This is a genomic window from Streptomyces sp. NPDC050619, from assembly GCF_040654815.1.
GTDB lineage: Bacteria > Actinomycetota > Actinomycetes > Streptomycetales > Streptomycetaceae > Streptomyces.
The window spans coordinates 112,411-227,509 of record NZ_JBFAIR010000008.1; the positions used below are offsets into that span (position 1 = coordinate 112,411).

Genomic DNA, 115,099 nt, shown 5'->3' on the forward strand with positions numbered 1-115,099 from the left:
CGACTTCAGCGCGGCCAGCGTATTGGTGGTGCCTTTGCGGCGGCGGTTGACGCCCCACAACCGGTCGTCGCCGACGGAGTTAGAGTCGTGGAAGTAGGTCACGCCGTGCGTGCGGCGGTAGGTCGCCGGCAGACGGTCGGGCTTGCCCTGCTTCGCCCAGCAGGAGCCCGCAGTGGGACGGATCCCCAGGGGCCCGAACTCGTCGAAGGCGAAGACCCGGTCCGGGAAGTGCTCCAGCACGTGCTCGATGCGGTCGAGCTTGGCGTCATGCTCGGGGTCGGGCGACTCCATCTAGGTCTTGGTGCGCTGGAAGGTGACGCCGCGGCGCAGGAGCAGGCATCGTAAGGCTTCACGGCCGATACGGATGACGCGTCCGTGCACGCGGCGCAGGTAGGCGGCAAGTTTGCGGATCGACCAGCGGGTGAAGGGCTGGCCGTGCTTGGCGGTCAAGGCGGACTTCTGCAAGCGTCCGGGCATGGCTGCCTCAGAGGCTTCGCCTCGTGATCGGCGCGCTTAGTGTTGCCGGAGATTGGCTTTCTGGAGGAGACCGATAACCCGTACGAGCCCTACCGACTCCTGGATCCTGCTGGCGTGATCGTGGAGCCGGTGGCGGTGTGGTTGTCGAAGTTCCTGGCAGCGGCCCTCGAACATGCTTGGGCAGCGATTTCACCCTAAATCGTCGAACCGTCACATTTCCTGGCCCCGGGATGCAACACGGGCGCACCTGAGAGAGAGTGATTGTACGCGGCACGGGCACGGACTCTGCATAGCCTGCACGTTTTGACAAGGCCCATTTCCGGTTCCGACCCCGCTGGGGAACAGTGGCACTCCATCACCTTAGCAGTCTCATTACCGCGCAGGTAGCCGAGCCCGCATCAACTTTTCGGAACCTCCTGAAACTCCTCGGATTCACGCGGAGCGAAGCATGCATCCGAACCAGCATTTCTCGCGGCTTAGGCGATATGCGCCAGCACTCATCTACTTGCCTAATGAGGCATTTCGAATCATCAGGTCATGGCCACCGGACTACCGTCTGCCCATCCGGCTCGCTAGAATAACCGGAAATGCGATTCGCCCTAGCGTTGTGCTTCAATTTATTTCGCTGGGCCTCTTCATTGCTGTACTGTTCGGCATACCGGATTCACTCCTGGGAAGCGTTTCAGGCATCGATTTTGTCGTGCTGGGCGCCGCAGTTGCGCTGCTTATTGCGAGCCTGCGTCGCTATCGAAATGTGCGAATCCTTCCTTTCCGAAGCCCAGTAAAAGGAGGTGACCGGGAACAAATAGAACCAATCATCACTGAATTTGCCGAAGCGCTTCATGGGCAAATGCTTCGCATTTCTGATTTGGTCAGACAGGACCCCTTCCGTGAACCTGTCGACGTAGTCAAGACTGCTAGCCGAAGAGGAGAGGCTGTCCGGCGTTCTCCGACGCGAGAACCATTCCGCACTGGCCTGCCCGCTGCCGGGATGCCTGTAGATATGAAAGTCTCAGACGTTGGCACTGTCACCATGGGTCCATTTCGACTGCAGGTGGGCATATTGGTTCCCGTAATAGCCTGGCTTACCCGGCTATTCGGTCGAACTCTTCAAGGAACTTTGCTGATGCAGAATGAACACCTCATCGCTGTTGTAAATCAGTCCGGACCACATGGTGGATCGTGGACGGTGCAAACAGATGTAGAGGATGGAGATATACAGAAGGCGAGTGCGCAACTGGCGCGAGAATTGGCCCATCGCATGGAACTTGATCGTCCTGGTAAGACGGCTTCTGGGGCCGACGTCCATAGTTTCGAGATGTTGGTAAATGGCCTGGAGTGTTATCAGAACTTTCTACTTGAAGGGAAGCTTCACGATCTCGATAGGGCTGAAGTTCACTTTCGCGGTGCTGTTGTTCACAGCCCACGCTACGCTGCCGCTTACCATAATTTGGGGCTAGCAAAGAGCGAACGAGATAGGGTATACCAGGATCTTCAGCTCCGCACATCTCCTGCGACGTCAGCAGAAACCATCTTGTGGCAACAGGCTGTGAAATTCGATCCGCTGATGGCTCCTGCGCGTTTCCAGCTCGCTCGATTCGCTCTCGCTCAAGTTGAAGAAACCCAAGAAGAAAAACGTCGGATTCGACTACTTGAGACAGCACTTCATTCAGCGTGCCAGGCGCTGGCATTTCCCTCTGGCTCCCATGTTATGGAACGGAGCGTGGCACGATATTGGATAGGCGTGACACAACTTCGGTACGGGATGGAAAAGAAGTCTGCTTCCGAAGTCCGCAAGGCGATACGGAATCTCCGACGCGCAGAGCGAGACTTGTCTGACGAGCGCGCTAAGCGGTTGATTGTGGACGGCAACGAGACAGCTGTGGCCCCCTTGGTCGAACGCATTGCCTCGCTGATTGCTAAGCAAGCAGAGTCGCGAGTTTCCCTCGCCGAACTAGGAAGAGGACCGGGTGGACTTCAGCTGAAAATGGCTGAGCACCGGATGCGAGCAGCGATGAAGTGGGGAATAGACAATGCGTATCTCCACTACCAGCACGGACAGATATTGGAAAGGTTGTCTAAGCCAGACCAGGCTCACGATGCGTATATGGCTGCCTTGCAGAGCGATCCTCATCATCGCGAGTCACTAAAAGCGGTCGCGAGGATCCTCAGTGAAGGGCAAACGGGTGACCTGGCCGAGGTAGCGGTGATCATCTTTCTCCTGGCGGCACATCAGGACCCATACGATCCCGATCCCTGGCTAGCACTTGCCCAATACTTGCGCTCTCGAGGCGAAATGCCCGAGGCGCTTGGTTTCGCGGGTGTCGGGTTTGCATTGGCTCCAACGAACAACGATGTCCGCGAGCAGATGAGCGAACTTTATTCAGGCTGGTCTTCTTCTCAAAACAGCACACGTCTCCAGTTTGCGGCTGCGGCCGGTGCGGCGTTCTATAAACGATTGGCTGTAGGGGGCGACGAGACGTCAGCTCAGATGTTGAACCGGAATGGAAAGCCTAGTCTCCGTCAGCGGTGGGTGTCATCATGGTCGCGTATTCAATCGGCAATTACAGCGAATGGAGATGTGGCCGTTATGAGAGACGGCATACGCGAGATTGAAGAGCTGTATACCCGCTGGGCGGCCATCATACCTGAAATGAGGCACGCTACTTGGCTAATTGGTCTGGCCCATCGGCACCTCGCATCGCTTCTGCCCTCCTCAATTGAGAAGCGCGAACATAGAAAGCGCGCAGTCGATTGCTTGGAAATGGCAATTGAGCGCGGGTTGCCAGGAGGCTACCCAGTTCCACCGCTGTGGCGGTGCGAATTGGCTGATTCGCAGGCAGAACTCGGTGATGCCTATAGAGAGATTCGCATGGAGAGTGAGGCGGTTCGCCCGTACGAGGGTGCGATCAGTAACTATGAGAAGCTGATCAGAAAACAGCCCAGCGCCGTTATTCATATCCACGCGTCTCGAGGTCCGACTGAGATAGTGGGAGACCCTCCCAGACTTCCTGTGCAGGCTAGAGCCTTCGCAGGACGCGCCGAAGTATACGCAGCAACAGGTAGGGCATCAGATTCCGCGATGGACTGCTATGAGGCTTTGCGACTTGCCCCCCTTTACGCCTATCCGCGATTTACTCTGGCGCGAATATATAGGGAATGGGGGCAGTACGAGTCTGCTGTAATCAATTTGTCGAGATTGATTGAACTCGACCCTCCGGGAGACGACCGAGTTCGCGCCCGGACAGAGCTCGCGCGCATATATCGCATGCAAGCTCAGGACGGAAGGGCGAATGAGCAGAGGGTGAAACTACTCGATCGATCCCTTTCCGAGTTGATGGAGCTCACCCGTGAGCCGTTCCCCAGTAAGTCACTTGATGCTGAGCTACACGAGGAGATAGCTGATATCTTGCTCCTTTTGGGTAGAGTTGATGAAGCGATTATTATATTGCGGGCATCGACTGACCAAAGCGGGCGCTCATACGATGGGCTTCGGCATGCCCGTCTTGCGAATCTGATGGCTCAACGAGTGCAACCTGAGGAGATAGAGCAGGAATTGAATATTGCGCAGACCGCGTGCATTAATGAGATCAACCGAAAGAAGGGAACGGACGAGGAAAAGAAGCTTCGAGACGAGCTGGTGGAGCTGACAACGCAGCTTGCCCTCTTCTATGCAGACCAGCAGGTGAAGATTGACGAGGCGCATTGGGCGGCGGACGGAGCATTGGAGAAAGCGCGAGGCCCAGCCCAACTGTCGATGTGCTTCGACACTTACGGCTGGGTGGCTTATCAAGAAGGGAATCCTAAAGCTGCGATTAGGTACTTGGAAGCCGCATTGAAGCACTCAGGCGGTGAAGCTCGACAGTGGGCGCATCTAGCGTTTGCTTTGGAGGCGCGATCTACTCTTCCTCGCGCACGGAGACTTGCCTATTCGCGAACTCGTGACCTTGATAGAGCGAGAGACGTTTGGCTGCATATTGTCAATCATTTTCCAGCCAGCGACTGGTCATGCACGGCCAAGGAACATCTGGACCGCATCCCTGAACACACGCACCTTCCTATGCCGCTGGTACACATGGACAGGATCGCCCGAACACGGGCCCGCTCCCGCGCCTCGCGGACAGTAGACAAGACTTACTGACGTGCAGGTCATTGTGGACGCGGACGCCCGGCCGGTGATCGCGGCGGCTCGTCCGGTGCCGGACACCACGGCGCATGCCCACGCCTGGTGCCCGTCCGGGCTGAGCAGGCACTGTCAGGGCATGATGGTGCTTGGCGACGGCGATTGTCTCAAATGCGGCGTGGTACACGTCATCGGCCGTATGAAGAACTACAAGTGCACCACAACAGCCGGCAACGTGGTACCGGCCTCCATCAGGCCGTCGCCCATATGCACAACCCCGTTAGTTCAGAGAAGTCAGGCGCGGCGACGTGCGGATACGCGACCGTCGCGCCGTCGGGCCGTACGGCGTCGTCCACCGCGAGGCGGATTCGGTTGTCTGGTCCACCGGCGAAGAGGGTCCGGCTGCCCCGCTTGTGCCATCGGCCATCACTGTTCATGCCCAGGGGCCCTAATGCCCCACCAGCTCGGCCAGGACCTGTCGGGTGATCCGGGGAGTCTGCGTCGGCTCCTGCGGCGACCCACGCGGCCGAGGCTGAGGGCTCGGGCCGGTGTTGGCAGCATGACGGCGTCGCTCATACGGTAGCGGCCATGACCCAGACCCCCGACCAGCGCAGGGTGGGCGAGATCGCGCGTTCGCTCAACCGGTACGAATGGCGGCCCACCGCTGAGGAAGTCAAGTGCGGTGCGGAGTTCTTCCAGCTGGTTCAGCGCCTGGAGGAGGCGGAGCACCCGCGTTTTCCCCGGGATACGAGCGCGAAGCCGTGGACGCTGCGCCTGCACACGGAGAATGTCGCCGTCCTGGCCGAGGAGATCACCCTGCTGCGGGAGGAATTCCTGCCCCTCTGGCGTGAGTGCCTGGCCGCCGACTCACCGATGACCGAGTTGGTTGACCTCTACGTCCGGGGCGCGCAGCCGGTCGTGCAGCACGCGGACGCGGTCCTGGCCGCCTGGGAGCAAGCCAACCTGCCGGAGCCGACCGCGGAGGAGATCGGCTACCGCATCCGGTACTCAGGTGCGGCAGCAAAGGACGTGGCGGCCCGTCTGCGGTACGACATCGCGGCTGCCTGGGAGAAGGAGCCTGTTCGCCGCTCGCTGTGGGAGGAGATGGGGCCAGCCTGGAACAACCTGGGGGCGGTGCGGTCCACGATGATGGCCGCGGTGAGCGGGGACGTCGAGTACTGAAGCGAACTCACCCCACTCCAAGTCCATTCGGCGCAGCCGGTGGAGGGATGCCGCCCCTTCTGTAGCAGTGCCGTAAGACGCACCCGCTCAGCGGCAGGGGGCGTCGGCCGCCGGGCGCGTCCCCCGGCATCATGGGCTCGCGGGTTCATCACAGCCATGAGGATGGGCAGTTGCCTGCTGGATAGGATCTCGGCATGCCGAACAGCCTTGTACCGCACTGGAAAGCGGCGTATGCGCGAGCCCTGCAGCAGCACGCGCTGGACGGCAGCGAGCGGGACGTCCTCGCGTTGATTCTTGCGCTGGTAGCTGTCGAGGACGGCACCGCGATCGAGGACATCTCCCTGTGGTCCGTGCGCTACAGGCTCGGCGATCCCCAGCAGTTGCACCAGACACTGACCGCGCTGCTGCCCGGCCCCCTGGACCACGTCGCCTCCACGGTGGCGGACGCGAGGAAAGAGTCGACCCGAATCCGGATCGACGAACTCGTCGATGAGCACGGAAACTTCACCGGCCGCGCGGACCTGGAAGACCTGTTCACGCAGGAGATCGAGGTCGTCGTCCGTGACCGTGGCGCCTTTGCAGCACCCGCCCCGTTGGAAGGCCGGATCTGGCGCCGGTGGGCCGCCCTGCAGGCACCCCACGGCATCCCCTTCGAGGACACCCTCACGTCGGAGGAACTCGCGGCCCACGACGCGATGGGCCGCGACGGCGGCTATAAGGCGTCGGGCAAGACCGTGTTCGAGCACAGCGTGCAGCGCCTTATCCAGTTCCTCGACCGACTGCTCCTGCCGGCCAGCGGTGCGCCGCCCCTGTACGGCCAGGTGCTGGTGACCGGCGGTGTGCACGAGGGGCGCAGTGGCCGGCTGTACGGGGTCACCTGGAGCGTCGATGACGACCAACGGGCGTGCTGTGAGCCGCCGGCCTCGTTCACGATCAGCTTCGATGACCGTCATGGCAGGGCGGACATCGCCCCGGCGGAGGTCATGCCCTTGCCGCACTGGGACCGGCGCTTCGCCGTGGTGCACGCAGGCCAGCCCATGCCCATGGAGTGGGGAGCCTGCGTGCTGCTGGCCGGCCCGGAGCCGGATGCGTCCTGGCAGCACAGCCTGATCGCGGAGCTTGAGGACGGCTGGCAGCGAGTGGACCGCTTCGTTGTGCTCGTCCCCCACCGGCCCGACGGCCAGATGCCCTCTGACGAACAGGAGCAGTGGCTTCGCGACGCCTACGCATGGGCCGACGAGATCATCAGCACGCGCGCACCGGCCCCCGCACGCGGTGCGCTCCACACGCCCGGCCCCGCATTTGATCTTGAAGGGGCCAGTGACCGTCTGGTCCTGCAGATGGCCACGCCCGACGAGGCGACCCGCCGGTGGGCGGGGCAGCGTGCCGTCCCCGTGGCACCGACTCCGGCCGATGCTGCCGCCGCCGTGCTCAATCGCCTCGGCCGCGGCCAGCGCCGCCAGGGCGGGGAACGCCAGGTACGGCTCCCCGTCGTACGCAACTTCGGCTACTACCAATGGCGGGATGCTGTTCGCCAGGCCGGTCGGCTCCTCGATGCCGCAACGATCGACTGGGCGCCCCCGGATCCGCGCCGTCCCGGGGAAGTCTCCTGGTGGGCGATCACCGCACAGGTGAGGCACCCCGACGATCTCGTCACCGAGGAGTTGGTCGTCGGCCGGGGTGACGTGCTCAGCCTCATCGCCTTTCGGCGGCACCCGGTATGGACAGACAGCGAGGTCGTCCTCCTGCGCCACCCCCTCAGCCTCGGTGCCCCACCGCCGGTCACCGCGCCGACGAGGTTCCCCCTGTGCCTGCCGACCGCAGACTTCGGCAATCCCTTCCATCGCCGAGGAGAGCACCAAGACCAGGGCGTACCGGCGCTGGCCCGCGAGCTCGGCCTCGTCATCGGCAGAGCCCGGCTCCGTTCTCTGGACAACCGGCCGGAGTCCGCTCTCGTTGCCGCCCAGCGCCGCACCTGCTACCTGGAGTTGACCGACGACGAGTGTGAGGAGCTCAAGGCCCGGCACGAGGCTTGCGATGACACCGCGGAGGTGGGAGTGGAGGTCCACCGTGTCGCGGACCTGCTCCCCTCCCGTCCGACAGGTGATGCGCTGGTCGACTGGGCAACCCTTGGCGTGATCATGCAGGCTGTGGTTCCCACCTGACCCCCGTGAGAGGCGATATCACCGCAATAGCTCCCTGGTGATGACTGACACCGCCTCGGTGCCAGAGCACGCGTATGACGGTTCTTGTGGCCGAGGCCGTGGTCGCGCCGGGCATGGTTGAGACCGAGGTTCGCAGCGCCGACGACGGCCTTGAGGTCCTTGTCACCGTTCACTCGGCCGCCGAACCCTACAGGTTTGATGACTCGAGCGTCCTGCACCTGATGGCCACGCCGAAGGTGCCGTACGCTGGCGAGAGTGCCTCCGTCGCGGTGGCCGACGCGAGCAACGCCGGCACCGAGGAGTCCTTCGCCGTCCTGCACGACAGGGTGCGGCAGCACCGGGCGCCATCATCTTCGGTGCGGTAACGAGCGACTGAAGCGCACTCGTGTGGGTTCGTGTTCAGCCTGACTCTGCGTGGGAGCCCATCGGCTACACCGTGAGGGTGACCAGCACCAGCCCGGGCCCCGCCGAGCTGTACGCGTCAGGATCTACGGGTGGTCCTACTGGTGGCTTGAGCGATGGACATCCCGCCCATGCCCCAGCTCCGGTTCCCGCGCGCTGCTGCTGCCGCGCCCGCCCGCTCGGCTCTGCGCCGTTCACGACGAACAGCGGTACATCCTTGAGATCACCGACGCCTCGTTCCGGGATTTCTCAAGACGGCACCGGCGGACTCTGGGGCGATTGAGGCGAACACCAGTAGTTAGATCGGCTAGTCAGATCGGTATACCGGTGATGGCGGCCGGTACACGCCGGCCGTGCGCCTACGTATACCGGCGCAGCCCATCTCGGGTCCGGGGCTTACGGGGGCGTGGCCTGCGGGACGTTGCGGATCGCGGCGAGCAGGGCGAGAACTCCGGCATCGTCGGTGTTCTGGGTGGCGCGGATCAGTCCGAGGACCTGCCGGGCGACGGCGTCGTCGTCCCGGTTGCCGCGGTGACGGGCCCAGTGGAGCAGCGTCTGCCCGTACAGCGTCATCAACCGATCGTCGAGTGTGCCTGCGACCGGGGCGGGACGGCGCAGATCGGTGAGTACGGACATCGTGGCGGCGGGGACCTGGCCGACGGACGCGATCCAGTGCAGGGCGAAGTTGGCCGCAACGAAGTCGAGGGAGACCGGCGGAGGCACGCTCGCCCGGATCTGCGCCAGCCGAGTCGCGTCCTGGCGGACGACGGCCTCCAGGTAGTCGACGGACTGAAGCAGTTCGTCGCGGTTCACGGCGTTCCTCCCTGGATGACGTGCCGGGCAGCTCCGAGCATCAGCAGGACCTGCTCGTGGTCACCGGGGGGTGCTCCGGCCATCAGCTGCAGCCAGCCCAGTAGCACCAAGGCCAGGTCCTGGGCCTCGGTGTCGGTCGGGTTGTCGTCGGCCCACGCACGCAGAGCCATATGGATCAGCACTGACGCCTGCACTCCGCGGTCGTCGGCCATTGTTCCCACGGCCGTCTCGCACTCGGCCTCGCTCATGGTGTCGCTGATCTGGAATGCCTGATTCAAGAGTGGCGGGATCAGTTCGTCGGCCAGGGTGACGATCGTGGAGGCGACTTGTCCGGGCGCGGCCAGGATCCGCGCGCTGGCCGCGGCTTTCGGCGCGTCCTTCAGGAGTACGGCTTCGAGGTAGTTCAAAACCGCCGCCCACTGAGCCGGGGACATCGTCACCGGTGCCCCCGAATATGACTTAACTGCGACGTGAAAATGATCTCCACCCGTATTCCCCTTCTCCTGAGCGAAGTTGATGGGACAGCCTCGCCGAACGGTATCGACGTTCGCATCACCACGGCCACCGTAGACCCGCGCCCACCTGCAAAATGGATCCACGTCGGCCCCGGCAACAGCTCGGTGACGGCGGGCACTTCGACGTCCACGACCTCGCTTGGCATCCCATGGTGGCTGCCGGTGAACCCTCCGGTGCGCGCGCATGGTCGCCACTTGCGTGAGGGGACGGCACTGCAATTCACAGAAATACCGCTCCGGTTGGGTTGTCATCACAAGGGGGGCGGATCCAGGTGGCTGGTTATGGGGTTCCCAAGGGGAGGACGGTGACGGGTTCCCAGCTCATCTCCCAACAAACGCCGTCGTCCGGTGTGGGGTGGGCTGTCCAGCGCACGTCGAGTAGGTGGAGGTGGGACACGGTTAGCGGGGCGTGGCTGGGGCTGATCATGCGCAGATCGCTCTGGAGCGGGTCGGCGCTGGCGTAGGCGTAGGCGAGCGCCGCGTGTGCGCGACCGCCGCAGTGCGCGATGGCCGCAGAGTCGTGGACCTCCCGCAGGGCGGCACGCGACAGATGCTGCAGCGCAATGAGTCCCTGATCCGGATAGGTGTCGATGACGGCTCCGGTGCAAGTCGCTGCACACGCTGTGTCCCCCGCAGGTCGTGTCGCTTTCCAAGCATGTGCCGAAGGGGTGCGTGTCGCCACCGCCAAAGCGGCGGGGCGTCGCATTGTTAGGTCCTCCACGTTCTACCTATGTGACCAGAGTCACGCATGAGGGTCGGGGTCAACGGTCTCCGTCGATACGGTCAAGGGGAATGGGTGGAGCCGTCGAGGCCCCCGTGCGAAGAGCGGAAGCCGCTGTAGTGACTTCAGCCCAGATGTCGGTCTCAGTGATCACGTGGAGGGACACGGTTTCGGTGTAGCCGTTGTAGGCCAGCCCGCCGTCCGTGACCGTCGTCCAGCCGCGCTCGCGCCAGGATCTGACGATGACCTGCTCCAACTCGTGAGCGTCCCGCCCGAGAGGGAACTGCATTATCTTGCGCAGGGTCCAGCCGGTGCGGCCGTGCTCGTACAGCCGCTGGTTCTTCGGGCTGTCCTCGCATATGCCGATCTTGGCGGCCTCCAGGCGGGAGCTGATCACGAGGTAGAGCAGGGCCGGCCGGTTGGGCTTGAACCCGTAGTCGGCGCAGGAAGCGCACGGCCCGCTCTGGAACCGCATGTTCAGGTTGGGCGTGCAGAAGTGGCCCTGGGCAAGGCATAGACCGGGCCACTTCGTGGCGTCGTTCTCGTAAGCGATGTCGGGCAGGGGCTTGTAGCCCCAGGCCCTGGCAATCCGCCGCGCCTCCTGTTCGGTGAACCGCTTCTTCCCGCCGCAGTGCTCGCAGCCGCCCTGACCGGAGCGGATATTGTCCAGGCGGGGCTTGTCGACGACGTTCCAGCACCGCATGCACCACCCGCGGACCGGCTGCTTGACGTCGTGGATGACCTCCAAGGGGAGGATGCGGCCACAGCTGATCATCTCGGCGCGGCGTTCGTTCGCCCGGCGTCGGGCGCGGCAGTGCTGGCAGGCTGAGTCACCGCGCAGTGCGCGCACCTGGCTCAGGTAAGTACGAAACGGCCTGCGGCCCGGACACGTTTCGATGAGGCAGCGGACGAGGAACGGGATAGATGTCCGTCCCGGATACTGCTCGACCGGCTCGCAGCCGGCCAAGGCGAGTTCCGTCGTTGCTCCGGCGTGATCGGCCTTCGGCCGCTTGGGTGGCCGGGCGGCGCGCTGCGGTTCAGGGGTATCCAGCATCACGCAGCCGCTCCGTAGTCCCCGAGGAGGGGAACCGTGGCCAAGGTGTCCCACATGATCGTCTTCTCGGTGTCGTTCGCGACAACGTCGACGAGGGCGATGCTGTCTACACGCAAGGGGGCGTGGCTGGGGCGGACGCGCCGGACGCGTCGGTGGATCTGGTGGAAGTGATCCAAGGTGACCTTGGCGGTGGCGTACGACTCTGTCAGGTGGAGCACGCCGGTGTCGTAGGTGGTGGCGCCGGGTCCGCGCACGATTTCGAATGCGCGGGTGGCGGCGGCGCGCAGTTCATTGAGTGGCTCGTCCGGGCCGAGATCAAAAATCAGACCTGAGGCGTACGGGAGCGGGCTGCCGACCATGATGGTGAAGGGAGCGATGGCCTTCATCTGCTCGGTCAGCGAGGTGACGAGGGCCTGCCGTTCGTATTCCGGGATCTCGGAAGCGGGCTTCTGGCTCAGTTGGTAGAGCGTTATGTGGAACCACTCGTCGCCGACGTGGGTCAGGGGGTCGTCCTGGGTCGCGTTGCTGTAGGTCCGCAATTGGAATGTCCCGTTCCGATGTGACCACCTGCGTGTTCCTGCGCTGTCTCGTTCATTTGGCCCGGCATTCCGTCTCACGATCTTGTCCTTTTCGCTGCCCGGTACGGCGCCTGAGGGGCCGCGGGTCTCCGGGGAGTCAGAGAGCTGTCCCGAGGGGGACCCGCGTCAAGTTCTCCCATGTGATCGTCTTGGCCTGTGGGTCCGCAGTGACGTCGACAAGGCTCACCGCGTTGATGTGCAACGGGGCATGGCTCGGTCGCACTCGTCGGAGGAGGCGTTGCGCGGCGTCGGAGTCCGCCTCGGCATACGCGTAGGCCGTGGTCAGATGTTGAATCCCGAATTCGTACTGGCAGGCGTCCCCGCCGAGCGTGGCGCGAGTGCTGTCCCGGGCCGCGGTGTGCAGGGCCGCGAGCTGGTGATCGGGATGGGTGTCGGCGATGGTGCCGCTGGCGTAACTGAGTACGGAGCCGATCATGATGGCGAACGGCGCGATGGTGGCGACGCGGTGGCTCACCTCGGCGACGAGTTTGTCCCGCTCGGCTTGGCCGATCAGGTGGGCGGGCCTGCTGATCTGGTCGATCGTTATGTGCAACCAGCGATGGTCGACCGGGGTGACGGGGAACCCGGCGTCCAGGAGGGTCTGGTTCGAGTCCGTGACCAACTGGGCGAGGGCATCATGGCGCGGGTCGTCCCAGTCCACCTCGACGTACCAGTGGAGCAGGGTCCCGGTGTCCCAAGACGCCTTGCCCTGCTTGAAGTTGAAGGCTCGCATAGATCGGAAACGTAGTCGCTGATGCCGCCGGGCGGTGTCGGTTGTGGCAGGTTGCCCGGAAAAGCCGGTTGTCCCGTGTTCAGGCGCTGAGAGCTTCGGTGAGTCGTGCGCGGGGCCGGCCGGTGAGGGCGTCGCGCAGTGCCTCGGCCCGGGTCTGCACCAGTCCGGTCCGGTAGCCCGTAGGGAGCTTGTTCCACGTGGCGGTTGCCATGTCTGCGGCGGTTTGGGGGTCCTTGTCGATGCGGAGGCATTGCGCGTGGTCGAGGGCCAGGAGGGCGCGGGTCATGACGGAGGGCGAGTCGGTGAGGGCGAGGGCGGCTTCCTGCTCGGCGCGGGCCGACGTGGTGTCGCCGAGCAGCGTGTACGCCTGGGAGAGGTGGACGCTGTGCTTCTGGGCCGGGTATCCGAACCAGTTGTCCGCCAGAGCGATGTTGTCCAGCTGCTCGACCATGTCCTGGGTCTGCTCGACGGCTTTGCGTGCACCGTTGTGATCGCCCAGGCTGGCCAGGGCCCTTGCGTTCACGGCGGAGGCCAGTGCGGCTGCCGCGCTGGGCGTGGTGCCGGCTACGCGTTGGGCGCGTGCGGCGCGGCGGGCGGCCGAGGACGGTGCGCCGTAGTTCAGGCCGACCATGGCGTGGCGGGCCAGGACCCAGGCGAGCATGTGGCGGTCGCCGGACTCCTGGGCGGCGCGGGCCGCTGTGGTGAACCAGCTCTCGGCTTCCTGTTGCGCGCCGATGTCGTGCTGGATGATCGCGACCAGGCCGGTGATCCCGGCAGCGGTCCGCACTAACGTGGCCCGGTCCCGGGCGGTGTGCGGGCGGTCCAGAACCTGGCCGAGCAGCTTGAGGTCGTCCTGCATCTGCCCGAGGACCCGTTGCGGGTCGCGTCCACGGTAGCCGCCGGTGTTCCGCTCGAAGACCGACTCCAGGTAGGCGATGTCGGCGGCGTTGCTGGACCCCGAGAGAGCAGCGTCGATGCCCTCGTGTGCCTCAGCGAGTTCTGCCAGTGCTCCTGTGCCGGCCACCGCGAGTGTCCCGGTGATGAATACGCGTCGTTTCACGGGCGGTACCTCCTGGCCGTCGTGCCTCGTCGCCATCTTCTGTTGCAGCCGGTACGCCTTCGAGATGGCCCTGGTGCGGACGATCTCCGAGACGGGGATGCCGAGCACCTCTTCAATACTGCTGTGGTATCGCTTGGTTGGCAGCCGGATTTCGAGTTCCCATCGCTTGAGGTTGTCCGGGTCGAAGTCCTCGCCGAGTACCTCGGCGATGCGCAGAACCACCTCTTCGCGGGTCAGATTCGCCTGCTCACGGCTGCTGCGCAGCAAGTTCCCTATCCCGTCCGGTGCCATCATCCGCCTGCTCCCAAACGTCGTCGACGCGCGCGGGTGGGCCTTCGACCGGCCCCGGGGTGCCAGGAAATTGGCACCGCTTGTGGCACTGGGGACTTACCACGTACGGGAGTTGACTAAGCGTCATGAGGGCTGCCCAGTCGGCCCCCGGCGACTCCTCGACGGGAAGAGGTCTCCTCGTGATGCAGAACACCGAAGCCCCGGCCCAGCAGAGCCCGCGGCGTGCGGCATGGAACCGGCTCGGCACCATCGTCATCCCCGACGTCCTGTCGGCGGACAGGTTCACCGCGATCAAGTCGGAGGCCGCCGAGCGCCTGGACAAAGCGACGCCGCACGTGCACGACCACACGGCCGCGCACCGCGACGGGTCCTTCGCGACGCCGGTGCACTGCGCGTTCATCGAGCCCGGACCGGCCCTGGAGACGCTGGCGTACGACAAGGAGCTGCTGTCGGCGGTACGCGAGCACACCGGGATCCCGCGGCTGGTTCCCCGGGGCGGCGCGGTCGTCCGCTACCGGGAGGGGGACTTCCAGGGCCTGCACCTGGACTCCATCAAGTCGACGGTCACCGCGGCGTTCGCGCTCACCGAGGACCTGCCGGCGATGGGGTGGGCGCCGCACCTGTACAACGCGAGCGGCGAGGTGCTGGGCAAGGTGGTCGCCGATCACGGGATGTTCCCCGAGGGCGGCGAGTTCACCACGCTGGAGCACCCGTACGGCGGCGAGGGGGCGGTGCGGGCGTTCGCCGGCTACGGCGTCCCGCACTGGCGCCGGCCGATGACCGGCGAGGGACTGCTGGTCACGATGGAATTCTTCGACCTGTGAGCGGGGGCGGCATGCTGCGGCAGCAGTGGCTGGCGACGGGGCGGGTGGACGTGCCGCCGGAGGTCGTCGACGAGGGCCTGTGGGAGGAGGTCGCCGCGGAGGCAGAGAGCTGCGAGCAGTACGCGGTGGTGCGCCACAACCGGAGGCCGGGTCTGCTGGCGATGCGGGACGGCTCGATCACGTCTCCGCAGCGGTGCCGGGTCCACCCCGGCGGTCCGGCGGTCAACGCCCTGGCCCGTTCCAAGGGGCTCGCCGACGTGGCGGCCGAGGCGACCGGCAACGCCACGATGACGGCGATCCGGATGGGGCTGAAGTACTACAGCCCCGGCGACTACATGCACGTGCACCGCGACGACGGCAAGTGCGAGATCACGTTGTCGTGCGGGCTGACGCCCAACCTGGGCCCGATGGGCTGGTTGCCGCATCTGCGCTTCCTCAGCACCGACCAGGTTGTCGAAAGCCTCGCGGGCACCCCCTACCCCGACGGGGGAGAACCGTTCCCGATCGGCTACCGCACCCTGGCTGGGTTCGACGGAAGTCGAGCCCCTCACTGGCGCGCCCCGCTCGACACCAGCTCGCGCGAGGTGCTGCTCACCATCTGCTTCACCGACCTCACGGTGTAGCAGTCCCTTCGAGTAGGAGGAACAACGCTCATGGCCCCTCAGATCACGAAGTCGTCGACCACCAGGGCGGTCGACCCGGCGGACTTCATCACCGACCTCCACGCGGAGGGCCAGCTGCCGCAGAACGCGGGCGGCGACCCGGCCGTGCCGGACAGTGCCTTCCCCGACACCCACACCTACGAGCTCCCGGCGGTCTGATCCGGCCCGCCTCCCCGTACGACGGACCGCCGCCGCTGTGCCCCCGCCCGGGGCGCGGGGCGGCGGCCCTGTACGCACAGCAGACACCGCATCCAGAGAAGAGGGGGACGCATGCGTACGCACTGCTTCGACGGCACCCACCGCACCCGCCCGCCCGAGCAGACCTGGCAGGACGTCAAGCCGCTGCTGGCCGGCTTCGGCATCCCGCGCGTCGCCGACGTCACCGGCCTCGACGATCTCGGCATCCCCGTCACGATGGCCGTACGACCGCTCGCGCGGACGCTGTCGGTCGCCCAGGGCAAGGGCGTCACCCTGGACGCGGCCCGCGTCTCCGGCACCATGGAGGCCATCGAGGTGTGGCACGCCGAGCGCGCCCTCCCGCCCGTCTGCCTCACCCAGGCTCCGGCGGCAGACCTCCAGTTGTCGTACACGGTCGCGGACTTGGAGCAGCATCCCGGCAGCCTCGTGACCGCCCGCGTGCGTCTGGACTGGATCACCGCGCGCTCCGCGCTCGACAACCTTGAGACCCTCGTGCCCCTGGCCGCGGTGCGGCTGGGCCGCACGGTCCACGACGACTGGCGCCAGCATCTGCCCAGCGCCTCCACGAACGGCCTGGCGTCTGGGAACACCCGGGCCGAGGCGATCGTGCACGGCCTGTGCGAGGTGATCGAGCGCGACGTCCTGTCCGGCCTCACCGATGCGGACCAGGCCGAGCTGGTGGACGCCTCGACGGTGAACGCGCCGTACTGCGCCGCCCTCCTGGAGCGGCTCGCTGAGAGAGGCTGCTGGTGGGAGCTGCGGCACGTGCCCAACCGGTACGGGATCCCGGTGATGTGCTGCCATCTATGGCGCGAGGACCAGTCCGCGGCCGTCGTCGCCGGGTCCGGCGCCCACCCCGACCCGGGCGTTGCGCTGTCGCGGGCGATCACCGAGGCCGTACAGACCCGGCTCACGCTGATCAGTGGGAGCCGCGAGGACAACCAGCCGCTCACCTACCGGCCCGGCCCGCACCGTGCCCCTGCTCCCTCCGCCGGGAACCCGGTGCCGTGGCCGGCGATCGAGGGCCGCTACGGCGCCCCCGCCAACACCGACACCGAGCTCGCGCACGATCTGGCGACCGCCGTGACCACCGCGACCGGACGCGCACCTCTGGTGGTGGATCTGACGTGGGGGTCCTACGAGCGTGCGGAGTTCGCCGTGGTCAAGGTGTGCGCTCCCTCTTTGCGCTACACCGCCCGGCACACCGTGCCCCGCCCCCGGAAGGCCGCCTGATGAGTACGCATGTCTTCGCCGGCCCGACCATCACCTCGGCCCGCATCACGAGCATCCTGCCAGGCGCGGTCGTGCACCCGCCTGTCCAGCACGGGGACCTCCTCCGCCTTCCCCTGATGGCCAGCGACCGCGTCCTGATCATCGACGGGCTGTGGCACCAGAGCGCACCGGTGCGGCACAAGGAGATCCTGATGCTCCTGGCCCGGAGGGTCGCCGTCTACGGGGCATCCAGCATGGGCGCGCTGCGCGCCGCCGAGCTGGCCCCGTACGGCATGGTCGGCATCGGGCGGATCTACCGGGCCTTCCGCAGCGGGCTGCTGGACGCCGACGACGACGTCGCGGTCCTCCAAGAGCCGGACGGCCGGCCGCTGACGCAGGCCCTGGTGAACCTCCGTGCCGCGTTCGAACGCGCCGCAGATGCCGGCCGCATCACCGAGCCCGAGGCACAGGCCCTGACCGAGACCGCGCGCCAACTGCCGTATGGCCGACGGACCCGCACCGCGCTGGGCCGTCTCATGGCCGAGCGCGGCATCGGCGACGTCTACGCGATAGCCGACATCTGGGGATGCAGCACCCCGCACGACCTCAAGCGGGAGGACGCGGAGACCGCCCTGCGCGTCCTGGCCAGAGACGAGTTCACGACCGCAGAGGCGACGGCGCCTGGATGGACAGAGGAACCGTGGGAGACCAGCTTCGTCCGCTACTGGAACGCCGCCTTCGCCCCCGCCACCGACAACGGCCTGCCGTTCCTGCCGCTGCTCCAGCACCAGCAGCTCTACGACCCCGCTTTTCCCCGGCGCTGGCGCACCCACGTCCTGTCCTGCCTCCTCGCCGCCGACGGGCAACGCGCCGTCCAGGAGAAGGCCGTTGAGGATTTCGTGGCCCGCCGCGGCCTGGCGCTGGCCGACCTCACAGCCGAGCAGCTCTCGTACTGGCTCACCGCGTACGAACAAGTCCATGCCGACCGGGGCGAGCAGCTGATCCTCCTCGTGGTGCGCTCGGCGCGCCTCGACGACGCCTGGCCCGTCTACCCGGCCTCGCGCGCCGAAGCAGGCCCGCTGTTCAACGCCGAGCTGCCCACGGAAGACCACGTGCTGCACGCTCTGCGGACGAACGCCGCCGCACTCGCCGAACACCCGGGTCACACCACCGCGCATCTCGCCCCCGACCGGATCGCCGCCCACCTTCTTGCCCACTGGGGCCTGCCCGCGGACGTCGCCCTGGCTGAGCGCGACGCCGCCGCCCGCGACCGCGGCCTGCGCAGCTTCACCGCAGCCGTCGAAAACGACCGGGCCTTCTACCTCGGCGCGCTCACCAGCGTCTCCTCCGCCACCTCCACCGGCGCGAGAGTCAGTGTTCGGACCTGACGCAACAGCAACGGCACGATCATCGCGGCCACGATCGCGACGGCCCCCGCGGCGAGCGTCGCCCGCACCCCGAAGTACGCGCTCGCCGGCCCGGCGGCCAGATACCCCAGCGGGACCGGCAGCACCTGCCCGAGCGTGGAGTACGACATGACCCGGCTCAGCTTCTCCTTCGGGATGCGCTCCTGGACCAGGCTCGCCCAGACCGTCATGCTCAGGGACAGACCAGTTCCGGCCGCGCACGCGGCGACCGCCACGAGCACAAGCGGCAGATGGGCGGCCATCGCCGCCAGCGGCAGCGCCATCGCGCCCGTCCCCACGCACACCACCACGCCGACGCGCCGCACCTTCCACACCAGGGCTGCGGCGGCCCCCACCACCAGGCCGCCGGTGAAGGCGCTGACCACCAGACCCCACCCTGCGGCACCGCCTAGGAAGTCCTTGCCGTAGACCGGGCCGAGCATCTGGTAACCGACCAGCCACACCGGCACGACGACCGAGCCCTGAAGCACCATGACCCACAGCCAGCGCCGCGACCAGAAGTCGGCCCAGCCCTCTCGAAGATCAGCCACGAACCCGGTGCGCACCTTCGCCTTCGCGGGCGCAAGATCGAGACGGGCGCACAGAACGGCCGCCGCCGCGAAGGTCACGGCGTCCCAGCCGATCACCCAGCTCGACCCGGCAGCGGCGACCAGTACGCCGCCCACCGCTGGGCCCGCGATCTTGACCGTGTTCTGGCCGATCTTGAGCAGGGCGTTCGCCGCGTACCGCAGCTCGGCGGGAATCACTTCCACCACGACGCCGCCGGCAGCCGGGGTGAAGAAGCTGCTCGCCGCGCCACACAGCGCGGACACCGCCACCAGATGCCACACCTGCGCCGCGCCGGACCACAGCAGGACGGCCGCGACAGCTTCCGCCGCCGCGCTGAGGATGTTCGTCCACACCATCACGGTGGCGCGCGACCACCGGTCGGCCACCACGCCGCCGATCAGCAGGAGCAGGATCTGCGGCGCCATGTTGGCCGCGAGCACCAGACCGAGCCCGGACGCTCCGCCGCCGAGGTGCAGCACCGCGAAAGCCATGCCGATCGGAGCCACGGCCGAGCCGGTCCAGGACAGCATCCGGGCCGTGAAGTGCAGCCGGAACGCACGTACGGCGAGCGGCGCGCCAGCCTCCCTGAGCCTGGTCCGCAGCGGTATGCGCGGCATTGGAGATGAGCTGCTCCGAACCGGCCACCACGCCATGCGCATGATCCAACTCCGTCCAGTAAGCACGAGACCCGGCACCAGAACGGCACCGGGACAGGCGCCAACCCTAGGGCACCAGGAAGATCACGTGTCGCTGATGCATCACAAAGCCCATCCTTGTTCGGGCGGCGTCAGCAGTCCGCCACGTCCTGACCACCTTCTGTGTCGCCCGACTCGCCGGACCCCAGACTTATGGACAGAGCCGCTCTGGGTGAGCGGTGTGCCAGGCGTCCCAGATCGCCTGGCGGAGCTTGCCCCGGGCCGGCACATCCAGCCCCTGGCCGCGGGCCCATGCCCGGACCTCCGCGACGGCCGGTGCGGGACGCGTCATCGGCACCGCGACTGTCTGCGCGACGTGCCGAGCCGACGGCGGTGTTTTGGGCAATCGCTCGAGCGGGGTCGTGGTGAAGCCTCGGCGCTCGAGGATGCGGCGCCGCTTGTGGTGCATACGCTCCAGTTGCGGGACGTCGGCGTCGAGGTAGTCGTGGGCTTCGACGTGGGACTTCCTCGCCTCGGTGTTGCGCGTGATGCGGCCGACTTGCTGGATAACGCGGCCCTTGAAGGAGATGGGGCTGGTGAGGAAGAGAGTGTCGAGGCGGGGTTGGTCGAAGCCCTCCCCGACGAGCTTGTCGATCGCCAGGAGCACCAGCGGCTCGGTTGTGTTTTCGTCCAGGGCGGCGCGGATGCGGGCGCGTTCGGCAGGCGGTAGTCCGCCGTGGAGCATCAGGGGTTCGACGCCGTGTGGTTTGAGGGCGCTGGCCAGCTGGTGGAGGTGTTCCACGCGGTTGGTGAGGGCCAGGCTGCACCGGCCGCGTGCGGCTGCGCCTGCGATGTCCGCGGCGATCTGGGCGTTGCGGTCGGTGTGGTTCGCGAGCTCGGTGTAGATGGCCTGGAAGGAGGCGCCGTCGTTGCCCGGCTCGTCGGTGGTGAACGTGGTGGGGTGGACGACGAAGTGCTTGGCGAACGTGCTGGCATCTTCGATCTCGTGGCGGATCGGGCCGCACTGCATCGTGATCACCGGGTCCATCTGGTCCGCCCGGTACGGGGTGGCGGACAAACCGATCCAGCGTCCGGCCTTCGCGCCGCGGATCGCCGCTTCGGCGCCCGGCGCTCCCACGCTGTGGCACTCGTCCACGATGACCAGGCCGTACCCGTCGAGCAGGTCGGGCGCCGCATCCCGGTGCGACAGAGTCTGCAGCATGATCAGGTCGACGACGTGGCCGCGCCGGTCTTTGCCGCCGCCGAGCGAGCCGACCTGTCCCTCGCCGAGATCGAGGAACGCGGCGAGGCGCTGTTTCCACTGGTCCAGCAGCTCGCTGCGGTTGACGACCACGGCCGTCGGCGTGCGGTGGTGGGCGATTGAGGCGCAGGCCATGACTGTTTTGCCGGAGCCAGGAGGAGCGACGAGGACCCCGGTGGGGTGCGGGGTCATCGCCTTGACGGCCTGCTGCTGGACGTCGCTCAGCTCGCCGGTGAAGCGCGCGTTGATCTCGGGGTGTTCGGGCAGGTCGCTGCTGATGGTGAGTGCGCCGCCCGCGGAGGTGATCAGCTGGGCGGCCTCGTCGGCGAGACCGCGCGGCAGCTTGAGCCAGTCCGGGTCGGTGGCATCGAAGCAGCAGATGAGCCGGGGCGTGTTCCAGGTCGAGAAGCGTTGGTTCTGCTTGCGGTAGAACTCCGGATTGTGGAATGACGCGGCGTGTTTGAGCGCCGCGAGGAGCTGCGGGGGCAGCCCGGCGGTGGAGATCGCCAGCATGGCGGCCAGCCGTGCGGGAACCGTGGCCGGGGCCTTGCCCAGGGCCTTCCTGCGGGGCCTGGGCCCCAGCTCGGGCGCGGTCGCCGACGGCCCGGCCTTGACCGGGCCGAGCTTCTCGACGAGCGCCTCGACCTCGGCTGGCGTGAGCCGTTCGGTGCGCGAGAGGTGGGCGAACTGGTCCGGGTATGGCTGCCAGGTGTCGGGATCCACGAAGACGGTCGTGCCCGTGGCGCGGGAGACGCCGTGCAGCGGCAGCGCGATCAGGCTGCCGAACCTGAAGCCGCCCTTGGCTTTGATCGGCTGGAAGTCCTGGGCGGGGAAGAGACGGTCGTAACTGGACAGAGCCATCTGTCCGCGGGCATCGATCGCCCGCCGCAGCAGCGCCATACCCAGGGCGCGGGCGGTAGTGGCGGCGACGGGCGCGGTGAAGAACGTCCAGACGTGGGCGCCCTTTCCAGAGCGGGAGATCTCCAACAGGGCGGGCACCCCGGCCTCATGGCACGCGCCAACGTAGGCGGTGGCATCGCCGCGCCAGTCGCTGCCGTCCTTGCCGTCGAAGTCACACGCCAGCAGCCGGCAGGTGTCGTCGGCCAGCAAGGGGTACAGGCCCACGTGCAGCTCGCTGCGGCCCTGCCGGGACGGATCGAGGTGACCGTAGACGGTCTCGGCGGTCAGCGGCCAGAACACCCGGTCCGCATCGTCCTTGCTCTTGTCGAACGGGTCGTCCTCGGCCGGGCTCCACCCGGCACGGCCGGTCTTCGAGCTCACCCAGCGCCGGGCGTAGACGTCCTCACGGCCGGCGAACAGCGCCCGGAACAGCCCGATCTTCGCCTCACTGCCGGACGACGCATCCGCGTACGGCAGTCCGTTGGCGCCGAGGACGGGCCCGACCGGCAACGGGTCCGCGACGGGCGGCAAGACAGCGGGCTCAGTGGGACAAGCGCCGCCACGGCGCGCTCGCAGGCGCCCGTTCTCGGCCTTGGCCCGGGCGAGTTCCTCGCGGAGCTCGGCGTTCTCCTCCAAGGCGACATCGAGACGGATGCGCAGCTCGGCCGGGTCATGACAGTCGGACCAGTCCTCCACCCTCCTCATGATCCAGATCCTGGATGTCCCGCGCAGTCAGAACGCCCAGATTCACCTACCTCTGAGGAAGCCGAGCATGTGGCCCGGCTGCTGCTGGACGGGTACGAGGAGACAGGCGAGCTCTCGCAGATGCTCACCGGCATGTGCCTTCGTGTAACCGCCCGTGCCTGAACCGGCGTTCGCCGAGGTACTCACCTCACAATGCGTCGCCTTCGCCCGCCAGGTCGTCGCCTAGGCCGAGCCCGGCGAGCTGCTGCGCGGCGTCGAGGACGGTCTGGCGGCGCGGTGGGTGTTTGGCAAGCCACATGCGCAGTGCCTCGGTCACGGCCGCCTCAACGGTGGTGTTGTGGACCGCAGTCGTGAGGCTGAGCCGTTGCTGGAGGCTCTTCGGGATCGTGGTTGTGAGGTCCACCTCGGGTTCCCCAGCGCCCGCGAGCCGTGCGCGGAGTCGGTCGTTGAGGCCATCGAGGCGGTCCGTGGGATCGGCGGTCAGTTCCGCGGCGAGGGCACGGAGAACCTGGGCGAGGGCCACTGTGGTGAGGTCGAGATCGAGAGCCGCGGTGTTGCACCAGCGTTTGAGGGCCTGGTGGTCAGCGGGCGGGAGATCGACGGTGACGCGGATGGGGCGAGTTCGGGTTTCTGTCTTCGAGGTGGGTTTGAGTTCTTCTGTCACATCAGTCCCCTAAAGGCAACGTCGAAGTCATGCACAGCTTCTGACCCGCACAGCGATGGAACGCCAGGATGCCAGTGCCGGGATGCTCAGATTCCCCGTTCCAGGACTGGTCTGGGACGGCGGCCGGGTGGGGGCGGCCGGTAGCCCGGCGGCGAGGCCAGGTGCTCGCACGCCCCGCCGTACGCGTGTCGACGGCCTCGGCGAGCGTCAGGGTCTCTGCGGCGTGTGCGGGTGATGGGGTGGCGAGCGGCATGACGGCGAGCGCGGCGGCGGCGAGGCCACCCAACACAGTTCTGATCATGTGTCGTTGATAGCGCCTGCCATGTGGCGCTGGCGGCAGATGCAGGGGGCTGCCACCCATATGAGGGCAATGGTTGTACCGGAGAAGCGAAACGCCCGCCGCCTTCGGGCGGCGGGCGTTTCGCTATCGGCACTGCGGGCGGTCCTTCCGCTGCCGAGGTGCAGCTTCGGTCACGTTGGCGTGGAGGAAGCATGTCCTGCGGAAGAGGAGCATCGAGGCTCCTCCACGGACGGACTGGCACCGGGTCCGCTTCGTGGGCGCGCCGTTTTCATCGACCCTCGGAATAAAGCGACTTATGGTCACTCTTTCGGGTTACTTCTCCGAGGGTGTGATGAGTTCGTGTCCGTGTCGAATGAATCGCCCTGGTTGCCGCATCGGGCTGGCACGGCCATTTTCTGTCTATAGATGATCTGGAATGGTCATTCGTTGTCGCGGAGGATCTCCTGGCGCGGTCAACCGCGCGTGACTCATTCCGTTTTCATGGCCCGAAGCTGGTGTGACGTCGTTCCAGGCGGGCCTATAGCGTTCCACCGCACATGAGTCGGGGCCCCTGTGCAAGAGGGACCCCGACGAGGTGAACCATGTCCGACACTCGGAAGGAACGGGACAGTGATTCATATCCGCCGGCTGCTTATGAAGGTGCTTCCGGCATCGACAGAAAATAGCATTCCGCTGACTTTGGTGGCTCAAACACGGTCGCTGAGTTGTTTGGCCGTCAAGCTGCACTGGAACGCGGTTGCCACGACGGCCTTGGCCGTGGTCTCGGTCGCGTGTGGCCCCGTGGTGCCCCAAGAGGTGTGGTGGGGTGTCGTGGCTGGGGCGGTCGTCGATGGCTCGTTGGTCAGCTACCAGCGGTTCCGCCGCCGTTGATGTGTGCGGTGCGGGGCGGGCTCGTGACAACGGGCCCGCTCCAGCACCGTCGGGTTGTCCTGCCCCGGGCGGAGCCCGAGTGGGGTTTCCGCCCCTGGGGCGCCACAGATTCAGCGGATGGACCGAAATCATGACGCAAGGTGGATCTGGCCCGGGAAACGGTGAGCGCTTCGAGTACAGCACGTGCGCTTTCGTCCTCTGCGGGCGCCGGTTCAGACGAGTGAAGCGGCCGGGACGGCCGCGCCGGTACTGCCAGGATGCCTGTCGCCGGCGGGCGCAGCGAATGCGCAGCCGTGAGCGGAGCGGGGAGTCGGCGGTTGTGTACTCGCCGCGCTGGGGACCGGGCGTTGCGCACCGGGTGCAGGTGTTGGCTGCGGAGTTGGTCGAGGCCGAACACCGCGAGGCTGATCTCCAGGAGTTGCTGGAGCGAGCCATGGCTGTGGGCGTGGAAGTGGAGCACTATCTCGGGGCAGCCGTGCACGATACCCGGGCCACGGGGACGAGTTGGAGCGAGGTGGCGCGCAAGGCGCGAGTCAGTGAGGCGACTGCGCGTGCGAAATGGGGCCCGCGGACACTGCGCAGGCAGATGCGGCATCGGGCCCGCCAGACAGCGTTATCTGCAGCGCCGCCTGCTGAGGTGAGGTCGCCCATGGGGCTGTCGGAGCACCGTCAGCGCCTGGGAGCAGCGGTGTCCTTTCTGATGCGGATGCAGGACCAGGCTTTGCAGACGGTGGCCCGGGAAGCCGGAGTTTCTGCCTCCTCCCTCTCGCGGTTACTGGCCGGCCAGAGAGTGCCGGACTGGCCGACAGTGTTCACCGTTGTGACGGCGGCCGGCGGGAGGCCGGAGGAGTTCCGGCTGCTGTGGGAGTGGGCGCGCGGACACAGGCAGCCAGGCCGACGCTCCGCGACGGCTTCGCTGACCCGTTTTCACGGCGCGCTGCGCGGCCTGCAGTGGGCCGCGGGACGAGCGAACGGCCGCCCGGATACCACCGCCGACGAGGCGGACGGCGGCACCCTCGCCGCTGTACTGAGCGGTGAGCTGGTCCCGGACTGGGCCACGACACACGAGCTCGTGCAGCAGTTGGGCGGCAACCCCGAGCAGGTGCGCCCGCTGTGGGAGGACGTGCAGTACACGTTCCTGCTCGCGCACGACTTCTTTCCGGACCTGGGGGTTCGCGGTGCCAAGGACCTCACCTGACCGACTCTCGGACGGCCGCAGACGGGAAGCACTCCCGACGAGGAAGCGTCCCTCCCCTGCCGGGTCTTGCCCACGTGTCGGAGCTGTTGTGGCAGCAGCATCCCGGGCCGGGGAGGACGAAGTGGAGATCGGCATGCCGGCCGCCTTCGCCGCGTTCTGCCTGCGCCACCTGGATGTCTACACCCGCTACGTGGCCGTGCGGGTCGGCGACGAGCGACAGGCCCGGATGCTGGTGCAGGCGGCGTTGGGGGATCTGGCCATGGTGTGGGCGGAAGCGTTGGAGAGCCCGTCACCGTCTGCCCTGGCCTGGCGGCTGCTCGTCGCACGTACCAGCCGAGCGGCTGTGGCCGGCGGCCCGGAGCTGTACCGGGTGCTGCCCGCGCGGCAAGCAGACGCTGTACTGCTGCATTACCGGCTCGGCCTGCCGGCGGCGATGGCCGCGGACGTCATGGGCTGGCAGCCGGGCGAATTCACCTGCCTGCTCAAGGCGGCCGTGCGCACCGGCGCAGCGGCCTGAGACTGACGGACCGAGGAAGGCGAATCCATGTGCGCCCGCGTACGCGGGCGCCGGAGAGGCATCCTGCCCGGTACGGCGGGATGCAATTTCACTCCTGAGGGGCACACGAAACCGTTAGCCGAGGTGGAACACGGGGTACATAACTCCTAGCATGGAGTGCCTACTTGACACGCACTCCTACAGGGCATTCATCCTGCGTGGGGGCGTGCGGCGGGCAACGGCATGCGGGGGCACGCGTGGTAATCGATGTGAGCCAGGCCAGCGACGCACGCGTCAACAACCTTCTACTGGGCGGAACCGACCACTACGAGTCCGACCGCGAAGCCACCAGACGCCTGACGGAACTCGCACCGAACATCCGGCAGCTCGCCCGGCTCAGCCGCCAATTCCTGCTGCGCGCGGTGCGCCACCTCGCTGCCGAGCGCCGGATTGACCAGTTCCTCGATCATGGAGCCGGACTACCCATGCGGGAGAACGTCCACCAAGTCGCGCGGCGGGTCCACAAGAGCGCCCGTGTGGTCTACATCGACAACGACCCCGTTGTGCTCGCGCATGCCCGCATGATGCTGGACGACGAACGGACCCTGATCCTCGACGCGGACATGCTCGACACCGACTCCATCCTCTCCTGCTGCGAGCAGGCCGGCTTCCTCAACCGCCAGGCACCCGTGGGTGTGTTGTTCGTATCAGCCCTGCACTGTGTCGCCGACGAGCAAGACCCGTGGCGGCACGTCAAGAACCTGATGGACCGATTGCCGTCCGGCAGCTGCCTGGCCCTGAGTCACCTGGTCAGCGACGACGCCGTGCGCCGCGAGGAAGCCTCCCGTCTCATGCGGCGGCTCACCGGCCACCCCTGGACCGTGCGGTCAACGGCCGAGGTCGACCGGTTCTTCGACGGACTGAGGCCAGTCGGAGGCCCGCTCGGTGATGTCGCCCACTGGAAGCCCGGGCCCGGCCTGAAACTGAAGCTGGCCGACCTGACCTGGATCGCCTATGGAGGTGTGGCCCGCAAACCGTAAGCCAGCGGTTCAGTCGTTCAGTTCGCTGATGTAATGCTCCAGCAGCGCGAGCGTGCCTTCACGGCTGGCCGCCTTGGACCACAACGTGGTGAGCGCCAGCCGGTAACGCTCCACCTGCTCGGGATTGGTGACATAGCTGCCACCGCTGCGGACTTCCAGATACACCATGTCCTCCTCCCGGTCCGAGGGGAAGGAGAGATAGGTGATGGACGGCGCCGGAGCCATCGCTTCGTCGCCGGCCTTGAAGGGCAGCACCCGGATGTGGATCCGCTCGGTGTTCTCCTCCAGGTTGTACAACTCGCGCAGCTGTCCGCGCATGACAGCTGCCCCGCCCACCGGCCGGGCCAGGACCGCCTCGTCCACCAGCGCGTAGTAGTCCGGCGCACCGGCTTCGTGCAGGAGCTGCCGCCGCCTCTGCCGAACCTTGACCGCCCGCTCCCGCCGGGCCTGCCGCTTGGGGTCCTCCACGGTCGCGTCCGGGAAGGCGCGCTGCATCAACGCCCGCGCGTACGCCGGCGTCTGCAACGGGCCCGGCACGTACTGCACTTCGTAGGTGCGGATCTCGTGGGCAGTGTGTTCCACGCTGATCAGGCGCTCTAGCCAGCCGGGGATCGCATCACGGAACTCTTCCCACCACTGGGTGTCCCGGGAGCGGCTCGCCAGCTTGGCCAGAGAGTCCAGCTGCGCCTGGTCGCTCACTCCGTAGAAGCGGGCGAGCGCCAGCACCCGGTCTGCTTTGAGCGGCGTCTCGCCGTTCTCAATGCGGCTGAGTGTGGGGGCCGAGCCGACAAAGCCCGCCTCAACGACGTCTACCAGCCGCAGGCCCTGCTCCTTGCGCAACTGACGCAGGTGGGCCCCTACGACCCTCTCCGCGCCAGGGGGAAGGCTGCCCGGATCGTCGCCGTCCCCGACAGCCCACAGGACTTGACCGCCCGACACCCACACTCCTTGGTCACCCGTGGTTCAACGTGAGGGCCCCAGAGTGAGGACCCTGCGCGGGTGACCGCAAGCCTGGAACGTCGACTTTCAGTCGATCAGGTGGTCGAACTCGCTTTGCCTGACACCGATGAGCATCGCCTCGATTTCCGAACGGGTGAACACCAGGGCCGGTCCATCGGGGAAGCGTGAGTTGCGTACGGCGGTGTCGCCGTCCGGCAGGGCGGCAAATTCTACACAGCTACCGCCCTCAGGTGTGCTCGCCGAACTTTTCACCCACCGCACGCCCGGGATCGAGTCGGCCGCCACACCATTTGCGTACGATGCCAATTCTCGTCCTTTCGCAGGTTGTTGTCGCCGCAGACTTCAGGGCTCGGCCTCGCTCAATCCAGGTACGGGCAGGCCGAGGCGAGCTCTGAAGCCTCATGAAATTTCATGAGCGCATGGAATGCGGTCGATCTTAGGGGGCGGTTTTCATGCGCGCCGTCCCCCGCAAGGGCGTTCTTCCTGTTCGTTGATGTGACAAATGGGGGCGAACATTTGTGCAGCACCGACGTGGCGCTCTGGTTGTCAGTTTGGCTGGATCTGCCCGGGTAGCGGTCCCTGGCGAAACGCAGGCCCTCGACTGGGGGTTGGTCATGGGGATCTCTGTCGGCAACTTTGCTGCCAGCAAGATCGCTGCGACTGGTGAAGGGATGGCTCAGGCACGGCAGTTCACCCGACACCACCTCATCCGATGGGGCCTGGGGGACGTGGTCGACGACGTGGTCACGGTGGTGGGGGAACTGACTGGCAACGCGGTGCGGCACACGGCCGCGGCAGCAGACGGTGCGTGGCTCGCACTGGCCACCAGCCCGCGAACGGTGATGTGCATCGTGAGGGATCCCAGCCCTCAGGTACCCGCCCCGAGTACTGCTGACCAACTGGAGACCTGCGGGCGGGGGCTAGGTGTCGTCGCAAGCCTGTCGTCCACATGGGGGTGGACCGTGGAAGGTGACGGCAAGGCAGTGTGGGCCCGGATCCCCATCTGATCGCGGCCTCTGTTGCCGGGACAGGTTCTCACTGCCGCAGTCGGCCTCGGTGGCGGTATCGAGGAGTTCGGGGCTGGTCGGCGCCGTCAGCGTCGCGCTGATCGATCAACAACCCAGCTCGGGTGTTTCCGCCCAGTCCCGGCTCCTCACCCGGGAGGCCGGGTGCTCCGGGCGGTGCAGGCCGGCATCTGCGGCGTAGGCGGCCCAGTCTCCGCCGCCTGCCCGCTGCCACTGGATGGCCACGATGACGCGGATGCCGAGTTCGCGGGCGAGGATCGCAGGCGACGGTTCGGAGGGCGACGCGGAGCGTCAGGGCGAGGGCGGCGTGGGCTCGGAGGGCGTGTGGTTGCCCGGGGCCCGGGTGCCGCTCCCTGAGGGCGATCAGGTCGAAGTGATGTTTCCCCACCCCCCCCGCGAAGGAAGCAACCGGCACCGCTCAGCGTGTCACGCGATGAGAACCCGACAACACGAACGAGAACGAGTGAGAATCCGGTGCGAGAGGACAGAAGTTGTCCTGTCGCAGCGCAGGTTTCTCATGATCTTGTTGGGAGCTGCGGCGTCGCCAACTTGACTGAGACGGCCGGGGTGCGGCGTCTCAATCGATCGCGGCTTCTCGATGGACATCGACCGGGCAGCAGCGGAGATCCTCAACCTCCCGAGTGCCGGAACTGACAAGTACCGTGAGAATCGAGCCCTCAGCGACACTCCCTTTGAGAATCCGACCCAGTTCCTTGAGAACCTGCCAGCTCCGATGGGACGGGACAGAAGTTCGTCTCCTCGTCCCGTCCCTTGGGCCGGACAGGGGCCACCGTCACTGAGAAAGGGTCATCCGAAATGCGAACCTACATCAGCACCGAAGAGGCGGGTGGTCTGCGGCGGCGGTGTCCGGCACCCGGGGTGTGCGCGATCGGGCGCGGCAGGTCTCGCACAGCGTGACAATCCAGGTGCGGGTCTGGTCACCGTGGAAACGGGGCCGTCCGGAGTGGCCGCACTGCTCGCAGGTCTTCTCGGAGGCGGCTTCGGCTGCGTCGACGAGGGCGCCGGCCCGGTCAGCGAAGGCGCTGTCGAATTCGCCGTCTTCGTCGAAGAGGTCGGCGAGGTAGATGCGGAGTCCTCCGAAGCGGCTGCTGAGTGAGTCGATCTGGTAGTCCGGGGCGAGCGCGGTGAGGTCCTGGTGGAGCTGGTCGAGCAGTGTGGCCCAGCCGGGCCCGACGGTGGAGGCCCAGGCGGGGATCTGCCGTTCAGTGGTGGGACGGGTTCCGTCGGCATGCCCGCCATGGTCGCCTACGGCACTGACACCGGGTCCGCTCCCCCGGGGATGGGATGCCCCGGGCCACCCGACCAATGCTCCGAAAAGAAGTCGTCCGGGCGACGGCACGCCTGGACGCTCCTGACGGCACTCCTCTACGACGACGAAGACTCGGGAGCTACGGAGTGAGTGCGAATCCGCCGGTGAATCACCGCCTTGAGGAGCTCCTGAAGGAGGGGTCGACCGACCTGGAAGCCGCTCTGGCCGAGTCGACTGATCTTGACGAGAGACTTGCGGCTGTTCTGGAGGAAGGTGCGTCCCAACTCACCAGGGCGCTACAGGTTGGCCAAACTACCGCCAGCCGCTCACCGATGTCCGCAACGCCTTCCGCCAACGCGCTTCCGGATAGCGACTGGCTGCTGGGCCTTGCTACCGGCGCGTGCGGCAGCGGCTACGAGTGCGGGCAGCCGCTCGGCGACTGCTGCGCCGGGGCCGCCCGCAACGAAGCCCGGTGGAATCAGGCCGCGCAGCCCTCCGGGCGGTACGTGTACTTCGTCCACTGACGTACGGGGAAACCGAATTCATCCGTCTCTCTGGTGGAGTCCTTGGGCCCCTGGACGACGACTTCGTGCAGGCGGGGAAGGCGCTCGTGCCACTGCGTGTACACCCAGCGGCCGACGTCGGTCAGGCAGCCGTGCTCGCTCAATGCGACATCTACATCGTTGAGGTGGCGGCGGTCCAGGTTCTGCTCCACCCAGGACTCGAACTCGGCCAGCACCACCCGGTGTGTGGTCTGCTCCTGGTTCGATAAGGTCTCGTCCTCGGTCGCGAGAACGAGCGTTATAGCCCAGTCGTGCTGGTGCGTGAGCCGGATGGTTGTTTTGGAGAAGAGCAGGCCGCCAGCGTCCGTAGGGCGGCGTCGAAGGAAGTGCTGGTGGCGCCGCGGCGCGCGGTGAGTGTCAGGGGCCGGCGGGAGGAGCAGTACACGCCGGGGGGCGACCTGGGCGCCGGGGTCGGTACCCGGCACTTTCCAGGAGCCAGCCCGCGCTGGCTTACAGCCCGCTGCCCTGAGAGCGGTTGACCGGGCCGCCGGCGGCCCGCACGGCTCGGGCCTGGTTGTCCGTGATGGTCGGATTAAGGAAGACCGAGCCCACCTGGCGGGCGTCCGGGCCGCTCGCGGGCAGGGACAGACCGCGGTTGTTGCGGTCGACGAGTACGCCGTGGGCTGCTTCGGTGAGCGGCGGCTGGGCGCCCAGAGGGACGCCCAGGATGTCGGCGAGGTGCGGGTATGAGATGGGGGCGGCGGAGGTGCTGCGGGCGAGGACCAAGGTGATGGTGAGATGCTCCGCGGAACAGGGTGAGGCAGCCAACGAATGCCGGCCGTCATCCCGGCCGAGCCCGAGGCGGGCTGAAGTCGGCGTCCACGTCGGCCCGTGACGGGCCGGACGGTGCAGGCCCACCGTTAGGCTCGGCATCGCCCGTCCAGACCTGCCCGCAGAGGAGACCGCGCTCTCGCTCTTCGAGAAGTGGCAGCGGGGTGCGGTTCCGACGGGGGAACGGCACCGTACCCGCCTCAGCCTACGAGGCTTGCAGCCCGCCGTCCGTCAAACCCGGCGGCTCCAGAAAGCATCGTCAGCAGCTGTCCGTGCCCATCGCTTGCGGACCTGTTGCTCGCAGGGCCCAGTTCACCGAGCCATGCCTCACCCGGCCGGTCCACCTCTGTCTCGGACATCCTGTCGTGTGCACCACCGCCTGCGACGAGGGATCGGCGAGCAGTTGCGTTCCCTCGGTAATGCGCTCGATCCGGTGGATGTGCAGCTGATCCCGGGCGCGTCGCCGCATCACGCCGATAGAAAAGCCGCACCTTGTCGGTTCTTCGAGGGGACACCTGTGCGCCGTACCGCCGCGTCCGCCATCACTGCCGCTGCTCTGCTCCTTCCCGCCTCCGCCCACGCTGTCCCCGCCCGGGCCGCCGCGCCCGGGGACACCGTCACCCTGACCGTCCGCGATGCGCTGGACACGCTTGACGTAGCCGAGGAGGACACGACCCCGTACAAGCGCAGCTACTTCCGGCACTGGATTGACGCCGACCGCGACGGCTGCGATGCCCGGAAGGAGCTGCTCCTGGAGGAGGCCGTCGAAACGCCGGAGCAGGGAGAGCGCTGCAAGCTGACCGGCGGACGCTGGTACAGCGCCTACGACGACAAATACATCAACGGGCCGGGCGGTCTTGATGCCGACCACATGGTCCCGCTGGGCGAGGCATGGGACAGCGGTGCCACCGGCTGGACCGCCCGGGAGCGCCAGGACTTCGCCAACGACCTCGACGACCCGCGCTCCCTGATCGCGGTCTCCGGCAGCAGTAACCGCTCTAAGGGAGAAAAGGATCCCTCACAGTGGCAGCCGCCGGCGAAAGGCAACTGGTGTGCGTACAACACCAATTGGGTCGTGGTGAAGACCCGGTGGGGGCTGTCCGTCGACGAGACCGAGCGGAAGGCTATCGAGGACCTACTGGCCGACTGCCCGAACGAGGAGTTCACCGTGGAAGTGGCCCGGTAGCCGCCGCCACGTTCTCCACACCGGCCCGGGGCGACCACGCCGCCGCCCCGACCATGTGATCGCCGACAAGGCATACAGCTCTCGCGGCTTCCGCAACTACCTGCGGCGACGTGGCATCGCGCACGCGATCCCGGAAAAGACCGACCAGCAGCGGCAACGGCAGCACCGCGGGAGCCGCGGTGGCCGGCCACCAGGCTTCAGCTGGGAGATCTACCGCCGGCGCAACCTCGTCGAACGCTGCTTCAATCAGCTCAAAGGCTTCCGTGGCTTCGCCACCCGATACGAGAAGACTGCCACCTCATACGAGGCAGCGGTCACTCTCGCATCGTTCCTGTTCTGGGCGAGAGTCGTTTGAAGACGGACCCTAGTGCTCGCCGCTAGGGAGAAGGAGGCGATGGGTGGAGCCAACGCGTACGCGCCGGAGCAACTGCAGCTGGCTGTGGCGGAGCCGAAGGCGTGGCTGCGCAGCAGAGCACGCGGACACGGCGCTGCTGGGGTAGCAGGCGACGATCGCGGCGGCCAACTTCGCCATCGGCCCCCGCGGCGCTGCCGACCACCGGGTTTGGGCAGGTCTTCAGCGGCGTGACCGCCTCGATGTACCTGGTGCGGGCCGCCATCACGCAGCTGGGCGAGGCCGAGTTCCGTCGGGGCATTCGGTGCGAGGAGCGGCAGTCGTCGCACAGGGTACGGATGAAGGTGCCTAGATCATCGTCCCGCAGTCGCGAATGGCCTGCGGCACCGCATACCTCACAGGTTCGCTGTGAGGTATGCGGTGCCGCAGCGTCAACGAGCGCACCCGAGGTGTCAGCGAATTCTCCGTCGAACTCGCCTCGGGATCGAACCGGTCCGCGAGTACCAGGCGCAGTCGTAAGAGCTCGGCGCTGATGTCCTCGACTTGGTAGTCGGGGACGAGCTCCGGCAAGTCGGTGTGCAGCCGAGCCAGCAGCGGAACCCAGCCGGGCCCGACCGCCTCTGCGTGGGTCGGGATCTGCCGGTCCTTGATGGTGTGGTCGCTCATGGCCTTCAGAGGGCGGTATGTGAGTGCATAGGTCTTTTGTCGTCACCTGAACGTGTGGCGGTGCGGTATCCCGGCCGGTTGGAGGCCATGGGCGTGCTGGGCTGGTCGCCGTGAGCGAGCGCAAGTCCTACAAGACCGACCTGAGCGATGAGCAGTGGGCGTTGGTCGAGCCGGTGATCATCGCGTGGAAGGGTGCGCATCCCTCGGTCAGCGGCCATCAGGGCCGGTACGAGATGCGGGAGATCGTCAACGCGCTGCTCTACCAGGGCCGGACCGGTTGTCAGTGGGACTTGCTTCCGCACGACTTTCCGCCGCCCGGCGCGGTGAAGTACTACTTCTATATCTGGCGCGACGACGGCACCGACCAGACCATTCACGACCTGCTGCGCTGGCAGGTGCGGGAACAGACGGGCCGGAAGGCGGACCCGAGCCTGGTGGTACTCGATACGCAGAGCGTGCACGCGGCGGCCGGAGTGCCCGCTGAGTCGACGGGGCGTGATGCGGCAAAAAAAGTACCGGGCCGCAAGCGCGGCCTGGCCGTTGACGTGCTGGGCCTGGTGATCGCGGTGGTCGTGGCGGCCGCATCGGCGCACGAGAACGCCGTCGGTATCGCGCTGCTGGACAAGGTCGCCGCCGACACCGACACCGTGGAGAAGGCTCTGGTCGATCAGGGCTTCAAGAACACCGTGGTCGTCCATGGCGCCTCGCTCGGGATCGACGTGGAAATCGTCGAACGCAACCCGCAGGAGACGGGGTTCGTCCCACAGCCGAAGCGGTGGAGGGTCGAGCAGACCTACGGGATCTTGATGCTGTCCCGCAGGCTGGTGCGCGACTATGAACACCGGCCCCGCAGTTCGGAGTCGCGGGTGTACTGGGCGATGACCGCGGTGATATTGCGCCGGTTGACCGGGGCGACCACGCCGGCCTGGCGCACCGCATGACCGGCGGAGAGCTGACGCTCAGGGCGGTGCTGGCACGGCTGGAGGAGCGGGAGCGAGAGATCACCGCGCAGGCCGAGGCGACGAAGGAGCAGATCGCGCAGCTGACCGCACAGCTCAACGAACTCGACCGGGCCGCCGAGGAAGTCCGGATCACTCGCAAGACACTGCTGGAGCTGCCCGACCCGCGACCGTCCGCGCCGCCGGCACCGAAACTGCCGGACCATCCGGCCTACCAGCAGATCATGGCGGTGTTCGCCGCGGCCGACCATCCACTGCGGGCGCGGCAGGTTTGCGAGGCGATGGACCTGACGGTCGCGCCCAACAACATCAACAACATCCGCCTGAAGCTCAAGCGGCTGACCGACCGCGCGATCCTGGTCGAGACCGAGCAGGGCTTGTTCACCCTGCCCCGGCCGTAGCCGTCCGGCGCCGCCGCGACCTGCCCGCCCACCCCGGGCGAAACGAAGAGTCGGGCATCAAGTCTCATACCGCCCTCTCATGGTGACTCAGGGGTCTGACATTCAGTGGCATCTGGCGGCCAGGCCGAGAAGGAACCAGTGGGCCGTGGCCCGTTTGAGGCTCATGACTGTCGTCCGAGCCGGAGGCGATGCGACGGGCCAGGGCGTCGGGCAGCTTGATGTCGGCCTTGTGGTATTCCTCGGCGAGATAGGCATCGAACTCTTCCGGGTGGGCTTCCCGCAGGCGCTGGACCGCGAGCTGGCCGACCTCGCCGCGACGCCGGCGCTCAGCGGCGGATTCCTCCAGCCGCCGTTCCCGCCGCTCCGGGGCCTCTGCCTTGTGCCGGTTGCGAGGGTTGGCGGCTTCGGCTTCGTACTTGCGTTGCCGCAGCGAGCTGTGCACGGTGTTGGCCCTCTTGCGCCAGTCCTTCGCGTCCGGATCGTCCTTGTTCTGCGCGAACTGGCGGTCAAGGGCCGTGATCGCGGACTTGATGGCCTTGAGCCAGCGTACGCGCATGTCGGGGTGGCGCAGGGCGAGCGCGGTGACCGGGTCTGCCCGGCCCTTGGCTTCGGCCATCACCGTTTCTAGGAACGCCTCCTCGGCCATCTCCGCCAGCTGATTCACTCTGCTGAGCAGCGCGATCTGTTCCTCACCGAGAATCGCCCGCAGTTCCTGCCCCTCGTCCTGCATCGCGCAAGTTCCCCCTTCGATAGGCCGTACCGGTCTCCAGCGGGCACCTGCCCATGAGCGAAGGTCGGCGGCGCCGAAGTTCGCAACGCATGATGCCGCCGACGAACACGGGCCACAACCAACACCCCCTGGAGGCGTCCGCGACAACGTTTCCGATCTATGCGACCCTTCAACTTCAAGCAGCGAAGGGTGTCTTGAGACTCCGGGACCCCACTGGTACGTCGAGGTGGACTGGGACGACCCCCGCCATGATGCCCTCACCCAGCTGGTCACGGACTCGAACCAGACCCTTCTGGACACCGGATTCCCCGTCATCCCAGTCGAACATCGCTGGCTGCACATCACGACCAGATCACCGACCGTGCGGGAGCAGGCTCTTCTCTCCGGCCGAACGCGACGCCCTCGTAGCTGAGCTGGGCCAGCGTCTCGCGGACGTAGAGCCCTTCGACATCATGATCGGATCGCATGGGTTGTTCTCATGGCGTCGCGTGCGTCGAGGGACGTCGTCGGCCTCTTCGGTTCACTGTCCGACGCGTACACGGATGTAGGTGCGGTCGTCGTAGCTGCTTGCCCCCGGGCTTACCGCCTTGGTCGAGGCATGCTCGCCGATACGCAGCGGGTCTGAGGTGAGAGAGGCGGAAAGGTTGGCCTCGGCCTCTTTCAAGGTCGGCGCGGCCGACAGGTAGCCGTCGGACGCGAGCACCACCTCGGTGACGCTCTCGTCCAGGTTGAACACTTCCAGGTAGCGCGGCGGAACCCGACGTCCGTCCAGCACCCCGAAGCCGAGCGGATTGTCACCGTCGGTGTTGGCCAAGACATTCTGGGCCCTGAGAATGGGCATGATCATCTCCCGTCCGGGGTCAGTTGCGGCGAGCGCGTCCATGCTGTCGCCCTGGGCCAGCCGGCAGTGCAACAGTGCCGCCCGCGCGCCGGCTACAGCTCGGTCGATCTTCTTGTCCGCAGGGTGGGTTTCCCAGTGGTCGTCGCGGCGGATTGCGACGTGGACGTCGCCGACGCGCCAGATCTGGCCGCGCTCCGGGAGGAGAACGGCGGCGACGGCGCTGGGTGCCAGCAAGTCGTCCGCCGAGATCGACCAGTCCCGGCGTAGGTCGGCGAGTTGATCAGTGACCGCGTCGAGAGCGGCGGCCGGGGCCGAGTCGGCCGGGAGGGTCTGCAGCGTATCGGCAACGCACTCTGCGGCCCGTGCGCCGCCCGTCTTTCCGCCGTAGTCACGGCCACTCTTGTTCGCGCCGTCCACGACAGCACCAAGGGTGAGGGTCTCGCCGTTGCAGGCGAGGGCGAGGCGGTCCTCACCGTCACCGCTGGGCTGCTTGGGTACCGTCGACTTCTCGACCACGATCCACTTGTTCTATATCACTTTTGTTCTCAATGGATTCATCTTCGGGTTGAGGGTTGGCCGGGATCGTTGTTACCGGTGGGCCGGAGATCACACGCCGAGGGGTATCTTCGCCAGGGCTTCCCACGTGATCGTTTTGGCTTGGGCGTCTACGGCGACATCGATGAGATGCACCGCGTCGACTATTGCCTGGGGCGGCCGAGGTGGATTTCGCGAATGCGGCGGAAGGTGTAGGTGTTGGCGTCGGGATGTTGCTTCTCCAGGACGAGCCACAGGGAGGATACGGTCGCCGATACACGGCTGCCTGGGCGAAGCCCCCGGCCGAGTTCGGAGGCCAGGTGGTCCGAACGCTTCGCCAGCTCGGGCGTGTCGGTGTCCGTCAGGCCGTAGCCGGCGCTCATGTGACCCCAGTGATAGGTCTCCTCGGGTGGCAGGGTCAGACCGGCGGCGAGGAGACCAGTCCGTACGCGGAGGTAGCACTCGTGCAAGCCGGGCTCTGGCCAGACATCGGTCACGGCGGCGGAGGCGGAGGCGCGGGGTGGGCCGATCTCGATGTCGATTGGTGCCAGGCCGGACAGTTCGTACTGGAGGGCGGGGGCGGCGTCGTGGAGCCGCTGCTCGTCCACGCGCCTGCCGTTGCCGTCGAGAGGATTGATCTTCTGGGCAGTCATGTGCAGGTCGGGCTCGGCGACCGGCGTGATCACATCGGGGTAGCGGTCCAGGATGTCGCGCACGCGGGTGAAGTACTCAATGACCTGGGGCTGATCGTGCGGCAGCCACAACACGTGCGGCCGGATCCGCTCCTCGTCCGGCGCGTCCGCCGCGGCCCATAGCCGCTTCTCGGTCAGGAACCGCCTCATCGGCCAGTCTCCTCTGCAGTGATCTTGGCGGGGTTGAGGTCGACCCAGGGCATCAGATGGTCTGATCCGGCCCGCGCCGCCTTGCTGTCGTGGACTCCGTACGCCGTCAACGCGGGGGCGACCGGGCGGGTGGCCAGGATCAGGTCAATCCGGCGCTCGCCCCACGGGTCGGGGTCGCCCTGGCCGTCCTTCCAGTGGCCGGTCGTCGCGTGCCAGGGCAGCATGAGATGGGCGGCTGCGTCGACCATGAAGCCGCGGCGGAGTAGGGCGGCGGTCTGCCGCCGGTCGGCCAGTTGCTCGTCGCCGATCGTGCCCTCCAGTACCTGGTACTCCAGGTCGTCGTGGTCCTGGTCGCGGTACGTCTCGTCGTCGTAGTAGCGCAGCTGACCGTCAAGGCCCAGGACTTGAGCGGCGGAGAGCGCGTTGAAGTCACCCATCACGAAACCGGGCTTCGCACCGCCGGTCGTCCGGTAGATGCTCTTGATGCGCCAGGCTTCGCCGAGGCGGACGTCCTTGTTGATGGGATGGCCCTGGTAGGAGGCGACGAGGACCGGTTCGCCGTTGCCGAGGTCGAAGCCGGCGGTGGTGAAGCCGTGCCAGAAGTCGAGGGCACCGTAGGGCCGGTAGCTGCCCGGGACGAAGCCGGCCGCGTGGGGATTCCACAACACGGCGGTGTACCAGGCGCGATGGGCGTTGGCGGCCATCGCCGCTCCGTGCGGGTGTCCTGGGGTTGCGGGGATGGTGGCGGTCAGTCCGCAGTCCTCGGCGAAGGCGGTGATGGTCTGGGCGGCGATGGCATCCCACTGGTCACGGGGTGTTGTGGCCTCGTCGACCACAACCTCCTGGAGTCCGAGGAAGCCGGGTGCGAGTTCGCGGACGGCGGTGACGCGCGCGTTCCACTCGGTGCGGCCACGGGCGTTGAGCTGGAGCTTGTAGGCATTGAGGTTGGCGAGACGTATCGTGCGCACGGTCCTCTCCCAGGGCGTGTGAAAGCAGGGGGGTAGTGGTGTCGGCTGTCGGGAACGCCGGCGGGGGCCGCGCGCGGTGCGGACGGGCGGCGCGCACGGACCGTGTTGTCGGCCCGGCGGTGGCAGTGGCGCTCACAAGGAGCCGCCGTCATGGGGCAGTTCGGTGATCGCTTGGCGCGGGGCCCTGGGCAGGCCGAGTCGCTCCCGGGCGGTGTGGACCGCGGCGAGCTGGCCGGCGGCTTCGCTGCCCCAGTCGAAGAGCTCGGTGGCCTGTTCGGGGGTGGCGAGGAGCCGGGCGTAGGTCTGCCCGGTGGCCTGGTCGCACCTGGAGGGGCCCACGTGGGTGAGGCAGGCTGCCATCCGTACCCGGGCGCAGGGTCCGGGAGCCGTAGGGGTGTTGGTGGTGTTGTCGTGGAGGTAGCCGAGGGTCAGGGGGTCGCCGATGCGGAGGGCGGCTTCCTCGTGGGCCTTCCGGCGCAGGGTGGCCGCTGGATCGCCGCGGTCTGCGGGTTTGAGCGTGCCGCCGGGCAGGCAGGCGGACCCGGTGTCGGAGCCGATCAGGATGAGGATGCGGCCGTCCGGCGCGAACAGCCACCCCCAGCTCTGCACAACAGGCAGCGCGGCGGGCACACAGCCTGTGTGCCAGGGCCATCGTTGCGGCTTGCGCGGGGTACGCAGCACCTGAAGCCGGTCCAGCGGCGTGGGGGCGGTGGGGTAGCCGTCTTCCAGCAGGACGGTGCCTGCGGTGTTGATGCGGGCGCGGAGTGCGGCCAGGGCGCGACGGGCATCGCCGGGTTCCATGAGCGCGGGCAGGCGGGCGGGTTCGACGAAGGCGATCTCCAGGACTTCGTGAGCGGGCAGGCGGATGGCGGCGACCTGATCGGCGCTCCACGTGCCGCCGTCGTACACGTAGATGATCTCGCCGGGGAAGTGCAGGGCGGGATCGAAGCGGGGCGTGGTGGGGACCCAGTCGACGACCAGGCCGCGGGACAGCGAGGTCTGGACGCCGAGTTCTTCGCGCAGTTCCCGGACTGCGGCCGGCAAGGGGGCTTCGTGTGCGTCGAGCGCGCCGCCGGGCAGCAGGTGCACCTGGCGGTAGGCGACACGTTCCACGAGGATCCGGCCGTCGGCGTCCGTGATCAGGACGGTTGCGCCGGTCCACAGCGCAGCCCGGGAGGCGCTGTAGGCAGCGTCTGTCATGGCAGGGACGTGCGGGGCGGGGGAGTCGTGGGGTGCGGGTGCCATCCGTTCTCCGATCATGCAGGGCCAGGAGGGGCGCTCGTCGGCGGTTCCCTGACAAGGTCACTGGGCGGGCGGTGCGAGGTCCAGGGCCCGTACCGCGCCTGAGTCAGAGCTTGTCCGCGTCCCAGAGGGCCGTTCCTTCTCCGCCACCTCGACGTGGTCCTGGCGCGGGCCACGCAGGAGCAGTACGGCCAGCCCGCCCGCATCGAACCGCTGGAAGTGTTCCCACCAGGAACTCAGAAGGCTGATCTCGTCCTTGTCCACGGCCATGTCCCGCCGATCCGAGGGAGCGTGCGCGGCAAGCGGCGTGATCACAACGATCACGTCGCCCTCGCGCAGCAGGCGGCCAAGGTCGTCAAGGACGCGGGTGCGGTCGCCCAAGAATGCATACACCAGCCGCAGGGTGATCAGGTCGTAGCCGTCCTCGTGCAGGGGCTGAAGGCCGTCGTGTTCGGTGTCCAGGCACAGCCACCGCACCCCAGACTCCTGACCGGCACGGGCGAGGGCGCTCTCCGCCCCGTCCACCGCATCGACCGTGTAACCCATCGACGCCAGATGTGCGCCTAGGCCCCCCAGCCAGCAGCCGATGTCCAAAGCCCAGCCGCCGTCGGTTGGGGCGGGCGCGTGCTCGGCCAGCAGGGCACGCTCACTCTCCCCGAGCTGCCGAAAACCCTGCCCTTCGGCGTAGTGCTCGTCCCATTCCTTGTGTTCGGTGTAGGCCAACGGGGTGTCTTCTTCACGTGAGTTGGGAGCGGGTGGGGTCAGGAACGGGCGAGCTGGTGGAGGCGGGCCAGAGTGCGGTTGCCGTGCTCGACGAGTTCGGGGTCGTGGTGGGTCATGCCGAACTGGATGCCAGAGAGCGCGTACGCGGCGCGCCGTGGTGGAACGCGGCCGTCAGCTCGCCGAGCCCGCGGTGCACCCGCACCTCGGTCGCCGGGGGCAGGGTGGCGCCGTGCAGGCTGCGGCCCGGCAGGGCGGTCACCACGATCGTTTGCAGCGATGCGTCGGCGGCCACCAGGCTCGGCGCGTGCCAGCCGAGCGCGTGCGTCCACGGGCGGTAAGCGGTCCTCTCCCGGGTGAAGGCCCCTGGCGACGGGGCGGTCTTGAGATGGAAGCGGGTGTTGTCAGACCTGCGGACCACATACCACAGAGCCGTTGGCGACGAATCGGGCGAGACGTTGCGTACGGCGGCCAGCGTGCCCAGGGTGTTCTCGGCCCAGGCACGAAGCGGCGCCGATGGGAAGTTCCGGGTCGGTCATGCCCCCACCTCGGTGTCGGGCGTGACATGTCCGCGATCCCCACCGAGGCAGCAAGGCCATCAGCCTGCACATTGAAACGGGCGGTCGTCCGGATGGTCTTGGGCCGTCCGGGCAGAGGGCGGGCGAAGACGGGGCGGGGGTCATGAATCCTCCTACGGTTCATCGGACGAAACAGAGGTGGCGTACCGGTGCCCGGCGGGTTCGGCGGCCACCGGTGGGCATCCCCCAACAGCGCGACCTGCAGGCTGGTTGGGGATGACTGATGATGATCGAGACGACGAGCTGACTGCCCTTTGGAACACGTGTGTTTGAGCCGCGTCCCTGCCCACGGCCGGACGGCACCCCCGTGCACCCCTGTTGTGCGAGATGGCGGTCGTGACCGAATCGCCGCGAAGGATTACTCCGGCGACCCATGAGAGGGAGAAAGCGCTATCGAATCCGGGGCTATGCGTTGAGGGTGGTGGCGCCGCTGTTGCAGAGCGGTACGCCGAGGAGCAGCTCGGCAAACTGCCCGGTCTCGGCGGCCAGCAGACTCTGCTTGATCCGCCGCAGGGAGTGGTCGACTGCGTAGCGGCTCCCTCGGCACGCCACCCAGCGCAATTCGCCGAAGCGGCCGGATTCGGTGACCGCCGGCTCGACGTCGGGGAGAAGCACCTCGTAGACGTAGTTGGTGCCTTCGCGGTGGTGTCCCGGCTGCTCGGGGACGTGATTCATGACAAGGATGTGTCCGGCGCTGGCACGTAAACTCAGCCTCTCGTCGAGGTGGCGGCTCAGAGCGCGCCTGGGCAGCTCGTTCGCGGCTGCCGTGCCGCCCGGAAGCCCCCACTGGGAGACGGCGACGGCGTAGGGGCGGCTGACCATCAGCAGTTGGGTGCCTAGCGTGATGAGGGCATGGACGCCTATGCGGCGGGGAGGCGGGTTCTTGAACGGGTTCCTGCGTCTCCTCGGTCATGACGGGCTCCGTAAGTTTCGGTGGTGAGGGTTGTGGACGGTTTCCTGCGCACAGGCGACGGCCGTCGCCTTGTGTGAGCGCTTGAGGGTCTGCTTCTCGCCTCGGGCCGTGACGGGTCCGGCTCGGCTGCCGTGCTCCGCTTGGGGCCCTGCGTCGTCCGGGCCGATCGGCATGCTGGCTGGAGGTTTCGGCATCATCCGCGTCCTGGTGGTTTGCGGAGTACGGCTCGTACGCCAAGCCGGGAGAATTCCCGGGCCAGGTCTGCGCTGATGGTGTTGTTGCGCAGCTTCTTTCTCTGATGGCCCAGCCAGTACCCGAGTTTCAGCCCGTCGGCTGTGACGTGGTCGTAGGGCACCTCGGTGTGTCCCTGTGCCTGGCGGTAGTCCCTGAGCGCCTTTAGATGCCGCTGTTCGTGCACCTCGCGTCCGTCGAGATGGAGGTGGTTGGCTGTTATGCGCTGGGCGCGTTCCGGCGGCAGGTCGCCGGCCTTGAGTTTCTTGAGCTGTTCGATGCGCCAGTTGCCGAGTTTCACTCCGCTGGCGGTAGTGTGATCACGCGGGACGATCGGGTGGCCATGTTCCTTCGTGAACTCCAGCCAGGCCGCGAAGCCTTGGTTCCAGTAGTGTTCGAGCCGGTCGCGGATGAAGCCGAGTTCGAGGAGTTCGGCTTGACGCTCGGCGCCCAGTTCCTCCCAGGTCGTTCGCCGGGTGGTCACCTGAGTTCCGAGGGGCCGGCCGGCCGGTGTTACGTATTTCTGGGGAACGTCGAGGTGTCCGTGCTCCTCGCGGAATGTGATGAGGTCCGCGAGGAATTGCTCCCAGACGCGGTCGTGCTTGTTCCAGACGATGCCGAGCCCTTCGAGTTCGGTGATCTCCTGTGGCGTCATCCGGCCGTCGCGATAGCGGGTCTTCTGGTGTTCGAGCCAGCTGTAGAGGGGAAGTCCCTCCGCGGTCGTCCAGCCGCGGGGAGGCTCCAGGTCGCCGTGCGTTTCGCGGTAGGCGGCGCAGGCCGCGGTTCCCTCCGCCCAGCCGCTGCTGGCGGACCGGACGATCCGTACGGAGATGGCGCGGGCGAAGTTCGGCGGCACGGGAAGCCCGCTGAAACTCAGCCAGTCGGGAAGGGTTCTGTGCGGATCGGCGTCGTCCCGCCTGTCGAGGTCCAGACTGCTGTTGTCGTGGGCGCCCAGGGCCTGCCGTGCGCTGTCGAGCCGTCTGCCGAGGGTGTCGTCTGTGGCCCGGAGAGCCTGGGCGACCCGCAGGACCGGCCCGAACTTCGTGCCCAGCAAAACCTCTTCGGGGTCGTCGCCGTCTTCGAGGAGGAGCGGGACGATCACGGACGCGACCTTGTCGGTGCGGCCTCCGGTGCGCATGGCGCGTCCGAGGCCCTGGATGATGTCAATGACCGACTCGCGGGGATCGAGGAAGGCGACTCCGTCGACGTCCGGCGCGTCGACCCCCTCAGTGAGCACCCGCGCGTTGGAGACCACCTTCAGGCTGTTCTCGCGGGTGCGGAGCCGTTCCAGGATCTCGCGTCGTTCATGGCCCTGCTGACCGCCGTGGACGTGGCCGGCCCAGAGCGATCCGGCAGGGCGTTCGGCGGGGTCGAGGAGGCTGGCGACGGCCGGGAGTGTCGCGGCGAACCACTTGGCGTCGGTGACGCGGTGGTGGAAGGTGATCAAGTTCCTGATGTCGTGTTCACGTGCCGCGCGCAGGACCGCGATCTGCCGGGCCAGCATGGCGGCGGACATCCCGGACCGCCCGACGCGGAAGTGGGTATCTTCCTCGGCGAGCGCCCGTACCTCTCGGCTGGTGGCCACGGCGACGATGAGGCGGTAGTCGGCGAGCACGCCCAGCTCGATGCCGCGGGAGAACGGGATGTTCTTGCAGATGGGTCCGTAGATCTTCGGGTCGTCCATGCTGACTGCTGTTTCGCCGGTGATCAGCGGGGTCGCGGTCAGATACAGGCGGCGTTCGGCAGGCAGGGCGACGTCGTCGTGGACGAGGCCCCATGCCTTTCCGGCGGCTCCGGCACTGCGGTGTGCTTCGTCGATGATCATCAAGCGCCAGGGCGGGAGATCGTGGTGGGCATGGGCTGCGGCCAGTGTCGGCAGGCTCTGATAGGTGATGGCCACGGTCACCCGGCCGGGGCCCTTGGTGAAGTCGGTGAGCTGCTGCGGACTGGTGGTCACCATCGTCGGCTGGGGGACCAGCGGCCAGCCGTCGTGGTCCAGGAGGACACTGTCGTCGGAGCACACGGCGACGACGCGGCCAAGATGGGCGGCGCCTCGGTAGTCCTTCCAGTCGCGCAGGATCTGACCGACCAGGTCGATGGTGGGCGCGACAATCAACACGCGGTCGTCGGCAGCGACGAGGTGCGCGACTTCGCAGGCGGCGCGCGTCTTGCCGAGACCGCACGCCATAACGCCCGTGGTCCGGGGCTCGGTGCTGAGCGTGCGGGCGGCGGCGGAGACCAGCTCCTGCTGGTGCGGCCACAGCTGCGGTACAGCGCTGTCGGTGTGATCGATGACAGGGGTGGGCACGGATTCCTCTTCGTACGATGTCGAGGTGCGGCATTTGGTGGGCCGCCGTTGTCGGCGCCCCAGCGCGGTTTAGGCGGGCTGCGGTGCGTGAGCATGGTGGTCGGTCTGGTGTGAGCGGCGCTTCGGGAAACCGAGGCTTCATGGCTCGGCCGCGAATGCTGCGGAGATTTCCATTGGGCATTCCCGGCTCGTCGAGCAGTGTCATTTGCCGGTGAAAGGGGCGAGGCAGACGGCAACTGCAGAGGACCGGGCACCGCATACAGCCACGTGCAGGGCGCTACATCTGTGGTCTGATGGAGTCTTGGTTGCTGCGGCGCCTGGCGGCGGTTGCCTGCGTGCGCCGACACGAGATGCCGTGCGCTCGCTCCAGCCAGCGCAGCAGCTCCTGCAACTGGCTGACCAGCACCAGCAGGTGTTCGTACGCGAGGTCCGCCCGCGGCCGGGAGTTGGAGCGGGCCTCGGTCCGCTTAATCAGCTCGTGGAGTTCGGAGCGTTCCCCGTCGCCGAGCCCTGCGGCGAGGGTGCGGGCATGCGGGATCAGAGTGGGGGCGAGTTCCTTCAGTGTGATGAGAGCGTCGGCGACGGCACGTGGGGCGGAGACGATGCCCCGGTTCGCGATGCTGTCCAGCTCCCGCCGCGCCTCGATCAACAGCGCGGACACATCCGTGTCGGCCGTACGTGTGGCGCGAGTTGTGCTCGTCATGGAGGTGCTCCGTGTCGGTTGAGTAGGAGGTGGGGTGGGAGAGCCGCTGTACGTGAGCTATTCCATGGCCGGCCGTGCTGTCGGCAGGCCCGATGCGACGGGTGGAGCTTGGATCGGGCGGCAGGTCCTGGAGGCAGACAGGGCCGTCGGGGGTTCCCGCTCCGTTTGTCGTGGAGGAGGGCGCGGGTGCCTGGAGTCAGGTGGCGGTGTTGTTGGGGAGGAAGAGCGAGGTTTTGGCCGCGAGTCGTTCGGACCACTGGACGGGAGGGGCGCCGAGCTCGGTTTCGGCCAGGCGCTGGCGCTGTACTTCACCGGTTCCGGCGGGCGAGTAGGTGTGCTGGACGTCCCGCCATAGCCGCTGGAGGGGGTAGTCCGTGCGCAGGGCGTGGGCGCCGTGCAGTTCCATGGCGTCCTGGCCCGATTGAACGGCCCATTTGTGGTTGAGGTACTTGGAGTTGATGAGCCGGTCGTCACAGGTGCGGCCGGAGTCGAGCATGCGTACGGCGAGGTAGGCGAGCTCGCGGCTGCCCATCAGACGGGACTTCATGTCGCCGACCCGGTCGCGCAGGACGGCGAGGTCAGCGAGGGTTCCGTTGTAGCGGCGGCGGCCCTCAAGGAAGCCGGCCGCGCATTCCATGATCGCTTCGTGGATACCGAGGGACACCGCGGCGAGGTTGGGCCGGCCGTAGAGGATGCTGCTGCTGTAGGCGATGTCTTTGCCATCGCCTACTTCGCCAATCACGTTGGCGTCGGGTATTCGGACGCCGTCGAAGGTGAGCTTGCCGAAGCTGAAGCCGTGCAGGCCGAGGGAGGGTCGGTGCGGTTCGAGGGTCAGTCCGTCGCGGTCGTGTTCGACGAGGAAGGCGGTCAGGGCGCGCGAGCCGGCCGTGTCGGCGGAGCCGGTGCGGGCCACGACGCAGTGGACGTGGGCGATGTGGCTGTTGCCGATGTGGACCTTGCTGCCGTCGATGATCCAGTCGTTGCCGTCGCGGCGGGCGGTGGTCTCCATGCCGAGCACATGGCTGCCGGTGTCCTCTTCGGTCACCGCGATCGACAGCAGTGTGTCCCCGGAGGCGATCTGGGGGAGTAGCAGGGCCTTCTGTGCGTCGCTGCCGAAGTGGATGATCATGGATACGGGCAGCTGGCTCGCCTGCAGGATGGCGCCGACCGCGCCTGAGGTCCGCGCCATGCTTTGGATCATGAGGGTTTTGGCGAGATGTCCCGCGTGCATGCCGCCGTACTGGCGGGGGATCGTGGCGCCGAACCAGCCCTGCTCGGCCATGAGCAGGGCCAGGTCGCGTTCCACGGTTTGAGGGGAGGACTCCATGCGCTGGACTCGGGGAGCGACTTCTGCGGCGGCGAACTCGTCGAAGTGCTGGACTAGGGCTTCGTAGTCGGGCGTGAGATCCGGAGTCGTGGACGACATCGTGGGCATCGTTGTTTCCCCCTCGGGGTGGTGGTCGCGAGTGGTGCGGCCGGGCGCGCGGGTGCTGCTAAGCACTGGTACGCCGGTAGAACTCGGTCATGAAGAGGTCGCGGTAGTGGTCGATGAGGGCCCACAGCGGGCGGCCTTCCGAGCGCTCTCGCGGCTCGGTGCCGACCACGCAGACCGTGCCCCAGACATGGTTCGTACGTTCGTCGATGAGGGGGGCTCCCCCGTACACGCGGACCCCGATCTCGTCGACAACCGGGTTGCCGGCGAACTCGTCGAAGTCGAGGACGTCGGTCAGGACCAGCGAGCCCCGGCGCTGGACGACGTGCGGGCAGAACCCGGTGGTCAGTGGCATGGTGCGGCCGATCATGGGCAGTTCGCCTCCGGTGGGGTTGGCGACACCGAGGAAGAACTGCTCGCTGCTGATCCAGTTGAGCATCGCGTACGGAGTGCCGGCCGCGTTCGCGACCTGCTGGGCAAATGCGTCGAATGCGCCGACGGGCGGCGCTGTGGGGTCGAAGAATTCGGGCAGGTGGCTCTGCCAGTCGATGTCCTGACCGGTGGCGGACCGGAGGTCGGACCGAGCTTGGGGGTTCACAGCTGTGCTCCTTGGAGGATGTTGGCAGGGTCATGCGAGCGGGTGAGCGCGTGGTCGACGAGTCGGCCGAGTACGCCGGCCGCGTCCGCCCTCTTGCGGGCATCGCACAGCACGACCGGAACCGTGGCCGGCAGGGCGAGAGCGGATGAGACCTCGTCCGGGTCATAGCGGCTGGCGTTGTCGAACTCGTTCACGGCGACCAGGAAGGGCAATCCGAGACGCTCGAAGTAGTCGACCGCGGGAAAGCTCTCGTCGAGACGACGGGTGTCGACGAGGACCACCGCGGCAAGGGCTCCTCGCGTGAGCTCGTCCCACATGAACCAGAACCGCGTCTGCCCCGGCGTGCCGAACAGCATCAAGATGGTGTTCAGCTGCGGGAAGGTGATCCGGCCGAAGTCCATGCCGACGGTGGTCGCCTTCTTGTCGAACAGCAGCCTGAGGTCGTCCACGCCCTCCGAGGCGGCGGTCATCACGGCCTCGGTACGCAGCGGGGTGATCTCGGAGACGGCGCCCACAAACGTGGTTTTGCCGACTCCGAACCCGCCGGCGACGACGATCTTGACAGAGGTGGGCTTCCCGCCGAGCGGGCGTGAGAGTACGAGGTCAGAGCTTGAGGAGTCCATCGCGAAGGGCCTTCAGGAGAGCAACGTCGGGAAGGTCAGCGGAGCCTGTGGCGGTCACGGCGCTCAGCGCACCGATGTCGATCAGCCGAGACATGAGGATCCTGGTGATCTGGAACGGCAGCCCGATCAGGGCGCCGATCTCGGCGACGGCCAGGGGACGCTCCCGGCACAACGCCATGGCCTGCTCGGCTTCTGGCGGCTGGCCGGAGGGCCGTTCTCCCTCGGTCCACAGCAGCGTCTCGATCTGCAAGTCGTGTGTGGGCTTGGTCTGGCCGCCAGTCAGGACATAGAGGCTGGGGGCCTCTGTGTCCTCGACGGTCCAGGCCGAGCCGCTTGCGGCCGCCATCTCACTGGCCGTCACCGGAAGGGACCCCGCCCACGCGTGCCTGTGTGGCCAGCAACTCGCCCATCCGCTGGATCAGGTTGACCATCGCGAAACCGACGGCACCCTCGTCCGCCCGCGTGTTGGTCAGCACGCCCAACACGCTTTCGACCTTGTCCGGGTCGCGTCCGGCGTTCCGCGCCACCACGGCCGGCGGGCTTCCGGAACTCATGATGAACAGGATCCAGTTGTTCTTCCTGACGAGGACCTGTTCGACACGGCCCTTGCCGTCGTCGACACCGTTGGCGATCGAGTACATGCCGTTGATCACTGCGGCCAGGCGGTCCGCCAGGGTGCCGTCCATTCCCGGTCCTGCGTGAGCCAGCCTCAGACCGTCCTGCGAGGCGAGCAGGACTCCGGTCACATCCGGCACCTGGGCCAGATCGTTGAGCAGCTGGTCCACTACCTCTTCCGGCTGGACTGTCGTCGAGTCGGTGGTCATCGAAATCTCCGTATCTCCGTACGCTGTACGGCTGGTGCCCGGGCGCGAGGGCGGGCACGAAAGGACGTGGTCGGGAGGCGGATGCCTGCGGCTATCTCGTACTCTCCTCGGACGGCTGCGCCACGCCGTCTGCCTCGGCTTGCTCCGCGCGGTGCACGCCTTGGGTGAACTTGCTGACAAAGGCCGGATCCGGCGGCGCCAGTGAGGCGGGCGCGGCCTCTGGCGCGGCAAGGGCCACAGGTTCGTGAACCGTCGCCTGTGGTGTCCGCTGCGGCAACCTGGGGCGCGTGTCGTGTCCTGGGCCCGGTGGCGTTGCACTGATCGTTGCCGAAGCAGCGTTGTGTTCTGGGGTGGGCCGCGCGGCACGGTGGGGCAATGGCGCCATTCCTGCCGGGGCCGGAGCGGGGGGACTGAGCCGGGGACCGCCCGTCGGCCGAGGGCAGGGGCGGCCCACGAAGTCCGCCTCCGGGCTTGGTGTAGCAGCGACGTATGCGGCAGGTTGATCCGGTGACAGGGCCGCTGGTTTGTTCTGCCAGAGCAGGAGTTTGTCCGGCACCACAACGAGCGCCGTGGTGCCATGCACGAGGTTCTTCTGCAGCTGCACGTGGATGCCGTACCGGCGGGCGAGCTTGGCCACCACGAGCAGGCCGGTACGGCGCTGCGCCAGCTGTTCGGCCAGGTCGGTGTCCTGTGGATTGGCCAACATCCGGTTGTAGCGATCGAGTTCGCCCTGAGCCATTCCTATGCCCCGGTCCTCGACCTCCACGGCCAGGCCCGCGGTCACCCTCGTCGCGCGCACGATGACCTTGCTGTCTGGTGGCGAGCAGAGCGTGGCGTTCTCCTCCAGCTCGGCCAGCAGGTGGATCAAGTCGGGTCCCGCGAAGCCCGGTATCTGCACATCCAGGGTGGATGTGTGCATGCGGACCCGGGCGTACTTCTCGATTTCCCCCGACGCGCCACGCAGCAGAGCCACCAGCCCGATCGGCTGGTTCAGCTGGCGGGCCTTCACACCACCCAGGACCGCCAGTCGTCCGGCCGACCGGCGCATGCGTTTGAGCAAGTTATTGACGTCGTACACGCGGTACAGCAAGTCCGGGTCCTGGACCTGGTTGGTCAGCTCCGTCACGGTGCCGAGCGCGCGTACGAGCAGCAGGGTCAAGCCCCCGGCGAGATAGACGAGTGCTTGGGTCAGTTCTGTCTGCCGCCCGTTCACCACCGCTCGCCACGTTTCTGCGTGCAGTTGGAACAGAGCGGCCTCGGTTTCGTTCCACGGGTTGCCGTCGGAGTTCGCCTGTGCCGAGCTGAAGTCGGGAGGGGAAGGCCGCTCGCCCCGGTCGAGCTTCTCCAGAGCATCGCTGATGCTCTTGCGTCCTTCGTCCACACCGGACTGGAAGTGCCGAAGCCAGCCATGCACTGAATCGCTGTACCAGCTGCGCTGCCGGTGCAGCTCAGTCGCCGTGCGAACTGCCAGCCAATCCGCGGAGAGCAGCACGGCCAGGCCAGCGGTTGCTGCCACCGCCCCGATGATCCAGCCATCGACATGGACGCGTGCCGTCGTGCCGACGGCAGCCGCCATACACAAGATCGCTGTGACCAAGAGGGCGGGCACGAGCACCAGAAGCCGCAGCCGCAGGCGCAGTCCCTTCTCGGTGCGCAGTGGCTCGGCGCCGCGCGCACGCCGCCGCTGGCCACGTCGGTGACCGATTGGTCGCGGGTATGACAGTTCAGACATTGGTGACCTCGCGGAACGTGGTCCTGACAGGGGGGAGGGCGTAGCCGGCAGGGAACGGGCGGGCAGCGCACCCGCACCGGGCGCGGGAACCGCGGCGAGCAGGCCGGGACTCGGGTGGGAGTGGCCGCCGGGGCACGCACGCCAGACCGCAGCCGACGGGGGAGGCGGCGTACGGCCCGGGCCCACGGGGGTGCCCCGGCGGCCGGTCTATATGCGGATCTCGCTGATCGTCTCGACCACACTTTGTACGACGCGGCTGATGGACGGAGCGAGTGAGCTGTCGTGAAGATAGAAGCCGAGGAGCACAGCCGCTATTGCGTGGCCGGCCTTGAGGCCGCCTTTGCGGATCAGCAGCCACACCATGACGGCCAGCACAACAACCAGGGAGACAGTGATGCTCACGGAATTGGGTTTCTGCCGGGTGCGTGCGTCCGAGGGACCCCGCGTTGCCAATCGGGTCGACGGCAATGGCCTGTGTGGCTGGGGGACTTGAGGCGTCGGCGCGCCTGACGGATGGCGCGCCTGTGCAGCTGGCGACCGCTTTGGTCGGAGTGCGGCCGAGATGGGCCGTCATACCGGCTAAGGCGGGAAACAGGGCGGGCACGATGTCCTCCGGGGGCGCAGACTTGTCGTCTTGCGTCATGTCCGCGACGCCCGGGGGACCGTTTCCGGCCTTCGTTGATTTTACAGGTAAAGCAGGGAAGTAATCGATGTTCTCGGGTCAGAAGCCTGTGAAAAATGCATGGTGCACACGGGTGTTGGCACCCAGAAGGGGAAATACCGCTGCTCTGCATGCTCGGTGATGTTGGTCAACCGGGCTGAACTTCTCTCCAATGCTGTGATGGCATCGTCGGCTCAACTTCTGCAGGGCCAGTCGACGACGAGGCGGCTGCAAGGCTTGTCCATGACGAAGCGTGACTCGGAGGCTGTGAGTCGGTTGCGGGCGTCACCGACGGCCATGCGGAAGCTGGGTTCAGGTGAGTTGTTGCCCCAGTTTTGGTTCCACTCGCTGACTTCGGTGGCGACCTGGTCGGCAAGTTCGGCGGCGCGCGGACCGTGCCCATGACACCGATCTGCCAGAACGTGCCGTGCTCGTCCCCGCCTTCCTGCTTCGTGAGGTAGGCCAAGGAGTCATTGTCGAGTGCGGTCATCGAGCCCCAGCCGAAGTTCGGGATGAGGGCGGAGCGGGATCCCGGCATCCGGGACAGGCCGTTCGGCAGCACATACGCCAGATACAGGTAGAGCCACTCGTAGGAGTCGCCCTTGCGGAACTTCAGGTTGGTGTAGATCTCGGCTGGGGGCTGGTCCAGGACGGTGCGGATCGCCTCGCGGTCGACGTTCTGCTCGCTGTAGGTCTCCAAGCGCACGTCGCCTTCACCTGTCATATCGATCATGGTTCGGACGTCGTCGCAGACGCCCTTGCGCAAGGGGATGAACGTCATCATCTTGGTTGAGACCGTCCGCCAGGTCTGGCCGTCGCGTTCAAACGCGAAGCTCCGGGAGATGCTGCCGCGAATTCGCATAGGGATGACCAGGCGGCCACCTGGGGCGAGTTGGTCGAGAATCCGCACGGGGATGTCCCCGGCGCCGACCGTGAACTGGATGCGGTCGAAGGGCGCGTGCTCGGGCAGACCGGCGGCGCCGTCGCCCAGTGCGACGGTGACGTTTGCGGCCCCGGCCTGAGCGAGGTTCTTCCGCGCGCCGTCGACGAGGTCCTGGTCGACATCCACGGTCCACACATGGCCTTCGAGAGCCACGAGCTCTGCGAGCAGCCGGGCGTTGTAACCGGTGCCGGCCCCGGCTTCGAGGATCTTGTGGCCGGGCTGGGCGCCCAGTTGTTCGATCTGGGTGGCGACGATGGAGGGTGCGGAGATGCAGGAAAGCATCGCGCCCGCCGCGTCATGCTTGATCGCCACGGCGTCGTCGACGCAGGCGCTCTGAAGGTCGACACCAGGGAGGAACCGATGGCGCTCGGTGCCCCGGAACGCGGCGATGACCTCTGGGGTCCGCAGGTGGCCGCTGTCGACGAGGCGGCTCACGACCTCATTCCGCCATACGGCGGGATCGGTGATGGGAGGCAAGGGTGGGTCTCCATTCGAGCGAGGTCATGGGCTGGAAATCGCGGCTAGGAAGAGTGCTGGCCAACGAGGTGTTGCATAACTGCCGTCGTGCTCACCTCCACGGCATCGAGGAGATCACGTTCCAGCATGTGCGGCATTTCGCCGCATCCCAGCCCAGCGGAGGCGACCGCTTCGGTCAGCCTGCGTTGTTCTCCTGCGGTCATCTCTGCGGAACAAGCGGCGTGCGAGAGGACGTCTCGCGCGACGTACCCGTCTCCGAAACGCACTGCGTCGTTCACGAGGCGACGGGCGACCTCGGCCTGGCTGGAATGCGGGGAGAGGTCGAGGGCTGTCAGCCCAACGCGTGTTCGGAAGACGGCCAGTTCAGACGCGGTGTCGAGACTCAGGTACTCCGCTGCCATCTTCTCGCCTGCGCCTTCCGACGCCCTTCCGCCGGCCATGAGGCAGAGCGCTGTAAGACATGCCGCGACGGGGTGTTCCCAGGCTTCGGTTAGCGTGCTCTCATCGATGATCCGGCGTGCCGAGGTTGGGTCTCCCCGGAGACAGCGCGACACGATTTCCACCTGGCGGCCGTCGAAGAGGCGACGGCCAATTCCTTTGTGCTGCACAGCATGCGCCCGTGCGCGGTCCCATTGATTGGCTGCGACGAGCGCGCGCGTTCCATCGCCCAGCAGCACCGTCCACAGCCACTGGCACACGGTCCGGTGATCCTCTGCTGTGGCCGTGAGGTTCCGGAACGATACAGGGTGATCCTCAAAGAGCAGATCAGTCTTGCTCTTTACCGCGCGGTTCAGGGTGGCGAGGAGCCGGTAGGCATGTTCCCCTTCGCCGTCTCGGATGTGCAGACGGGCAAGGTTGACGAGGGGTTCCAAGGCATACCGCGCTTCCTGCGCGCCCAACGGCTGGGCGCGCAGGTAGATCTCGGCGTGGCGTCGGCACAGTTCGCGTGCCAGTCTCGGAAGACCGCAGTCACTGGCGATCAGGGCCGACTTGTTCATCGCTGTGGCCGCCTGGCTGAGACCGCCTTCTTGGTGAGCGGTCTCAGCCAGGGTGCTGATCTCCTTGACGCGCTCGGAGAGCGGCGGGCACGCGGGGCGCGGACGAGCGACCAGCGGGAACCGCTGTGCTATCCGGTTGGCGTCCATCTCACTGCCACTCGATGATCAGGCGGTTGAGCGCGTTGTCGAGCGCGAAGCGGCCAGGCTTCGGTGCGAGTGCAGCGGTGTCGACCGGTTGGATCTCGAACCGCACCTCGCGGCGGCGGTAGTCGCGGTCCCAGGCGCGGATCTGCTCGGCGACCTGGTCGGCGAGGGTCTGCGCCTCGGGCCCGTGGCCGATGACACCGAACTCGTACAGGGTGGCGCCGTCCGGGGCTTTCTCGGCGGCCGTACGGCGGGTGAGGTACGTCAGCGTGCCACCTTCGAACACAGCGGTGGAGCTGGCGTACGGGGCGGTGACCACACCCCGGTCGATGGCCGCTCGGGTTGCGGGCATCCGGCTGAGGCCGTTCGGCATTGTGCAGGTCAGCCAGAGCTCCAGCCACTCGGCCGACTCCGGTCCCCGGAAGTTCACGCCGGTCCATGCCTCGGTGCGGGTCTGACCCAGTACGCCGGCCAGGGCCTCGGCGTCGACGACCTGGTCGCCGTTGGTCACGAGGGTCACAGCGCCGTCGTCCGTGAGCTTCACGAGGCGGCGCGGGTCGTCCGCGATGCCGCGTCGGAGCGGCATGAAGGTGTTCATCTCGGAGCCGACGCTGCGCCAGGCGCCGTCCTCGGCTCGCTCGAAGGGGATCGAGCGCGAGACGCTGCCGCGAAGGCGCAGCGGGGTAAGGAGTCGTCCGCCGGGGGCGAGCTGGTCGAGCCAGGCGTGCGGGACTCCGTGGGCGCCGACCGTGGCGACAATGCGGTCGTAGGGAGCGTTCGGCGCGTAACCGAGTGCGCCGTCGCCGAGGATGACCTCGACGTTGTCGATGCCCGCCGCAGCGAGTCCGGCGCGGGCGCCTTCGACCAGGTCGTCGTCCACATCGACGGTGGTGACGTGGCCCTTCTCGCCGACCAGGTAGCCGAGGAGTCCCGCGTTGAAGCCGGTGCCGGCGCCCAGTTCCAGCACCTTGTGCCCCGGCTCCGCCTCCAGCTGTTCGAGCATGATCGCCACGATGTCGGGCTGGGAGGCGCAGCTGATGGACGCGCCGCTGTCGTCGGACTTGATGTTGACGGGCGCGTTGCTGTACGCCGTCTCCAGCGGAGCGCCGGGGACGAAGACGTGGCGGGGTACCGTCCGCATTGCCTCCTCTACGCTGGGTGTGCGAACCGAGCCCTCTGTGACCAACCGGTCGATGAGCTGAGTACGCAGGTGGTGGGCGGTGCTGGCTTCGACGGTGTCACTGTTCACGTCGCTGACCGTAGTGGCCGGTGACGTGGTGCTGTGGGTGGACGCGGTGCTGTCGCTCGTTCCCATGACTACCTCTTTCGCGAGTGTTGACAAGGTGTGCTGGTCCTCCCGGGGGAGGCCCAGTCGGTTGAAGTGGAAGATGGCGTGGTGGGCGAGTACGGCCCGCAGGCCGCGTTGGAGCTCCCCACCGTGGTGGAGGTCGGCGAGTCGGCGGCCGAGGGCGTCGAACGCGTTGATCCAGTCGGTCAGCGTCTCCAGTCGGCCGTCGCGGGCGAGGCTGCTGGACGGGCTGACGTCGACGGTCATGAGTCGCTGCACGGCGGCTCTCACCCGGTCGGTTGCTGTTGTGCCGCCGTCTCGCTCAGCCGCGATCTTCGCCCACACGTCGCCCTGCTCGTACCAGTCGAGGCCGGCAGCGCGCATCGCCACGCTGAGCATCAAGACGGCCAGTTCCCGTCGGCCGAGTGGGTCGGGCGTTCCAGACTGCTGGCGGGCGAGGTGTTCGAGGATGTGGTGGCTGTCCTCGTGGAAGTGGAGGTGTGCGGCGGCCATGGCGGCCGGTCCTCCGAAGACGGTTTCCTCCGGCTCGTAGATCTGCGGCTTCCAGGAGGCGAGGGCGCCGGCCGAGACCAGCTCATCCAGCGCGAGGTCTAGGCGCTTGGCCGCGGCCGGGCCGGCGGGGCGGTATCGCAGCCGCCAGGTGGGGAACTTCCGCAGGAACGACCAGTGGGCCAGCTCGGCGTTGTTGGCGGCCAGCAGGGGCAGCAGATGCTGTGCGGCCGTTGTCTCCGCTTGGTCCCATGCGTTGAAGATCAGGACGCGCTGCGGCCATTCTTCCGGAGCCATGTGTGTCTCTCCAGGTCAGTTGGTCAGGAAACAGCTGTCCCAGCCGGACAGGGAGGGGCCTTCGGTGGAGAAGGCGTGGAGCGCGAGCGCGGTGCCTGTGGCCCCTTCGAGGAGTCCGATGTCTCCGCCGTCGGCCGGGCTGCACAGCGTGTGGACGAGGGTGTCAGGGGCGGTGTCGGTGATCGGCGCGAGCAGGCTGGGCAGGCAGTCGGTGAGGCCGGGGGTGATCGCATGGGCGGCGGTGAGTTGCGTGATGTGCGCCAGTCCGGCGAAGCCGTGGCAAAGGGAGAGGTCGACGGTGGCGTTGCGTTGGCCTGGATCGGTCATGGCCTGTTGGAGGGCGGTCTCGGCAAGGTGTTGGCGGTGGGTGTCGCCGGTGGCGAGGGCGGCGAGCTGCTGGGCACGTGCGAAGCCTGCGGTGCCGTAGCACCAGGATGGGCGGGAGGGACCGGGGCCGGGTCTGCCGTTGCGCAGTTGGTCGTGGGTGATCCAGTACGGCCACCACGGTCCGGCTGGTCCGTCCTGCTGCCATCGGTCCAGCCAGTTGAGGATGCGGGTGATCGCTTCGTTCTGGTTGGGCACGGTGATGCCCTGGCGGGCGGTGAGAGCCAAGAGTGCGAGACCGCCGCCGATGCCGTGGGCCACGCCGTTGTTGGCGTGCCCCTCCGGGTAGTCCGGGGAACGTTTGCCAGAGGGGGCAAGGTGGCTCCACCAGCCGGGGAGGATTTCGCCGTCGTATTTGACCGGCTCGGTGAGCCGCACCAGGTAGGTGAGGACGTCCCGCAGGAGATCGGGGCTGGTTCCGCGATGCAGCAGCAGTGCGCCCAGGCCGCTGAGTCCGCGGATCGTGTCGTACTCCGCCAGCTCGGGGAACGCGCCGTGGTCCATGCGGTCGTGGGCGGCGCGAAGTCGCGAGCGGACGAGGTTCGTGACGTGTGTATCGAGTGTGCTCAGAGCACGGGCGTACCGTCCAGGGCGGTCGGCGGCACAGTGGAGGGCGAAGGCGAGCGCGGGCGCTCCATAGTAGAGGTGGGCGTCCGCTCCGCCAACGGCTCCGCCGTCGACCGCGCAGGCAAGCCAGTCGTGTACACGCTGCCAAGGGCCCTGCTCTGCGCGGGCGCGCTCGATGTGCAGCAGAGACACGCCGACGGCGCCGTGCGCGAGGGATTGTGGCCACCAGCCCTGCTTGAGGTCGAGGTCGCGCACGTCGTCCGGGGAGGCGAGCCGGTCGGCGATGGCCCCGGCTGCGAGGCGGGCGGTCTCACGCAAATCCATGGTTGTTCCCCCTCCGTGCCGTCCAGGCCAGCGCTGCGGCGCGGGCCAGCCGGACGCACATACGCTCGTCGTCCTTGTCGATGCCACTGGCCCGAATGTGGTGGGCGTGCAGGAGCGAATCGAGCACGAGGTGGGGATCGAGGTCGGATTCGCGCAGCCGGGACCGGTACCGCGCGATGGCCTGGTCTCGTTGCGCCCAGGCCGCGGTGATGGCCTCACCGTCGGCGCGGGCCCGCAAGGCCGCCCAGCCGTCGGTCGGGTCAGCCAGGCGGACCGCTTCAGGAAGGACCTGCCGGTCGAGGGGGCGCGGATCTGTGATCTTCCCGTATCTGAACAGCCACTCCATCGCTTCGTCCACGCCGCCGGTGAAGGCGGAGGCGAGGGACACGAAGTTCGCTGTGGCGAGGACTCGTGGATGTGGGCGGCTCGGCTGGGCGAACTGCACAGCGAGGGCACGGGAGTCGGCGGCGAAGACGTCTTCGGCGAGGCTCATCAGCGGCCCCGTGCCCCAGCGCCCGGATTCGGGGTAGTTGGTAGCGAACTGCATATCGTTCACCAGGCCGGCCCGGCGCAGATGTGCGGCCCAGTCGCTGATTCGCGTGACGGCCTGCCCCACATTCGGCGGTTCGGGGACGGCGATCCGCAGTCGCAAGTGCGGACGAGGGTCTTGGTAGCGCATGAACCACCATGTCGGTGGGGTCTCCCACTGGGCGAGGAGGCCGGGTAGGTGCCGGGACAGGATCTCGGCGTGTCGTTCCGGGTGTCCGTAGAGCTTGACCAGGAGCCAGGGGCTGGTGCCGGGTAGGTGTCCGTGATCACGGGTGAGCAGGCGGTCCGCGGTGACGGGGGGAACCGTTGGCCACTTCGGGGCGCGGGTGGCCGTCATGGGGATGACGATCTCGTGGGCGCGGCCAGTGAACCAACCGCCTCCGTCTGAGGAAGTCTCCGTCAGCACGGCGGTCTCGGCCGTCGCGAGATGGGCGCGCAATGCGGCGCGGTGGGCGCTCTCGGAGAGGTCCAGCGGGAGAAGCTGATCGCCTTCGGTCAGGGCAACGGACTCGGGCACGCGGCGTTGCGTGCGCCACTGACCAACTGCCGTGTGCCACTCCTCCCATGACGCGGCTCGGTCGGGTACCTCGGAGGCGTGGATCAGCCAGCGGGCGGGCGCGAGAATAGCGCGCCCGTAGCGCACGCGCGGGAGGTAGGGCAGGGCTGCGGCGGCCCCCCACGAGAAGTCGGTGACGACGGCGGACTGGGAGCGGCTGATCTCGGCGAGGAATCGGACGAGGGGCGGTGTGTGGGCCCGTAGGTCCAGGGCGTGCACCACGTGCGGTTCCACCAGGCACTTGCGTGAGAGGGAGGCGAGGTAGAGCCTGCGCCGATCGCAGCCGACGGCCAGGTCGTCAAGGTCGATGGTGCGTTCGTCCGTGGTCCGGTGCTCAGCCAGGCTGATGACGGCTGGCAGCACCTCAGGAACGCGGCTGACGTTGGAGTCCGCTCGGTCAAGCGGGGCGAAGGAGAGTTGCGCCGGCAGCGCCCCGGGTGCGTTGACGGGGAGTCCTTCCAGCACTGCGGCGGCGCGCGCTCGGTCGTCGGCATTCAAGAGCGCGAGGAACCTCCCGCTCGTGGTGCCGATGCCGCGTGACGGGTGGATCGCGCAGAGCGCGAAATCACCGCGGGCAAGGGCGTCGGTCGAAGCAGCCTCGACGCGGAAGGAGACCTCCATGTGCGGCGGTACCTGCATGCCGTCCTGGTCCCCGACTTGAAGGCGGCTGATCAGGTCCTCGTCCAGCACGATCTCGTCGCGGCCCTCAAGAGCGGCGGCCTGGGCGAGAGCAAGAAGCCGCTGCTCCCGTTTGGACAGCGTCTCGCGCGCCTCCGGCTCGCTGTCCATGTACCCGGCGGGGAAGCCGAGCCCGGCATCGGGGTCTGTCACGTCCCGCAGCGGCACCAGGGAACCGATGCCGTACTTCTCGAAGAAGCGGGTGTGGTACTCCTTCCAGCTGGGCATGCCGAACGGCGCTGGCGTGAGGCGGGCCAGTACGGTGGCCGCCTGCTCCGCCTCGCGTGCGACCTGGGTGGGCAGTACGAGCGAGCAGTCCATGCGCAGGTCCAGCGCCACCGGGTGATCTGCGGCGGCGACCTTCGTCATCTTCTGGCAGAGCGCGCGGCGCAGGCGCCGTCCGTCCGTTGGCGTGAGGGCCTGGTTGTGCTGGGCCACGGTGTCGCGCACGGATCGCAGGTCGGTGAGCAGGTCCGCCACGGGCGCTACGTCGTCGGCGTGGACGGCGTCCAGCTGCCGTACAAGGTGGTCGAGAGGATCAAGTACGGCGGAAGGGGCGTGCAGGCTGCTGACGAGTGCGCCGTTCCGGATCAGGCTCGTGACCAGCTCCCTGACCCGCGGCTCGGGAACCTGGGCGAACCCGGCTTGCACCTTGTCCGCCAGGAGGTCGTACCTGATCGGTGATCGCGCAGCGTCCAACGCGGCCCGCACCGCAGAGGTGAACCTGATTGACACCTCTGCCGTCGGCTTGCCGGTGCTTCGCGACCGGGCAGGGTAGGGGACGATCAATCGGTCCCCCCGGACGAAAGAGGTGTTGCTGGCAACCACGGGGAGACGTCGTAGCAGTTCGGGGCAAGCCTCCAGGCGACGGATCACCTCCGTTCCCCAGGCGGCGTCCGCACGGGCCACGGCCCGGTGCCCCCTGCCCCAGTGCACCTCCGGTCGCTCCCCGAGTGTGGCCAGCGCGATCCCGGCAAACAGGCCGTTCGGCGTCGCGCGGCCGGTCATCCGTTGCACATACCGGATCACCGACACCAGCATCCGGCGGACCTGTCGGGCCTGCGGGACGGCGGTCGTCGTGCACAGTGCGTCCATGTGCCGTGCGAGCGAGGGACTGGCCTGCTCAACGGCATCCGAGACCTCGTCGAGGGCCCACACCGCACGGAGCCACGTAAGCCACTGCTGCACGTGGCCCGCAGACTCGCCAGTGACGTCGGGCCACGGTGGCAGCGGCAACCGCGTGTGGCGGGCGGCCCTGACAAGTGCCACGTCCGCGCGCTGGTAGAGCACCTCGTGCCTCGAGTTCATGAGCCCTTCCTGTTCCGTGTCCGTGCGGTGCCGGTCCGCACGACGAACGCACATCGTGCGGACCGGTACCGGTTGATGCGAAGGGTCAGGCCACGTTGGTGGCGCAGGACCCCTTGCAGGTGGGCTTGCAGCCGTCGTCGGTCAGGTTGATCAGGACGGCGGACCCATCGCCGGACTCCAGGATGCTGATGTCCAGGTCGAACGGGTCACCGACCGGTGCAGCAGGCGGGCTGGCTTGCTGCTTGACCGCGCTCGCCTCCATGTGGGGTCTCCCTACTCGTCGATTCCGCGGAGGGTGCTCAGGCGACGGCGGTGGCGCACGGGCTGGAGCAGGTGCTGCCACAGCCGTCGTCGGTGAGGTTGACCAGCGTGGTCGAGCCGTCGCCGGACTCCAGGACGCTGATGTCGAGGTCGAACTCGTCGTTTTCCATGTGCGGGTTCTCCTTCTGAGGCTGTGCGGTCAAAGCCGCTGTGTGTGCCGCCTGTTGGCGGGCTTCCGGCACGGTTGGGTCACCGTGTCGGGGGTCTGATGGGGTGATCAGGCGCCGCTGGAGGTACAGGCGCCGCTGCCGCACGTGGCCTGGCAGCCGCCATCAGAAGCGGCCACCGTGCCGACCAGTTGGCTGGATTCGACGACGATGATGTCCAGATCGAAGGGATCTCCCGGCACCGCCGCCACGTGCGCCGGCCGAGAAGTCGTCACAGCAGATGTCACAGCAAGTCCTCCTGTTCAGTGGGATGGTGTTGGTCAGGTGTTGCAGGACGTCCTGGCACCCAGCGGCTACGCCGGATGCCAGGAGATCGAGATCCGGCTGTGCTTCTTGTCGATGATCCAGTCGCCGGTGCCCCGGTCATCGGGCGTGCCCGCCGGGTAGACGGCGATGCGCGGGCCGTCCGTGCCGCGGACCTTTTCGCCCCAGGTGCGGAAGATGTCGGCGATTCGCTCAGCGAACTCGGCCGCGTTGGGCCCGAAGGCGTGGACGCCGTACTCTGCGGTCTTCTTCTCGGTGTCGCGGCGCACGACCGTGTAGGCGAAGTGCGGCCCGTCGATGGCGACCATGGACCAACTGTTGCCCGTGGGACCGATCTTGCCGGTGGCCAACTCGGGGGTGGTGGACATGAAGCAGAACGCCGGGACCTGCGTGGACAGGTACATCTGGAGGGTGCCGATGGGCTCCTGGCTGGCGACACTCACCCCGGTCCACGTCTCGGCGCGGGCAGTGTCCAGGACGCCGTCCAGGAGCGACGGGTCGGTGGGCAGCCCTTCGTCGAATCGCAGGGTGACGCCCTTGTCCCCAGGCAGTTGGATCACCTGCTGGGCGTGGGAGCCGGCGCCCTGCATCGCCACGAAACCACACACGTGAGCGCTCGTGGCCAACAGGTGGTCAGCCTGCCGGACGAAGGAGTAGGTGCGGGTCAGGCCGTTGATACGCAGGGGCACGACCAGCCGACCATCTTCTTTGAGCTGGACGGTCCACGCGGGCGGGATGTCCCAGGCCCCGACCGTCACCACGATCGCGTCGTAGGGGGCGTGCTCGGGCAGGCCGTTCTCGGCGTCGGCGACGACGACGTTGACGTCGGTGTAGCCAGTCTCGGCGAGGAACCGCCTGGCGCGGTCGGCGGGCGCGGGGTCGATGTCGACGGTGGTGACCTGCCCGGTGGATCCCACCAGTTCCGCGAGGTAGGCCGCGCTCGGCCCATTGGTGCCGATCTCCAGCACGTTGTCGCCGGGGCGGATGTCGGCCTGCTCCAGCTGCATCGCCTGGATCTGCGGGGCAGAGACCGAGCTGGTGTGATAGCCGTGCTCCTCCTCCTGCGTGGCCACGGCGTTGTAGGTGCTGTATGCGTCGCTGAGCGACGCCTCTGGTACGGCAATGTGCCGGGGCACCTTGCGCATGGCGGCCTCGACCGCGGGTGACACGATCGTGCCGTCCTCCTTGAGCTGGTCGACGACCTTGTTGCGGAGCCGGGTGGCCTCGTCGGGGGCCACGGCCACATCGGTCATAGAGGGGTTCCTTACGGGGCCTCGTGCGCCTTCGCCTCCGGCGTCGGCGCCAACGGCATGGTGGTTCGGCGATGGATGCCGGCTGGCGGAAGCCAGCTGTTGCTCGACGGCGTAGGGGTCCGGCGCCCGAGCGGGCAAGGGGTGCAGACGGCTTGGCCCGTTCGCGTCGTAGGCGATCGGGTCGTCGGGTTCCTGGAGGTGCAGGGCGAAGGAGTGCCCGTTGCCGTACGCATCCAGGCCGGCCCGGCAGTACGCCACCATGTCGTCGGGCAGGTCATGGAGGGCAAACCAGTCCAGCTGTGAGCAGCGGTCCGGTTCGGCGATACGCGGGACGCCGAACCACCGGGTGACCTCGAAGAACCAGCCGGTGCGGTTGTGACCCTTGGGGCTGCGGTGCTGCATCACCAGCGCGACGCGGACATCGGCCGGCCGGATGACGACGCCCAGCTCCTCCTCGGCTTCCCGGACCAGCCCGGTGACCACGTCCTCGAAGTCTTCGTCGAGGTGCCCGGAGGGCATGTGCGGTAAGCCCGACGTGTAGGTGTCGCCCGCCCGCCGGCTCAGCAGCACCTCGCCGCCACGCCGCAGGATGAGATGGACGTCGACCGGTTCCCGGTGGCGCTGGGCCATGTCGTTCCCGCCTCGATGCGAGGCTGTCTGCCCGGTCACCACTGGCCTGCCAAATGCAGGTGCGGCCGGCGCCGACTCGTGTCCGGGCACCAGGGCGTAGCGTCGGGTAACCGACCCGCAAAGGGGTTTTCGGGAACGCGCGAGAACGCGCGGGTGTTGGGCATGGGGATCTCCGGGGTGCAGACAGAGGTGACGTCCAGCGTCAGTGACCGCGACGCCCGGGTGCCCGTTTCCGGACGCCACGGATTCTAGCCGGGACACCATGGGGAGTTGGCTGGTCACCGGCTTGATCACGCCGGTCTGCTGATCACACAGCTCGGCCATGCGCGGTCTCCTTTCGGGCCGTGCCGGCGTATGACGCGGCCTGGGGCAGGACCGGGTATGCGAGTGCCAGTGTCTGTGGCGCGGTCAGGCCCGGGGAGGTCAGTTGCCAGCCGTCGAACAGCCGGGCGATCTGTTCCTTCGTCCGCAGGTGGACGGGGCAGCCGTCCGCCGTCATGGTCTTGGCGAATCGGCGCACGGGTTTGCCCGAGACGTCGGCGGTGGCGTGCGTGATGACGAGAGCGCTGCCGGTGGCGGCGACGTGTTTGTACTGGTCAATGAGGACGGTCAGGGGCTGCGCCGCGGTGTCCTCGATGTGGTGGAGCACGCTGCCGAGGAGAAGGATGACCGGTTCTCGCCAGTTGATCGTCTCCAGGATTTCTCTGGAAGCGAGGATCGACTCGGGGTCGCGTACGTCGGCGCACAGGCTCTCGACGACAGCGGGCGCCTTGGCCGTCATCATTTCTTCGGCGTGGGTGTGCACCAGCACGTCGTTGTCGATGCACACGGCGCGGGCGTCGGGATGAATGCGGGTCAGGACATCCACCGGCGTTGGGCCGTGGGGAAGGCCGCAGCCGAAGTCGACCAGCTGCCGGATGCCCGCGATGGCCAGGGCCTGCACCATCAGGAGCACGTACCTGCGCTCGTGGCGGACGGCGCTCTCCAGGAACGGCATGCGGTCGGCCGCCCGAAGGGCCCCGTCACGGTCGACGATGTAGTGGTCTCGCCCTCCGAGCAGGTAGTTCTGCATCCGGGCGCTCGACGGCCGTGCCTGCAACTCGGAGATCGCTGCGGAGGGGTGGAGGAGCATCGGATGGTCAGGTCGCATGCCGCTCCACCTCGCCGGTGATCGTGTGGAGTTCGGGCAGGCGCCACGACGGACCGTCCGGTGCACCGAGCCACAGTGTGCGTTCGGTCTCCGTGATCGTCACGCCCAGCTGCTCAACCTCTGGTTCTCCGGCCGCGTGCCACTGACCGAGCGCGTCGAACAGATCGGAGCCGAGATCGCGCGGCCCCCACTCGTAGATGCGGGGGGAGTGGAGGAAGACCACTGCCCGAGACGCCTGGTGGTCATGAATACGCAGGCGGTCGGCAACGTCGCCTTCGAGCTGCGCAACGCCGCGCACGACCTGCATCCGAAGGTCAGGGCGAAGCAGGCCGGCGAACAACCGGGCCGCTGGCCGTACGTGCGCCCCCCTCGCGTCCAGGGTTTCCGACGCCCTCGGGCTGCCCTGCGACTCGACGGAGGTGCCCTCACCAGGGCGGTGCTCGCGCAGCCACACGGTCTGCGGAGCCGGTCCGGCGTGGAAACGGCCACTGGCCGACGCCCCGTCCCGCGCCACGGTCAGGACGAGTAGCGTGCTGGATCCGCCCAGAGCGGTACGGACGGGCAAGCACAGCCGGCCACCCGGACGAACCCGGGTGACCCACTCCCACGGCACACGGCGTACGGCACGATGGGACAGGAGCCCGTGGAACGAGCCCGCCGGTCCCAAGACCCCGGCCTCAGACCCGCTGACCACCCGAACCCGCGGGTAGGGGCGTAGGCGCTGCCGGGCGATCTCGGCGAGACGTTCTGTGTCGGCGGCCGTCACCACCTGGCCGCCCTGGAGAAGGTGCTCCAGAGAGGCTGCCGTCCAGCCGCAGTCTGTGCCGATCTCGGCCACGGCCGTCCCCGGCACTGGAGCGAGCGCGGCCAGGCGCGCCGCGACGTCTTCTTTGGACGGGATCACTCCTGTGACGATGCCGGGGCCGCCCTCCCCACCATCGTCGACGTCGAACACGAGCATCTCGGAGCGATGGACGAACTTCGCCCACTCGCCGGCGTTCTTACTCCGGTCCACCCTGCGCCAGCGCCCACCTCGGTGCGTACGGATCACGTTGGGCACGAAGTCCTGTCGCCGATCGCAGGTGAAGATGTCCCCCGCGTGCTGGTGAATGCGGCCACCGCCCGGTCGCAGGCTGCCGGCCTCGATGCGGGCGTTCATGCCTGTCCTGCCATGGCGACGACGTCTCCGGAGTTGTCACGGCCGGTCGCGGGGCCCAGGAGACGGAGCTGCCATCCTCGCGTGACCGCGTGCGCGGCCGAGGAAGCACCCAGCGCCCGCAGCAGGCGTCGAGCGTCCTTGCGCACGTCGTCCAGCGGACGCTTCTCGCCAGCCGCGATCTCCTGGACGGTCTTTCCGTCGGCGAGCGCTGTCAGGACTGTGCGCTGCTCCTTGGGCAGCTCGACGATGTCCACAGGCCCGGGGGCGTCCAAGTGCCCGTGACGGTAGGCGAGGTCCACCATGCCCGCCCGCTCGGAAGTTCCGAGCTTTCCGCCGATCCGGAGGATGTACGTCTTGACCGTGCTGTCGGACACTCCCATGTCGCAGGCCGTCTCTGCGGTCGTCCTTCCCTGAGAGATGCCCAGCAGAGCCTCCCGCTCCTGAGCGGAAAGCGGCGGCGAGATGGTCTCGTCCGGGGCCGGCATGGTCGTACTCCTTAGGTGTTCTGACACAGTCGTCGTCTTATCGGGGCCGGCCCACTTTGCTGGTCGGCTGGTTGGGGCGTGAGCTACGACCCGCCGTAGAGCTGCAGGGCGAGCTCGGCCAGGACGCACACGGTGGGCAGGCTGATGGAGGCAGCAAGGAGGACGGCGCCCCAGTGCGCGCGAGCCTGCCGCCAGCCACGTCGAACGCGTCCAGGGGCCGGCTCGTCTTTGCGGGGCGAGCCCGAAGTCGGTGGAGAAGCCGGAGCACGGTGAATCCGCTGAGGGCGGGCCGCGCGATAGGACCCGGTCATGTCACTCACCGCTCCGCTCGCAGTCCCATTCGGCGTAGCGCAGCAGGACCCCGGTGTGGACCGCGAGACGGAAGGCGTGCTCCAGCGCCGCCTTGAGCCCCTCTCCCGGAGCGACGTCGCGAGCCTCCTGCGAGCGCTCGATCGCCTCCCGGCATGCGGACCACCCTCGACTCCCGGCGGAAAGAGATTCCAGGTGGATCGAGACGTAGGGTACGAGCGTGGTGATGTAGCCGCTGAGCGCTTGTGTGACCGCCACGAGAGTGCGCGGATGCGGGTAAACCCCTGCTTCCTTCCAGGACTTCGCCGCACGAACGGCTTCACGGATCCGCGTCGAATCGAATCCGGCGCACACAGTCCTGCCCCAGCCATCGACAACGTCGTGCGAGGCGTCGACAGCAGGAAGGGCGGCGAGCAGCTCCCGCCCGACCTCGGACATTCGCCGGTGTAGGGACGCCACACGCACGGCGTCGCCGGGAATCTCCTCGTCGAGTAGGGCACGCACGCGTGCGACCAGTCGATTGTCCTCCAGAATGGGCTCGTTTGCGTCGACGGGAAGGACTGCCCCGAGTAGTCGCATCAAGTGGCCGCGCATGAACAGCAGTTGGACGTGTCGCTCGTCCGGGTCTTCGCTGACGGAGGCAGTCTCGGCGAAAACCAGCCTGGTCAACTTACGATGAAGGGCCTCCTGTACGAGAGGCGATGGCCCGGGGGCCAGCGTCGACAGAACGGTCCTCAGACCACGGTCCAGTTCCTGGAATGAGCCCTCCGGCCGGGAGACGCCGCCCGCCTGCCCACCGCTGGCTGTAGGGGCCGAGGTCGTGGTGCGGGGCATAAGGGCAACTCCATCAGTGAGGTTCGTAGTTGGCGATCGTGGCGTTGCCTCGGCGACACCCCAAGAGGAGCCGCCGAGGCATTTCGAGCCGCCACTCGCCGACAAGGGCGGTTCGTTCACGGGAGACACAGCGCCGCGGGCTACACGGGAATCGTTCAGGGAGCGCAGAGACGCCGGTACCGCCCCGTAGGGCCCGGCCAGGACGTCCTGGGACGTCCCGCTGGCCGGATCGGGATGGGAGCCGAACGTCCCAACGACGGGCTGTTGAGGATGGCTTGCCCAGTCGAGCTCGCTAGAGGAATCTGCAGTCTGGGAAGAAAGCGGGGAGCAGGTAACAGACGGGGCATTTGATCTCGATCGTGTAGTTGAGTGGGGGCGCGCTAGTCGTGGATCACGCGGGGGCAGAGTGCGCCAGGGTGAACCACACCTGTTTGCCGCTGCCGTCCTGAGCGAGATCTGCGCCCCATCGTTCGCTGACCGCTTCGACTAGTGCTAGGCCGCGTCCGCTGACGTCCCAGCCAGCAGCAGCTCGGCGGACCGGCAACGCGCACGACGAGTCGGTGATGGCGACCCGAAGCACGTCCGTCGCGCACTCGACCTCCACCAAGACGGTGTCGGTCTCATGAGAGCTGCCGTGCTTCACGGCGTTGGCGAAGACTTCGCTGGCGGCCAGCACCGTGTCGTTGATCGCGTCCACCAGGCCCAACTCCGTGAGGTGGTCCTTGACCAGCGACCGGACGTCAGCGGCATGCCGGTCCGACGCAGGGAACTCCACCTGAACGGTGGGGGAGACCTGTTCCCCAGTGCCGATTCTCATGCCGACCTCCCTGTGCCCTTCGAGTTCGTGGTCACGACTTCGAGGCGGCAGGTGGGAGCATCCTTCAGTTTCGAGTCGGGCCGGCCAGTCGGTCACGACGTTCAGCCCGACCGCACTCCGAGCGCCTGCTGTCAGCCTCGTCGCAGGGCCGGACAGCACGTGTAACCGGCTGCCCGGCATGGAAGAAGCGGTGTTGGTCTGCTGCGCTGTGAAGTGCATCGCCAGTCCTTGTCGTGGGCCTTGGTCGGTTGCTCCACTCACGCCCTACTGGGGGCTCGCCCCCCACTGGGGGCTGCCAAGACTGGCGGCGAAAGTCGCCGCCTGCACATTCCGGGGGTGATATCACTTGTGTGATCCCGGCTCCACCTGGAGTAATTGACGTTGCGCTCACGCGGGGGAGGCGCGAGATGCAGGAGCAGTCACAGCGAAGTTGCGGCCGATGCGGCAACCAGCTGAGCAACTACAACACTGGCCCGCTGTGCTTCACATGCACCCGGTCTCGGCCTGTGGAACCGCACCTGCCTACAGTCCCGGAGCACGTCTGGTTCGATCCAGATGTGCGAAGCGCGCTCGTTGCATGGGACTTCGGGCGAGTCAGCAATTTGATCCGGCTGCGCGGTTCCCTCCGGCAGGACGACTTGGCCCAACTCACGGGCCTGAGCCAGGCGTTCCTGTCCATGCTGGAGGCAGGCAGTCGCCGACTCACAAATATCGACAGAATTGTCCAATTCCTGTCGGGTCTCTCTGTCCCAGCTGAGCTTGTCCCACTTCCTCTGCCGCGTTCCACGCTCACGTCATCCGTGCATGGTTCCCTTCCGGTCCCCAGTGATGCCGACCCGAGCCTGCCTTGGACCACGGCCCGTATGGTGGCGGCATTGGATATAGCGATGGAGGGCAGCGCGATGCACCGTCGAGGATTCCTCGCCGCTGGTGGCGTGGCACTGACGGCCTTCGTGAATCAGTGGGATGCAGCCGAAGCGGAGCCACTCCATCGTGCGGCCGAGGGAAGCCGCCTCTCTCAAGTACTGCTCGGCAGTCTCCAGCACACCACGGACCATCTGCGCACGATGGACGCGACCGCTGGCAGCGGCACTCTCAAGGCACTCGGCGACAAGCATTTGTCGTTCCTCAAGCACCTCGCGCAAGACACGTCGTATGACGAGGCAACAGGCCGGCAGCTCGCGGCCATCATTGCCGACACTGCTACGCAGACGGGCTGGTTCGCCTTCGACTCCGGTGACCGCGACGGAACTCTGGGGTATCTGTATGCAGCCCTGCGCGCGGCCAAGGCGTCGGGGGACGTCCGGCTCGGTGCCGGCGCCCTCTCCTACATCGCCATCTACGGATACTCCACAGGGGCGCCATCCCGTGCCGTCACGGCGGCGCAGCGAGCTCGGGAGGCAGTCGGGAATCTCGGCACTCCGGCGCTCGAAGCCATGTTGCTGACGCGGCAGGCTCGTGGACACGCGAAGCTCGGCGAACGTCAATCGGCACTGGCTGCGCTTGGACGCGCGGCCGAACTCTGTGCTCAAGGGCGCTCAGATCGTGATCCGCACTGGCTGTACTGGATCAACGAAGGCGAGATCCACGGCCAGGCTGCCAGCTGCTACCTCGATCTAGGTGATCCACGTCGTGCTGCCGAGAGCTTCACCGAGGCAATGAAGACGCTCAACCCTGGAGACCAGCGAACCAAGGGGCTCTTCCTGTCGCGCGCTGCCACAGCCCACACAGCACAAGGCGATCTCGAAGCCGGCTGTGCCGTGGCACACGAGGCTCTCGACCTCGCCGAGCACCTTCAGTCCGCCCGCTTCAACGAGCACGTTCAAACCATGCTCGACCAACTCAGCGCGGCGGACCAAAGCCCCTACGCGCAAGGCGTCCTGGAACGAGCCATCGCCATGCAGGGAAAACGGAGCAGGAGTTGACCATGGCCCATCGCATCCTCGTGCTGTGGGACATCGACCGCACGCTGTTGTACGTCGGCGATATCGACCGGCAGGTCTACCGCGAGACTTTTTCCGAGATCGTCGGGCGGCCGGCGGACCGGCTTCCCGCCAGGGGCACAGGGGTAACCATGCCCCTCGCAATCCGGTCGCTGCTCCTCGACAACGGCGTCCCTGAGCCGGATGTCCCCAGGCTGCTACCGCGCATGGTGGACCTCCTACCGCACCGACTCGCGGCGCACGCTCAAGATCTTCGGCGCCTCGGGGTCCTTCTGCCCGGTGCAGTATCTGCCCTCAAGGCAGTGCATGGGCAGGCGAGCCTCGTGCCGACCGTTGTCACGGGGAACCTCAAGCCCAACGCGCTTCTGAAGCTGAGGGCCTTCCAACTCGAAGGGCTCCTCGACACCGAGATCGGCGGGTACTCCTCTGATGACGATCACCGCCCCGCTCTCGTCTCGGTGGCTCAGCGCCGTGCTCAAGGCAGATACGGCTCATCGTTCACGCGCTCCAATACCGTCATCATCGGAGACTCCCTTGAGGACGTCCGTACGGGAATCGAGGGCGGAGCGGCCGTGATTGGTATCGCGTCAGGCAAGACCAGCGTTGACGAACTGGCAGCCGCAGGAGCTGACGTCGTCCTCGACAGCCTTGAAGACCTTCCTCAACTTCTGGATGCCATCGCGATGCTGACCACCGATGATGCGTGACAGGGCTGGCCTGCACGGTCCTTGACTGCCGATATCACTGGAGTGATATCGACCCTGTCGTGTGGAACATACGCTGTCACGTGCAGGAAGAGGAACGGAGGCGCGATGCAGAAGCACGGCCGTGTATGCGGTGGCTGTGGCTGCCGTCTCAGCCAGTACAACCAAGAGCCCCTATGCGCCACCTGTGCACGCGGCCAGCGCCTCGTTGCCTGCTCTGCCCCTCGCGTTCCGGATACAGTCTGGCGAGAGACCGAAGTCCAGGCCGCCATCGCGGCTTGGGAATTCGGTCGAGTAAGCCGACTCGTTCGCAAAGCGGCCGGCCTGCGCCAGGATGATATTGCGTTCATGACTGGACTGAGCCAGGGGCACGTGTCAATGCTCGAAGCTGGGAGCCGGCGCTTAACAAGCCTTGAAAAGGTCGCACAGTTCCTCAATGGCATTGGTGCCCCTGACACGTTTCTTCCAGCGCCACTAGGCGGCGTCCAACAGACGGCGCCGACGCCTCTCACACCGGAACGTACTTCCCTGAACGAGGGCAATTCTGGAGGCGGGCGGCAGGCATCGGATGCTCGTAATCTGGCAGCACGGGCTGCGGCGCAGTCGTTGCAGTTCGTTGAGGAAATCACGAATAGCAATGTGAGTGATGTTGAGCTCGTAAAGCTGGAAGCCGAAGTCACCCGGCTTGCGACCGAGTACGTGCATGCTCCGTTGCACTCCCTATTCGAAGATCTCTTGTCGACACGAGACAGCATCTTCTCCCTACTCAAAGGTCGACAGCCGCCTCGGCAGGCGCGTGAGCTGTTCCTCCTCGCCGGTACGAGTTGCCTTCTTATCGCGCACGCATCCCAGAACCTGGGAGACGAAGGTGCCGCAACCGCTCAGCTCCAGACGGCGTGGACTCTGGCGGAGCACGCCGATCGCGATGATCTGCGGGCGTGGGTCAAAGGCACAGCTGCCCTGTTCGCGGAATGGTCGCCGCAGCAGCAAGTTGCCCTGGACTACGCACAGCAGGCCATGCTGCTTGCGCCTGGAGGTGAGACACGGGCCAGGATCGCCGCGATCGAAGCCAGAACCGCCGCTCGCGTCAAAGACTCAGACAGAGCAATCGCCGCGCTCGACGAGCTCAAGCGAGCCCGCGAGCTTCGGACAGAGCCCGCCGGCCTGACTCGTTTTGGTGGGCTGCTCACCTTCCCGGTGGCCAAGCAGGAGTACTACATAGGCGGCACCTACGCCCTGCTCGGCAAGCACCGATTGGCAGAAGAACATGCCACCGCAGCGATCCGGCTCTATGAGAGCGGGCCGCAGGAGCTGCGGTCCTACGGCGATGAGGCGCTGGCGCGCCTCGACATCGTGACAGCACGCATCGCCGCGGGCGAAGTCGAGGGTGCTGGCGAGCAGCTCCAACCCATCCTCGAACTGCCCGAAGACCGCCGTATCCGTCAACTTGGCGATGCAATGCATGGAGTGGCTAGGCTTCTTGAGGATCCACGATTCGCCCGCAGCCGACGGGCCCGCGAGCTGGCAGACGAGGCCCACGGCTATCAGGTCATCGACACCCGAGCGAAGGTCATTGCCTCATGACAACGACGGTCTCTCCTGAGTCCGCCGCCCGTATCGCCTGCCGAGCATCGGGCTTGCCAGACAAGTCCCTCACGCCACTTCATCACCACGCTACCTCCGTGTTCCTACTGGATGCTGAGGATGTGGTGGTACGCGTCAGCCCGGCTGCGCAGCAGGGACGTCTTGAAACCTCTGTGTTGCTCACCCGGTGGCTTGTCGCGAACGGCTTCCCAGCCACGGAGCCTGCGGATGTTCGCCAGCCAGTGGTCTGCGCTCCCTACGCCGTCACCTTCTGGCGGCACTACCCGCAGACAGCGTCGGGCGCGCCAGCAGCCCACCACCTAGGAAGTCTGCTGAGGTCGCTACACGATCTGCCGGCCCCGCCTTTCGAGCTGCCGGAATTTCAGCCCCTTTCCTCACTGGAGTTGACGCTCAGTTTCAGTACTTACCTTACAGTTCCGCAACGAGAGTGGTTGTCGGATCGGCAGACGCTACTTTTGGAGGCTTACCGGGGTTTGGACTTCCCGCTCGGTTATGGCCATATACACGCCGACGCGTACCCGGGAAACACGCTGTGGGACGCCCCTAGCGTTAGGCTCGGCGACTGGGACGAGGCCGCGATCGGCCCGCGGGAAATCGACTTGGCCAACACTTTCCAGGGTGTTCGTTTCGGGCGGAGCGCCAGGGAACTGGATGAATTCAGCCTTCGTTATGGGTACGACATTCGGAATTGGTCAGGGCTCCCTGTCCTTTGCGGAATTCGGGACCTGCATACGCTCGGCTCCTTCATTCGCAGAGCTGACCACGGCGATGAAGCTGCCGCAGGGCAGCTGAATCATCGCATTGCAACGCTCATGAAAGAGGACAGCCAAGCTCAGTGGAGTGTCGCATAAGCTTCCTGCGGGTGTGTCGTCTGTTCGCGTCCTCAGGTTCGTGCCGCACCAAGGCAGAAGTCGCCCAAGGCGCGAACGCGTCGCGCAGCACGTCAGCCCTTGGTCGTCTCCTCGACGACCCAGGACAGGTCAGCACCCGATCCGCCTGTCACAGGAAGAGTGACCCACTGCGGTACCTCGTACGAGTGCCTCTCGGACACCCACGCCTAATTTCGGCAGCCGGTCAGCGGTCGTCATGTACGAGATTCGCCACTCCCCAGCCGTTTCGATCTCGCTCTTCCACCAGTAGACGGCGGTTAACGGCGCGTCGATGTGAGCGCCCGCTGCCAGCTTGCTCTCAACCGCGCCCCGAGCCAGTGCCTTCGCCTGGTCCTCGTCGTCGATGGTCGTCTGCGCAATCACAACGTCGGTCATGCCAGTGCCTCTCAAGCAGGGGGTACCCGACCCTATCCAGCGGCTTCCCGGGGTGCCCGGGTACCAGATCACGAGATGACCAGAATGAGCGCGGACCCAATCCTGCCCTCGTTTGGGGAAGTAGGGAAGTGACCACCGGCGCCGCGGAACTCGGCAAGCGTGCCGCGAAATACCTTGAAAACCACCCACGGGCCCAATCGGTGGTTTCGCGTGGACAGGAAATCGCTGCCAAGGGCGCTCACAAGGTCAGCGCCGGGGCTCGCGGAGCCGCCGACGCCCTCCCGGACTGGAGCGGTGCTGCTTCTCAGTCCATACGGAAGACGGTGGGACGGGTCTCGCGAGCGGGACTCTCCTCCAAACGAGTGGTGGCGCGCCACAAGAAGTGCGGACACGACGTTGCCTCACTGGCCGACCTGCGCCGCCTCGACCTCCAGCAGATCGACGCTGTCCGTGGACGAGCAGCGAACTGGTACTACCCGGCCGGCGCAGCGCTCTCGGGAGCGGGCGCGGGACTGGTGATCTCCGGAGGACAGCTCGTCATCGCCGCCTCCGGCGGCGCCGCGGCAGCGCCTTCGGGAGGTGCGATCGTCGGCGCTTTTACTGCCGATACCGCAGTCGTCCTCGGACTCGCGTCCCGCGCCGTTGGCCAAGTCTCGCTGTTCTACGGCTACGACCCCGAAGAGCCTGCCGAGAAGCTCTTCGTGATGTCTGTCGTCAACGCCGGGACGGCGAGTTCGGCCACCGCCAAGAACGCCGCGATGGCCGACATCTCGCGGCTCACCCAAGCACTCTTCCGTGGCAAGACGTGGAAGACCCTGAACGAGGCGGTTGTCGCCAGGGTCTCCACGCAGTTCGCGAAGGCGTTCGGCTTTCGGCTCACCAAAGAGGGACTCGGCAAGGCCGTACCCGCGGTCGGGATCCTCGTCGGAGGCACCCTCAATTGGACCACTATGGAGGGGATCGTCGACGCCGCCGAGATGGCGTACCGGCGGCGGTTCCTCCTTGAGAAGTACCCGCATCTCGCCGACGAGGAGGCATCCGGGTCAGTTCCTGATGCCGGCCCTGACGTCCCGGACGACGCCGACGAGGCGATCAGTGTGCTTGGTGAGCTCGCCGAGGCGGGCGGACCCGATCTTCGCTGAACCGACGCGGTTCACATGCCCGCCGCGGGGCCAAGAAGGCGGGAATCGTTTGGTGGCCCTCGATCATGGGTTTCAGCCCTTCGCTGTCGTGGGTGTTGCCGGCCGAGAAACCGACGAGGAGGGGCAGTCCATTCGCGTCCGACAGGATGTGCATCTTGGAACCCGGCTTGCCCCGGTCCACGGGGCTCGGACCTGTGTGTTCGCCCCCTTTTTAGCCCGGACGTGGGCGGTGTCGAGGACCATGCGGGTGACGTCGATGAGGCCGGCGTCGTCGAGGCGGTGCAGTACGGCTTCGTGCAGGCGGCCCCAGACACCAGCTCTCGACCAGATCAGAAACCGGCGGTGGGCGGTCGACTTCGATATTCCGAAGCAGGGCGGCAGTTGGCGCCAGGCACAGCCTATGACGAGGACGTAGACGATGGCCGCGAACAGCGTCTCATCAGGGGTGCCTGCGTTCCGCCACCCTGCGGCCGTACCCTCGACGGCGGGATCAGCGGCTCGTCCGGGACAATCCAACTCCACGTACCCCGCCCCATGTTGAGTCAACGACCGCCTCACCACGTAGCACACGGTCTAACAGGAACTGTCCGTGGACTTCCCTGCGGGCGCGGAACATAGACCACGATCGCCGGTTAGCCAAACCGGCGATCGTGGCGACCATTGAGGGTGTTCGCAGCGGCTGTGCTTGGCGGTGGGGCCGTGGCGGACACAGTGGGCAGCGCCGCAAAGAAGCAAGGAGGAAATGAGCGGCTCCCGTCTGCTGCTGCCCTGAAATCCGCAGTGCCTGTTCGCTGATAGACAGCGATTCCTCCGCCGGGTAGGCGTGGGCTCCCGGCGTTGCCGATTCCGCTCTGTCGCCTCGCGCGCTCCTTCGCAAGGAACACCACATCATGTGCCGATCCGCGATATCCCCTGCCCTTTTTCGCCCCAGGCGGACAGGCCGGTCCGACTTGCTCGCCGACTCCGCGGCTATCCGCAATCGCGAGGTGGTGTCATGGCAGTAGCGGTTCGATTGAGTCCCGATCGAGAGGTGCTCAAGGCGGCAGATGACGCTGAATGTCCGGATCTGCCCGAGCCCTTGCTGAAGCGCCAACTTCCCCCCGGCGCCTACCGCCGCGTACTGGAGATCCTCTTCGAAACCCACGCTGACGATCGAGCTGCCTAAGATGACCATCACATGGGTGACCCCGGCGGTGTGCTACCACCCCGGGGTCTGGCCAGTCTTGGAGGACTGACATGTCGAAGAATCTCACAGGCGCCATAGCGGCCGCACTTCGAGCCACCAGCGCGAGACTCCGAGCTGTCGACTACCTGCGCGTCAGCACCGAAGAGCAGGTCAAGGGCTACGGCATCGCCTACACCGGCAAGCGCACCAAGAAGCACATCGCCAAAAAGGAGTGGGACCACGTCGGCACTTACGCTGACGAAGGATTCAGCGGCAGCCTCGAGGCCCACCAACGCCCCGACCTAAACCGCCTCATGCAGGATGCCCGACAGGTCCCCCGCCCCTTCGACGTCGTCTGCGTCCCCGAAGAGCGCGCCATCGGACGCGCCGGACGAGCCTTCTGGCCCTGGGTCTGGGAACTCGAAGACCTCGGAGTCTTCGTCGCCATCGTCAAGGGCGACTACGACAACACCACGGCCGAGGGCCGATCCCGGATGCGCAAAGCTGCCGACCGAGCCGAGGACGAGCGCGAGACCATCCGCGAGCGCACCCAAGGCGGCCTCCAGGAGAAGGCAGAGGAAGGCGGCTATATTGGCGGCAAAGTCCCCTACGGCTACCGCGTTATCAACAAGGGCATCAAGGGAGAGTCACGCCTCGCCATCGACGACTGCCAGGACTGCCACTCGGACTGCATCGTCAAGCACGAGGCGGACTGCCTCCGGGAAGGACGCAAGCACTACGTTGAGTTGCGCGACTGGGAAGAAGTCGCAAAGGCCCTCAATGCTGACGGCTACCGCAAGCGCAACGGAGAACCCTGGAGCTACCACTCCGCTCGACAGCAGCTCCTGAGCGACATCGTCCTGGAAGCTCGACAAGTTTTCCGGGGCTCGCACTGCGTCCAGCGCGACCCAGACAGCAACCCCATCTACGGAGAATCCGTCGTCATCAAGCTCGACCCAATCTTTACCCTGGAAGAGGTCACCGAACTTAAGAACGCCAGCAAAAAGCTCCCCCGCAAGCCGCCGACATCCCGTATCTACACGCTCAGCGGTCAGATCGTCAGCACCTGCGGAAAACGCTACGTCGGAGGAGGAAAGGGGCGCCGCGAAAAGCAGTACCGATGCCAGGGACGCACCGCCGCATACCCCGGCGCGCGTACCTGCGACTGTGTATACCTGCGCGCCGAACCAATTGAGGAAGAGGCGTGGAAAAAGGTCAAGAGCCTTCTCGGGGACTTGGACCAGCTCAAGGCGATGGCCGATGACTGGATCGGCGTTCGCTCAGGAAGCCGAGTCAACTTCGCTGAGCGCATCGCCGAACTGGACAAGCAGATCGCTACCCAGAAGAAGGCGGTCAACATCACGATCAGCATGACTGCGAAGCAGATTGTGACGGAAGAGGAAGACCTTTCAGAGGAAGAGGCCGAGAAGCGAGTCGCAGAGGTCGTTGCACCACTTCAGCAAGAGCTGGCCAAGCGCCAGAAGGACCGCTCTGACATCGCCTCCTGGCAGGAAGAATCCGACGCCGCCGGGGAACGGATCACGCAGCTCATCGACCTCGCCGAGTTGGCGAACCATCGCCTGCACAACATGCCTCTGCAGAAGCAGCACGAGTTCATGGTCTTGATCGAATCTGAAGTGACCATCATCGGAGACGTTCCTCAGGGCCGAAAAGGTCAGCCCTGTGCTCTCGCCGCTTGGTTCTCCGAGCGAGGGCTCGAAGTTCCCGTCTTGACCGATGAAGGGTGGGCGAAGGTCGCCCCGCTCGTTGACTGGAAGTCGCGAAACCTTGCCCCTCGCACGGTGCTGGCGGGAATCCTCTACAAGGTGCGGACCGACACTCCATGGAAGAACATCCCCTCGCTGTTTGGCAGTGCGGCGACGCTCCAGACGTATTGGACGCGGTGGAGGGAGTCGGGCTTCTTGGAGCAGGCGATGGGGGTCTTGGCCCAGGAGCGCAGCACGCCCCTCCCGGCTCAGCCGCCCCCGAAGATCAAGCTGCGGTGCCTGATAGAGCCCGAGACACTGCTGGAGTCCGAAGGCCGCTCAGGCGAGTCAGCCGCTCGGGGCTCACCAGCAGCACGTCGATCGTGCCCGCGGTGACTTCGGCCTGGATGGTCTCCCACTCCTCCGTGTTCGAGGAGTTGATCGTCCGGGCCCGGATACCGGCGCGGGCGGCCGCCTCGACCTGGTTGCGCATGAGCGCGAGCAACGGAGAGACGATCACGGTCGGCCCCGCGCCGCGCTCGCGCAGCAGGGCCGTCGCCACGAAGTACACCGCGGACTTGCCCCAGCCCGTGCGCTGCACGACGAGGGCCCGGCGCTTGTCGGCGACCAGCGCCTCGATCGCCCGCCACTGGTCCTCGCGCAGCCGGGCCGAGCCGGTGCCGTCCCCGACCAGCCGGGCGAGGACCGCATCGGCCGCCGCGTGCAATTCCGCGTTGCTCGTGTGCGTCATGCGTCCCATACAACAGGATGGCACTGACAGACGGGCTCGGCGTGGGCCTGGGCGGCGGCAGCGAGGGGGCTGCTCTGCCTCGTTTGCCAGTACCCGACGTCGAAATCCCGGGGTGGCCGCGCGGCCGGCCGGGAGTGACACCGGCCCAGTATGCCCGGCTCGGCGCAGGTGATCAGGTGCCTGAACAGGCAAAACACCGGTCCGCGAGCAGGGTTTGATGTGTCCCTGATCGGACTTATCCACAGGGTCAAGCGGAACCTCGCCATCCGCGAGATCGTCGGCACATGACGAATCACAGCGAAACGACTGGATCCGCCGGGAACGGCGACATCAGCGGACGTGACGGATACGAGGTGCAGGGCGGAACGGACACGGGCGACGAGCGTCGCGGAGCCGACGAGCACGTCGAGTGCGTGACGTACGACGCCCACGGAGGCGATCACCAGGTCACCCTGCGCACTCCCTCCGAACTGGCCGACGCCCTTCCGTATCTCCTGGGGTACCGCCCCGAGGACAGCATCGTCCTGGTCGCCCTCCACGACCGGGGTGGGCGTGGCCGGTTCGGAGGCCGGGCCCGGCTCGGCATTCCCACGAACGAAGACGACTGGGAGTCCGCCGCCCGGCAGTTGGCCCACGGGTTGATCATGGGCAGCGAGCGAAGGGGTGCCCGGCCCGAGCAGATGGTCGCCTACCTCTGCCAGGAACCGGCGAAGGGCGAGTCGGGGCAGCAGGTCATGCGGCGACTGACCCGGCTTGCCGGGTTGCTGCGCACCGAGTGCGGTCGGCTCGACGTGCCCGTGATCGAGGCGCTGTGCATTTCCGACGGCCGCTTTTGGTCGTACTGCTGCCCGAGCGAGGGGTGCTGTCCCGTCGAAGGGCTGCCGATGGGACTGCCCGGCACATCCGTGCTGGCTGCCGCAGCGGCCTACGCGGGACTCCAAGTGCGCGGCACATTGCGTGAGTTGCGGGCGAGGCTGCTGCCCTGGGAGACGGCCGCCGCGCTGGAACAGGAGATCGTCCTGGACACCACCAGCATGGCCCTGGTCCCCAGGATGCTCGACGAATGGAGCCGGGCGGCCGTGGCCGAGGAGACGATGGAACTCGCCGAGCGGCTCATGGCGCGGTTCGCCGAAGCACCGCCCGTCTCCGGCACGCTCCAGGCGGACCTGCGCGACGACGAACTGCTCGGCCATGAAGATGCGGCCACGCTGATCCTCGGCCTCCAGGACCGCGCGACACGTGACCGGGCGGCCGAGTGGATGGAGGGCGACGAAGCCGACCCGGCTCTGCGTCTGTGGCGCGCCCTGGCCCGCCGTTGCGTCGGGCCGTACGGCGAACACGCGGCAGCGCCGCTCACCCTCGTCGGCTGGGTCGCCTGGTCGAGCGGTGACGACATCGAGGCCAGGGAAGCGCTGGCCATGGCACTGGGCGCCGATCCTGATTACCTCTTCGCCCGTCTCCTGCACCAGGCCTGCAACGAAGGCCTCGACCCGGAGTCGATCCGCCACTGTCTACGTGCCGAACGCGAGGCGCGGATGGCGCGTGCGCGCTCGGGAGGCGGGCGGGAGGGTGCCGCCCTGGAGGCCGGAGCCGAGACACGGCACCAGGCCGAAGCGCCGACCCACCAGGAATCGGAAGTGTCCGCGGTGTCCGCGGAACAGGACGTGACCGACCCAGACGTGCCGCACCCGACGCCCTCCCCCGACGGGGCTTCCCGGCGCCGGCGCCGGACGCGTCCCAGCAGTCGCGCGGACGGATCCCTTCGTCCCGCGGAGGCGGGCGGACGACCGTCGGGGACGGAGGAATCCCACGCTCGCTCACGTCCGGCCGGCGGTACGCGTCCCGGCGCTGCGAGGAGGGGAGGGACGCGTCCACGTCCATCGGGGAAGGAAGGCGCACTGCCACGTCCCTCGGGGAAGCGCAGCGCGCGCCGGGGTGGCGCCTGCTCCGAGGGCGTGTGGCCGGGCGGTGATGCCACCGAGGGGGAGGCATGAGCAACTGCCGCATGAGCAACCACCGGAGGACGAGCGGCAGACGACGTGGGTTCGGTGGCCAAAAGCGGAGGGCGGCGCAGGGAGGCGGGACGTTCTCCCGGAGCCGGGCGATGGGCGAGCAGGCGCGGGGCGTGGTCGTTTCGTGGTCGTTTGAAGGACGGGGTGAGGCGTGGACAGGCGCGGATGGGCGGTTTTTTGGCGGGTGCGCGGGCTGATCAGGCGTCGTGGGGCGATTGTTCGATGCGTGTGCCTTCTGGCTGCGTGCGGTGGAGCGATTGTTCGGTGGGTGCGCGGGTCGGCTGCGTGTGGTGGACCGGATGTTCCGTGGACGCGCGAGTTGGACGGGCGCGGCCGGGAGGTCTTCGGCGGGCGCAGAGTCTGCGCTCTCCGTCCCACCGGCATTCGGTCGGCTTTCGTCGCGGGCGGGCGTGACTCCGGAGAGGTCCGTCCCGTTCACCTGAGTGGCGGAATGCCTGGACGGGCCGAGCCGCCGTACCGCCCTTGTCCCTCAGGAGCCCGCACCCCGCGCCCCACACGCCCGAGGCGCACAGAGCGCAGAGGAAGCCGCCCCTTGCATCAGCCGACTCCGCCCTCCGCCACCGACGACGACCGCACAGCGACCCGCGGCACACCCGCGACGGCCTGGGGCGGAGGCGCAGGCCCGCCGTGGGATCGGCCCTCGGGTTCACCTCCAGGCCAGGTCCAGCGAACCACCGTGCAGAAGCAGTTGCCCACAGGGCAGGACCAGAGCCCGCCCGCATGGGCGGGTCCCCATCGGGGTCCGCCCGCGCTCACGGGATCGAACCAACCGCCGCCCTTGGAACCTCGCCGAGGTCCCGGTGCGCCGACTGCCCAGGGCCGGTCTCCGTCCCCGACCACCGGGCGCCGTCCGCCGCCGCCCGGCCAGGAAGGCCGTCCGGCGCCGGCTTCGTCCCTGGTTCCCCGCCGCTCGGTCGACCTCCCACCTGCCCACACCGCTCTCATCAGCGTCGCGCTCCCGGGTCTGGCCATCTCCACGGACCAGGGGCAGTTGACCGGCCAAGGATTGGAGGGGTTCTACCGAGCGGGCCGCCGGGTGCTCTCCCGGTGCCAGGTACGCATCGCCGGACGCGAACCGCTCGCCGTTCAGGCCCTGACGACCGCGGCGGACCGTGCACGCTTCGTGGGAACGCTGCGGGCTTCCCCCGGTGCGGGTCCGGACCCGGACGTCGTGGTCGAACGGACCCGTCACGCGGACGGCACGGAACGCATCACGCTTCACAGCGCTGCCCCCCGCCCCCTGCGCCTGCCGGTCGAGGTGGCCCTCGGCACCGACCTGGCGGACCTGGGCGCGATCGCGTCGGGCCGTGCGGGACGCGAACTGCCTGCCAGCGTGCACGACTCCGGCCTGCGCTGGTCCTGCGCCGACGGGAGTGCGTCGGTCACGGCCGACCCGCCGCCCACCGACGCCCTGGCCTCCGCGGGGCTGCTGCGTTGGGAGTTCGAGCTGCCCCCGGGCGGTACGGCGAGCGTGGAGCTGCGGATACGGGCGGACGGCGCGGGACCCGTCCGCGCCGTGGGGCGCTCGGCGACGAGCCCCTTGTCTCCGGCACGGGCGACAGGGGATCACCTGGGTGTCCGGGCGCTCCTGCACACGAGCACCGAGGACCTCCAGGCGCTGCTGCTGCGCGACCCGGCGCACCCCAGCGACACGCACCTGGCCGCGGGAGTGCCCTGGCGCTGTGGCATGGCACCGGCCGAGGCGCTCGCGGCGGCCCGGATGGCGCTGCCTTTGGGCACACGCCTCGCCGTCGGCACGCTGCGCACCCTCGCGCGGACGCAATATCCGGGCCCTGGGTCGCAGTCGGGCATGATCCCCGGGCCGCGGAGGGACGCCGGAGCGCATCTGCCACCCCGCTGTACGGGCACGGAGGCCACCCTGCTCTTCCCCGTACTGCTCGCGGAGGCCCGCCGTTGGGGCCTCCCGCATCGGGAGACGGAGGAGCTGTTGCCGACGGCCGAGCGCTGTCTGACCTGGCTGCGGACGGCCGTGGGCGATGGGACGTATCTGTGCGACCCACACCCGGGCGGTCCCGTCCGCTGCGAGACGCAGGCCCATGCCCACCGAGCGGCACTCCTCGGCGCCGACCTGCTCGACGCGTGCCGCAGACCGGGTGGCGCAGAGTTGCGGCAGTGGGCCCAGAAGCTGCGGACGGCGTTCCGCGAGGACTTCTGGGTCGAGGACCGCGGCGGCGGCCGGCCGGCCGCCGCCCGAGCCCCGGACGGGCGCCTCGTGTCGCAGCTCGGTGCCCCAGCCGCCCATCTGCTCGACACCGGTCTGCTGGGCGGGGGCGAGCAGGCGCCCGGATTGCTCGACCGGGTACAGACCGAACAACTCGCCCGGCTGCTCGGGAGCCCTGCCCTGGACTCCGGTTGGGGCCTGCGCGGACTGGGCGCGAAGGAGGCGGGCTACAACCCGTTCGGACACCGCTCCGGTGCCGTGCGGGTCCAGGAAACGGCGGTCGCCGTCGCCGGTCTGGCGGCGGCCGGCTACGAGAAGGAGGCAGTTTCGCTGCTGCGAGGCGTACTGGCGGCGGCCGAGAGCTTCGGCCATCGGCTCCCCGAGATGTACGCGGGGGAGCAGCGGACCGACGGGAGCGCACCGCTTCCCCATCCGGCGGCCTGCCGTCCCTCGGCCACGGCGGCGGCCGCCGGGGTCCTGCTGCTGACCACTCTCGTGGGAATACGCCCCGACGCCCCGGCCCGGACGGTCACGCTGCGCCCGGTGCGCAGCGCGCCCCTCGGCGAGATCGGCCTGACCGGTCTGCGGGTCGCGGGCGCGCCCTTCTCCGTGCGGGTCAGCCGGCTCGGCCTCGCCATGGTCGAGGAGGCGGCCGACGGGCTGCAACTGGGGGCGTGACCTCGGATGACGTGACACTGGACGACGACTGGAACGAAGGGCGAGCCCTGTCGGACGGCAGTGGATCAGTCGCCGATACAGCCGACGAAGGGCGTGTTTATCGTCAGGCAGACGACTATGATCGCGGCATGCCCTACGACCCGTCAGCTTTTCCGCCCTTCGCCGTCACCGTGGACCTGGTCGTGCTGACCGTGCGCCGCCATGCCCTGTGCGCGCTGGCGGTGCGCAGGGGCGAGCCGCCGTTCCAGGGGCGCTGGGCGCTTCCCGGCGGCTTTGTACGGGCCGACGAGGATCTGGCGCAGGCGGCGGCGCGCGAGCTGGCTGAGGAGACCGGACTGCGCGCCCACGACCCATCCGTACCGGTTCAGGACAACGGCGCCCATCTGGAACAGCTCGCGACCTACGGCGACCCCAAGCGTGATCCCCGGATGCGTGTGGTCAGCGTCGCCCACCTCGCCCTCGCCCCCGACCTGCCCGCTCCCCGGGCGGGCGGCGACGCCAGCAACGCGCGCTGGGCGCCCGTCGAGGAGCTGCTCAAGCAGGGCGGTTACGGGCGCGACGGCGACCCGGTCGCACCGCTCGCCTTCGACCACGCGCAGATCCTCTCAGACGGCGTGGAGCGTGCTCGCTCCAAGATCGAGTACTCGTCGCTGGCCACCGCGTTCTGCCCGCCCGAGTTCACCGTCGGCGAGCTGCGCCGCGTCTACGAGGCGGTGTGGGGCGTGGCGCTCGATCCGCGCAACTTCCACCGCAAGGTGACGGGCACACCCGGCTTCCTCGTTCCCACCGGCGGTACGACCACGCGCCAGGGCGGCCGGCCGGCCCAGCTCTTCCGCGCCGGCGGCGCGACCCTGCTCAACCCGCCCATGCTGCGCCCCGAGGTGTGACACCGGAGCACGGACGAAGGAGGCCGAAGGTGTCCTCGCCCGTTGCGCTGCGGGCCTTGCGGTACCCGAAAAACCGGACATAGCGCGCTATCTTGCTGTGAGTGATCCAGGCCTTCGGACTGACCAGCAACACCCGCAAGGACATTCCGCCCGCTGTCGACGACGTCTCCTTCGAAGCGCGCGCAGGCCATGTCACCGCACTCCTCGGAGCGTCGGGCGCGGGCAAGACGACGGTGCTCAGGCTGATGCTCGAACTTCAACAGGGCCGTGGCCTCACCTGCTTCAGAGGTCGCCCCCTGCATCGCATCGCCCACCCGTCGCGGGAAGTCGGCGTGCTCCTGGGTGATGTGCCAGGCCATCCCGCCCGTACGATCCGTGGCCATCTGCGCATGCTGTGCGCCGCGGCGGGCGTCCCGGTCCGGCGTGCCGATGAGGTCCTTGAAGTGGTCGGCCTCGTCAGCCTGCGCGAGGAACGGCTCGGCACCCTGTCGCGCGGCATGGACCGCCGCCTCGGTCTGGCCTGCGCCCTGCTGCCCGATCCTCACACCCTCGTGCTCGACGATCCCGCCGACGGGCTGTCCACCCGCGAATGCCACTGGCTTCACGGCATGCTGCGGGCCCACGCGGCCCAGGGCGGCACGGTCCTGATCACCACGGCCGACCCCAAGGAGGCCGCACGCACCGCTGACCGCGTCGTCACTCTGGACAAGGGCAGACTCGTCGCCGACCAGGACGCCGCGGACTTCGCCCGCACCAGGCTGCGTCCCCGCGTCGCCGTCCGCAGCCCCCACGCAGCCCGCCTCGCGGCCCTGCTCACCAAGGAGGCCCGTACCGCTCAGCGCTCCGTAGAGGTCGTACGGGAGGAGGGTAATCGCCTGTCCGTGTACGGCAGTACGTGCGCCCACGTCGGCGAGACGGCCTTCCGGCACGGCGTCCTCGTCCATCAACTCGCGGACGAGATCGGGGACATGGGACCAGGGGCGGTTTCGCACCCCTCGGAAGCCGCACCTGTGACCGAGGGAACGCAACCGGACGCCGCGGCGCAGCGATCCGCCACGCTTCCCGTGACCGGTGAAGCCGGACTCCCCGCCGGCACGGTCGAGGGGGAGATCCCGACCCCCGCCCGGGGAACCGCTCGCTCTGTCGAAGCCATCAAGGCCGCCGATCCGCTGTCCCCCCTCCCACCCCCCATTTCCGTCCGCTCCGCGCCCAGCCCGCTGCGCCCGCTGCGCTACGAACTGCGCCGCGCCGCCGGGATCGGCACCGGGTTCCTCACCGGCGCAGCCGTGCTCGCCACCTCCGCCCTCACCGCCGTACTCCTGGCGCGTATCGGACACACCCCGCAGCCGCGCCTGCTGGCCGCCTGGCCGCGGGAGCTGCCGTTGCCGCCCGCGGCCCTCGGCGCGGGACTGCTCGGGGCGCTCGCCTTCGGCGACGAGTTCCGCCACCCCGCCCTGGCGGCGGATCGCGGCACCGTGCCCCGCCGACTGGGGCTGCTCGCCGCGAAGCTCGCCGTGGCGGCGGCCACCGCGCTGATGCTGGCCGTCCTCACGGTGGGCTGCGACGCCGAAATGCTCTATCTCGTCTACGGACGGGAGCTCGGGGAAGTTCCCCCCGACTGGTGGTCGCTGAGCGTCAGTTGGATCGGACTCGTCGTCGGCTGCGCCTGGGCGGGTGTGCTGGCAGCGGGTGTCTTCCGGTCCACCACGGCCGGGCTCGCGGCGGTGGTGGCCGTTCCCGTCCTCGTCGTACCTCTCGTACAAGAGGCCTGGGAGGGGGCGTCCGTGCGGACGGCCGCCGGGTTTTCCGCGCGGTCGCGGGAGGTGTTCCTGCTGCAGTGGCCCTTCGGCGGAGAGCGCTATCTGTCGGCCGTCGCGCGCATGATCGTCCAACCCGTGGGCAGCGCGCTGACGTTGTCGCTCACCGCTCTGCTCTGCGCATATCTGCTCACGACCCTGCGAAGCAGGGTCCGATGACGACCGTCCGCGCCCTTCCCTGTGCCGCCCTGCGCGCAACTCCCCGGGGCAAGCCCATTTCTTTCCGATAAGGCGTCAATTGCGACGGGGTGAGCGATCACCCTTTCGTGTGCTTTTCACCAAAGACCTCAAGGGAGTTGGAGACGACGCCGACAAAGGATCCGTGAGTACCCTTGCGCACACCATGATGACCGCCGCCCGCTCCGCAGACTCCGGCCTCGCCGGCCCGGGCGAACTCGACCGCTACCCCTACGCGGAGGCCCGGACCGCCGACCGCGTCGCCGTCCCATCCTGGGAAGGCGCGGACCAGGAGCTGGGCCGCGTGGGCCGACGTGCCGCCGGAAGCCGCGGCCGCGGACTGCACGGCCAACTCGTCCAGCAGCTGGGCCAGATGATCGTCTCCGGTGACCTCGGCGCCGACCGTCCGCTGGTGCCCGAGGAGATCGGCCAGCGTTTCGAGGTCTCCCGCACCGTCGTCCGGGAATCGCTCCGCGTCCTGGAGGCCAAGGGCCTGGTCAGCGCCCGCCCGAATGTCGGCACGCGCGTGCGTCCCGTCAGTGACTGGAACCTCCTCGACCCGGACATCATCGAATGGCGGGCCTTCGGGCCACAGCGTGACGACCAGCGCCGTGAGCTGAGCGAGCTGCGCTGGACGATCGAGCCGCTCGCCGCTCGCCTCGCCGCGGGCCACGGGCGCGAGGAGGTCCAGCAGCGGCTCGCCGACATGGTCGAGATCATGGGCCACGCCATGGGGCAGGGCGACGCGCTCACCTTCTCCCGCGCCGACGCCGAGTTCCACTCCCTGCTGATCCAGGTCGCCGGCAACCGCATGCTCGAGCACCTTTCCGGGATCGTCTCGGCCGCCCTTCAGGTCTCCGGCGGCCCGATCGCCGGCTGTGACCGACCGAACGAGACGTCTGTGGCGCACCACGGCAGGATCGCCGACGCCCTCGCCGCCGGCGACGGCGCGGCGGCCGAGGCGGCCATGCGACAACTGCTGACGGTCCACCCCGAGGTGGAGCGCGTGGTGCCCGCGCCGCGCGAGCACTGACCGTGCGCCACGGGCGGCGCGGCCGGGTATGCCTCTCCCCTCCTGGGGCATCGCCCGGCCGGCGAACCGCCTCCCGTCGGACCCCGCAGGATCTTCAGCGATTCTGCGGGGTCCGACGGCGCGATGAGACGGTGGGACCATCAGGGCGCCCAGGTCGGGTCGGTGATTGTCCTTCTATGCCTGTGTCTGACATTTTTTGAGCGCTTATGGGGTGTGACTCGGGCCACGCAGATTGGGCGTAACGCTCGTGGAGACAGCGCGATGACCTAAGAGGTGACAGCCGCGGAGGGAATACGGACGCCGTTCAAGGCGCTGTGCATCTTCCCGGCCCCCGCCCGCGCCGTCGGCCCATCCCCAGGCCGGTGGTCGGCTCCTGTCCGTCATGGACGGGGCCGGAAGCCGTTTTCCAACGTTCCGAGAGGTTGTTCGTGTCGGCCAGCACATCCCGTACGCTCCCGCCGGAGATCGCCGAGTCCGTCTCTGTCATGGCGCTCATTGAGCGGGGAAAGGCTGAGGGGCAGATCGCCGGCGACGACGTGCGTCGGGCCTTCGAAGCTGACCAGATTCCGGCCACTCAGTGGAAGAACGTACTGCGCAGCCTCAACCAGATCCTCGAGGAAGAGGGTGTGACGCTGATGGTCAGTGCCGCGGAGCCCAAGCGCACCCGAAAGAGCGTCGCAGCGAAGAGTCCGGCCAAGCGCACCGCCACCAAGACGGTCGCGGCGAAGACGGTGACCGCCAAGAAGGCCACCGCCACCGCCACCGCCCCTCCGGCGGCACCCGCCCCCGAGGCCGCCGTCGAGGACGAGGCGACTGCCAAGAGGGCCGCCGCCAAGAAGGCGACCGCCAAGAAGGCGGCACCGAAGAAGACCGTCGCCAAGAAGACGGCGGCCAAGCAGACCACCGCCAAGAAGGACGACGCGGAAGTCCCGGAGGACGAGACCCTCGAGGAGACCAAGGGCGGCGCCGAGGAGCCCGAGGGCACCGAGAGTGCCGGCTTCGTGCTCTCCGACGACGACGAGGACGACGCGCCCGCCCAGCAGGTCGCCGCGGCCGGCGCCACCGCCGACCCGGTCAAGGACTACCTCAAGCAGATCGGCAAGGTTCCCCTCCTCAACGCCGAGCAGGAGGTCGAGCTCGCCAAGCGCATCGAGGCGGGCCTGTTCGCCGAGGACAAGCTGGCCAACGCCGACAAGCTGGCCCCGAAGCTCAAGCGCGAGCTGGAGATCATCGCCGAGGACGGCCGCCGCGCCAAGAACCACCTCCTGGAGGCCAACCTCCGCCTGGTGGTCTCCCTGGCCAAGCGCTACACCGGCCGCGGCATGCTCTTCCTGGACCTCATCCAGGAGGGCAACCTCGGTCTGATCCGCGCGGTCGAGAAGTTCGACTACACCAAGGGCTACAAGTTCTCCACGTACGCCACCTGGTGGATCCGTCAGGCGATCACCCGCGCGATGGCCGACCAGGCCCGCACCATCCGTATCCCGGTGCACATGGTCGAGGTCATCAACAAGCTCGCGCGCGTGCAGCGCCAGATGCTCCAGGACCTGGGCCGCGAGCCCACCCCGGAGGAGCTGGCCAAGGAACTCGACATGACCCCGGAGAAGGTCATCGAGGTCCAGAAGTACGGCCGCGAGCCCATCTCGCTGCACACTCCGCTCGGTGAGGACGGCGACAGCGAGTTCGGTGACCTCATTGAGGACTCCGAGGCGGTCGTTCCGGCTGACGCGGTCAGCTTCACGCTCCTCCAGGAGCAGCTGCACTCCGTCCTGGACACCCTGTCCGAGCGTGAGGCGGGCGTCGTCTCCATGCGCTTCGGTCTCACCGACGGTCAGCCGAAGACCCTCGACGAGATCGGCAAGGTGTACGGCGTCACGCGCGAGCGCATCCGCCAGATCGAGTCCAAGACCATGTCGAAGCTGCGCCACCCGTCGCGTTCCCAGGTGCTGCGCGACTACCTCGACTAGGTCACCGTCGTACGGCATCGAAGGCCCGGTCCCCGAGAGGGGGCCGGGCCTTCGTGCTGCGGGCCGCGATGCTCTGCATGACTCTGGGTGTCCGATCACCACCCCGGAGTGAGGAGTACGCATGCGATGTCGCATCGCGCGGGCGCTGGCCCGGCCGCTGATTCTGGCCGCCGCCGCTGCGGCCATACCGCTGGTGTCCGCCGCCCCCGTGGGCGCCGACAGCATCGTCGTAGGCGGTTTCCCGGTCGACGTGTCCGAGAGCCCGTGGACGGTGGCGCTGTCCAGCCGTGACCGGTTCGGGGGTACGCGTGCGGGGCAGTTCTGCGGCGGTGTGGCGGTCGGCCGCTCCACCGTGCTCACCGCGGCCCACTGCGTGGCCGAGGAGGTGCTGGGCACGCCCCCGGACAGCGTTCCCGATTTCAAGGTCATCGCGGGACGTACGGACCTCTTCTCCGACCAGGGCCAGGAAGTCCCGGTACGCGACACCTGGGTGAACCCGGGTTACGACGGCGTGAGCAACTCCGGGGACTTCGCCGTGCTCACCCTCGCCGAGCCCTTGCCGCAGGGTTCGGTCATCGCCATGGCGGCTGCCGGCGATCCGGCGTACGAACCGGGGACGGGTGCCGTGGTGTACGGCTGGGGTGATGCCACGGGCGGCGGCGACTACGAGCACGCTCTGCGGGCGGCACACGTGCGGGTGCTGCCCGACGCGCTCTGCGAGGAGGCTTATCCGGGCAGTGCCGACGGCATGTATCTCGCCGACATCATGGTGTGTGCCGGGGACGAGGAGGGGGGCCGCGATGCCTGCCAGGGGGACAGCGGGGGGCCGCTGGTCGCCCGCGGGAAGCTGATCGGGCTCGTGTCCTGGGGGAGCGGCTGTGGTCGCGCGGGCAGCCCTGGCGTCTACACGCGTGTGTCCGACGTCATGCGAGCGCTGGACTGGGACGGACCGGGGCAGGGGGGCGTATGAGGGCGCCTGGCAGCCGCTGAGGGCTCCGATCGGGCACAAGCACGGGCGGCTGCTCCTGAGGGCAGGAGCAGCCGCCCGTAAAACCGGCCTGTGCCGGAGCTGGCTCGTCGTGGATGCGAGGTGTCAGCGCTCTTCTTCGGAGGCGGACGCCGGGGCGGCCGTCAACCGCTCCGTCTCGTCCTGTATCTCAGCGGCGATCTTCTTGAGTTCCGGCTCGAACTTGCGGCCGTGGTGGGCGCAGAAGAGCAGTTCTCCGCCGCTCAGCAGGACGACGCGCAGGTATGCCTGGGCGCCGCAGCGGTCGCAGCGATCGGCGGCCGTCAGCGGGCTCGCGGGGGTCAGAACAGTAGTCACGTCGCCTCTTCTCTAGCTCGACGAGCTGTCGTACCAGGGTCAACATCCAACCAGCCCGAAAACGTTCCCGCTCGTGGCTTTTCCTGGAAAAAATCTCTCCGGGCGGCTGTCTGCTGCCGGTTGGCGGCGAATGTGCCGTATTGCGTGTCTATGTGTCTTACGGGTTCGCGCTGTCGGTCATTGTCAGGTCTGTCAGATCCTCCCGGCTGGGTTGCCGGTTGTTCATGAGGACGTGCCCGGAGCCTAAATGGTTCATGCCTGGAAGGGAACGTGATATGTACTTCACTCAATCGAGGGATCGAACATGCATGCGACCCTGGACTAGTGTGAGCTTCAGACGAGGGTGGCGTTACAACGGCTCTACCAGGCCTCGGTACCCTCTGAGCGGCTACCGAAGCCGTGCCCTTACCCAGAAGGGCCCCACCTGAAATTCAGCGAGGAGCGAACCGCGTGACCGCCGAGACGTCCGTGCCGTCCACAGCGCTGCTGGCAGGAGCAGACCGGGACGGTTCCAACTACACCGCGCGGCACCTGCTCGTCCTTGAGGGGCTTGAAGCCGTGCGCAAGCGCCCTGGTATGTACATCGGGTCGACCGACAGCCGCGGTCTGATGCACTGCCTGTGGGAGATCATCGACAACTCCGTCGATGAGGCCCTGGGCGGCTACTGCGACCACATCGAGGTGATTCTCCACGACGACGGCTCGGTCGAGGTCCGGGACAACGGCCGCGGCATCCCGGTCGATGTCGAGCCCAAGACCGGCCTCTCCGGTGTCGAGGTCGTCATGACCAAGCTGCACGCCGGCGGCAAGTTCGGGGGCGGCTCGTACGCGGCCTCCGGCGGTCTGCACGGCGTGGGCGCCTCGGTGGTGAACGCCCTGTCCGCCCGGCTGGACATCGAGGTGGACCGCGGCGGGCACACTCACGCCATCAGCTTCCGGCGCGGCACTCCCGGAGCCTTCGCCACGGTGGGTGCCGAAGCCAAGTTCGAGGCCGCCAGCGGCCTGCGTAAGGCCAAGAGGATCCCCAAGACCCGCACCGGCACGCGCGTGCGGTACTGGGCCGATCGACAGATCTTCCTCAAGGACGCCAAGCTCTCCCTGGACAACCTGCACCAGCGCGCTCGGCAGACCGCGTTCCTGGTCCCCGGCCTGACCATCGTCGTCCGCGACGAATACGGCCTCGGCGAGGGCGGCAGCAAGGGCGAGGAGTCCTTCCGCTTCGACGGCGGGATCAGCGAGTTCTGCGAGTACCTGGCGAGCGACAAGCCGGTCTGCGACGTCCTCCGCCTCTCCGGCCAGGGCAGCTTCAAGGAGACCGTCCCGGTCCTGGACGACCACGGCCAGATGACGCCCACAGAGGTCACCCGTGAGCTCGGCGTGGATGTCGCGATGCGCTGGGGCACCGGCTACGACACGAACCTCAAGTCGTTCGTCAACATCATCGCCACGCCCAAGGGCGGCACCCACGTCGCGGGCTTCGAGCAGGCCGTCGCCAAGACGATGAACGAGGTGCTGCGCGCGAAGAAGCTCCTGCGCGTCGCCGAGGACGACATCGTCAAGGACGACGCCCTGGAGGGTCTCACCGCGGTCGTCACCGTCCGTCTCGCCGAGCCGCAGTTCGAGGGCCAGACCAAGGAGATTCTCGGCACCTCGGCGGCCCGCCGCATCGTGAGCACCGTGATCTCCAAGGAGCTCAAGGCGTTCCTCACCTCCACCAAGCGGGATGCCGCAGCCCAGGCCCGGGTGGTCATGGAGAAGGCCGTCGCCGCCGCCCGGACACGCATCGCGGCCCGGCAGCACAAGGACGCCCAGCGCCGGAAGACGGCCCTGGAGTCCTCGTCGCTGCCGGCCAAGCTCGCAGACTGCCGCAGCGACGACGTGGACCGCAGCGAGCTGTTCATCGTCGAGGGCGATTCCGCGCTCGGCACGGCGAAGCTCGCGCGGAACTCCGAGTTCCAGGCGTTGCTGCCGATCCGCGGCAAGATCCTCAACGTCCAGAAGTCGTCCGTCACGGACATGCTGAAGAACGTCGAGTGCGGTGCGATCATCCAGGTCATAGGAGCGGGATCCGGCCGTACCTTCGACATCGACGCGGCGCGCTACGGCAAGATCATCATGATGACCGACGCCGATGTGGACGGCTCGCACATCCGGTGCCTGCTCCTGACGCTGTTCCAGCGCTACATGCGGCCCATGGTCGAGGCGGGCCGGGTGTTCGCCGCGGTGCCGCCGCTGCACCGCGTCGAGCTGATCCAGCCGAAGAAGGGCCAGGACAAGTACGTCTACACGTACTCGGACCGTGAGCTGCGCGAAAAGCTCCTGGAGTTCCAGAGCAAGGGGATTCGGTACAAGGATTCCATCCAGCGGTACAAGGGCCTCGGCGAGATGGACGCCGACCAGCTGGCCGAGACGACCATGGACCCGCGTCACCGCACCCTGCGCCGGGTCAACCTGTCCGACCTGGAGGCCGCCGAGCAGGTCTTCGATCTGCTGATGGGCAATGACGTGGCGCCGCGCAAGGAGTTCATCTCCGGCTCGGCGGCGACGCTGGACCGGTCGCGCATCGACGCCTAACCGCTGCGCCCGGCCCGGGCCGGTGTCGGCGGGGTGATCGAAGTCAGGTCGGAGCCAGGTGGACGAGAGGGATCGAGCCGCGGCGAGAGGGAGGGCGCGGTTCGATCCGCTGGTCGGGGAGTACCGGCCGACCAGTGTGCAGCCGACGGTCTGGAAGTACCGGCCGAACCCGTGCGCAGCCGACGGTCGATGAGTACAGGTCGGATCGCCGGGGGCGGATCGCCAGTGGTCGGATCGCCGGGCCGCCCGGGGTGTCTCCACCCGTGGGTGGAGCCCCTCGGCGTTCGGGGATCCACCCATGATCCACCCCGGCTCCGATCTGCCGACCTGTGGATTTCCGTAGCGTCGAAGGCGTCGGCAGCGCTCGCTGTCGGCATCGTCCTTCTTCGCTACGGAGGCTCTGATGCCCGGGCTCGTCAAAGCGTTGGTGATCGTAGCCGTGCTCGCCCTGGTGATCGTCCGGCAGTTCCGCCCGAGCCGGATCGACACCGACCGGCGCTGGTGGCTCATGCCCGTGATCCTGGCCGCTGTAGCGCTCCGCGAGCCCGACATCGTGGACGCCCACCACCACACGGCATCGGTCGCCCTGCTCTGCACCGAGCTGCTCACAGGGCTTGCCATCGGAGCCGGCTGGGCCTGGACCACCCGGATATGGGCGGAGCCGGACGGCGCGGTGTGGAGCAGGAGCACCAAGGCGAGCGGAGCCGTCTGGGGCGTGGGCATCGGATTGCGTGTCGGCCTCTTCGCACTCGGCGCGGCGCTCGGCGTGCGCCAGGACTCTTCCGCCCTGCTGCTCGCCCTGGCGGCCACGCTGCTGGTCCGTGCCGGGATCCTCGCCTGGCGGGCTCAGTCCCTGCACCCGGCTGCTGCGCCGACCACGGCGTACGGTGACCCCATGTCCCGGCCCGCGGGGAAGGAACGCGTGTGACGGAGAACGCCTGGACACGCTGGCCCTCCCGGGAGGCACTCAGGCGCACGGAGACCTCGAGTGCCCGGCGTCTGATCGGGTGGGTGGTGCGGGCGGTGGTGCTCGGCATGCTCCTGTGGGGTGCCGTCACCGGCAGTCGCGTGCACGGGTGGGGTGCGCTAGGGGCGGCGGCCGGTGTCCTGCTGGCCGGGTTCGTCGCCTGGGCCCTGTATCGCACCACCCTCGCGCACCGGCTCGGGCCGTCCCTGGCGCTGCTCACCGTGCTTCTGGGGATCGCGGTCGCCGCCCAGGCCACCGGCTTCAGAGTTCCCGCCCTCGTCATCTGGTGCGGGTGCGCGGTCACCGCCTTGGAACGGCTGCCCGTCGTGGCCGCCCTGCCGGTGGCCTCGGTCGCCCTTACGTCGTACGCCGCTGTCAACGACGACGCATGGCTGACCACCGCGGCCACGACGGCCGGCCTCGCGCTCGCCGGCTATGTCCTGCGGCTGGACGCCGAGGCCCGCGGCCATGCCCAGCGGCTGCTCGCCCAGGAGCGGGCCGCGCGGGCGGCCGAGGCGGAGTCGGCGGCGCTCACGGAGCGGGCCCGCATCGCACGGGAGATCCACGACGTGCTGGCCCACAGTCTCTCGGCGCAGCTCGTACACCTGGAGGCGGCCCGGCTGCTGATCGAGCGGGGCGCAGAGCGGGAGCAGATCCTCGAGCGGGTGGTGGCGGCACGGGGAATGGCCCGCGACGGTCTCACCGAGACGCGGCAGGCGCTGTCGGCGCTGCGCGGGGAGCTGACCCCCCTGGAGGACTTCCTGACCCAGCTGGTCAGCACGGCCGACGGTGCCAAGGCCACCATTACGGGTGAGAGGAGACCGCTGCCGGCGGAGGCGTCCCAGGCCGTGCGCCGTGTCGCCCAGGAGGCCCTGACGAACGTCCGCAAGCATGCTCCGGGGGCCAAAGTCCGGGTGGGACTGGAGTACGGCGATCACCAAGTGACGCTGGTCGTGCGGGACTCGGGTGGTTCACCGGGCGAACTCACCGGGTCCGGGGCCGGATACGGTCTTCTGGGCATGCGGGAGCGTGCCGAGCTACTGGGCGGTTCGCTGGAGGCCGGGCCGGACGAGGAGGGGTTCGTGGTGATGCTGAAGGTGCCCGTATGACGCAGGAGGCGGAGCCCAAGCCCGCGCGTGTGGTGGTCGCGGACGACCAGACCGTGGTTCGCGAGGGCATCGTGATGTTGCTGGGTTTGCTGCCCGGGATCGAGGTCGTCGGCAGCGCGAGGGACGGGGACGAGGCGGTGAAGCTCGCCGCCGAACTCGCCCCGGATGTGGTGCTGATGGACCTGCGCATGCCCCGCTGCGACGGGGTGGAGGCGACCCGGCGCATCCGGGCGGAGCACCCCGGGACGCAGGTCGTGGTGCTGACGACGTACGCGGACGACGAGTCGTTGTTCCCGGCGCTGAAAGCCGGGGCGCGCGGCTATCTCACCAAGGACGCGGGAGGTGACGAGATCGTGCGGGCCGTGCGGAGCGTGCTGTCCGGGGACGCGGGGCTGTCACCGAGCATCCAACGGCGGCTGCTGGAGCGGCTGGCGGACCCCGAGCCGCCGGCGGCGCCCGCCGAGTCGCCGGACGGGCTCACCGCGCGGGAGACCGAAGTGCTGGCCCTCATCGCCGAAGGCCTCAGCAACCAGGAGATCGCCCGCAGGCTGCACGTCTCCACGGCGACCGTGAAGACCCACATCAACAACCTCTTCGCCAAGACGGGGCTCAGGGACCGTGCGCAGGCGGTGCGTTACGCGTATGCGAAGGGGCTTGTGCGGCCGCCGACGGGAGGAGTCACCTGATGGGGTGAAGAGCGGAGGGAAGAAGAGTCGGGGATCTTCCCGTTCTGTCCATCCTTGGGCATGCAGCCAAGCAACGGTCGTCCCCGCCGAGGTGGGGGTAGTGCCGAGAGTTCGTTCGTCGATCACGGCAGACATGATCCGGTTCCCGTCGAGGCGTCCGGGGGCGTGAGGTACGACGACCCCTGGTATGACGCGCTTGCCTCCGGCTGGGGCGAGTCGGACGGTGTTGGCGCACCCGTGCCCGCGGATGCGGCGGTTTGCGTCCCGCTCCCGGAACGTGAGGCCCCGGCCGGCGCCGCGGCCGACGTGTATCTGGAGGTGCAGCGCAGCGCGGCCTTCCAGGAGGTGCGCAGCCGGTACCGGAGGTTCGTGGTGCCGGCGGTCGCCGGGTTCTTCGTCTGGTACCTGGCCTACGTCGTGACCGCCACAACCGCCCCCGAGCTGATGGCACGACCTGTGGCGGGCGCCGTGAACGTGGCGATGCTGGCGGGCCTCGGACAGTTCCTCACGACCTTCCTGCTCACCTGGGCATACGCCAGGCACGCGAGGCTGCGCAGGGACCGGGCCGCGCTCGAAGTGCGATGGGACACGCAGGAACTGACGCGCGGCCTGCGCGGCGGTGCGTCGTGACGGGCAACCATCAGACGCTGGCGTTGCTGCTGTTCAGCGCGTTCGTCGCCGTCACGCTGGGGATCACGACGTGGGTGAGCCGGCATCGGCACGGTTCGCCGGAGGAGTTCTACGCGGGCGGGCGGCTCTTCTCTCCGATGGAGAATGGTTTTGCCATCGCGGGTGACTACATGTCGGCCGCCTCCTTCCTCGGCATCTCGGGTCTCATCGCGCTCTACGGCTATGACGGGCTGCTGTATTCGGTGGGCTTCCTCGTGGCCTGGCTCGTGGTGCTGTTCCTGGTCGCCGAACTGGTGCGCAACTGTGGGCGCTTCACGCTCGCCGACGTGGTCGCGGCGCGGATGAGCGAGCGGCCCGTGCGCATCGCGGCGGGAACTTCCTCGGTCACCGTGTCCGTTCTGTATCTGGTGGCGCAAATGGTGGGCGCGGGCAGCCTGGTCGCCCTGCTGCTCGGAGGCACCAGCGCAGCGGCACAGGCTTGGACGGTCATCGGGGTCGGCGCGCTCATGGTGACCTATGTGTCGTTGGGAGGGATGCGGGCCACCACCTGGATTCAGATCGTCAAGGCGGTCCTGCTGCTCAGCGGCACCATCGCGCTGACCGTGCTCGTCCTGGTGCGCTTCCACGGCGACTTCGACCGACTGCTGGTCATGGCGGCGGAACGCAGCGGTCACGGCGACGCGTTCCTGGCGCCCGGTCTGAAGTACGGCGGTGACTGGACGGCCCGGTTCGACTTCATCAGCCTGGGACTCGCGCTGGTCCTGGGCACGGCCGGGCTGCCGCACATCCTGTCCCGCTTCTACACCGTACCCACCGCGCAGGCGGCCCGGCGCTCGGTCGTCTGGTCGATCGGGCTCATCGGAGGCTTCTACCTGATGACGATCGTCCTCGGGTTCGGCGCGGCTGCGATCGTGGGGCCGGAGGCGGTACGGGGATCCAACGCGGCCGGGAACACGGCGGTTCCGCTGCTGGCACTCGACCTGGGCGGTGGCGCGGATTCCACCGGAGGAACGGTTCTCTTCGCGATCGTCGCCGCCGTCGCCTTCGCCACGATCCTCGCCGTGGTCGCCGGGATCACGCTCGCCTCCTCCGCGTCCGTCGCCCACGACCTGTACGCCTCACTGCGGTGCCGGCATGCCAAGCCGCGCAGCGAGGTCGCCGTGGCGCGGGCCGCCGCAGTCGGCATCGGGGTGGTGGCCATCGCCCTCGGTCTGCTCGCCCGCGATCTCAACGTCGCCTTCCTGGTGGGCCTCGCCTTTGCTGTCGCCGCGTCCGCCAATCTGCCGGTGCTGCTCTACTCGCTGTTCTGGCGCGGCTTCACCACCCGCGGGGCCGTATGGGCCGTGTACGGCGGGCTGGTCCCGGCCTTGGTGCTCGTGGTGCTGTCTCCGGTGGTGTCAGGCAGCCCCGCATCACTGTTCCCCGGCGTCGACTTCCAGTACTTCCCGCTGCAGAACCCCGGCCTCGTCTCGATCCCCCTGGGCTTCCTCGCGGGCTGGCTCGGCACGGTCACCTCTGCGGAGCTGCCCGACGAGGCCAAGCACGCGGAGACCGAGGTGCGGTCGCTGACGGGGGCGGGGGCTGTGTAGGGGCGGCGCCTTCAGCGCCGTACGGCACCGTTCTCAGGCGCATCGCGGCCTGAGTCGTCGTGACGTCGCCGGCCGCCGTGATCATGATGACGCCGGCGCCATGGCGCTGTTCCCGCATGCGGTGGACGAGTTCGAGGACCGTCCTGCACGACCGAGTTCGTGAAGAAGGCCGCGGGCTGATATCCAGACGGCCGGCATCCGTATGTAAGGCGGGCACGGTTCCTTCCCCCGCCCCCATGGCCGTGCCCTTCAGGCGCGGGTCGCCCACACATAACGGTGTTCCGGGCGGCCCGCGTCGCCGTACTTGAGGGTGAGCCTGGCTCGTCCCGTGCGCTCCAGGAGCTTGAGGTAGCGCTGGGCGGTCTGGCGGCTCACCCCGGTCCGCTCGGCGATCTCCTGCGCCGACAGGGGGCCTTCGGCGTTCATCAGGGACCGGCGTACGAGCTCCGCCGTGGTGGGGGAGTGCCCTTTGGGAAGTGAGGGCTCCGACGTCGTCGACAGGGCGCCGAAGATGCGGTCCACCTCGGCCTGTTCCGCCTCGCCGCCGCCGTCGAGGGTGAGGCGCAGCTGCGCGTACGCCTCCAGCTTGGCGCGCAGGCCCGCGAAGGCGAACGGTTTGACCAGGTACTGAAGCGCGCCCTGCCGCATCGCCGCCTGTACGGTCGAGACGTCTCGCGCCGCCGTCACCATGATCACGTCGGTCTGGTGGCCGCGGCGGCGCATCTCCTGGACGACCGTGAGCCCGGTCTCGTCGGGCAGATAGTGATCCATGAGGACCAGATCCACGTGGGGCAGCGCCTCCAGCCGGAGCAACGCCTGAGCCGCGCTGTGCGCCTCGCCGGCCACATGGAAGCCCGGGACCTTCTCGACATAGGCGGCGTTGATCCGCGCGACCCGGGTGTCGTCGTCCACGACCAGGACCTCGATCATCGCGCCTTCTCCTCGGTGGCGGACCGCTGGGCCTGCGGCGCGGTGAGGGCGGGTTCCGGTTCCGGCAGGGCGAGTGCGTCCGGCAGGACGACGGTGAACTCCGCGCCTCCGCCGCCCGCCTCGCCGACCGTCGCGCTGCCGCCCTGCCGCTCGGCGAGCCTGCGCACGAGGGAGAGCCCGATCCCGCGCTCGCGGTGCGCCGGCGGCTTCTTCGTGGACCATCCCTCGGTGAAGACCAGTTCGCGGTGCTCCACCGGGATTCCGGGTCCGGTGTCCCGCACCCTGAGGACGGCGGTTCGCCCCTCCGTGCGCAGTTCGACCTCCACGCGCGCGTGCGGTGTGCCCGCGACGGCGTCCAACGCGTTGTCGACCAGGTTGCCGAGGATCGTGACGAGCCCGCTGGGGTCGACCAGCCGGTCCGGCAGCCGGGTCCGGTCCGAGACCCACAGCGCGACTCCGCGCTCGGCCGCGACGGTCGCCTTGCCGACCAGCAGCGCGGCGATCAGCGGGTCCTGGATCTTCTCGGTGACCTGTTCCGCGGTGGCGCGGTGGTCGCCGACGACCTCTCCGACGAACTCCACGGCATCGTCGAACATCTCCAGCTCCAGCAGCCCGAGGAGCGTGTGCATACGGTTGGCGTGCTCGTGGTCCTGGGCCCGCAGGGCGTCGATCAGGCCGTGCGTGGAGTCGAGCTCCCGGCCGAGCTGTTCCAGCTCGGTGCGGTCGCGCAGGGTGGCGACGGCGCCGCCGTCGTCGGTGGGCATGCGGTTGGCGACGAGCACCCGCTGGCCGCGCACGGTGAGCAGATCGGTGCCCGTCACCCGGCCCGCCAGGACGTCGGCCGTACGGCCCTCGCCGAGCGCCTCGTCGGGGGAGTGGCCGACGGACTCCTCCCCGATGCCGAGCAGTCGCTGCGCCTCGTCGTTGAGCAGGCGGACGCGGCCGGTGCGGTCCAGGGCGACGACTCCCTCCCGGATGCCGTGCAGCATGGCCTCGCGCTCCGCGAGCAGCCCCGAGATGTCCGAGAAGGCCAGATCCCGGGTCTGCCGCTGGACCCGACGGGAGATCAGCCAGGCGGCCAGCGCGCCGACGGCCAGGGCGCCGCCGGCGTACGCGAACAGTCCCGGGATCGCGTGGATCAGCCGCGCCCGCACGCTGTCGTAGGCGATGCCGACCGAGACCGCGCCGACGATGTCGCCCTGGCTGTCGCGCAGCGGCACCTTCCCGCGCGCGGAGCGGCCCAGGGTGCCGCTGTCGATCTCCATGACCTCTTTGCCGGCCAGGGCCTGGCCGGGGTTGGTCGAGACGGTCCTGCCGAGCTCCCCCGGAGTCGGGTGCGACCAGCGCACGCCTCGCCAGTCCATCACCACGATGTACTCGGCCTTGGTGGCCTGGCGGATCCGCTCCGCCGCCTTCTGCACGGGCCCGTCGGCCGTCGGAGGCGTGTTCTTGACCTCTTCGGCGATCCGCGGCTCGGCGGCCGTGGTCTGCGCGATCGCGAGCGCGCGGCGCATCGCCTGGTCGTCCAGCTGGTCACTGAGGGGTGCCAGGAACAGTCCGGTAGCGAGCACCGCGACTCCCGCGGCGATCGCCAGCTGCATCAGCAGCACCTGCGAGAACATGCGCCGCGGCAGTCCGAGGCGCAGGCGGCGGGCGGGGGGAGTGGGGCTCATACCCAAGACGGTACGTGGACGCGCCCGAACTGCCGCAGAGGGTGTCGTGTGGATCTCTTGATCAACCCTCGGGGCTCGGTCAGCTCGCGAGCGCCGTGGTGGTCGGCAGCTCGCGCACCTCCACCACGTCCATCCGCGCGGGAGAGCCGAGTACCGACACCCCGCAGCTCTCCGGGCGGGGCGGCACGGAGTCGCCCTGGGCCACCACGACCCGCCAGCGGCGTCCGTCGGTGTGGGCGACGGTCACCTCCCAGCGCGGCGGAGCGCCCTGCGTGCGGACGACGGCCAGCGCGTCCGCCGCGTACTCGCCGGCGGCCGTGCGCACGGCCAGCTCGGCCGCCTGACCGGGCCGTTCCCAGGCAGAGTTCCCGCGGCACCCCTCCACGACGATCCGCCCGTCCCGGACGCTGTGCAGGATCTCCTTGACGGCATGGGCCTCGGCCCGGCCGTAGGCGTATCCGTACGGCAGGACGAGCAGCGTCGGCGAGAAGCGATGACCGCCCAGATGGGTGACCTCCCAGATACCCCCGACGCCGGAGGCGGCGAGCTCGGCCGCGAGGGGGCGGCCGAGAAGGGCGCAGCAACGGTCGCGCTTGCCGTTGGTGCACACGAGCGCGAGCGGGTCGCCGGCGTGGGGCCGCCCGTCGAGTGCTGAGTCGAAGGTGTTGTGGTCGCCACGGCCGAGCGCGGCGAGGTCGAGGTCGAGCAGCCGGTGCGGATCGCAGGTTGTGGCGGTGCGCAGCCAGGCGTTCCCGGGGACGGTGTGGGCCGCGTACACCTGTCGCACGGCGGGCGTGCCGCTGTCGGCGTGCCGCCCGGGGCGGCGGATGAGCGCGACGCGTACGCCCGTGCCCTTCGCGGCCGCCTCCAGGGCGCGGCCCAGCACGGGGTCCAGGTGGCTCGAAGTGAGCGCCTTGGCACCCCAGGGACCGGGCTGTTCCAGCAGCAGCCAGGTCGTCGCCGTGGCCGCGGTACCGGAAATGGGCTCGTCGAGGTACCCCGAGACGGTTGAGCACGTACTCACAGAGGTGAGCCTAACCTGACTTGAACCAGGTGACCTCCGGCGGGGCGTTCGTCCTACTCCGGCAGGGGCTGGGGCGGCCTCGGGCCCACGTAGTGACCGCTCGGGCGCATGCGCAGGGGGCGCTCCCCGTACTCCTCCAGGGCATGGGCGATCCAGCCGGCCGTACGGGCCACGGCGAAGACGGTCTCGCCTGCCGTGGCGGGCATGCCGCAGGAGGCGGTGAGTACGGCCAGGGCAAGGTCGACGTTGGCGTGCAGCGGGGCGTGGCGGGCCGTGGTGTCCACGATGTCGCGGGCCGCGGCGAGGGCCGGCGCGGCCTTGGGGATCTCCTCCAGGAGGTCGAAGAGGGCACGCGCGCGTGGGTCCTCGCCGGGGTAGAGCCGGTGGCCGAGCCCCGGGATACGGCGGCCGGCCCGCAGTTCGTCCGCGATCACGGGGGCGGCGCTGTCCTGGTCGAGCACGTCGAGCAGCATCTTGTGCGCGAGCCCGCTGGCCGCGCCGTGCAGCGGGCCCTCGATCACGCCGAGCCCCGCGGAGACGGCGGCGTAGGCGTGCGCCCGGGCCGACGCGGCGACGCGCACGGCGAGGGTCGAGGCGGCGAGGTCGTGGTCGGCGAGCAGGGCGAGCGCCATGTCCAGGGCACGCAGGGACGCATCGTCCGCGTCCCGCCCGCTGAGCCGCGTCCACAGCCGGTGGGCCAGCGGGCCGCCGTCGCGGTGGTCGTACCGGGCCGGCGGCAGGGCGGCGACCAGGGTGGGGATCAGGAGCCGCGCGGTGCCGAGCACGGCCTCCTCGGACAAATCGAAGCGCAGCGGGTCCGCGGCCGAGGCGGCGATGGCCGCGACCCGCAACCGGTCGGCGGGAGCGGTGTGTTCGGGCAGGGCGTCGACGGCGCGGCGGGCGACGGTGACGACGGACTCGGGCGCTGTGAAAGTGGCGCCGGGGCGCAACGCCCCGGTCCACAGCCACTCGGCGACCTCTTCGTAGGAGTGGCGCGCGGCCAGCTCGGTCGCGTCGACGCCCCGGAAGTAGTACCGGTCCGTGTCGATGAGCGTGATGCGGGTCCGTACGGAGAGCTCGCCGCCGGACCCCGAATTCCCGCCGCTCTCCCGCCGGTTGCGTCGGCCGAGCGCCTCGACCTCCTTGGCGTCGAAGGTGCTGCCCCGGCCGCCGGGCACGCGTCGGCTGCTCAGCTGACCGCGGCTCACATAGGCGTACACGGTCTCGGGCTTCACGCCCAGCAGCTCGGCGGCCTCCTTGGTGCTCAGCCGTTGCCCGGCGGGACCGGGGAGGGGTTCTTGATCGCGCATAAGAAGTCACCGTATCCGCAGCTCGGCCTATTGATTTGCCGCATTGATTCGTTGTGTTGACTCAATCAATATTGACAATGATTTAGTCAATCATGGACAGTCAAATCAAGTCCAGGGAGGAATCATGTCCGTCAACAGGTCCGCAGGCACTCTCGTCGACGTACCGCGAGGACTCGCGGGAGTCGTCGTCACCGACACCGAGATCGGCGACGTCCGGGGAGTCGAGGGCTTCTACCACTATCGCCAGTACTCGGCCGTCGACCTCGCGCGGACCCGCGGATTCGAGGACGTCTGGCATCTCCTGGTCCACGGCGAACTGCCGAACGCGGAACGCGCCGCCGCCTTCGCCGCCGAGACCGCCGAGCTGCGTCGGCTGCCCGCCGAGGTGCGGGCCGCCCTGCCCGCGGTCGCCGCGGCCGGCGCCGGTTCCGGCCCGCTCGCCGGGATGCGCACCGCGCTGTCGCTGCTCGGTGCGGCGAAGGGCTTCTGCCCGGTGTACGACCTCGACGCGGACCGGCGCCGCCAGGACACCCTCGTCGCGGTCGCGGCCGTACCGACGCTGCTCACCGCACTGCATCGGCTGGGCAAGGGGCTCGATCCCGTGGAGCCGCGCGAGGACCTCTCGTACGCGGCCAACTACCTCTACATGCTGACGGGTTCGCAGCCGGAGCCGCAGCGGGCCCGGGCCGTCGAGCAGTACTTGATCTCAACCATTGATCACGGCTTCAATGCGTCAACCTTCACGGCCCGGGTCATCGCGTCGACGGGCGCGGACGTGGCGGCGTGCCTCGTGGGAGCGGCGGGGGCACTGTCCGGGCCGCTGCACGGCGGTGCGCCCAGTCGCGCGCTGGACACCTTGGACGCGATCGGCACGCCCGACCGCATCGACTCCTGGATTCGTGAGCGTGTCCTGGCCGGCGAGCGCATCATGGGCTTCGGCCACGCGATCTACCGCACGGAGGACCCCCGTTCGCGGATGCTCCGCGAGATCGCCCAGCGGTTCGGCGGCCCGCGTGTCGACTTCGCCGTCGAGGTCGAGCGTCATGTCGAGCGGATCCTCGCCGAACTGAAGCCGGGCCGGGAACTCCACACCAACGTCGAGTTCTATGCCGGCGTCGTGATGGAGCTGTGCGGGCTGCCGCGCGAGATGTTCACGCCGACGTTCGCGGCGGCGCGTGTGGTGGGCTGGAGCGCCAACATCCTGGAGCAGGCGGCCGACTCGAAGATCATCAGGCCGGTGGCGCGGTATGTGGGGCCGGGGGCGCCGGTCAAGGTGCCGGAGGCCGCCTGACACACGTGTGGCCTGGTGCCGTTCTGGCGCCAGGCCTCATCGGTGGTGATCGAGCAGGGACGGGTGACGAACTGCTCGCCGGTTAGGTGCCCGGGCCGCTCAGCGGTTCTGTGCGGCCGGGGAAGCTTTACGGGACGAGTCTGGGGTGGACGCGTTCGCTGGGGGGTCAGGCGTCGGGGATGTCCGCCTTGGCGCGAATGAGGGTCTCCCGGCTGACGATGACGATGCGCTCGTAGTCGGCGCGGGCGGCATCGGCGGGGAGTTCACGCTCCAGCGCCTCGGTGGCCTCGGTGCCGATGACGGCGAAATTGCCGTCGCTCAGCTCGAACAGGTCCGGGCAGTTGGCTCCTGAGGCACTGCCACGGGCACTCGGAGGCACACCGATGCGGCGCACGATTTTCAAGGGTACCGGTCCTTAGCGATGGGTGTGGTCACAGTGGTGGCAGCAGATTACTGGGGTTCGTGGTGCCTACACGCCCACACGGGAAAAAGACGCCCTGCTCGTGTCGTACCGAGAGGGGGGACGTTGACCGACCGCAGTGATCACGCCGTCGGTGGGTGGCCCACCACCCACCACTCGTCCGTGTCCGCCTCGTCCAGGTCCTTGATGAGGCCGTCCACCATGCGCCCGATCCTGGCCTCGTCCGACGACCCCTTCAGCGTGGCGCGTTGGCCCTTCGAGGCCTCCCAGTACTCCCGCAGGAGGGGGCTTTGGAAGAGCTCGCGCAGGTGTCCGTACAGCTCCTCCTGGTCCAGGATCCCGGAGCGGTAGAGGTGGTACAGATTGACGTACCAGGCGTTGGCGTAGAAGTACTGCCTCCGCTTCGCGGCCGGGATGCTCTTGTCGTAGGTGTCGATCACCTCGGCGAGGGACGGGTCGTCGATCGCCTTGGCCAGCAACTCCCAGTGCATACGCTGCTGGTGCGCCAGAGCCTTGCGCCGGGAGGCCAGCTCCTCGAGCTCCATACGCCTTACTTGCAGGCGTTCCTCTTCGAGCCGCCGCTGACGCGTGGCCAGCGTCATGGTGGCGGTCGCAAGCATCAGGCCCGCCGTCGCGACGGAGCCCAGTCCCCGTACTGCAAAATCCCGTGTTGCCATGTCAACCCCCGAATCAGGCGGCCGTCCGCCGGTCGTCGGGTGCGGGTCGACTGAAGGGGACCGGCGAGCGGTGGGCGGCGCTTGCCGTCTCCCAGGGTGCCGAGCGGCTCTGGTCGGCGGGGGAGGCGGAGAGGAGGCGCACGGAGGGATGCGAGGGTCGCACACTCCGGCGCCTTGCCCAACGTCTGCCCCGCAAGTGCTGCTAACAATCGTTCACTTCGCGGTGATTCCTACGGCTCGTATCCTGGGTGCGCATTCAATCCTCGTACGTGCGCAGGGGGCGGTCCGGCGCACGCGGCGGCGTGAGAGAGGTAGCGCGTTGAGTCGAAGCCCGCGGCAGATCCCGGTCGTCGTGCTCGCCGGATTCCTGGGTTCCGGCAAGACCACGCTCCTCAATCACCTCCTCCATCGCAGCGGCGGCAGCCGTATCGGCGCCATCGTCAACGACTTCGGTGCCATCGAGATCGACGCGATGGCCGTGGCGGGCGCGCTCGGCGACTCCACCGTCTCGCTCGGGAACGGGTGTCTGTGCTGCGCCGTCGACGCCAGTGAACTCGACGTCTATCTGGAGCGGCTCGCCCGGCCCGCCGTCGGGGTCGACGTCGTCGTCATCGAGGCCAGCGGGCTCGCCGAGCCGCAGGAACTCGTGCGGATGCTGCTCGCCAGCGAGCATCCCGGGATCGTGTACGGCGGCCTGGTCGAGGTCGTGGACGCGGCCGAGTTCGACGACACCCGCGCGAAGCATCCCGAGATCGACCGGCACCTCGCGCTCGCCGATCTGGTCGTCGTCAACAAGCTCGACCGGGCGCCGGACGCCGAGCGGACCCTCGGTCTCGTCCGTTCCCTCACCGACCGCGCCGCCGTCGTGCCCGCCACCTACGGCCGCGTCGACCCCGAGTTCCTCTTCGACTGCCGGCCCAGTGAGGAGCGCATCGGGCAGCTGTCCTTCGACGACCTGCACGATCACGCCGGGGAGGACGGGCACGCCGGTCATCTGCATACCGCATACGACAGCCTGTCCTTCGTCTCCGAAGTGCCCCTCGACCCGCGCCGGTTGATGCGGTTCCTCGACAGCAGGCCCGAAGGGCTGTACCGGATCAAGGGGTACGTCGACTTCGGACCGTACGACTCCGTCAACCGCTACGCCGTCCACGCCGTCGGGCGCTTCCTGCGCTTCTACCCGGAGTCCTGGGCGCTCGCGCCCGCCGACGCCCGCCTCACCCAGCTCGTGCTCATCGGCTCCGGCATCGACGTGCCCGCTCTCGGCAAGGAGCTGGAGGCGTGCAAGAGCGACGCCCCACACGCCGACGAGCACGGCATGTGGGGCGTTCTGCGCTACGTACAGGATCCCGAAGAGGACCCTGAAGAGCCGTCTCTCAGCGTCTAGACCGGCCCCGCCACGACCGACACCGTCTTCGCCAGGGACACCCCCGAGCCGTCGCGGCGCGGGTCCATCTCCGGGAGGTCGGCCGGGGAGCCGTTCTTCTGTGCCGCCTTGGCCGGGACGGGGCCCGCCCAGGCCAGGGACAGACAGTCCTCGCCCTTGAGGAAGCGCTGGCAGCGGACACCGCCGGTGGCGCGGCCCTTGCGCGGGTACTGGTCGAACGGGGTCAGCTTGGCCGTCGTCTGGACGGAGTCGTCCAGTGTGCCGCGCGAGCCGGCCACCGTGAACACCACGGCGTCCGCGGCCGGGTCGATGGCTGTGAAGGAGATGACCTTCGCGCCCTCCGTGAGCTTGATGCCCGCCACACCGCCCGCCGGACGGCCCTGGGGGCGGACCTGCGAGGCCTGGTAGCGCAGCAACTGGGCGTCGTCCGTGATGAAGACCAGGTCCTCCTCGCCGGTGCGCAGCTCTACCGCGCCGACGATCCGGTCGCCCTCCTTGAGGGTGATGACCTCCAGCTCGCCCTTGTTGGTCGGATAGTCGGGGACCACGCGCTTGACGACGCCCTGTGCGGTGCCGAGGGCCAGGCCCGGGGACGACTCGTCGAGCGTGGTCAGACAGACCACCGTCTCGTCCCCCTCCAGGGAGACGAACTCGGACATGGGGGCGCCGCCGGAGACGGTCGGCGCCGCCGCCGTGTCCGGGAGCTGGGGCAGATCGACGACGTTCACGCGCAGCAGGCGCCCGCTGGACGTCACCACGCCGATCTCGCCGCGCGCCGTGGCCGGCACCGCCGAGACGATCACGTCGTGCTTGGCGCGCCTGGCGTCGGCGTCCTCCGGGAACGGCTCGCCGTTCGCCGTACGGGCCAGCAGGCCCGTCGAGGACAGCAGGACGCGGCACGGGTCGTCCGCCACCTGGAGCGGCACGGCGGCGGCCGGGGAGCCGGCCGACTCCAGCAGGACCGTACGCCGCTCGGTGCCGAACTTCTTCGCCACCGAGGCCAGTTCGGCGGAGACCAGCTTGCGCAGCTCGGCGTCCGACTCCAGGATCCGGGTCAGCTCCGCGATCTCCTCGTTGAGCCGGTCCTTCTCCGCCTCCAGCTCGATGCGGTCGAACCGGGTCAGGCGGCGCAGCGGCGTGTCCAGGATGTACTGGGTCTGGATGTCGCTCAGCGAGAAACGCTCCATCAGGCGCTGCTTCGCCTCGGCGGAGTTGTCGCTGGAGCGGATGAGGCGGATCACCTCGTCGATGTCGATCAGCGCGGTGAGCAGGCCCTCGACCAGGTGTAGCCGGTCGCGGCGCTTGGTGCGGCGGAACTCGCTGCGGCGGCGTACGACCTCGAAGCGGTGGTCGAGGTAGACCTCCAGGAGCTCCTTCAGGCCGAGGGTGAGGGGCTGGCCGTCCACGAGCGCCACGTTGTTGACGCCGAAGGACTCCTCCATGGGGGTCAGCTTGTAGAGCTGCTCCAGGACCGCCTCCGGCACGAAGCCGTTCTTGATCTCGATGACCAGGCGCAGGCCGTGCGCGCGGTCGGTGAGGTCCTTGACGTCGGCGATGCCCTGGAGCTTCTTCGAGCCGACCAGGTCCTTGATCTTGGCGATGACCTTCTCCGGGCCGACCGAGAAGGGCAGCTCGGTGACGACGAGACCCTTGCGGCGCGCCGTCACGTCCTCCACGGAGACCGTGGCGCGGATCTTGAAGGTGCCGCGGCCCGTCTCGTACGCGTCGCGGATGCCGGTCAGGCCGACGATGCGGCCGCCGGTGGGCAGGTCCGGGCCCGGGACGTGCCTCATGAGCGCGTCCAGATCCGCGTTCGGGTAGCGGATCAGGTGGCGGGCGGCGGCGATGACCTCGGCCAGGTTGTGCGGCGGCATGTTCGTGGCCATGCCGACTGCGATGCCCGACGAGCCGTTCACCAGCAGGTTCGGGAAGGCGGCGGGCAACGCCGCCGGCTCCTGCTCCTGGCCGTCGTAGTTCGGGGCGAAGTCGACCGTGTCCTCGTCGATGGACTCCGTCATCAGGCTCGCGGCCTGGGCAGCGCGGCACTCGGTGTACCGCATGGCGGCCGGTGGGTCGTCGTTGCCCAGCGAGCCGAAGTTGCCGTGGCCGTCGACCAGCGGGACGCGCATCGAGAAGGGCTGGGCCATGCGCACCAGGGCGTCGTAGATCGACGCGTCGCCGTGGGGGTGCAACTTACCCATGACCTCGCCGACGACGCGGGCGCACTTCACATAGCCGCGGTCGGGGCGCAGGCCCATCTCGTTCATCTGGTAGACGATGCGGCGGTGCACCGGCTTGAGGCCGTCCCTGGCGTCGGGCAGGGCGCGGGAGTAGATGACCGAGTACGCGTACTCGAGGTACGAGCCCTTCATCTCGTCCACGACGTCGATGTCGAGGATCCGCTCCTCGTACGAGTCGTCGGGCGGCGGGGTCTTCGTGCTGCGGCGGGCCATCGCTGCCGGCTCCTCTTTTCTGGTCGCTCGCCTAGGGGTCGCTCACGTCGGTGTCGGGAGGCCGACCCCGCTCAGGCCTTCGGGCCGCTGCGGGGTCGCCCTCTCGACACCGACGCGCTCCTTCGGCGCACTCATGCTGAAGCGTGAACGGGATCTGATGCGGACCATTGTGGACCGAGGCACTGACAATGCGGACCAGGCCCCGGCGTCGGCCGTCCCCCCGGCGTGCACGGGCGCGGCACGCGTTCGGCGGGGCCGCATGCGGGCAGGCTACGCGATCTCGCTCAGGGCGTACGTCGTGCGGGAACTTCGCCGACCGTCCGCACGCTTGCATACAGTGGCAGGACCGGCAGGAAAACCGCGGTTCAAACGACCGCGTACGCGATCGAAGGGACGTACATGCCCATGGGTCACACGGCCACAGCCCAGGCAGGCACCGGGGGCCAGACAGCGACCGAGCACCGCCTGTCCAACGGCCTGCGCGTGGTGCTCTCCGAGGACCACCTGACCCCGGTCGCGGCGGTGTGCCTCTGGTACGACGTGGGCTCGCGCCACGAGGTCAAGGGACGCACCGGCCTGGCTCACCTTTTCGAGCACCTGATGTTCCAGGGCTCGGCCAACGTCAAGGGGACCGACCACTTCGCGCTCGTCCAGGGCGCGGGCGGCTCGCTCAACGGCACCACCAGCTGGGAGCGCACGAACTACTTCGAGACCATGCCGACCCACCAGCTGGAGCTCGCGCTGTGGCTCGAGGCCGACCGCATGGGCAGCCTGCTGGTGGCGCTCGACCAGAAGAGCCTGGACAACCAGCGCGACGTCGTCAAGAACGAGCGCCGGCAGCGCTACGACAACGTCCCGTACGGCACCGCCTTCGAGAAGATGTTCCTCCTGGCCTTCCCGGACGGGCACCCCTACCGCCACACGCCGATCGGCTCGATGGACGACCTGGACGCGGCCAGCCTGGAAGACGCCCGCGACTTCTTCCGCACCTACTACGCGCCCAACAACGCGGTCCTGTCGGTCGTCGGCGACATCGACCCGGAGCAGACGCTCGCGTGGATCGAGAAGTACTTCGGCTCCATCTCCGCGTACGACGGCAAGCCCGCGCCGCGTGACGGCTCGCTGCCCGACATCATGGGCGGGCAGCTGCGCGAGGTCGTCGAGGAGAACGTCCCCGCGCGCGCGTTGATGGCGGCCTACCGCCTCCCGGAGGACGGCACGCGCGCGTGCGACGCGGCCGACCTGGCGCTCACGATCCTCGGCGGCGGCGAGTCCTCCCGCCTCTACAACCGGCTCGTACGCCGTGACCGTACGGCCGTGGCGGCCGGGTTCGGCCTGCTGCGCCTGGCCGGGGCACCCTCGCTGGCCTGGATGGACGTGAAGACCTCGGGCGATGCCGAGGTACCCGTGATCGAGGCGGCCGTGGACGAGGAGTTCGCCCGCTTCGCGGCGGAGGGACCCACCGCCGAGGAGATGGAACGCGCCCAGGCCCAGCTGGAGCGCGAGTGGCTGGACCGGCTCGGCACGGTCGCGGGCCGCGCCGACGAACTGTGCCGCTATGCCGTGCTGTTCGGCGACCCGCAGCTCGCCTTCAGCGCCGTCCGGCGCGTGCTCGACGTGACGGCCCAGGAGGTGCAGGAGATCGCCAAGGCGCGCCTGCGCCCCGACAACCGGACCGTGCTGGTCTACGAGCCCACCGAAAGCACAGAGGCCGCAGAAGGCACCGCCGACGAGACCGAGAACGAGGAGGCGGCCAAGTGACCGAGCTCGCCACGATGGACTTCCATCCCCAGCCCAAGGCGGGCGTGGCCAGGCCGTGGGCATTCCCGGCCCCCGCGCGCGGGACGCTCGACAACGGCCTGACGGTCCTGCGCTGCCACCGCCCCGGCCAGCAGGTCGTCGCCGTGGAGGTGCTCCTGGACGCGCCTTTGGACGCCGAGCCGGCCGGTCTCGACGGTGTTGCCACGATCATGGCGCGTGCCTTCTGGGAAGGCACCGACAAGCACTCCGCCGAGGAGTTCGCCGCCGAACTGGAGCGCTGCGGCGCCACCTTCGACGCGCACGCCGACCACCCCGGCGTACGGCTCTCCCTCGAAGTGCCGGCCTCGCGCCTGTCCAAGGGGCTCGGTCTGCTCGCCGACGCCCTCAGGGCGCCCGCCTTCGCGGACAGCGAGGTCGAACGACTGGTCCGCAACCGGCTCGACGAGATCCCGCACGAGCTGGCCAACCCGTCCCGCCGCGCCGCCAAGGAGCTCTACAAGGAGCTGTTCCCGGCGACCTCGCGCATGTCGCGTCCGCGCCAGGGCACCGAGGAGACGGTCGCCGCCATCGACTCCGCGGCCGTACGCGGCTTCTACGAGAAGCACGTCCGTCCCGCCACCGGCACCGTCGTGGTGGTCGGCGACCTCACCGGGATCGACCTCGACGCGCTGCTCGGCGACACGCTCGGCGCCTGGACCGGCTCCGCGGCCGAGCCGCGTCCCATGGCACCGGTGACCGCCGACGACACCGGCCGGGTCGTCATCGTGGACCGTCCGGGGGCCGTCCAGACGCAGCTGCTGATCGGCCGTATCGGCGCCGACCGGCACGACCGCGTATGGCCCGCGCAGGTGCTCGGCACCTACTGCCTCGGCGGCACCCTCACCTCCCGCCTGGACATCGTCCTGCGGGAGGAGAAGGGCTACACCTACGGTGTGCGGGCGTTCGGGCAGGTGCTGCGCTCCGCGGCGCCTTCTCCCGGCGGGGCCAGCGGTGCCGCGATGCTCGCCATCAGCGGCTCCGTCGACACCCCGAACACCGGCCCCGCCCTCGAGGACCTGTGGACGGTGCTGCGCAAGCTCGCCGAGGAGGGGCTCACGGACGACGAGCGCGACGTGGCCGTGCAGAACCTCGTCGGCGTGGCCCCGCTCAAGTACGAGACCGCCGGGGCCGTCGCCGGCACGCTGGCCGACCAGGTCGAGCAGCAGCTGCCGGACGACTTCCAGGCGACGCTGTACCGGCAGCTCGCCGCGACCGGCACCGTCGAGGCCACCGCGGCGGTCGTGAGCGCCTTCCCGGTGGACCGTCTGGTGACGGTCCTCGTCGGTGACGCGGCCCAGATCAAGGAGCCCGTCGAGGCCCTCGGCATCGGCGAAGTCACCGTCGTTTCGGCCGAGTAGAGCCGAAGCACGACGCACGCGCGCGTAGGGGCCCTGGTGACAGAAGAGTCACCAGGGCTCCCCTATGTCCGAATTGAGGGAGAGGTTGCCTGTCTGCCCTGTGGCATGCGCTACAAAAGCCATGATCTGTTTGGGGATTGAAAGTCGGCCCGTTTAGCGTCATCCCGGCTGTCCGTCAGGCAGTGCGCCGCATCCGCGGCACCGGACAGTCATCGCCGAGTCCCCGTACGGCGCGAGCCAGGGGAGCCGGGGACCCACACATGAAGTCCCTGGGGTGAATCGGACGCCCGCGCGCACCGCGAGGGGGTCCGTAGGAGACCTTCCTGCTCCGAACCCGTCAGCTAACCCGGTAGGCGAGAGGGAAGGAAAGGAACAGCCACTCCATGGCGTTCAACTGCGCCACCGGGAAGCACCGTCGTCCCAGCCGGATGAAGCGCTCCACCGCCCGTGCGGCGGGCCTCGCGGCGCTCACCACCACCGGAGTCATCGGCACCCTGGCCGCCCCGGCGCTGGCCGCCGAACCCGCCGCCGAGCAGACCGGTCTCATCCCCGTCATCACCGTCGGCGACTCGGTCGCCGACGAGATCGGCGCCCAGGCCGAGGCCCAGAAGCAGGCCGCCGAGGAGGCCGAGGCGCAGCAGAAGGCCGAGGAGGCCGCACGCAAGAAGGCGGTCGCCGACGCCAAGAAGGCGCGCGAGGCCAAGGAGGCCAAGGAGCGCGCCGCCCGCGAGGCCGAGCGCGAGCGACTCAACGCCTTCGTCGCCCCGATCTCCGGCTCGTACATCTCGACCGGCTACAAGACCGGCGGCGCCGTCTGGTCCTCCGGCAGCCACACCGGCGTGGACTTCCACGCCTCGACCGGCACGTCCGTCCACGCGGTCGGTTCCGGCACCGTCGTCGAGGCCGGCTGGGCCGGCTCCTACGGCAACCAGATCGTGATCAAGATGAACGACGGCACGTACACCCAGTACGGCCACCTGTCGTCCATCGGCGTCTCGGTGGGCGAGCAGGTCACCCCTGGGGGGCAGATAGGCCTCTCCGGCGCCACCGGCAACGTCACCGGCGCGCATCTGCACTTCGAGGCCCGGACGACCGCGGAGTACGGCTCGGACATCGACCCCGTCGCCTACCTGCGCGCGCACGGCGTCAACGTCTGACGCTCCCAGCGCTTCGCTTCCCGAAGCCCCGGCTCCCGAGCCGGGGCTTTCGGCGTTTCAGACGCCCGTCTGTCCAAAAAATATCCATGGATTCCGGTCCGCTATCGGAAATTGCGGCTCATTGCAATAGAGTCACTGAACACACGTCAATCGTCGACGTTTCACGGGGATTAAGGCGGAGGTCGGTCATGCGTATTCCGGCGCACTCGGTATGCACGGCGATCCGTGACGACATCGTTGCGGGTGTCTACGAGCGCGGCAGCCGGCTCACCGAGGAACTGCTCGCGCGTCGCTACGGCGTCTCGCGCGTCCCCGTCCGGGAGGCCCTGCGCACGCTGGAGGCCGAGGGCTTCGTGGTGACCCGGCGGCACGCGGGCGCGTGCGTCGCGGAACCCACCGAGCAGGAGGGTGCCGACCTCCTGGAGATGCGCATGCTCCTGGAGCCGCTCGGTGCCGCCCGGGCCGCCCAGCGGCGCACCGAGGCCCACCTCAAGGTGCTGCGCGGTCTGGTCCGGCTGGGCCAGGAGCGGGCCAGGCGGGGCAACAGCGAGGACCTGCGCTCCTTGGGGAGCTGGTTCCACGAGACGCTCGCCCAGGCCTCCGGCAGCCCCGCGCTCACCTCGATGCTGACCCAGCTGCGCCACAAGATCGCCTGGATGTACGCGGTGGAGGCGCCGGCCAACCCGGCGGAGTCCTGGGCGGAGCGCGGCGGGATCGTGGACGCCGTGGCGCGCGGCGACAGCGACCGTGCGCGGGCGATCACGGCGCTGCACACGGAGCGCGCGAGCACCGCGCACCGACTGCGTTTCGCCTCCGGCACGGATCGCGCGGAGCGTGTGAGGAACTCGCAACACCCCGTAAACATGACGAGCCTGCGTCATTAACACAGGCGCCGTATACAAAGAAGGGATAATTCCCGGGGGATTACTTCTGCTGTCCGCGAGACGGAAATGCGAAGGGCCCGCCCGATAATTCGAGCGAGCCCTTCCGGGTGTGATACGGCGCCTTTTCTCAGGCGGTCCCGATTTCTCAGACAGTCTCGGGAAGCTCCTCGAGGCCCTCCGAGACCAGCTTCGCGAGACGGTCGAGGGCGATGTCCGCGCCCTCGGCGTCGGAGGCGAGGACGATCTCCTCGCCGCCCGTGGCGCCCAGACCGAGGACGGCCAGCATGGAGGCCGCGTTGACGGGGTTGCCGTCGGCCTTGGAGATCGTCACCGGGATACCTGCGGCCGTGGCGGCCCGGACGAAGATGGAGGCGGGACGGGCGTGGAGGCCCTCGGCCCAGCCGACGTTGACGCGGCGCTCAGCCATGTGATGCTGCCCTTCGGTGTTCAGGTTGTCTAGACCAGTTTCCCACATCGTGAAGCGAGCCCGGAGTGGTCCTTCGTACCGCCCCGGCAGGTCGTCGGACCGCGGCCTCGGTCCGGCTTCCGTCCTCCACAGACTGCCTCGCGCCGTTGTCAGACGCGAGCCGTACTCTGGGGCCCATGCAGACCTCGTCGGACCGGCACGAGTATCCCGCCCACTGGGAAGCCGACGTGGTGCTGCGCGACGGCGGCACCGCGCGCATCCGGCCCATCACC

At 68.2% G+C, this 115,099-nt stretch carries 100 protein-coding genes, 8 pseudogenes and 1 riboswitch (2 of these 109 running past the window's edge); of the genes and pseudogenes, 45 read left to right on the plus strand and 63 right to left on the minus strand.

The window, feature by feature from the left end:
- Both AB0I77_RS15695 and AB0I77_RS15700 read right to left on the minus strand, forming a co-directional pair.
- Positions 1–435: pseudogene (locus AB0I77_RS15695) on the minus strand (IS630 family transposase); its annotated part reaches 384 nt to the left of the window's first position; the annotation flags it as partial.
- A 724-nt stretch (positions 436–1,159) separates the two neighbouring features.
- Positions 1,160–1,321, minus strand: a complete 162-nt coding sequence (locus AB0I77_RS15700) for a hypothetical protein (protein WP_363283094.1) — start codon at positions 1,319–1,321, stop codon at positions 1,160–1,162.
- A gap of 1,170 nt (positions 1,322–2,491) precedes the next feature.
- On the opposite strand from AB0I77_RS15700, the gene AB0I77_RS15705 reads away from it, so the two are divergent.
- The 5 genes and pseudogenes from AB0I77_RS15705 to AB0I77_RS15725 all read left to right on the plus strand — a co-directional run bounded on the left by AB0I77_RS15705 (position 2,492) and on the right by AB0I77_RS15725 (position 8,312).
- Positions 2,492–4,618, plus strand: a complete 2,127-nt coding sequence (locus tag AB0I77_RS15705; RefSeq protein ID WP_363283256.1) for a tetratricopeptide repeat protein — start codon at positions 2,492–2,494, stop codon at positions 4,616–4,618.
- A pseudogene (locus tag AB0I77_RS15710) lies at positions 4,608–4,876 on the plus strand (IS5/IS1182 family transposase); the annotation flags it as partial. The gene AB0I77_RS15705 and the pseudogene AB0I77_RS15710, both read left to right, overlap by 11 nt.
- 312 nt (positions 4,877–5,188) lie before the next feature.
- Positions 5,189–5,782, plus strand: a complete 594-nt coding sequence (locus AB0I77_RS15715; protein WP_363283095.1) for a hypothetical protein — start codon at positions 5,189–5,191, stop codon at positions 5,780–5,782.
- Positions 5,783–5,976: 194 nt separating this feature from the next.
- Complete coding sequence (locus AB0I77_RS15720) at positions 5,977–7,947, plus strand: hypothetical protein (protein WP_363283096.1); 1,971 nt, start codon at positions 5,977–5,979, stop codon at positions 7,945–7,947.
- An 86-nt stretch (positions 7,948–8,033) separates the two neighbouring features.
- Positions 8,034–8,312: a hypothetical protein gene (locus tag AB0I77_RS15725; RefSeq protein WP_363283097.1), complete on the plus strand. Its 279-nt coding sequence runs from the start codon at positions 8,034–8,036 to the stop codon at positions 8,310–8,312.
- A gap of 433 nt (positions 8,313–8,745) precedes the next feature.
- Here the strand turns inward: AB0I77_RS15725 and AB0I77_RS15730 are convergent, their stop codons facing one another.
- The 6 genes from AB0I77_RS15730 to AB0I77_RS15755 all read right to left on the minus strand — a co-directional run bounded on the left by AB0I77_RS15730 (position 8,746) and on the right by AB0I77_RS15755 (position 14,117).
- Entirely contained in the window at positions 8,746–9,162 is a 417-nt protein-coding gene (locus tag AB0I77_RS15730; RefSeq protein WP_363283099.1) for a hypothetical protein, read from the minus strand.
- A complete protein-coding gene (locus tag AB0I77_RS15735) occupies positions 9,159–9,602 on the minus strand; it encodes a hypothetical protein (protein WP_363283100.1) in 444 nt (147 codons plus the stop codon). The genes AB0I77_RS15730 and AB0I77_RS15735 overlap by 4 nt, the downstream gene beginning before the upstream one ends.
- Positions 9,603–10,438: 836 nt before the next feature.
- Complete coding sequence (locus AB0I77_RS15740; RefSeq protein WP_363283101.1) at positions 10,439–11,452, minus strand: hypothetical protein; 1,014 nt, start codon at positions 11,450–11,452, stop codon at positions 10,439–10,441.
- Positions 11,452–11,991, minus strand: a complete 540-nt coding sequence (locus AB0I77_RS15745) for a hypothetical protein (protein ID WP_363283102.1) — start codon at positions 11,989–11,991, stop codon at positions 11,452–11,454. Before AB0I77_RS15745 ends, AB0I77_RS15740 begins: the two co-directional genes overlap by 1 nt.
- Positions 11,992–12,127: 136 nt before the next feature.
- Complete coding sequence (locus AB0I77_RS15750) at positions 12,128–12,763, minus strand: hypothetical protein (RefSeq protein ID WP_363283103.1); 636 nt, start codon at positions 12,761–12,763, stop codon at positions 12,128–12,130.
- 79 nt (positions 12,764–12,842) lie between these two features.
- Positions 12,843–14,117, minus strand: a complete 1,275-nt coding sequence (locus tag AB0I77_RS15755; RefSeq protein WP_363283104.1) for a transcriptional regulator — start codon at positions 14,115–14,117, stop codon at positions 12,843–12,845.
- A gap of 179 nt (positions 14,118–14,296) precedes the next feature.
- Here AB0I77_RS15755 and AB0I77_RS15760 point away from each other — a divergent pair, with 179 nt between their 5' ends.
- From AB0I77_RS15760 to AB0I77_RS15780, 5 genes are all read left to right on the plus strand, one after another.
- Entirely contained in the window at positions 14,297–14,938 is a 642-nt protein-coding gene (locus AB0I77_RS15760) for a hypothetical protein (protein WP_363283105.1), read from the plus strand.
- Positions 14,935–15,561 carry a hypothetical protein gene (locus AB0I77_RS15765; RefSeq protein ID WP_363283106.1) on the plus strand — a complete coding sequence of 209 codons (627 nt, stop codon included), beginning with the start codon at positions 14,935–14,937 and terminating at the stop codon, positions 15,559–15,561. The genes AB0I77_RS15760 and AB0I77_RS15765 overlap by 4 nt, the downstream gene beginning before the upstream one ends.
- A 30-nt stretch (positions 15,562–15,591) precedes the next feature.
- On the plus strand, positions 15,592–15,759 hold the full coding sequence (locus tag AB0I77_RS15770) for a hypothetical protein (protein WP_363283107.1): 168 nt from the start codon (positions 15,592–15,594) through the stop codon (positions 15,757–15,759).
- 111 nt (positions 15,760–15,870) lie between these two features.
- Positions 15,871–17,031 (plus strand): YcaO-like family protein, encoded by a 1,161-nt coding sequence (locus AB0I77_RS15775; protein ID WP_363283108.1) that lies wholly within the window; start codon positions 15,871–15,873, stop codon positions 17,029–17,031.
- Complete coding sequence (locus AB0I77_RS15780) at positions 17,031–18,398, plus strand: TfuA-like protein (RefSeq protein WP_363283109.1); 1,368 nt, start codon at positions 17,031–17,033, stop codon at positions 18,396–18,398. The genes AB0I77_RS15775 and AB0I77_RS15780 overlap by 1 nt, the downstream gene beginning before the upstream one ends.
- Here the strand turns inward: AB0I77_RS15780 and AB0I77_RS15785 are convergent.
- The 3 genes from AB0I77_RS15785 to AB0I77_RS15795 all read right to left on the minus strand — a co-directional run bounded on the left by AB0I77_RS15785 (position 18,329) and on the right by AB0I77_RS15795 (position 23,151).
- Positions 18,329–19,603 (minus strand): MFS transporter, encoded by a 1,275-nt coding sequence (locus tag AB0I77_RS15785; RefSeq protein ID WP_363283110.1) that lies wholly within the window; start codon positions 19,601–19,603, stop codon positions 18,329–18,331. The two genes, AB0I77_RS15780 and AB0I77_RS15785, sit on opposite strands and share 70 nt — an antisense overlap.
- A 229-nt stretch (positions 19,604–19,832) precedes the next feature.
- Positions 19,833–22,487, minus strand: coding sequence for a DEAD/DEAH box helicase family protein (locus AB0I77_RS15790; protein WP_363283111.1), 2,655 nt, complete (start codon positions 22,485–22,487; stop codon positions 19,833–19,835).
- Between the two features lie 187 nt (positions 22,488–22,674).
- The gene (locus tag AB0I77_RS15795) at positions 22,675–23,151 is read right to left on the minus strand and encodes a hypothetical protein (protein WP_363283112.1); all 477 of its coding nucleotides are present in this window, start codon (positions 23,149–23,151) and stop codon (positions 22,675–22,677) included.
- A gap of 910 nt (positions 23,152–24,061) precedes the next feature.
- Here AB0I77_RS15795 and AB0I77_RS15800 point away from each other — a divergent pair.
- From AB0I77_RS15800 to AB0I77_RS15815, 4 genes are all read left to right on the plus strand, one after another.
- A complete protein-coding gene (locus AB0I77_RS15800; RefSeq protein ID WP_363283113.1) occupies positions 24,062–24,322 on the plus strand; it encodes a hypothetical protein in 261 nt (86 codons plus the stop codon).
- A gap of 649 nt (positions 24,323–24,971) precedes the next feature.
- Positions 24,972–25,520 carry a helix-turn-helix transcriptional regulator gene (locus AB0I77_RS15805; RefSeq protein WP_363283114.1) on the plus strand — a complete coding sequence of 183 codons (549 nt, stop codon included), beginning with the start codon at positions 24,972–24,974 and terminating at the stop codon, positions 25,518–25,520.
- Positions 25,521–25,608: 88 nt separating this feature from the next.
- A complete protein-coding gene (locus tag AB0I77_RS15810; RefSeq protein WP_363283115.1) occupies positions 25,609–26,037 on the plus strand; it encodes a hypothetical protein in 429 nt (142 codons plus the stop codon).
- A gap of 236 nt (positions 26,038–26,273) precedes the next feature.
- On the plus strand, positions 26,274–27,056 hold the full coding sequence (locus AB0I77_RS15815; RefSeq protein ID WP_363283116.1) for an SAM-dependent methyltransferase: 783 nt from the start codon (positions 26,274–26,276) through the stop codon (positions 27,054–27,056).
- Between the two features lie 9 nt (positions 27,057–27,065).
- Here the strand turns inward: AB0I77_RS15815 and AB0I77_RS15820 are convergent, their stop codons facing one another.
- Both AB0I77_RS15820 and AB0I77_RS15825 read right to left on the minus strand, forming a co-directional pair.
- Positions 27,066–27,995 carry a helix-turn-helix transcriptional regulator gene (locus tag AB0I77_RS15820; protein WP_363283117.1) on the minus strand — a complete coding sequence of 310 codons (930 nt, stop codon included), beginning with the start codon at positions 27,993–27,995 and terminating at the stop codon, positions 27,066–27,068.
- An 87-nt stretch (positions 27,996–28,082) separates the two neighbouring features.
- Positions 28,083–28,322, minus strand: coding sequence for a DUF397 domain-containing protein (locus tag AB0I77_RS15825; protein ID WP_363283118.1), 240 nt, complete (start codon positions 28,320–28,322; stop codon positions 28,083–28,085).
- 308 nt (positions 28,323–28,630) lie between these two features.
- On the opposite strand from AB0I77_RS15825, the gene AB0I77_RS15830 reads away from it, so the two are divergent.
- Positions 28,631–29,023: an ATP-binding protein gene (locus AB0I77_RS15830; RefSeq protein ID WP_363283119.1), complete on the plus strand. Its 393-nt coding sequence runs from the start codon at positions 28,631–28,633 to the stop codon at positions 29,021–29,023.
- Between the two features lie 847 nt (positions 29,024–29,870).
- Here AB0I77_RS15830 and AB0I77_RS15835 read toward each other — a convergent pair.
- The 3 genes from AB0I77_RS15835 to AB0I77_RS15845 form a co-directional block, all read right to left on the minus strand.
- Positions 29,871–30,401: a hypothetical protein gene (locus AB0I77_RS15835; RefSeq protein WP_363283120.1), complete on the minus strand. Its 531-nt coding sequence runs from the start codon at positions 30,399–30,401 to the stop codon at positions 29,871–29,873.
- A gap of 388 nt (positions 30,402–30,789) precedes the next feature.
- Positions 30,790–31,050 (minus strand): hypothetical protein, encoded by a 261-nt coding sequence (locus AB0I77_RS15840; protein WP_363283121.1) that lies wholly within the window; start codon positions 31,048–31,050, stop codon positions 30,790–30,792.
- A 274-nt stretch (positions 31,051–31,324) separates the two neighbouring features.
- On the minus strand, positions 31,325–31,600 hold the full coding sequence (locus tag AB0I77_RS15845) for a hypothetical protein (protein ID WP_363283122.1): 276 nt from the start codon (positions 31,598–31,600) through the stop codon (positions 31,325–31,327).
- A 562-nt stretch (positions 31,601–32,162) separates the two neighbouring features.
- Here AB0I77_RS15845 and AB0I77_RS15850 point away from each other — a divergent pair.
- Positions 32,163–32,831: an HNH endonuclease family protein gene (locus AB0I77_RS15850; RefSeq protein WP_363283123.1), complete on the plus strand. Its 669-nt coding sequence runs from the start codon at positions 32,163–32,165 to the stop codon at positions 32,829–32,831.
- A 28-nt stretch (positions 32,832–32,859) separates the two neighbouring features.
- A pseudogene (locus AB0I77_RS15855) lies at positions 32,860–33,186 on the plus strand (transposase); the annotation flags it as partial.
- A 345-nt stretch (positions 33,187–33,531) separates the two neighbouring features.
- Here the strand turns inward: AB0I77_RS15855 and AB0I77_RS15860 are convergent.
- On the minus strand, positions 33,532–33,849 hold the full coding sequence (locus AB0I77_RS15860; protein ID WP_363283124.1) for a hypothetical protein: 318 nt from the start codon (positions 33,847–33,849) through the stop codon (positions 33,532–33,534).
- Between the two features lie 110 nt (positions 33,850–33,959).
- On the opposite strand from AB0I77_RS15860, the gene AB0I77_RS15865 reads away from it, so the two are divergent.
- Together AB0I77_RS15865 and AB0I77_RS15870 are read left to right on the plus strand one after the other, a co-directional pair.
- Positions 33,960–34,790, plus strand: a complete 831-nt coding sequence (locus tag AB0I77_RS15865; RefSeq protein ID WP_363283125.1) for an IS5 family transposase — start codon at positions 33,960–33,962, stop codon at positions 34,788–34,790.
- Complete coding sequence (locus AB0I77_RS15870; RefSeq protein ID WP_363283126.1) at positions 34,787–35,209, plus strand: hypothetical protein; 423 nt, start codon at positions 34,787–34,789, stop codon at positions 35,207–35,209. The genes AB0I77_RS15865 and AB0I77_RS15870 overlap by 4 nt, the downstream gene beginning before the upstream one ends.
- 64 nt (positions 35,210–35,273) lie before the next feature.
- On the opposite strand, the gene AB0I77_RS15875 is transcribed toward AB0I77_RS15870, so the two are convergent.
- The 33 genes and pseudogenes from AB0I77_RS15875 to AB0I77_RS16035 all read right to left on the minus strand — a co-directional run bounded on the left by AB0I77_RS15875 (position 35,274) and on the right by AB0I77_RS16035 (position 68,101).
- Entirely contained in the window at positions 35,274–35,939 is a 666-nt protein-coding gene (locus tag AB0I77_RS15875; protein ID WP_363283127.1) for a hypothetical protein, read from the minus strand.
- A 341-nt stretch (positions 35,940–36,280) separates the two neighbouring features.
- Positions 36,281–36,406, minus strand: a complete 126-nt coding sequence (locus AB0I77_RS15880; protein WP_363283128.1) for a hypothetical protein — start codon at positions 36,404–36,406, stop codon at positions 36,281–36,283.
- Between the two features lie 53 nt (positions 36,407–36,459).
- Complete coding sequence (locus tag AB0I77_RS15885; protein ID WP_363283130.1) at positions 36,460–37,296, minus strand: hypothetical protein; 837 nt, start codon at positions 37,294–37,296, stop codon at positions 36,460–36,462.
- Positions 37,297–37,478: 182 nt separating this feature from the next.
- Positions 37,479–38,156, minus strand: a complete 678-nt coding sequence (locus AB0I77_RS15890; protein ID WP_363283131.1) for a hypothetical protein — start codon at positions 38,154–38,156, stop codon at positions 37,479–37,481.
- Complete coding sequence (locus AB0I77_RS15895; protein ID WP_363283132.1) at positions 38,153–39,124, minus strand: endonuclease/exonuclease/phosphatase family protein; 972 nt, start codon at positions 39,122–39,124, stop codon at positions 38,153–38,155. The genes AB0I77_RS15890 and AB0I77_RS15895 overlap by 4 nt, the downstream gene beginning before the upstream one ends.
- A gap of 132 nt (positions 39,125–39,256) precedes the next feature.
- A complete protein-coding gene (locus AB0I77_RS15900) occupies positions 39,257–40,324 on the minus strand; it encodes an NUDIX domain-containing protein (protein ID WP_363283133.1) in 1,068 nt (355 codons plus the stop codon).
- Between the two features lie 102 nt (positions 40,325–40,426).
- On the minus strand, positions 40,427–41,089 hold the full coding sequence (locus AB0I77_RS15905) for a methyltransferase (protein ID WP_363283134.1): 663 nt from the start codon (positions 41,087–41,089) through the stop codon (positions 40,427–40,429).
- Between the two features lie 112 nt (positions 41,090–41,201).
- Positions 41,202–41,507: a hypothetical protein gene (locus AB0I77_RS15910; protein ID WP_363283135.1), complete on the minus strand. Its 306-nt coding sequence runs from the start codon at positions 41,505–41,507 to the stop codon at positions 41,202–41,204.
- A gap of 562 nt (positions 41,508–42,069) precedes the next feature.
- Entirely contained in the window at positions 42,070–42,528 is a 459-nt protein-coding gene (locus AB0I77_RS15915; RefSeq protein ID WP_363283257.1) for an NUDIX domain-containing protein, read from the minus strand.
- Positions 42,529–42,770: 242 nt separating this feature from the next.
- Positions 42,771–45,116, minus strand: coding sequence for a Helicase associated domain protein (locus tag AB0I77_RS15920; protein ID WP_363283136.1), 2,346 nt, complete (start codon positions 45,114–45,116; stop codon positions 42,771–42,773).
- A gap of 277 nt (positions 45,117–45,393) precedes the next feature.
- On the minus strand, positions 45,394–45,819 hold the full coding sequence (locus tag AB0I77_RS15925) for a hypothetical protein (RefSeq protein WP_363283138.1): 426 nt from the start codon (positions 45,817–45,819) through the stop codon (positions 45,394–45,396).
- A gap of 196 nt (positions 45,820–46,015) precedes the next feature.
- Positions 46,016–47,245 carry an acyl-CoA dehydrogenase gene (locus AB0I77_RS15930; protein WP_363283139.1) on the minus strand — a complete coding sequence of 410 codons (1,230 nt, stop codon included), beginning with the start codon at positions 47,243–47,245 and terminating at the stop codon, positions 46,016–46,018.
- 67 nt (positions 47,246–47,312) lie between these two features.
- On the minus strand, positions 47,313–47,849 hold the full coding sequence (locus AB0I77_RS15935) for a GAF domain-containing protein (protein WP_363283140.1): 537 nt from the start codon (positions 47,847–47,849) through the stop codon (positions 47,313–47,315).
- A complete protein-coding gene (locus tag AB0I77_RS15940) occupies positions 47,846–48,472 on the minus strand; it encodes an ATP/GTP-binding protein (protein WP_363283141.1) in 627 nt (208 codons plus the stop codon). The genes AB0I77_RS15935 and AB0I77_RS15940 overlap by 4 nt, the downstream gene beginning before the upstream one ends.
- Positions 48,453–48,818: a DUF742 domain-containing protein gene (locus AB0I77_RS15945; RefSeq protein ID WP_363283142.1), complete on the minus strand. Its 366-nt coding sequence runs from the start codon at positions 48,816–48,818 to the stop codon at positions 48,453–48,455. The genes AB0I77_RS15940 and AB0I77_RS15945 overlap by 20 nt, the downstream gene beginning before the upstream one ends.
- Position 48,819: 1 nt before the next feature.
- Positions 48,820–49,296 (minus strand): roadblock/LC7 domain-containing protein, encoded by a 477-nt coding sequence (locus AB0I77_RS15950; protein WP_363283143.1) that lies wholly within the window; start codon positions 49,294–49,296, stop codon positions 48,820–48,822.
- Between the two features lie 91 nt (positions 49,297–49,387).
- Complete coding sequence (locus AB0I77_RS15955) at positions 49,388–50,872, minus strand: ATP-binding protein (protein ID WP_363283144.1); 1,485 nt, start codon at positions 50,870–50,872, stop codon at positions 49,388–49,390.
- 363 nt (positions 50,873–51,235) lie between these two features.
- The gene (locus tag AB0I77_RS15960) at positions 51,236–51,430 is read right to left on the minus strand and encodes a hypothetical protein (RefSeq protein WP_363283145.1); all 195 of its coding nucleotides are present in this window, start codon (positions 51,428–51,430) and stop codon (positions 51,236–51,238) included.
- Positions 51,431–51,837: 407 nt separating this feature from the next.
- The gene (gene fxlM, locus AB0I77_RS15965; protein ID WP_363283146.1) at positions 51,838–53,109 is read right to left on the minus strand and encodes a methyltransferase, FxLD system; all 1,272 of its coding nucleotides are present in this window, start codon (positions 53,107–53,109) and stop codon (positions 51,838–51,840) included.
- A 44-nt stretch (positions 53,110–53,153) separates the two neighbouring features.
- A complete protein-coding gene (locus AB0I77_RS15970; RefSeq protein WP_363283147.1) occupies positions 53,154–54,254 on the minus strand; it encodes a hypothetical protein in 1,101 nt (366 codons plus the stop codon).
- A 1-nt stretch (position 54,255) separates the two neighbouring features.
- Positions 54,256–56,346 (minus strand): methyltransferase, FxLD system, encoded by a 2,091-nt coding sequence (fxlM, locus tag AB0I77_RS15975; protein ID WP_363283148.1) that lies wholly within the window; start codon positions 56,344–56,346, stop codon positions 54,256–54,258.
- Between the two features lie 15 nt (positions 56,347–56,361).
- Entirely contained in the window at positions 56,362–57,621 is a 1,260-nt protein-coding gene (locus AB0I77_RS15980; protein WP_363283149.1) for a lanthionine synthetase C family protein, read from the minus strand.
- Positions 57,608–60,712 carry a lantibiotic dehydratase gene (locus AB0I77_RS15985; protein ID WP_363283150.1) on the minus strand — a complete coding sequence of 1,035 codons (3,105 nt, stop codon included), beginning with the start codon at positions 60,710–60,712 and terminating at the stop codon, positions 57,608–57,610. The genes AB0I77_RS15980 and AB0I77_RS15985 overlap by 14 nt, the downstream gene beginning before the upstream one ends.
- 85 nt (positions 60,713–60,797) lie before the next feature.
- Complete coding sequence (locus AB0I77_RS15990) at positions 60,798–60,974, minus strand: FxLD family lanthipeptide (protein ID WP_363283151.1); 177 nt, start codon at positions 60,972–60,974, stop codon at positions 60,798–60,800.
- Positions 60,975–61,011: 37 nt separating this feature from the next.
- Positions 61,012–61,143 carry an FxLD family lanthipeptide gene (locus AB0I77_RS15995; protein WP_185006852.1) on the minus strand — a complete coding sequence of 44 codons (132 nt, stop codon included), beginning with the start codon at positions 61,141–61,143 and terminating at the stop codon, positions 61,012–61,014.
- 107 nt (positions 61,144–61,250) lie between these two features.
- Complete coding sequence (fxlA, locus tag AB0I77_RS16000; protein WP_363283152.1) at positions 61,251–61,427, minus strand: FxLD family lanthipeptide; 177 nt, start codon at positions 61,425–61,427, stop codon at positions 61,251–61,253.
- A 66-nt stretch (positions 61,428–61,493) separates the two neighbouring features.
- Positions 61,494–62,717, minus strand: coding sequence for a methyltransferase, FxLD system (gene fxlM, locus AB0I77_RS16005; RefSeq protein ID WP_363283258.1), 1,224 nt, complete (start codon positions 62,715–62,717; stop codon positions 61,494–61,496).
- Between the two features lie 273 nt (positions 62,718–62,990).
- A pseudogene (locus tag AB0I77_RS16010) lies at positions 62,991–63,671 on the minus strand (NUDIX domain-containing protein); the annotation flags it as partial.
- Complete coding sequence (locus tag AB0I77_RS16015; protein ID WP_363283153.1) at positions 63,655–64,497, minus strand: SAM-dependent methyltransferase; 843 nt, start codon at positions 64,495–64,497, stop codon at positions 63,655–63,657. The pseudogene AB0I77_RS16010 and the gene AB0I77_RS16015, both read right to left, overlap by 17 nt.
- Positions 64,487–65,656 (minus strand): methyltransferase, encoded by a 1,170-nt coding sequence (locus AB0I77_RS16020; protein WP_363283154.1) that lies wholly within the window; start codon positions 65,654–65,656, stop codon positions 64,487–64,489. Before AB0I77_RS16020 ends, AB0I77_RS16015 begins: the two co-directional genes overlap by 11 nt.
- The gene (locus tag AB0I77_RS16025; RefSeq protein ID WP_363283155.1) at positions 65,653–66,141 is read right to left on the minus strand and encodes a LuxR C-terminal-related transcriptional regulator; all 489 of its coding nucleotides are present in this window, start codon (positions 66,139–66,141) and stop codon (positions 65,653–65,655) included. The genes AB0I77_RS16020 and AB0I77_RS16025 overlap by 4 nt, the downstream gene beginning before the upstream one ends.
- Positions 66,142–66,453: 312 nt before the next feature.
- Positions 66,454–67,119, minus strand: coding sequence for a DUF6415 family natural product biosynthesis protein (locus tag AB0I77_RS16030; RefSeq protein WP_363283156.1), 666 nt, complete (start codon positions 67,117–67,119; stop codon positions 66,454–66,456).
- Between the two features lie 556 nt (positions 67,120–67,675).
- Complete coding sequence (locus AB0I77_RS16035) at positions 67,676–68,101, minus strand: ATP-binding protein (RefSeq protein ID WP_363283157.1); 426 nt, start codon at positions 68,099–68,101, stop codon at positions 67,676–67,678.
- Between the two features lie 557 nt (positions 68,102–68,658).
- On the opposite strand from AB0I77_RS16035, the gene AB0I77_RS16040 reads away from it, so the two are divergent.
- The 4 genes from AB0I77_RS16040 to AB0I77_RS16055 all read left to right on the plus strand — a co-directional run bounded on the left by AB0I77_RS16040 (position 68,659) and on the right by AB0I77_RS16055 (position 73,204).
- Positions 68,659–70,026, plus strand: coding sequence for a helix-turn-helix transcriptional regulator (locus tag AB0I77_RS16040; RefSeq protein WP_363283158.1), 1,368 nt, complete (start codon positions 68,659–68,661; stop codon positions 70,024–70,026).
- Positions 70,027–70,028: 2 nt separating this feature from the next.
- Positions 70,029–70,751, plus strand: a complete 723-nt coding sequence (locus tag AB0I77_RS16045) for an HAD hydrolase-like protein (protein ID WP_363283159.1) — start codon at positions 70,029–70,031, stop codon at positions 70,749–70,751.
- Between the two features lie 105 nt (positions 70,752–70,856).
- Positions 70,857–72,332 (plus strand): helix-turn-helix transcriptional regulator, encoded by a 1,476-nt coding sequence (locus tag AB0I77_RS16050; RefSeq protein WP_363283160.1) that lies wholly within the window; start codon positions 70,857–70,859, stop codon positions 72,330–72,332.
- On the plus strand, positions 72,329–73,204 hold the full coding sequence (locus AB0I77_RS16055; RefSeq protein ID WP_363283161.1) for a phosphotransferase: 876 nt from the start codon (positions 72,329–72,331) through the stop codon (positions 73,202–73,204). Before AB0I77_RS16050 ends, AB0I77_RS16055 begins: the two co-directional genes overlap by 4 nt.
- A 170-nt stretch (positions 73,205–73,374) precedes the next feature.
- Here the strand turns inward: AB0I77_RS16055 and cutA are convergent.
- Positions 73,375–73,618: pseudogene (gene cutA / locus AB0I77_RS16060) on the minus strand (divalent-cation tolerance protein CutA); the annotation flags it as partial.
- Positions 73,619–73,818: 200 nt separating this feature from the next.
- On the opposite strand from cutA, the gene AB0I77_RS16065 reads away from it, so the two are divergent.
- The gene (locus AB0I77_RS16065) at positions 73,819–74,760 is read left to right on the plus strand and encodes an EcsC family protein (protein WP_363283259.1); all 942 of its coding nucleotides are present in this window, start codon (positions 73,819–73,821) and stop codon (positions 74,758–74,760) included.
- Between the two features lie 46 nt (positions 74,761–74,806).
- Here the strand turns inward: AB0I77_RS16065 and AB0I77_RS16070 are convergent.
- Positions 74,807–75,296: pseudogene (locus AB0I77_RS16070) on the minus strand (IS5 family transposase); the annotation flags it as partial.
- A gap of 700 nt (positions 75,297–75,996) precedes the next feature.
- Here AB0I77_RS16070 and AB0I77_RS16075 point away from each other — a divergent pair.
- Entirely contained in the window at positions 75,997–78,027 is a 2,031-nt protein-coding gene (locus AB0I77_RS16075; protein ID WP_363283162.1) for a recombinase family protein, read from the plus strand.
- Here AB0I77_RS16075 and AB0I77_RS16080 read toward each other — a convergent pair.
- Positions 77,981–78,382, minus strand: a pseudogene (locus AB0I77_RS16080) (DEAD/DEAH box helicase); the annotation flags it as partial. The gene AB0I77_RS16075 and the pseudogene AB0I77_RS16080 overlap by 47 nt on opposite strands.
- Positions 78,383–78,666: 284 nt before the next feature.
- Here AB0I77_RS16080 and AB0I77_RS16085 point away from each other — a divergent pair.
- The 7 genes from AB0I77_RS16085 to AB0I77_RS16115 all read left to right on the plus strand — a co-directional run bounded on the left by AB0I77_RS16085 (position 78,667) and on the right by AB0I77_RS16115 (position 90,126).
- Complete coding sequence (locus AB0I77_RS16085) at positions 78,667–80,376, plus strand: DUF4192 family protein (RefSeq protein WP_363283163.1); 1,710 nt, start codon at positions 78,667–78,669, stop codon at positions 80,374–80,376.
- Positions 80,377–81,358: 982 nt separating this feature from the next.
- Complete coding sequence (locus AB0I77_RS16090) at positions 81,359–83,275, plus strand: glycogen debranching N-terminal domain-containing protein (protein ID WP_363283260.1); 1,917 nt, start codon at positions 81,359–81,361, stop codon at positions 83,273–83,275.
- 128 nt (positions 83,276–83,403) lie between these two features.
- Positions 83,404–84,162 (plus strand): NUDIX hydrolase, encoded by a 759-nt coding sequence (locus tag AB0I77_RS16095; RefSeq protein ID WP_363283164.1) that lies wholly within the window; start codon positions 83,404–83,406, stop codon positions 84,160–84,162.
- Between the two features lie 101 nt (positions 84,163–84,263).
- The gene (locus tag AB0I77_RS16100) at positions 84,264–86,138 is read left to right on the plus strand and encodes an ATP-binding cassette domain-containing protein (RefSeq protein ID WP_363283165.1); all 1,875 of its coding nucleotides are present in this window, start codon (positions 84,264–84,266) and stop codon (positions 86,136–86,138) included.
- Positions 86,139–86,301: 163 nt separating this feature from the next.
- Entirely contained in the window at positions 86,302–87,189 is an 888-nt protein-coding gene (locus AB0I77_RS16105) for an FCD domain-containing protein (RefSeq protein ID WP_363283166.1), read from the plus strand.
- Positions 87,190–87,617: 428 nt separating this feature from the next.
- Positions 87,618–89,156 (plus strand): RNA polymerase sigma factor, encoded by a 1,539-nt coding sequence (locus tag AB0I77_RS16110; protein WP_363283167.1) that lies wholly within the window; start codon positions 87,618–87,620, stop codon positions 89,154–89,156.
- Between the two features lie 121 nt (positions 89,157–89,277).
- A complete protein-coding gene (locus tag AB0I77_RS16115) occupies positions 89,278–90,126 on the plus strand; it encodes a serine protease (protein WP_363283168.1) in 849 nt (282 codons plus the stop codon).
- Positions 90,127–90,249: 123 nt separating this feature from the next.
- On the opposite strand, the gene AB0I77_RS16120 is transcribed toward AB0I77_RS16115, so the two are convergent.
- Positions 90,250–90,480, minus strand: a complete 231-nt coding sequence (locus AB0I77_RS16120) for a hypothetical protein (protein ID WP_155056247.1) — start codon at positions 90,478–90,480, stop codon at positions 90,250–90,252.
- A 450-nt stretch (positions 90,481–90,930) separates the two neighbouring features.
- Here AB0I77_RS16120 and AB0I77_RS16125 point away from each other — a divergent pair, with 450 nt between their 5' ends.
- From AB0I77_RS16125 to AB0I77_RS16150, 6 genes are all read left to right on the plus strand, one after another.
- Positions 90,931–93,054, plus strand: coding sequence for a DNA topoisomerase IV subunit B (locus AB0I77_RS16125; protein ID WP_363283169.1), 2,124 nt, complete (start codon positions 90,931–90,933; stop codon positions 93,052–93,054).
- Between the two features lie 403 nt (positions 93,055–93,457).
- Positions 93,458–93,982, plus strand: a complete 525-nt coding sequence (locus tag AB0I77_RS16130) for a DUF1453 domain-containing protein (protein ID WP_363283170.1) — start codon at positions 93,458–93,460, stop codon at positions 93,980–93,982.
- Complete coding sequence (locus AB0I77_RS16135) at positions 93,979–95,130, plus strand: histidine kinase (RefSeq protein WP_363283171.1); 1,152 nt, start codon at positions 93,979–93,981, stop codon at positions 95,128–95,130. The genes AB0I77_RS16130 and AB0I77_RS16135 overlap by 4 nt, the downstream gene beginning before the upstream one ends.
- Complete coding sequence (locus AB0I77_RS16140; protein ID WP_363283172.1) at positions 95,127–95,816, plus strand: response regulator transcription factor; 690 nt, start codon at positions 95,127–95,129, stop codon at positions 95,814–95,816. Before AB0I77_RS16135 ends, AB0I77_RS16140 begins: the two co-directional genes overlap by 4 nt.
- 60 nt (positions 95,817–95,876) lie before the next feature.
- Positions 95,877–96,446: a DUF485 domain-containing protein gene (locus AB0I77_RS16145; RefSeq protein ID WP_363283173.1), complete on the plus strand. Its 570-nt coding sequence runs from the start codon at positions 95,877–95,879 to the stop codon at positions 96,444–96,446.
- Entirely contained in the window at positions 96,443–98,035 is a 1,593-nt protein-coding gene (locus tag AB0I77_RS16150) for a cation acetate symporter (protein ID WP_363283174.1), read from the plus strand. Before AB0I77_RS16145 ends, AB0I77_RS16150 begins: the two co-directional genes overlap by 4 nt.
- A 34-nt stretch (positions 98,036–98,069) precedes the next feature.
- Here the strand turns inward: AB0I77_RS16150 and AB0I77_RS16155 are convergent.
- The 5 genes and pseudogenes from AB0I77_RS16155 to AB0I77_RS16175 form a co-directional block, all read right to left on the minus strand.
- Positions 98,070–98,180: pseudogene (locus AB0I77_RS16155) on the minus strand (two-component system response regulator); the annotation flags it as partial.
- A 104-nt stretch (positions 98,181–98,284) separates the two neighbouring features.
- Positions 98,285–98,965, minus strand: coding sequence for a response regulator (locus tag AB0I77_RS16160; protein ID WP_363283175.1), 681 nt, complete (start codon positions 98,963–98,965; stop codon positions 98,285–98,287).
- Positions 98,962–100,638 (minus strand): sensor histidine kinase, encoded by a 1,677-nt coding sequence (locus AB0I77_RS16165; RefSeq protein ID WP_363283176.1) that lies wholly within the window; start codon positions 100,636–100,638, stop codon positions 98,962–98,964. Before AB0I77_RS16165 ends, AB0I77_RS16160 begins: the two co-directional genes overlap by 4 nt.
- A gap of 79 nt (positions 100,639–100,717) precedes the next feature.
- Positions 100,718–101,662, minus strand: coding sequence for a sucrase ferredoxin (locus AB0I77_RS16170; protein ID WP_363283177.1), 945 nt, complete (start codon positions 101,660–101,662; stop codon positions 100,718–100,720).
- A 53-nt stretch (positions 101,663–101,715) separates the two neighbouring features.
- Complete coding sequence (locus AB0I77_RS16175) at positions 101,716–102,972, minus strand: citrate synthase (RefSeq protein ID WP_363283178.1); 1,257 nt, start codon at positions 102,970–102,972, stop codon at positions 101,716–101,718.
- 124 nt (positions 102,973–103,096) lie between these two features.
- Between AB0I77_RS16175 and AB0I77_RS16180 the strand changes: the two genes are divergently transcribed.
- On the plus strand, positions 103,097–104,263 hold the full coding sequence (locus tag AB0I77_RS16180) for a citrate synthase/methylcitrate synthase (protein ID WP_363283180.1): 1,167 nt from the start codon (positions 103,097–103,099) through the stop codon (positions 104,261–104,263).
- Positions 104,264–104,429: 166 nt separating this feature from the next.
- Here the strand turns inward: AB0I77_RS16180 and AB0I77_RS16185 are convergent, their stop codons facing one another.
- Positions 104,430–104,666 carry a hypothetical protein gene (locus AB0I77_RS16185; protein ID WP_363283181.1) on the minus strand — a complete coding sequence of 79 codons (237 nt, stop codon included), beginning with the start codon at positions 104,664–104,666 and terminating at the stop codon, positions 104,430–104,432.
- 140 nt (positions 104,667–104,806) lie between these two features.
- On the minus strand, positions 104,807–105,304 hold the full coding sequence (locus AB0I77_RS16190; RefSeq protein ID WP_363283183.1) for a DUF6082 family protein: 498 nt from the start codon (positions 105,302–105,304) through the stop codon (positions 104,807–104,809).
- Between the two features lie 376 nt (positions 105,305–105,680).
- Between AB0I77_RS16190 and AB0I77_RS16195 the strand changes: the two genes are divergently transcribed.
- Positions 105,681–106,748, plus strand: coding sequence for a GTP-binding protein (locus tag AB0I77_RS16195; protein ID WP_363283184.1), 1,068 nt, complete (start codon positions 105,681–105,683; stop codon positions 106,746–106,748).
- On the opposite strand, the gene AB0I77_RS16200 is transcribed toward AB0I77_RS16195, so the two are convergent.
- Positions 106,745–109,201: a DNA topoisomerase IV subunit A gene (locus tag AB0I77_RS16200; RefSeq protein WP_363283185.1), complete on the minus strand. Its 2,457-nt coding sequence runs from the start codon at positions 109,199–109,201 to the stop codon at positions 106,745–106,747. The genes AB0I77_RS16195 and AB0I77_RS16200 overlap by 4 nt on opposite strands.
- Before the next feature lie 399 nt (positions 109,202–109,600).
- Between AB0I77_RS16200 and AB0I77_RS16205 the strand changes: the two genes are divergently transcribed.
- The 4 genes from AB0I77_RS16205 (at position 109,601) to AB0I77_RS16220 (ending at position 114,400) form a co-directional block, all read left to right on the plus strand.
- Positions 109,601–110,962: a pitrilysin family protein gene (locus tag AB0I77_RS16205; protein WP_363283186.1), complete on the plus strand. Its 1,362-nt coding sequence runs from the start codon at positions 109,601–109,603 to the stop codon at positions 110,960–110,962.
- Positions 110,959–112,359 (plus strand): pitrilysin family protein, encoded by a 1,401-nt coding sequence (locus AB0I77_RS16210; RefSeq protein ID WP_363283187.1) that lies wholly within the window; start codon positions 110,959–110,961, stop codon positions 112,357–112,359. Before AB0I77_RS16205 ends, AB0I77_RS16210 begins: the two co-directional genes overlap by 4 nt.
- A 203-nt stretch (positions 112,360–112,562) precedes the next feature.
- Positions 112,563–112,730: riboswitch (cyclic di-AMP (ydaO/yuaA leader) on the plus strand.
- A 12-nt stretch (positions 112,731–112,742) separates the two neighbouring features.
- Entirely contained in the window at positions 112,743–113,516 is a 774-nt protein-coding gene (locus tag AB0I77_RS16215) for a M23 family metallopeptidase (RefSeq protein ID WP_363283188.1), read from the plus strand.
- Positions 113,517–113,704: 188 nt separating this feature from the next.
- Positions 113,705–114,400 carry a GntR family transcriptional regulator gene (locus AB0I77_RS16220; protein WP_363283190.1) on the plus strand — a complete coding sequence of 232 codons (696 nt, stop codon included), beginning with the start codon at positions 113,705–113,707 and terminating at the stop codon, positions 114,398–114,400.
- 145 nt (positions 114,401–114,545) lie between these two features.
- Here the strand turns inward: AB0I77_RS16220 and AB0I77_RS16225 are convergent, their stop codons facing one another.
- Positions 114,546–114,827 (minus strand): HPr family phosphocarrier protein, encoded by a 282-nt coding sequence (locus AB0I77_RS16225; RefSeq protein ID WP_363283192.1) that lies wholly within the window; start codon positions 114,825–114,827, stop codon positions 114,546–114,548.
- 176 nt (positions 114,828–115,003) lie between these two features.
- Here AB0I77_RS16225 and AB0I77_RS16230 point away from each other — a divergent pair, with 176 nt between their 5' ends.
- Positions 115,004–115,099, plus strand: partial view of a GNAT family N-acetyltransferase gene (locus AB0I77_RS16230; RefSeq protein ID WP_363283193.1) — the beginning only. It continues 2,751 nt past the right edge of the window; only the first 96 of its 2,847 coding nucleotides appear in the window; its start codon is at positions 115,004–115,006; its stop codon lies beyond the right edge, outside the window.

What these genes read in the sequence shown, in the direction of transcription:
- AB0I77_RS15700 (WP_363283094.1), bottom strand. Translation starts at nt 1,321, where the DNA reads ATGAAGCGCTTCGGCAAATTCAGTGATGATTGGTTCTATTTGTTCCCG.
- AB0I77_RS15705 (WP_363283256.1), top strand. Translation starts at nt 2,492, where the DNA reads ATGAAGTGGGGAATAGACAATGCGTATCTCCACTACCAGCACGGACAG.
- AB0I77_RS15715 (WP_363283095.1), top strand. Translation starts at nt 5,189, where the DNA reads ATGACCCAGACCCCCGACCAGCGCAGGGTGGGCGAGATCGCGCGTTCG.
- AB0I77_RS15720 (WP_363283096.1), top strand. Translation starts at nt 5,977, where the DNA reads ATGCCGAACAGCCTTGTACCGCACTGGAAAGCGGCGTATGCGCGAGCC.
- AB0I77_RS15740 (WP_363283101.1), bottom strand. Translation starts at nt 11,452, where the DNA reads ATGCTGGATACCCCTGAACCGCAGCGCGCCGCCCGGCCACCCAAGCGG.
- AB0I77_RS15750 (WP_363283103.1), bottom strand. Translation starts at nt 12,763, where the DNA reads ATGCGAGCCTTCAACTTCAAGCAGGGCAAGGCGTCTTGGGACACCGGG.
- AB0I77_RS15755 (WP_363283104.1), bottom strand. Translation starts at nt 14,117, where the DNA reads ATGATGGCACCGGACGGGATAGGGAACTTGCTGCGCAGCAGCCGTGAG.
- AB0I77_RS15760 (WP_363283105.1), top strand. Translation starts at nt 14,297, where the DNA reads ATGCAGAACACCGAAGCCCCGGCCCAGCAGAGCCCGCGGCGTGCGGCA.
- AB0I77_RS15770 (WP_363283107.1), top strand. Translation starts at nt 15,592, where the DNA reads ATGGCCCCTCAGATCACGAAGTCGTCGACCACCAGGGCGGTCGACCCG.
- AB0I77_RS15775 (WP_363283108.1), top strand. Translation starts at nt 15,871, where the DNA reads ATGCGTACGCACTGCTTCGACGGCACCCACCGCACCCGCCCGCCCGAG.
- AB0I77_RS15780 (WP_363283109.1), top strand. Translation starts at nt 17,031, where the DNA reads ATGAGTACGCATGTCTTCGCCGGCCCGACCATCACCTCGGCCCGCATC.
- AB0I77_RS15785 (WP_363283110.1), bottom strand. Translation starts at nt 19,603, where the DNA reads ATGCCGCGCATACCGCTGCGGACCAGGCTCAGGGAGGCTGGCGCGCCG.
- AB0I77_RS15790 (WP_363283111.1), bottom strand. Translation starts at nt 22,487, where the DNA reads ATGAGGAGGGTGGAGGACTGGTCCGACTGTCATGACCCGGCCGAGCTG.
- AB0I77_RS15805 (WP_363283114.1), top strand. Translation starts at nt 24,972, where the DNA reads ATGGGGCTGTCGGAGCACCGTCAGCGCCTGGGAGCAGCGGTGTCCTTT.
- AB0I77_RS15830 (WP_363283119.1), top strand. Translation starts at nt 28,631, where the DNA reads ATGGGGATCTCTGTCGGCAACTTTGCTGCCAGCAAGATCGCTGCGACT.
- AB0I77_RS15860 (WP_363283124.1), bottom strand. Translation starts at nt 33,849, where the DNA reads ATGAGCGACCACACCATCAAGGACCGGCAGATCCCGACCCACGCAGAG.
- AB0I77_RS15870 (WP_363283126.1), top strand. Translation starts at nt 34,787, where the DNA reads ATGACCGGCGGAGAGCTGACGCTCAGGGCGGTGCTGGCACGGCTGGAG.
- AB0I77_RS15875 (WP_363283127.1), bottom strand. Translation starts at nt 35,939, where the DNA reads ATGCAGGACGAGGGGCAGGAACTGCGGGCGATTCTCGGTGAGGAACAG.
- AB0I77_RS15880 (WP_363283128.1), bottom strand. Translation starts at nt 36,406, where the DNA reads ATGCGATCCGATCATGATGTCGAAGGGCTCTACGTCCGCGAGACGCTG.
- AB0I77_RS15890 (WP_363283131.1), bottom strand. Translation starts at nt 38,156, where the DNA reads ATGAGGCGGTTCCTGACCGAGAAGCGGCTATGGGCCGCGGCGGACGCG.
- AB0I77_RS15900 (WP_363283133.1), bottom strand. Translation starts at nt 40,324, where the DNA reads ATGACAGACGCTGCCTACAGCGCCTCCCGGGCTGCGCTGTGGACCGGC.
- AB0I77_RS15925 (WP_363283138.1), bottom strand. Translation starts at nt 45,819, where the DNA reads ATGACGAGCACAACTCGCGCCACACGTACGGCCGACACGGATGTGTCC.
- AB0I77_RS15930 (WP_363283139.1), bottom strand. Translation starts at nt 47,245, where the DNA reads ATGTCGTCCACGACTCCGGATCTCACGCCCGACTACGAAGCCCTAGTC.
- AB0I77_RS15940 (WP_363283141.1), bottom strand. Translation starts at nt 48,472, where the DNA reads ATGGACTCCTCAAGCTCTGACCTCGTACTCTCACGCCCGCTCGGCGGG.
- AB0I77_RS15945 (WP_363283142.1), bottom strand. Translation starts at nt 48,818, where the DNA reads ATGGCGGCCGCAAGCGGCTCGGCCTGGACCGTCGAGGACACAGAGGCC.
- AB0I77_RS15950 (WP_363283143.1), bottom strand. Translation starts at nt 49,296, where the DNA reads ATGACCACCGACTCGACGACAGTCCAGCCGGAAGAGGTAGTGGACCAG.
- AB0I77_RS15955 (WP_363283144.1), bottom strand. Translation starts at nt 50,872, where the DNA reads ATGGCGGCTGCCGTCGGCACGACGGCACGCGTCCATGTCGATGGCTGG.
- AB0I77_RS15970 (WP_363283147.1), bottom strand. Translation starts at nt 54,254, where the DNA reads ATGGACGCCAACCGGATAGCACAGCGGTTCCCGCTGGTCGCTCGTCCG.
- fxlM (WP_363283148.1), bottom strand. Translation starts at nt 56,346, where the DNA reads ATGGCTCCGGAAGAATGGCCGCAGCGCGTCCTGATCTTCAACGCATGG.
- AB0I77_RS15980 (WP_363283149.1), bottom strand. Translation starts at nt 57,621, where the DNA reads ATGGATTTGCGTGAGACCGCCCGCCTCGCAGCCGGGGCCATCGCCGAC.
- AB0I77_RS15985 (WP_363283150.1), bottom strand. Translation starts at nt 60,712, where the DNA reads ATGAACTCGAGGCACGAGGTGCTCTACCAGCGCGCGGACGTGGCACTT.
- AB0I77_RS15990 (WP_363283151.1), bottom strand. Translation starts at nt 60,974, where the DNA reads ATGGAGGCGAGCGCGGTCAAGCAGCAAGCCAGCCCGCCTGCTGCACCG.
- AB0I77_RS15995 (WP_185006852.1), bottom strand. Translation starts at nt 61,143, where the DNA reads ATGGAAAACGACGAGTTCGACCTCGACATCAGCGTCCTGGAGTCCGGC.
- fxlM (WP_363283258.1), bottom strand. Translation starts at nt 62,717, where the DNA reads ATGACCGATGTGGCCGTGGCCCCCGACGAGGCCACCCGGCTCCGCAAC.
- AB0I77_RS16015 (WP_363283153.1), bottom strand. Translation starts at nt 64,497, where the DNA reads ATGCGACCTGACCATCCGATGCTCCTCCACCCCTCCGCAGCGATCTCC.
- AB0I77_RS16020 (WP_363283154.1), bottom strand. Translation starts at nt 65,656, where the DNA reads ATGAACGCCCGCATCGAGGCCGGCAGCCTGCGACCGGGCGGTGGCCGC.
- AB0I77_RS16025 (WP_363283155.1), bottom strand. Translation starts at nt 66,141, where the DNA reads ATGCCGGCCCCGGACGAGACCATCTCGCCGCCGCTTTCCGCTCAGGAG.
- AB0I77_RS16035 (WP_363283157.1), bottom strand. Translation starts at nt 68,101, where the DNA reads ATGAGAATCGGCACTGGGGAACAGGTCTCCCCCACCGTTCAGGTGGAG.
- AB0I77_RS16045 (WP_363283159.1), top strand. Translation starts at nt 70,029, where the DNA reads ATGGCCCATCGCATCCTCGTGCTGTGGGACATCGACCGCACGCTGTTG.
- AB0I77_RS16050 (WP_363283160.1), top strand. Translation starts at nt 70,857, where the DNA reads ATGCAGAAGCACGGCCGTGTATGCGGTGGCTGTGGCTGCCGTCTCAGC.
- AB0I77_RS16055 (WP_363283161.1), top strand. Translation starts at nt 72,329, where the DNA reads ATGACAACGACGGTCTCTCCTGAGTCCGCCGCCCGTATCGCCTGCCGA.
- AB0I77_RS16075 (WP_363283162.1), top strand. Translation starts at nt 75,997, where the DNA reads ATGTCGAAGAATCTCACAGGCGCCATAGCGGCCGCACTTCGAGCCACC.
- AB0I77_RS16085 (WP_363283163.1), top strand. Translation starts at nt 78,667, where the DNA reads ATGACGAATCACAGCGAAACGACTGGATCCGCCGGGAACGGCGACATC.
- AB0I77_RS16095 (WP_363283164.1), top strand. Translation starts at nt 83,404, where the DNA reads ATGCCCTACGACCCGTCAGCTTTTCCGCCCTTCGCCGTCACCGTGGAC.
- AB0I77_RS16115 (WP_363283168.1), top strand. Translation starts at nt 89,278, where the DNA reads ATGCGATGTCGCATCGCGCGGGCGCTGGCCCGGCCGCTGATTCTGGCC.
- AB0I77_RS16130 (WP_363283170.1), top strand. Translation starts at nt 93,458, where the DNA reads ATGCCCGGGCTCGTCAAAGCGTTGGTGATCGTAGCCGTGCTCGCCCTG.
- AB0I77_RS16140 (WP_363283172.1), top strand. Translation starts at nt 95,127, where the DNA reads ATGACGCAGGAGGCGGAGCCCAAGCCCGCGCGTGTGGTGGTCGCGGAC.
- AB0I77_RS16145 (WP_363283173.1), top strand. Translation starts at nt 95,877, where the DNA reads ATGCAGCCAAGCAACGGTCGTCCCCGCCGAGGTGGGGGTAGTGCCGAG.
- AB0I77_RS16160 (WP_363283175.1), bottom strand. Translation starts at nt 98,965, where the DNA reads ATGATCGAGGTCCTGGTCGTGGACGACGACACCCGGGTCGCGCGGATC.
- AB0I77_RS16165 (WP_363283176.1), bottom strand. Translation starts at nt 100,638, where the DNA reads ATGAGCCCCACTCCCCCCGCCCGCCGCCTGCGCCTCGGACTGCCGCGG.
- AB0I77_RS16175 (WP_363283178.1), bottom strand. Translation starts at nt 102,972, where the DNA reads ATGCGCGATCAAGAACCCCTCCCCGGTCCCGCCGGGCAACGGCTGAGC.
- AB0I77_RS16180 (WP_363283180.1), top strand. Translation starts at nt 103,097, where the DNA reads ATGTCCGTCAACAGGTCCGCAGGCACTCTCGTCGACGTACCGCGAGGA.
- AB0I77_RS16190 (WP_363283183.1), bottom strand. Translation starts at nt 105,304, where the DNA reads ATGCTTGCGACCGCCACCATGACGCTGGCCACGCGTCAGCGGCGGCTC.
- AB0I77_RS16200 (WP_363283185.1), bottom strand. Translation starts at nt 109,201, where the DNA reads ATGGCCCGCCGCAGCACGAAGACCCCGCCGCCCGACGACTCGTACGAG.
- AB0I77_RS16205 (WP_363283186.1), top strand. Translation starts at nt 109,601, where the DNA reads ATGCCCATGGGTCACACGGCCACAGCCCAGGCAGGCACCGGGGGCCAG.
- AB0I77_RS16215 (WP_363283188.1), top strand. Translation starts at nt 112,743, where the DNA reads ATGGCGTTCAACTGCGCCACCGGGAAGCACCGTCGTCCCAGCCGGATG.
- AB0I77_RS16220 (WP_363283190.1), top strand. Translation starts at nt 113,705, where the DNA reads ATGCGTATTCCGGCGCACTCGGTATGCACGGCGATCCGTGACGACATC.
- AB0I77_RS16225 (WP_363283192.1), bottom strand. Translation starts at nt 114,827, where the DNA reads ATGGCTGAGCGCCGCGTCAACGTCGGCTGGGCCGAGGGCCTCCACGCC.